The sequence below is a fragment of the Rhodococcus sp. 14-2483-1-1 genome, from assembly GCF_002259335.1.
Lineage (GTDB): Bacteria > Actinomycetota > Actinomycetes > Mycobacteriales > Mycobacteriaceae > Rhodococcoides.
This window is the reverse complement of sequence record NZ_NPFX01000023.1, coordinates 57,672-173,014: the sequence shown is the minus strand read 5'-3', so window position 1 is coordinate 173,014 and position 115,343 is coordinate 57,672. Positions and strand designations below refer to the sequence as shown.

Sequence of the window (115,343 nt, the reverse complement as noted above, 5' to 3'; positions counted from 1 at the left end):
GCGCATTCGTCGAGCTCGCCGCCATGGTCGCGGACGATTTTCCCGCAGCGTCCGGCAGGCACTCCGGCCCCCCGCGCTGACGGTCACCGGCTCGGTCCGTCCACTGGTTTCAATCTGATCGGCCGTGTGCGCACCAGAGCCGTCGGATCGAGGTATTCGCGGCCCCGCCTGATGCCCCAGTGCAGACATGCGGACGAGCAGCCCTCGTGTCCGGACGCCAGTGAACCCAGCACCGTTCCGCGGCGGACCCGGGTTCCTGCTGTAACCGAGGCCGTCACCGGCTCGTACGTCGATCGCAGTCCTCCCGGATGGTCCACCGACACGACGGGTTTTCCCGCGATCGAACCGGCGAAGACCACCGTGCCGTCGGCCACCGCCAGTACCGATCGGCCCTCCTCGGCGGCCAGGTCGACACCGCGGTGTCCGGGAAGCCAATTCTGGTCGGGGCGGTCGAACGGGGTGACGATTCGGGGCTTCGGTTGCAGCGGCCAGGCGAAGTCGCCCGGGGCGGCCGATGCCACCGCCGTCGAGAGCGAGAGGGCGACCACGACGCCGATCGACGATGCTCGTAGTGCGAGACGAATGTTCACCCGTCGACCATCTCCCGAATCCGAGCACACGAACGACAGCGAACGTCGATTGTGGACGGCGGACTTGTTTGTCCACAGGTAGCGGAATCTCTTGACAGTCGGGCCTGGTTATGACGGGGGGCGCGGCAGGTCTACACTCGTCGATGCGGCCTGTGCGTGCACGGGTCGACTTCGCGCGTCCGCTTTCTTCGCATCGACTGCCACGGCAGAACTACCGATACGAGAACCGGTTGTCGGCGGTCCTGAGGATCCTCGAGATCCGCAGGTCCGGCAACTCCAGCGGCCGCCAGGGCAGAGGTCACCGACACTCTGCGTCAACCGCACCATCGAAAGAGAGTTCTTCAGCCATGGCTGTAGTAACAATGAAGCAGCTGCTCGACAGCGGCACACACTTCGGACACCAGACCCGTCGCTGGAACCCCAAGATGAAGCGATTCATCTTCACCGACCGCAACGGCATCTACATCATCGACTTGCAGCAGACTCTGACCTTCATCGACAAGGCCTACGAGTTCGTCAAAGAGACCGTCGCCCACAATGGCACGGTTCTGTTCGTCGGAACCAAGAAGCAGGCACAGGAGTCCATCGCCGCTGAGGCGACCCGCGTGGGCATGCCCTACGTGAACCAGCGCTGGCTCGGTGGCATGCTCACCAACTTCCAGACGGTGCACAAGCGTCTGCTCCGCCTCAAGGAGCTCGAGGCCATGGAGCAGACCGGTGGCTTCGAGGGACGCACCAAGAAGGAAATCCTCATGCTCACGCGTGAGATGACCAAGCTCGACCGCACCCTCGGTGGCATCCGGGACATGGCCAAGGTTCCGTCGGCCATCTGGATCGTCGACACCAACAAGGAGCATCTCGCCGTTGCCGAGGCTCGCAAGTTGAACATCCCGGTCATCGCGATCCTCGACACCAACTGCGATCCCGACGTGGTCGACTACCCGATCCCGGGCAACGACGACGCGATCCGTTCCGCTGCGCTGCTGACCAAGGTCGTCGCATCCGCAGTCGCCGAGGGCGTGCAGGCGCGAGCAGGTCAGAACACTGCATCCGACGCCAAGCCCGAGGTCGGCGCAGGCGAGCCCCTCGCCGAATGGGAGCTCGAGCAGCTCCAGCAGGCGTCACCGGCAGCCGACGCACCGGCAGCAGAGGCACCGGCAACCGAGGCTGCGGCAGCAGAGGAAGCTCCGGCAACCGACGCTCCCGCTGCAGAGGCTCCGGCAGCAGAGGAAGCACCGGCCGCTCAGGCTTGATCGAATTCGGTCCCGGTTCACCGAAGTGGGGTGGGCCGGGGCCGCTTCGGTATGTCAGGGTGGTCGTCGCGTCAGCTCTGAAATGAGCCCGTCGATCACGCCCTGAGAACAGCATTTTTCGTCAACGCCCGTAACCAGACTTTGAGGAGGCTCGCCCACGATGGCGAACTACACTGCCGCCGACGTCAAGCGGCTCCGTGAGCTCACCGGCTCCGGAATGATGGACTGCAAGAACGCGCTCGCCGAGAACGACGGCGACTACGACAAGGCCGTCGAGTACCTGCGTATCAAGGGTGCCAAGGACGTCGGTAAGCGCGCCGAGCGCAACACCGCCGAGGGCCTCGTCGTCGCCGAGGGTGGCGTGCTCGTCGAGATCAACTCCGAGACCGACTTCGTGGCCAAGAACGCCGAGTTCCAGACGTTCGCCGCGTCCGTCGCGTCGACGGCTGCAGCAGGCAAGCCGGCCGATGTCGACGCACTCAAGGCGCTCGACCTGAACGGCAAGACCGTCGAGACGGCCCTGAACGAGTTGTCGGCCAAGATCGGCGAGAAGCTGGAAATTCGCCGCGTCGTGTCCTACGACGGCCACACCGCGACGTACCTGCACAAGCGCAGCGCGGACCTGCCGCCTGCCGTCGGCGTGCTGGTCGAATACACCGGTGACGGCGACGCCGCAGGCGATGCCGCTCGCGCGGCCGCCATGCAGATCGCCGCGCTCAAGGCCAAGTACGTCAGCCGTGACGAGGTCCCCGAGGATCTGGTTGCGGCCGAGCGTCGCATTGCCGAAGAGACCGCTCGCGAAGAAGGCAAGCCGGAGCAGGCTCTGCCGAAGATCGTCGAAGGTCGCGTCAACGGATTCTTCAAGGACGTCGTTCTCACCGAGCAGAAGTCGGTTCAGGACGGCAACAAGACCGTGAAGGCCATTCTCGACGAGGCCGGCGTGACCATCACCCGCTTCTCTCGATTCGAGGTCGGCGCCAGCTAGTCTGCGCACCTGTCGGTCGAGGCGATGCCGTTCATTCGATTCCATCGAGTGGGCGGCATCGTTCGTGCGCAGGGCAGGTGGGTGTGCAGGTCGGAGCCGTGTCCACCGATCGGGTGTCGATAGGGCAGGATGATCGGTGAGTAAACCGTAGTGTTCGACGAGTACCGAGGAGAGCTATGACCGATCCGGCCCCTGACCGTCCCGGGTTCCGACGTGTGATGCTCAAACTGGGTGGGGAGATGTTCGGTGGCGGCCAAGTGGGGCTCGACCCGGATGTCGTGAACAACGTTGCCGAACAGATCGCCGAGGTGGTGGCCACCGGAGTTCAGGTCGCCGTGGTGATCGGTGGCGGAAACTTCTTCCGTGGTGCCGAACTGCAGCAGCGCGGAATGGATCGATCTCGCTCGGACTACATGGGCATGCTCGGCACGGTCATGAATTGCCTTGCGCTGCAAGATTTCCTGGAAAAGCAGGGAGTGGCAACCAGGGTGCAGACGGCAATCACCATGGGCCAGGTCGCGGAGCCGTACTTACCACTACGCGCGCGCAGGCACCTGGAGAAGGGCCGCGTCGTGATCTTCGGGGCCGGGATGGGGATGCCGTACTTCTCCACCGACACCACGGCCGCACAGCGCGCTCTGGAAATCGGAGCCGAGGTGCTGCTGATGGCAAAGGGCGTCGACGGCGTCTACTCGGCCGATCCGCGTCTGGACCCCGACGCGACGATGTTCGACACGATCACTCACCGCGAAGCGATCGAGCAGGGACTCAAAGTCGCCGACGCGACTGCTTTCAGCCTCTGCATGGACAACCAGATGCCGATGTTGGTGTTCAATTTGTTGGTTCAAGGAAACATTGCTCGCGCCGTGGCGGGCGAGAAGATCGGCACGCTGGTCACGTCGTGAACGTCACCGACAAGACCGCGGGTGAATCGAGAACGAAGACGATGGAGGACAGATCGTGATTGACGAAGCGCTCTTCGACGCCGAAGAGAAGATGGAAAAGGCCGTATCGGTTGCACGTGACGATCTGTCCTCGATCCGTACCGGGCGTGCCAACCCCGGAATGTTCTCGCGCATCGTCATCGAGTACTACGGAGCGCCGACGCCGATCACTCAGCTGGCGAGCATCAGCGTTCCGGAAGCTCGTCTGGTCGTGATCAAGCCGTACGAGTCGAATCAGCTGGGGCCGATCGAAACTGCGATCCGCAACTCGGACCTCGGGGTGAACCCCACGAACGACGGCAACCTGATTCGTATCGGTGTGCCGCAGTTGACCGAGGAACGACGCCGCGAATTCGTCAAGCAGGCGAAGGGCAAGGGCGAGGACGCGAAGGTCTCCATTCGCAACGTTCGCCGCAAGACGATGGAAGAGCTCAAGCGGATCCAGAAGGACGGTGAAGCGGGCGAGGACGACGTCGTGCGCGCGGAAAACGAGCTCGACAAGACGACCGCCAAGTACACCGCGTCGGTGGACGAACTCGTCAAGCGCAAAGAGGGCGAGTTGATGGAGGTCTGACCTCCGAGAGGAATGGCTTTCACGACGGCAGACGATGAATCGCGAGGAGTTGACGACAGTGGTGGGACCGGATCGGCAGGAGGGCAGCGGTACGCCCGCTGCCTCGTCCGGGGTCGCTGCCGCGAAGTCCGCCGGGAAAGCCGGCCGTAATCTGCCTGCCGCGATCGGCGTCGGCGGCAGTTTGGGTATCGGGTTGATTCTCGTGCTCGTGTTCGTCCCGCTGGTGTGGATCGGGGTCGTCGCGGTTGCGTTGGCCGTCGCGACGTACGAGGTATCCAAGCGGCTCCGTGAGGGCGGTGTGCTGGTTCCGCGTATCCCGCTGATTCTCGGCGGTCAGGCCATGATCTGGCTGGGCTGGCCGTTCGGTGCCGTCGGAGTACTCAGTGCCGCGGTGGGCACCGTTGTGGTCTGCATGGTGTGGCTGTTACTCCGTCAGGGGTTCGGCACCGCACCGAAGAATTACCTCGAAGAACTCTCGGTCACCGTTCTGGTGGCCTGTTGGTTACCGCTCCTGGCCTCGTTCGCCGTTCTGATGGTTCTGCAGGACAACGGTGCCGGCCGCATCCTGGTGTTCGTCATCGGCGTCGTCTGTTCGGATGTCGGCGGCTACATCGCCGGCGTGTTGTTCGGCAAACACCCGATGGCACCGGCGATCAGCCCGAAGAAGTCCTGGGAGGGGCTCGTCGGGTCGCTCATCTTCTGCGTCATCGGTTGCCTGCTGACGGTGACCCTGATCCTCGAGGCGAACTCGATGATCGGTGTGTTGCTGGGAGTCGTGCTGGTCGTCACGGGCACCCTGGGCGACCTCATCGAATCGCAGGTCAAGCGCGACCTGAGAATCAAGGACATGGGCTCGTTGCTCCCCGGGCACGGCGGCATCATGGACCGACTCGACTCGCTGCTGCCGTCGGCGTTCGTTGCCTGGCTCGTTTTCACCGTCTTGCTCTGAAACGACTCGATCGGACGATGCGCGCAGATCGCGGCGGGGTGATCCCCAGTCCCAACATCTGGCACTGGCCACACTTGTACGAGGCGGAGAACCGTGCTCAAGATGTCGACGGTGCCGTGTTCGAGGCGATCAGGTCGGTCGCGAACTGGGCGTCCAAGGCAGTTGTCGACGTGGGCTGCGGAAGCGGATTTCACCTTCCGATCTTTGCCGCCGACGCCGCCGATGTGCTGGGCGTGGAGCCGCACGAACCGCTTGCGGCCGCGGCGAGATCGCGGGTGGCCGACCTCCCGAACGTCGACGTGAAGGTCGGTCGAGCAGATTCGCTACCCGCCGCCGATGGGAGCATCGACCTCGTTCATGCCCGCACGGCGTACTTCTTCGGCCCCGGCTGCGGTCCGGGTATTCGCGAGGCGATGCGCGTCCTCCGGCCCGGCGGCGCACTGGTCGTGGTCGACCTCGACGCGACGGCGTCGCCGTACGGTGACTGGATGCGTGCGGATCTTCCGCAGTACGATCCTGCGGCCGTCGAGGCATTCTTCGATGCGCAGGGGTTCGAGCTGCTTCGCGTCGGCACCAGATGGGCGTTTCCCGACCGTCGGACCTTGCGCGAGGTAATGGGAATCGAGTTCTCCCCGCGAGTAGCGCGTATGGCAGCACGGGAGGTCGACGGACTCGCTCTGAATGTGCGCTATCGCATCCACGTTCGGTACAAACCGGCGGGAGTCGAATTGCGCTGAGGTGGGCCCGCGCACCTCAGCGCCGAGTGATCAGGACGCGCCGGAGATTCCGAAAACCTCGGCGAGTTCGCTGATCTTGAGCGCCTTCGCCAGCCGAGGCAGGTCGCTACCGTCTTTGACGTGGGCACCGTCGGCGCCGAGAGCATCGATCACGTCGCGTGCCCAGGACACGTCCGTGGGTGAGGGTGCCAATTCGCGGTTGACGATGGCCACCTGATCGGTGTGCATGCACAGTTTGCCTGCCATGCCCATCGACAGCGTCAAGGCTGCATCGCGTCCGAGGATGCTGTCGTTCGCGGTCAACGTCGGACCGTCGATGGGTCCGGGCAGTCGTGCCACCCGTGAGGAGACGACCAGGCGCGAGCGGGGGTAGGCCATCGCCAGTGGATCGTCACTCATACCGGTGTCGCGTCGGAAGTCGCCGCTGCCGAAAGCGAGACGGAAGGTCGAATCCGCGCGGGCGATCTCGGTAGCCGCTTCGAGGCCCATGGCCGACTCGACCAACGCCAGAATCGGGGTACCGGGTGCCAGGCGGGCCGCGGTCGCCTCGACCTGGCCACCGCTTTCGGTCTTGGCGAGCATGACGCCGACCAGACCGGGGAGACCGGACAACGCGGCGAGATCGTCGGCCCAGTACGGGGTCGTTGCATCGTTGATGCGCACCCATGCGGAATTGCCCTGGCTCAGCCACTGAACAACAGCCTCGCGTGCGGCGGGCTTCTTGGCCGGAGCGACGGCGTCCTCGATGTCGAGGATGACGGCATCGACTCCCGACGCGACTGCATCGCCGAAGGTGTCGGGCTTGGTTGCGGGCACCAGCAGCCAGGAGCGCGCGCGGTCGGGGGCAACGCCGGATGCCACTGGTGTCTCCATGAAAGTTGTCACGTCATGCTCCTCGAGTGAAGTGGGGCACCCACAGCCTGATCGATTCAGTGAGTCAGCGCCAGCTTCTGTACATAGTGTTCACGAGCCGCGTTACTTCTTTTTCGCGGAGCGCCGTACCTGAAGGATTCGAGCCCCTCCCACCATGGCCATCACCAGTGCGCCCGCGATCGCGGCCAGCAACATGCTGATGCCGAGCGGAAGATCGAGCTGCCACGCGAAGATCTGCACGGTGACCGAGTCGAGGTTCTGCACGATGAACACGAGGAGAACGACCAGAACCACGGCTCCCACCACGAGGCCGGTCCACAGGGCAGCGGTGCGAGTGTGGGCTATGTCGTTCGAGCCGGCGGCCTGCCGCTCGGGAACGAACTCCGGATCGGGCGCCGAGTGACCGTCCGAATCCGGGGTGGTGATCGGAGCGAGGTCGCCCGAGGCCCTGTGTTCGCCGGGGAGGCCCGCGCTCGACTTGTCGAGCGATGTCTCGTGACTGTCTTCAGCTCTGGTGGCCATGTCGATGATCCTTCCGCACGTGGAGGTCGAATGCACGCGCATCCGGCCACGTCGCCAGTACCCGTCGGACAACGGTCGGAAACCGACGCGAATAGGACTGCGAGGCAAACGGGTGGACAATGGAGGCATGAGTGAGGCCGCCGACGCAACGAACACCTCGACCGAGCAGAAGAGACCGAATCTTCCCTTGGTCTTCACTGCGCCGCGCCGGGGCATGCCGTCGCGTCACCTCGCCGACCTGGACAAAGAGGGCCTCCGGGAGGCGGTGAAGGCGCTCGGACTGCCTGCATTCCGGGCGGATCAGCTGGCGCGCCACTACTACGCGCGGCTCGAAGCCGACACCACCAAGATGACCGACCTTCCGGCCGAGGCTCGCGAGAAGGTCGGTGCCGATCTCTTCCCCACGTTGCTGACGCCGATCAAGCACCTGGCATGTGACGACGGTGACACTCGAAAGACCCTGTGGAAGGCCAACGACGGGACGTTGCTCGAGAGCGTTCTGATGCGATACCCGGATCGGGCCACTCTGTGCATCTCCAGTCAGGCCGGGTGCGGAATGGCCTGTCCTTTCTGTGCGACCGGCCAGGCCGGTCTGACGAGAAACCTGTCGACCGCCGAGATCGTCGACCAGGTCCGTTCGGCTGCGGCCGATCTGCGTGACGGCGTGGTTCACGGCGGCGAAGGCCGACTGTCGAACGTGGTGTTCATGGGGATGGGCGAGCCGCTGGCCAACTACAAACGCGTCGTCGCTGCAGTGCGCAAGATCGTCTCACCGGCACCCGACGGTCTGGGACTCTCCCAACGTTCGGTCACCGTGTCGACGGTCGGTCTGGCTCCGGCCATTCGCAAGTTGGCCGACGAGGGATTGTCCGTCACGTTGGCTGTGTCCTTGCACACGCCCGACGACGAGCTTCGCGACACGTTGGTTCCGGTCAACAACCGGTGGTCGGTGGCGGAGGTTCTCTCCGCCGCTCGGTACTACGCCGATCAGACCGGTCGACGCGTCTCGATCGAGTACGCGATGATCCGGGACGTCAACGATCAGCCGTGGCGAGCGGACATGTTGGGAAAGAAGCTGCACAAGGCGCTCGGATCCCGGGTCCACGTGAACCTGATCCCGCTCAATCCGACTCCGGGCAGCGAGTGGGATGCCAGCCCGAAGCCGGTGGAGCGAGAATTCGTCAGACGAGTGATTGCGCAGGGTGTCTCGTGCACGGTGCGCGACACCCGTGGCCAGGAGATCGCCGCGGCGTGCGGTCAGCTGGCAGCCGAGAACTGACCGGCAGCTAGCGGGGCTTGCGGCGAACGATCACGTCACGCACGACCAGTCCGACCAGAGCGACGGCGAATCCGATCAGCCACAGGTCCTCGACCTTGCCGGTGTGGTTGCCGATGATCATGAAGAGCAGGAACGCGGCGACGACGATGGCGGCCACTCGCATCGCACGGTTCGACTCGCCACTCCATCCCCACTCGGCGGACGGCACGTCCGGAACCTCGTGACGGGTATCGACGACCTGGTCGTACGAAGCGGTTTCCAGTTCGTTGTTTGCCACCGGTCGGTCCTCTCGAGTGATGATTCACGTTGACGTGCGCACGAGGCGTCGAGGCTGCCGCGTTGCGACAATATTGGCATACGACCGCCCGTCGTAGCCATCAGGGTTGCGCTCACCCGGCGCGAGTATCTACTTCGGTGAGAGACTGCCTCGGTGACGTCCGAGCGCCTTCCGCACCCGTTGACCCAGTTTCCGCTGAGCTACCCCCGTGACATGGTCGGGTACGGCCGAACACCACCGGATGCCCAGTGGCCGGGAGAGGCGAACATCGCCGTCCAATTCGTCCTCAATTACGAGGAGGGCGCGGAGAACAATGTGCTCGACGGCGACACCAAGTCCGAGACGTTCCTGTCGGAAATGATCGGGGCACAAGCGTTTCCGAACCGTCACATGAGCATGGAGTCCCTGTACGAGTACGGATCCAGGGCAGGTGTGTGGCGAGTACTGCGAGCATTCGAGAAACGAGATCTACCTCTGACGGTGTTCGCCGTCGCGAAAGCCATGGAGCGAAATCCGGAAGTGGTTGCCGCGCTGGCAGAGCTGGGCCACGAGATCGCCTGCCACGGCCTGCGGTGGCTGTCCTATCAGCAGATCGACGAGAACGTCGAGCGCGAGCACATGGCCGAGGCCGTGGCGATCCTGACGGAGCTGACCGGCTCGGCCCCGCTGGGGTGGTACACCGGCCGCGATTCACCGAACACGCGATCACTCGTCGTCGAGCACGGTGGATTCGTGTACGACTCCGATTCCTACGCCGACGACCTGCCGTACTGGGAGAAGGTGTCCACGGGCAATGGGGCGGTCGATCACCTGGTGGTGCCGTACACCCTCGACACCAACGACATGCGATTCGCCTCACCGGGAGGCTTCTCGACCGGGGACGAGTTCTTCGCACATCTTCGGGACGCGTTCGACGTGCTCTATGCCGAAGGCGAGCACGGCAGCCCCAAGATGCTCTCGGTCGGATTGCACTGTCGACTGGTCGGCAGGCCGGCTCGTATCGCGGCCCTCGAACGGTTTCTCGATCACGTGCAATCCCACGAGAAAGTATGGGTCGCCAAGCGAATCGACATCGCCGAGCACTGGCGCGCCGTACACCCGCCCGGCTCCTGACTCAGCGCGGCGAACGGCAGGCCTTCGCCAGCGCAGTCAGATACCGGTCGGTGAACAGAGCCTGGACGCGCCTTCCCACCGGGCCGCCGAGCCTGGTGTACCAGCGGCCGGGGCTCGAGAACGCGGTGATGTGAGCGGTGACGGTTCCGTCCGCGGGGGAGTAGTCGACGTGGAACAGCTCCTCCCCGGACTCGGGATGCCCGTCGAGTGTGCCGTAGGCGAAGCCCTGTCGGTTGGCCTCGTCGATGACGTAGACGACCTTGCACGGGATACGGATCGGACCGAGCGTCAGAACGACCACCGCGTCGGGAACGGCGGAATCTTCGCTCGAATGGATCTTCAGACCGGCACCGCGATGCATGTCCCACCGCATCAGGGCATCCGCTGCGGCCAGGAAGTCGTCGAGCCCCGACCCGACCACTCGCGACCTCTCGACGTAGTGGTAACCCGGCGGGAAGGGTCCCTTCGTCGCCCCCACATCGGTGTAGTTGAACGATGCTGCGCTGTACTTCGAGACGTCCATGCCTTCCACCCTGCCAGCATCGGCGGAGCGCATAGGGGTTTCTCAGGCTCGGTAGGCAACAATGGACCGGTGCCAGACCATAGTGAGCGAACGACCACCTCGGATCGCCCCGAGCCGATTCGCGTGCTGCTGCTGGGGAGTACCGGTTCGATCGGCACCCAAGCGCTCGACGTCATCGCAGCCAACCCGGATCGCTTCGTTGTGGTCGGTCTCGCAGCGGGCGGCGGAAACATCGACCTGCTTCGTCGTCAGATCGCCGAAACCGGTGCCCAGCGTGTCGCAGTCGCCGACTCGGACGCCGCCGCCGCACTCGATTTTCCCGGAACACTCAGTGGGCCACGGGCAGTCACCGAGCTCGTCGAGACGACTCCGGCTGACGTCGTGCTCAATGCGCTGGTGGGTTCGCTCGGTCTCGAACCGACGCTCGCGGCGCTGAAAACCGGTGCCCGGCTCGCATTGGCCAACAAGGAATCACTGGTGGCGGGCGGCGAGCTCGTACTGGCCGCTGCCGCCCCCGGGCAAATCGTGCCGGTCGACTCGGAGCACTCCGCCTTGGCGCAGTGCCTACGAAGCGGCACCCGCAGCGAGGTGGATCGGTTGATCCTGACTGCGTCGGGTGGACCGTTCCGAGGGTGGACCGAGACCGAACTGAAGTCGGTCACCCCGAAGCAGGCCGCGGCCCATCCCACCTGGTCGATGGGTCCGATGAACACCTTGAACTCGGCGACCCTGGTGAACAAGGGGCTCGAGTTGATCGAGGCGCATCTGCTCTTCGGAGTGCCCTACGACAAGATCGACGTGACCGTTCACCGGCAATCCATCGTGCATTCCATGGTCACGTTCGTCGATGGCTCCACCATCGCCCAGGCCAGCCCGCCGGACATGAAGCTGCCGATCGGTCTGGCGCTCGGGTGGCCCGATCGGGTGTCCGATGTCGGTCGCGCACTCGACTTCACCTCGGCGTTCTCCTGGGACTTCGAGCCGCTGGACGATCGAGTGTTTCCCGCCGTACAGCTCGCACGCGAGGCCGGCATTCTGGGTGGTTGCACGACTGCGGTGTACAACGCGTCCAACGAGATCGCGGCCGAGGCATTCTTGGCCGGGCACATCGAATTCCCGCAGATCGTGCACACGGTGCGTGCGGTGGTCGACGACGGCAGGGCGGACTGGTCTGCGGTGCCGACTACCGTGGACGATGTTCTCGCGGCGGATTCCTGGGCTCGCGCACATGCGCGTGAGCTCCTGAAGCAGAAGGGCCTCTGACTCACATGGTGTTCGCACTCGGCGTCGTGCTGTTCGCCATCGGCATCGGTGTGTCGATCGCACTGCACGAGGCAGGACACATGTGGACCGCAAAAGCGCTCGGCATGAAGGTCCGTAGGTATTACATCGGTTTCGGTCCCAAGATTTTCTCCTTCCGGCGCGGCGAGACCGAGTACGGCCTCAAGGCGATTCCAGCCGGAGGATTCTGCGACATCGCCGGAATGACGGCGATCGACGAGCTCGCACCCGACGAAGTCGAGCGAGCCATGTATCGCCAGAAGACGTGGAAGCGGATCGTCGTCATGGTCGGCGGCATCGCGATGAACTTCGTGCTCGGCATCGTGCTGGTGTACGCGTTGGTGCTCGGCTGGGGAACCCCGGATCGGGTGACGCCGCCGACCGTCCAGGTCAGCGATGTCGTGTGCATCGCACCCTCGCAAACCGAGGACGGCGAACTCGCGCCGTGCTCGGGAGTGAGCCCGGCTGAGCAAGCGGGGCTCCGCAAGGGCGACGTGGTCACCGCAGTGAACGGCGAGCCGGTGCAGTACTGGTCCGAGGTCGTCGAAACTGTGCAGGCGTCTTCGGGGCCGGTGGATCTGACCGTCGAGCGAGACGGTTCGTCGCTGGACCTGACTATCCCGGTGACCGAGGTTCAGCGCTACGTCACCGATCCGGACACCGGAGCCAAGGAGTCCACGACCGTAGGCGCGGTCGGCGTCAGCGGTTCCACGATCGCGCCGCCGAATGTTCGGTACAACCCGATCGAGGCGGTACCCGAGACGTTCGTCTTCACCGGCGACATCTTCGTCCAGACCGGCAAAGCGCTCGTGCAGCTTCCCACCAAGGTGCAGGCGCTGTGGGAGTCGATCTTCGGTGGCGAACGTGGCCTCGACACCCCGATGAGCGTCGTGGGTGCGAGCGTGATCGGAGGTCAGGCCGCCGAGAACGACAACTGGGCAACCTTCGTGGGACTTCTCGCCTCGTTGAACTTCTTCCTCGGAGCGTTCAACATCGTTCCGTTGTTGCCGCTCGACGGTGGACACATCGCCGTGACCATCTACGAGCGCATCCGCAACATCTTCCGCAACCGCCGCGGCCTACCCGACGGCGCTCCGGTGGACTACATGAAACTCATGCCGGTCACCTACGTGGTCATCGTCGTTTTCATCGGGTTCTCCTTGTTGACGCTCACGGCGGACATCGTCAACCCCATTCAGATCTATCAGTAGACTCGTCAGTCGTAGCTAGGAAAGAAGGCCACTGTGACCGTGTCAGTCGGATTGGGAATGCCGGCACCGCCGGTGCCCGTGCTCGCGCCACGTCGAAAGACCAGGCAGCTCCAGGTCGGCACGGTGGGAGTGGGTAGTGACAGCCCCATCTCGGTGCAGTCCATGTGCACCACCAAGACTCACGACATCAACGCCACGCTGCAGCAGATCGCCGAGCTGACGGCGTCGGGCTGCGACATCGTGCGTGTGGCGTGCCCCACACAGGATGACGCCGATGCGCTGTCGATCATCGCCAAGAAGAGCCAGATCCCGGTGATCGCCGACATCCACTTTCAGCCCAAGTACATCTTCGCCGCGATCGATGCGGGCTGCGCCGCGGTCCGCGTCAATCCCGGCAACATCAAGGAATTCGACGGTCGCGTCAAGGAAGTCGCCAAGGCTGCAGGCGATGCGAACATCCCGATCCGCATCGGTGTGAACGCTGGATCACTCGATCCCCGCCTGATGAAGAAGTACGGCAAGGCCACTCCCGAGGCACTCGTCGAGTCGGCGCTGTGGGAGGCCGGACTGTTCGAAGAACACGGGTTCGGCGATATCAAGATCTCCGTCAAGCACAACGACCCTGTCGTGATGGTCGCCGCCTACGAGCAGCTCGCCGCGCAGTGCGACTACCCGCTGCACCTCGGCGTCACCGAGGCCGGGCCCGCGTTCCAGGGGACCATCAAGTCCGCAGTCGCCTTCGGCGCGTTGCTGTCCAAGGGGATCGGCGACACCATTCGCGTCTCCTTGTCGGCGCCGCCTGCGGAGGAGATCAAGGTGGGCAACCAGATTCTGCAGTCCTTCAATCTCCGCCCCCGCAAGCTCGAGATCGTCTCGTGCCCGTCCTGTGGGCGTGCGCAGGTCGACGTCTACACCCTTGCCGACGAGGTCACTGCGGGCCTCGAAGGCATGGAGATCCCGCTGCGCGTTGCCGTGATGGGCTGCGTCGTCAACGGACCGGGCGAGGCGCGTGACGCTGATCTGGGCGTGGCATCGGGCAACGGCAAGGGCCAGATCTTCGTCAAGGGCAAGGTCATCAAGACCGTGCCCGAGGCGCAGATAGTGGAGACCTTGATCGAGGAAGCAATGCGCATCGCCGAGGAATTCGAGAAGGACGAGTCTGCAGACGGTGGCGCTCCGGTGGTGACCGTCAGCTGAGCAGGACGAACCCGGTCGTCATCCGGTTTGTCGCACTGCCACCGGGGGAACACGTTCTCTGGAATGATTCGGTGCACGCTCGGTCGATGTGTACGCGGTAGGTGGGTCAGGAGGTCGGTAGGTGCTCAAGCTCCTCGGTGCGAAGCCTCTCGGTAATCGAGACACCGCACACGTGCTGCGGGTGCTCGACGCCGACCCGGTCGCGACCTGCATGGTTGCCGCCCGGGTGCAAGAATCCGGACTGGATCCCAGGTCGTTTCACGGTGAGATGTGGAGTAGGGGCGGCCCGGACGAATCGTTGTGCTTCTACGGAGCGAACCTCGTCCCACTGCTCGGATCGGGCGACGACCTCCGGTCGTTCGCAGACCGTGCGTGCCGCGGCCCCCGATTGTGTTCCTCGCTGGTCGGGCGGGCCGAACTGACGCTGCCGCTGTGGGAGATGCTCGAGACCGACTGGGGCCCCGCCCGGGAGGTCCGCGGTGAGCAACCACTGCTGGCCACGTCGGTGCGCTCGTCTTTGCCACCCGATCCTCAGGTCCGTCTCGTTCGACCCGACGAGCTCGACGTGTATCTCACTGCGGCCGTCGCCATGTTCATCGAGGAAGTCGGAGTCGACCCCCGGCAGAACGACGGCGGCCGTGGATACAGACGCCGGATCTCGAGTCTCATTGCGGCGCAGCGTGCCTGGGCTCGATTCGAGGACGGCCGAGTGGTGTTCAAGGCCGAGATCGGATCGCAGTCGGCGACGGTGGGCCAGATCCAGGGCGTGTGGGTTCACCCCGACCGGCGTGGACACGGTCTCGGTGCGTCCGGTACCGCCGCAGTGGTCGACTCGGTCGTTCGTCAGGGCCGCACCGCCAGCCTGTACGTCAACAGCTTCAACTACGTCGCCCGGCGGGCGTACGCGAAAATCGGGCTGACTCAGGTGGCAACCTTCACCACGGTATTGCTCGATTAGCTTGTCGCGAACCGCGTTTCGTTGCCATCGGTCAGGGGTGCGCCCTATTACGATGGGGCGCAATGAGATCACGTGGTGCAACCGAGATGCGGTATCGAGTCGGCGTGGTGCTGGCGATCGGAGCCGTGGTTGCTGCCTCGCTCACCGGGTGTACCCCCAAGCCCGACGGCCCGGAGCCCGCGGCCCAGGCATTTCTCGCCGCCTTCGAGTCCAATGACATCGCAGCTGCCGCTGCGGACACCGACAAGCCCGATGCCGCCGCTACCGCACTGACCGAGGCGTGGACCAATCTGCAGGCCGAGTCCTTGGACGCGCAGACGACGTCGGTGCAGGTCGACGGAGATACCGCAACAGTCGGTTACACGTACACGTGGCAGCTGCCGAAGGACCGGGTGTGGACCTACGACGGTCAGCTGAACATGGGGCGCAGCGAGGGCGACTGGGTGGTGCGCTGGACGGCGTCGGACATCCATCCCAAGCTCGGTGACACCCAAACCATGTCGCTGCGCTCGACGGCGGCCCCGAGGGCCCGCGTCAACGAGCGTTCCGGAACCGACGTTCTGGTGCCCGGCGTCGTGCATCGAATCAAGTTCGACGCAGCGAATGCGAACAACGTGGTGGCATCGGCGACTGCGTTGTCGACGCTGCTGACTCCGTTCGACGCGTCGATCACGGCTCAGTCCATCGTGGAGTCGGCCACCTCGGTCGACGGCGACTATCCGGTGGCGTTGCTGCGTGAGAGCGACTTTCAGCCCATCTCGGCCGCGCTCACCGAGATTCCCGGTGTCACGGCATCCGACGAGTCGGATCTGGTGTCCACCGACCCCACGTTCGCGCCGGATCTGGTGGGTCAGGTCAAGAAGGCCGTCATCGACGAGGTCGACGGTCAGGCGGGCTGGAGCGTGGTGACCAGCAACCGCAACGGCGTCGACGTCGACGTTCTGACCGATACTCCGCCGCAGCCCGCTCCATCCTTCTCGATCAGCCTCGATCGCAATATCCAGGTCGCGGCGCAGCGAGCAGTGAACGCGCGCACCGAGCAGGCGATGACGGTGGTCATTCAACCGTCGACGGGTGCGATCCTGGCGGTAGCGCAGAACCCGGCTGCCGACCGGGACGGACCGGTGGCGTCCGCCGGTCTCTACCCGCCCGGATCGACGTTCAAGATCATCACCGCCGGCGCGGCCATTTCGAGCGGACTGGCGACCCCGGGCAGCACCGTTCCGTGTCCGGGTCGCATCGAGATCGGCGAGCGCAGTGTGCCCAACTACAACGAGTTCTCGCTCGGCGACGTCACGATGAGTACCGCGTTCACTCGATCGTGCAACACCTCGTTCGCGAAACTGGCCAGCGAGATGTCGCCCGACGCGTTGACCGTCGCGGCATCTCAGTTCGGCGTCGGCCCGGATTACGACGTCGTCGGGCTGCCGACCGACTCGGGTTCGGTGCCCCCGGCGGACGAGCTCGTCCAACGCACCGAGGACGGCTTCGGGCAGGGCAAGGTGGTCGTCTCCACCTTCGGCATGGCCTTGGCCGCGGCGACGGTGGCCCACGGTTCGACTCCGGTGCCGAACCTGTTGGTGGGACGCGACACGGTGATCACCGGTGATCACCCGCCGATCGAACCGGCGATGGTCGACGGACTACGCGGGATGATGCGATCGGTGGTCACCAGCGGTACGGCCGAGCGCATCGCAGACCAGGGTGAGGTCTACGGAAAGACCGGTGAGGCCGAGGTCGAGGGCGGCTCGCACTCGTGGTTCGTCGGCTATCGAGGCGACATTGCGTTCGCCACGCTCGTGGTGCGCGGGGGAAGCTCGGACAACGCTGTCGCGGTGACCCGGGAGATGTTCGAGCAGCTGCCGCCGGGGTACTGAGAGCGACCGGCCGGTGCGGCGGGTCAGGACGTCACGATGCCCAGCCGACGGCACGCCACCACGGCTTCGTATCGGGTATGCGACTCGGTTTTTCGCATCACGCTCCGCAGGTACGACTTGACCGTTTCGGCACCGATCGACAGGCGCTGTGCAACCTCGATGTTGGTGCAGCCCAACGCAACCTGTGAGATCACGTCGATTTCGCGTGGTGTCAACAGGGGTCGAGACTGCGGTACGGTGCCGTCCGGCTGTATCTCTGTGGACGACACTCCCTGGCCGAGGGTCGCTGCCATGCGAGCAGTGACCAGATCGAGTCTGCGCCGGATCTTCTCGTCACCCACGGACCGAGCGAGATCGGCCAGCTCCTCGTGAACGCTGCGCAGTTCGGCGGCCCGCGACAGGTCCGAATCGACAATCGAACGGGTGGTCGCCAGTAGACGAACCCTGCGGTCGACCTCGTCGCGAACGGCGATCTCCTGCCCGAGGCGTCGCGCGGCTGCCGTCATGATGTCGCCGACGCGATCGCCGAGCGGGCCTCGCTCGCGTACCGCGGCGTACATCACTATCCGAGCGACTCCCGCCACCACCACAGGCATCGCGAGGATCGATTTGAGGCCTTCGCCGAGCACCGGTCGATCGAAGTGATGGGTGATCGACATGGACGATCCGTAGTCGCTCACGGCTGCCGGTCTGCGCTGCTCCATGACGCGTCCACCGAGGCCCGACCGAGGTGGGATGGCGAGTCCGTCGAGACCGCGGGTGCGGGTGCCCTGGAACTCGCTCAGATACAGAGTTTCCGAAGAGACTTCGCCGCCGAACACGACGGGCACATTCGACGTTGCCGCCACCTGGCGTAGTTCGGCGCGCAGAGCGTCGCCGTCACGAGGGCGCAGCAGATTCGAATGAACCATGGTGCTTCCCTCCTTCGAGTCGGCAATCAGCGTCGGCAGTCGGCATTGAACGTGACCCAGATCATATCCGCTCGAGAGAACGATGATTCGATTGCCCGGGCACCCTGCGCTGGGCGGAGTGTCGGTACGGGGCCGACTACTCTGGGGCACATGTCTGTGACCGCCGAGAGCAAGCCCCGTCAGCCACTCGTACCAGGCGTCGTATCGCCCGTCCTCGCGGTGCCCAAGTCGATCGAGCGGCCCGAGTACGCGTGGAAGTCGACTGTCGCCGAAGGCAGCGAACCGTGGGTGCAGACTCCCGAGGTCATCGAGAAGATGCGGGTGGCATCGAAGATTGCGGCCAGGGCCCTACAGGAAGCGGGCCGGGCGGTGGCACCGGGAGTGACGACCGACGAGCTCGACCGCATCGCTCACGACTACATGATCGATCACGGCGCATACCCGTCGACGTTGGGCTACAAGGGTTTTCCGAAGTCGTGCTGCACCTCGCTCAACGAGGTCATCTGTCACGGCATCCCCGACTCGACGGTGATCGAGGACGGCGACATAGTCAACATCGACGTCACCGCGTACATCGACGGAGTACACGGAGATACCAACGCAACGTTTTTGGCCGGCAACGTCTCCGAGGAGGCCCGCCTACTCGTCGAGCGCACGCACGAGGCCACCATGCGGGCCATCAAGGCCGTCAAGCCGGGTCGCGCACTGAACGTGGTGGGCCGCGTCATCGAGTCGTATGCGCACCGGTTCGGCTACGGAGTGGTCGAGGATTTCACCGGACACGGCATCGGTACCACCTTCCACAACGGTCTCGTCGTTCTGCACTACGACCAGCCGTCGGTGGACACCGTCATCGAGCCCGGGATGACCTTCACGATCGAACCGATGATCAACCTGGGCACGATCAACGCCGAGATGTGGGACGACGGCTGGACGGTGGTCACGCACGACAAGAAGTGGACCGCGCAGTTCGAGCACACCCTTGTGGTCACCGAGACGGGCAGCGAGATTCTGACCCTGCCGTGAGCGGAGCCTGCGGAGTGAACAGAAAAAAACGAATGCCGTGAGTCTGAAAGGTGCCCTGCTGGTTGCGGGGACGACGTCGGATGCTGGTAAGAGCGTGTTGGTTGCCGGTCTGTGTCGCATGTTGGCGAGACGGGGCGTGCGGGTGGCTCCGTTCAAGGCGCAGAACATGTCCAACAATTCGGTGGTCACGCTCGACGGCGGTGAGATCGGTCGGGCGCAGGCGATGCAGGCGGCGGCCTGCGGCCTCGAGCCGAGTGTCCGCTTCAATCCGGTGTTGCTCAAACCAGGAAGCGACCGGGCCTCGCAGTTGGTGGTGCGCGGGCGCGCGGTGGCGCAAGTGAGTGCGAGCAACTACATCGAGCATCGGACAGCGCTGCGAACCGTGGTGGCCGACGAGCTGGCCTCTCTGCGTGCAGAATTCGATGTGGTGATCTGCGAAGGAGCGGGTTCGCCCGCCGAGATCAATCTGCGTGCAACCGATTTGGCCAATATGGGACTGGCGACGGCGGCTGCTCTGCCGGTGATCGTGGTGGGCGACATCGACCGCGGGGGAGTGCTCGCCCACCTGTTCGGCACTGTTGCCGTCCTGTCTCCGGAAGATCAGGCGCTCGTCGCGGGATTCGTGATCAACAAGTTTCGAGGCGATCCGGCGCTGTTGGCACCTGGTCTCGATCAGATGCGTGCACTGACCGGGCGGCCGACCTATGGAGTCGTCCCGTTCGCGGACGGATTGTGGATGGATGCGGAGGATTCCCTCGGTACGGTTGCCGACGCTCCGGTGGGCAGGCCGCGTCCTCCCGTCGGGTCCCAGTGGCTACGGGTGGCAGCGGTGCGGTTGCCGAGAATCTCCAATACGACCGATGTCGAGGCGCTGGCGTGCGAGCCCGGAGTGTCGGTGCACTGGGTCACCGAGCCCTCTCGGCTCGACGATTTGGATCTGGTGGTCGTCCCCGGCAGCAAGTCCACGGTGTCGGATCTGGAGTGGTTGCGGCGCAGCGGTCTTGCTCGTGCCATTTCCGAGCGCGCCGCCGCGGGTCGGCCGGTTCTGGGTATCTGCGGCGGATACCAGATGCTCGGTCGAACCATCTCGGACGCGGTGGAGTCGGGTGTCGGTGTCGTCGAGGGGCTGGGTCTGCTCGATCTCGATATCGAGTTCGCAGCCGACAAGGTACTCGCGCAGGTGACGGGTCGGGCACAGCGGTTCGGCGCACATTCTTTGTCCGGGTACGAGATTCATCATGGACGAGTTGTTCGTAGCGGGGACGATGCACTGCTGACTGCAGCGTCGGGTGTTCGCGAGGGCAGTGTGCGTGGCAGCGTCGTCGGAACTCACTGGCACGGCCTTCTCGAATCCGACGATTTCAGGCGATCCTTCCTTGCCTGGGTGGCGGCGAAGTCGGGTCGCGAGGGATTTCTGGTGGCCCCTGCTACGTCGGTCGCGGCACTGCGGGAGCAGCAGTTGGACCTGCTGGCCGATCTGGTGGAAGACAACCTCGACGTCGACGCCGTACTCGATCTCATCGAGCACGGCGTCGATCCTGCGTTGAAAAAGATTGTCACGCAGTTGCTTTGAGAAGTCCGACCCAGCTGGCTGCGGACAGCACCGCGGTGATGATCAAGGGGATGATCACGAGCAGCAGGATGCGTGGGGTGTCGGTGAAGAAGCTTCCGACGTTGGGCCACCAGTTCTGCCAGGTCACGAGTACAGAGCCGCCGCCGAAGAGCACGAGCGCACCGAGTCCGAGGGTGAACAGGCCATTGGTGCGGTAGCGCCGGTAGACGACGCCGATGAATGCGCCGATCCCGCCGATCAACAGCAATCCGGTCACCAGAGTTGCCCACTGTAGAACTTCGTTGTCGGTCGCATAGCGGGCGAGGCCGAACATGCGAAGCTTCTTCCCGAAGCCTCCCGTCGCGGCCTCGACTACCGACAACAGGTACACGATGGTGCCGATCGCGAACGATTGCGTGACGCCCACGAGGGCTGTGGCACTGAGGAATTCGCGCCGCGTGACACTCAGGACGAGCGCGTACGGAAAGCATTGTGTGATAGCGGTGATATAGAACGCGATCCCGAATCCGTACACGGAAAACACTCCACCGGTGAAGGTGAACTCGGATTCGTTCACGGGAACCACGAGGAAGATGCCGTACGTGATCACGAAGACGACCGCGAGAATTCCCAGTGGCCACGCGAATGTGGTTGCCCAGGAGGTGTTGTGGATTCGAGCGACGTTCAGTATTCGTTTCATGACGCTGCCTCCTCGATTGCGACATTGGTGCGTTCGATGATCAACTGCTGCAATGGAATTGCTTCGATAGTGAGCCCCGCTGCGGCACCGTCCGACTTCTGACTGTCGGTGAGTCGGCCGTCGATCGTCGCCCGCGCGCTGGCGCCGAGGCTGGTTCGGTGCAGAGTTCTGTGTCCCGAGATGAACGAGTCGACCGCCTTGGCGGGACCGGTGATCTCGAATGCGCCCTCGCGCAGCGCATCCGAGTCGGCGTCGAGCACGATCCTGCCCTTGTCGATGAGGATCACGTGTTCGATCAGATCACTGACCTCGTCGATCAAATGGGTGGATAGGATCACTGTCCTGGGATTCTCGGCGTAGTCGGCCAGCAATCTGTCGTAGAACATGTGACGCGAGACCGCGTCCAGTCCCAAGTAGGGCTCGTCGAAAAAGGTCAGTGGTGCACGCGACGCGAGTCCGATGACGATTCCGAGAGCCGACGTCATTCCTCGCGAGAGCTTCTTGATCTTGCGGCCGAGGGGCAGGTCGAAGTCCCGCAGTAATTCGGCCGCGAAGTCGTCGTCCCAGTGCGGAAGAATGTGGGATGCCTGCGAGATGGCGTTCTTCACCTTCAGATCGTCCGGATACTTCTGGCTTTCCTTGACGAAGCACACGTGACTCAGGGCATGTGGGTTCTCCCACGGCCGCTGTCCGAGTACCGACACTTCGCCGGCGCTCTGGCGCATCTGCGCGGTCATCATCTGCATGACGGTGGTCTTGCCCGCGCCGTTGCGGCCGAGAAAGCCGTAGATCTTGTTCCGTTCGATCTCGAAACTGACATCGTCGACAGCGGTGAACGTGCCGAACTTCTTGGTCAGGTGAGTGGCCGACGCGGCGATGGTGCCGGGTTCGCCGATCGAGCCGAGAGTGTGGACGCTCATCGTGCTGCCTCCCAGTTGTCGAGCATGGTCTTGAGTTCGTCGACGGTCATGCCGAGCTTGCGTGCCTCGGTGACCAACGGATCGATGTACTGACGGGCGAAGAGGTCGCGGCGACGGAACCGGAGAGCGTCGCGAGCCCCTGTGGTGACGAACATGCCGATTCCTCGCTTCTTGTAGACGATGCCGTCGGCGACGAGTTTGGCGAGCCCCTTGCCCGCGGTTGCCGGATTGATTCGATGGAACGCGGCGAGCTCGTTCGTCGAAGGGACCTGCTCTTCCTCGGCCAACGATCCGTCGATGATGGAGTTCTCGACGAGCTCGGCGATCTGCAAGAAGATCGGCCTGCCCTCGTCCATCAGAACTGCCGCCGATGCGTGGAGGTTGCTTGCCTCACTGGTTCATTACTCATGTAACTAACCATAGAACCGATGCGGAGCATGCGCAAGAGGCAGTACCGTCGTCGTCATGGAGTTCACGCATGTGAGTGCTGCGGGCGGGCAATGTTCGGTGCGAGTGGCGGGCCCCGACAGCAGGCACGCCGTCCTGTTGCTTCCCGACGCAGGTGATCCGGTGGATGTGTACGACGCAGTCAGTGAACGGCTGCACAACTCGGATCTGAAAACCGTTGCGCTGGAAAGCATCGACGGCGTCACCGACGACGCCATCCTGGCTGTTCTCGACGAGCTGAAGCTCTCGTGGGTGCACCTCGTCGGCAGCGGCGCGGGCGCAGAACCTGCGTGGACGCTGGCCGCGAAAACCTTCGGACGGTTTGCCAGCCTGATCGCGGTGAACCGTTGCCACCCCGCAATCGCGGACGAGCAGGGCACCGTCCGCGCGGCGGATTGCCCCCCTGTCGAGCTACCGACGACATTGGTCGTCGGGTCCTCGTTGGGTCGCGCATCCGCCGACGCGAGTGGCCGGTTCGTCTACTCGGATTTCCGAGTGGTTCAGCTCGACGGTGCCCGGAACATCCCCGTCGACGCATCGGCCGAGCTGGCCACCGAGATCGTGCTCCGCACCAGTCCCTGGTAAACGGTCGAAATTACAGTTCGAGACCGAGCAGAGCGTTCTCGACCACCTCGGGCAGTCCTGGATGAATCCAGTACTGGCCCCGAGCCATGTCCTGGGCAGACAACCCGAAGCTCATGGCCTGGATGAGTGGCTGAATCACCGTGGGTGCCTGTGCGCCGATGATGTGAGCTCCGAGGATCTTGCCGGTCCCCTTTTCGGCAATGATCTTGCACAGACCTTCGCTGTCCTCCATCGCCCAGCCGTAGGCGACGTCGCCGTAGTTCTGCACTTTGACCGTGATGTCCAACCCCGCGTCGCGGGCTTGTTCCTCGGTCATGCCCACCTCGGCGATCTGCGGATCTGTGAACACGGCCGCAGGAACGAACCGATGGTCGTACTCGCGCAGTGTCGAGGTGTCGCCGTGCCACGCGTCCTGCAGCAGGTTGTACTGCACGGCCCGAGCTTCCTGGTTGGCCACGTGCTTGAGCTGGTAAGGGGACGAGACGTCGCCGAGTGCGAACACTCCCTCGGCCGTGGTGCGGCCGAATTCGTCCACCACGATGCGGCCCTCGTCATCGAGCTCGATGCCTGCCGTGCCCAGATCGAGTCTGTCTCCGTTCGGTTCCCGGCCCACGGCGACGAGAAACGCGTCGCCCAGGACCTTGGTGCCGTCGGCCAGTTCGACGCCGTGCAGCGTCCCCTCGGTCACAGCACGGGTCTCGCCGGCGTCGAGATGGACGTCCCACTTGGCGCGCGCCAGTTCGGTGAAGCGCTTGGAGATATCGGCGTCGAGCGCGCGCAGGAGCCCGTCCTTCCTGGCGACGATCGAGACCTTGGACCCGAGGGCCGAGAACACGTGCGCGAATTCTGCTGCGATGTAACCGGATCCGAGAATCACCAGATGCTCGGGAAGCTCCGGCAGTCGCATCACGTCACTGTTGGTGTGATAGGAGACACCCGAATCGGCAATGGCCTGTGGCACCGTCGGACGTGACCCGGCCGCAATGACAACCTGGTCGGCGGTGATGACGGTGCCGGTGCCGGTGTCGATCGTGCGGGAGCCGACGAACGTCGCGTGTCCCTCGAACAACGTGACGTTGGGGCTGCCCTCGGCGCGGTATCGCTTACCGCCCTCGGAGATGGGGTCGATCCGTCCGAAGACGCGGTCGACGATGTCCCGCCAGCGCACCGCGTCGACGTGGGCGTCGACTCCGTACTTCGCGGAGTCTCGCACCGTCCGAGCGACTTCGGCTGCATAGACGAACATCTTGGTGGGGATGCACCCGACGTTGAGGCACGTGCCACCGAACGTGGAATTCTCCTCGAGCAGAGCGATCTTCTTGTCGTCGAAGCGTGAATCGGCGATCGAGTTTCCCGATCCGGAGCCGATGATCGCGATGTCGAAATGCTCGGTCATGAAATGTGCCCGCTCTCGCTGTGGTCCTTGCCCGACGCATGGTCGGTGCTCTCTCCTCGGTGCAACCACTCGAGCCATTCGTCCATTTCCTCGAATGCCCGTACCCGTGGGCCCTCGGTGGACAGAAACACGTCGTGGCGGGCTCCCTCGATGGGCACGATCGTCGTACGGTCGCCCAGGCAACCGGCCCACCGCGCGATCTGTCGAACGTCCAGAACGGCATCCGCGGCGTCGACGGCCGAGCTGTAACGGCGGGAGAAGTGCGTCACCTTCGACCGAAGAATCAGCGAGGGAATGCCGATGTCGAGGCCCCGGTGCAGCTCGGCGTGTCCGTGGCGGACAGCGCGAATCCACCCGAAGGTGATGGGAAAGCCCGCGAGCGGTTTCCAGTCGAGGTCGTAGTCCCATTCGCCGTTCTCCGACGCAGCGAGCGACAGCCCGTATGTGTCGAGCCCGCTACCGGGGACCTGCGTCTTGGATCGGAATCGGCCGATCACATCGATCGCTGCGGTGCCGACACTGCGAATGGCGGGTGGGCCCTGCAGGTCGAACCACGGGCTGTTGAGAACGACTCCTGCCAAGCCCAATCCGGCCGACCCGCCTTCCTGACGGTTGAGGCGGTTCAGCCACAGGGGGAGAACGAGGCCGCCCGTGGAGTGCGCCATCAGCAGCACCGAGGCGTCCGCGCGCTCGGCTCGTACCAGGCTCAGTGCTTCGTTCAACTCGGCGTCGTACATCGCCAGATCGGTCACGAAATGCGCAGTCTGGCCCTCGCGGCGCGAACGCCCGCACTTACGCAGGTCGAGGGCGTAGAACGCGTATCCCTTCGCCGCGAAGTGCTCGGCGATGTGTCGCTGGAAGAAGTAGTCGGTGAAACCGTGAACGTAGATCACCGCACGCTCGAAGTTCGAGGCACCGGACGGTTGATACCGCACCAGAGTGGCCTCGACCTGCCCCTCTCCGTCCGGATCGTCACCGAGTGGAATGGTCGTCTGTTCGTAGCCGTCGCCGAGGACGTCGGGCACCCAGGTAGTCACAGATCACAACTGTAGTGGGCGCCGTGAGCGGCGTCCGAGGAGCACAATCGAGAGCAGGTTGACGTGGTGTCCGATGGGGTAGGCCCAGCTAGTAACCTGACCGCATCGGGTGAATAGCCCTCTACAGCAGAGTTCTCCGGTCGAGACCTCCACAGACAAGGAAGTCGATTCTCCAGTGTCCAAAGAAGAGCAGGGTAAGCGGATCAAGACCGACGTCGTTCTGGTCGGTGCCGGAATCATGAGCGCCACCCTCGGTGCGCTGCTCCGTCAGCTCGAGCCGAACTGGTCGATCGACGTCTACGAGCGCCTCGATGCTGCCGCGGCCGAGAGCAGCGACGCGTGGAACAACGCGGGTACCGGCCACTCGGCACTGTGCGAGTTGAACTACACGCCGCAGAACAAGGACGGCAGCGTCGACATCGCCAAGGCGCTCAACGTCAACGAGCAGTTTCAGGTCTCGCGTCAGTTCTGGGCCCACGGTATCGAGACCGGCGTGCTCTCCGACGCCAAGAACTTCATCAACCCCATTCCGCACGTGAGCTTCGTGCACGGAGCAGACAACGCGAAGTACCTGCGCGCGCGGTACGAGGCGCTCGTCGGCAACCCGCTGTTCGCCGGAATGGAGTTCATCGATTCCAAGGACGAGTTCTCGGCGCGACTGCCGTTGATGGCGAAGGGCCGCGACTTCTCCGATCCGGTAGCGCTGAACTGGAGCCAGGAGGGCACCGACGTCGACTTCGGCGCACTTACCAAGCAGCTGCTCAACTACCTCTCGTCCGCGGGCGGCACCGTGCACTTCGGCCACGATGTGCGCAACATCACCAAGCAGTCCGACGGCACGTGGGACGTCAAGGTCGCAAACCAGCGGACCGGAGCCAAGAAGACCGTCAACGCCAAGTTCGTGTTCGTCGGCGCAGGCGGCGGAGCACTGCACCTGCTGCAGAAGTCCGGCATCGCGGAGATCAAGGGATTCGGCGGCTTCCCGGTCAGCGGCGAGTGGCTGCGGTGCACCAACCCCGAACTGATCGAGCAGCATTCGGCCAAGGTGTACGGCAAGGCCTCGGTGGGCGCGCCTCCCATGTCCGTGCCGCACCTCGACACTCGGGTGATCAACGGTGAGCAGGGTCTGCTGTTCGGCCCGTACGCCGGCTGGTCGCCCAAGTTCCTCAAGCAGGGCAAGATCACCGACCTGCCCGGCTCGGTCAAGCCCGGCAACCTGATGTCTATGCTCGGCGTCGGTGTGACCGAACTCGGGCTCGTCAAGTACCTCGTCAGCGAGCTGGCGCAGTCGCAGGCGGATCGGGTGGAGACTCTGCGAGAGTTCGCCCCCTCGGTCATCGGTAAGGACTGGGAGCTCGTCACCGCAGGTCAGCGAGTGCAGGTCATCCGTAAGAAGGGCCGCGGCGGTGTGCTCGAGTTCGGCACCGCTGTGGTCAACGCTGCGGACGGCACGATTGCCGGATTGCTCGGCGCCTCGCCCGGTGCGTCCACCGCCGTCCCGGCCATGCTGGACGTGCTCCAGCGGTGCTTCGGCGACAAGTACGACGCGTGGCAGCCCAAGCTCAAGGAAATGGTCCCGTCGCTGGGGGTCAAGTTGGCCCAGAACAGCTCGTTGTTCGACGAGGTCTGGGCCTGGACCTCGAAGACACTGGAGCTGGAAAACTCGCGTGAGCTCGCACAGCCCACGGGTGTGTGATAGCAAAAGGTATGAATACGCAAGCAGCAGCTCTCAAACGATCATGGGCACTAGACCTGTCCAACAACACGTTGTACGACCTGTTGAAGCTGCGTGTCGAGGTGTTCGTGGTCGAGCAGGCATGTGCTTATCCGGAGTTGGACGGGCGTGACCTGCTGACCGAGACGCGACACTTCTGGCTCGAACGGGACGGCGAGGTGGTGTGCACCCTCCGTCTGCTCGAGGAGCACGACGACGGGGAGAAGGCGTTCCGCATCGGTCGCCTCTGCACCCAGCGCTCGGCCCGAGGGCAGGGCCACACCACGCGGATCCTGCGGGCCGCGCTGGCCGAGGTCGGCTCCGCGCCGTGCCGCATCAATGCTCAGAGCTACCTCGTCGACATGTATGCCAAGCACGGCTTCCTGCCCGACGGTGAGGAAGTTCTCGAGGACGGTATTCCGCACACCCCGATGCGTCGTGGCGGCGGCACCGCCTGGAGCGAGGCCTGACCTTCCGCAGTACTCGATAATCGGTGAGGTCGTTCCGCAGGCTCCACTCCCGGAACGAATGCCACACACGGACCTACCGTGTGTGGCATTCGTTCGTTCGGCGGTAGTGTTCCGTTCGAAGTCGGTTGCGGAGAAGTCCTGTACGAATCAGGCGCGGTCCCGCCACTGTGTTCAGGAGTTTCTTCGCATAAGCAGATTCTCCTGTCAGCCAGATCGCCGCCCGGCTTCGCGTTTTTTTACCGAACGCCCGGCGCGGAACTCCGGGCACGAAGGGACATAGCTGTGCAGCAAGGTGGAAGTGTTCCCGAACCGGGATATCCGTTCAGTGCGATCGTCGGTCAGGACCAACTGCGCCTGTCGTTGATTCTGTGCGCCGTGCATCCCGGCATCGGCGGTGTGCTGGTCCGCGGAGAGAAGGGCACCGCCAAATCGACGGTGGTGCGTGCGCTCGCGACGCTGCTGCCGGCAGTGGACGACGAGGACGGATCCCGACCGGCAAAGCTCGTCGAGCTTCCGGTGGGAGCCACCGAGGATCGAGTGGTCGGGTCCATCGACCTCGAGAAGGTGCTGCGTGACGGCGAACGCGCCTTCCAGCCCGGCCTGCTCGCAGCTGCGCACCGCGGAGTTCTCTACGTCGACGAAGTGAATCTGCTGCACGATCATCTGGTCGACGTACTGCTCGACGCGGCCGCAATGGGCCGCGTACACGTCGAGCGCGACGGTGTATCACATTCGCACCCAGCACAATTCGTCTTGGTCGGCACGATGAACCCCGAGGAGGGTGAGCTGCGACCGCAGCTGCTCGACCGGTTCGGTCTCGCAGTGGACGTGACGGCCTCGCGCGATGTGGATGTTCGGATGAACGTCGTCCGCCGCCGGATGAACTACGAGCGCGATCCGCACGCGTTCGCCGCCCAATTTCGCGACGACGACATCGCGGTGGCCGAGCAGATTCTGGCCGCCCGGAAGATCCTCGACGATGTGGAGTTGAGCGACAAGGAACTTCGGCGCATCGCCGCGTTGTGCGCGTCGTTCGACGTCGACGGCATGCGCGCCGATCTGGTGCTGGCACGCACTGCGTCCGCCCACGCCGCGTGGCGGGGCGCGAGCGAGGTGGCAGAGGAAGACGTGCGGGTCGCTGTGGAACTGGCGCTACCGCATCGGCGTCGACGCGACCCGTTCGACGAGCCGGGCATCGACGACAAGCAGTTGGACGACGCCATGCGCGACGCCGCGGAACAGGCAGAGCAGCAACCGGATCCAGATCCCGACCCGACGCCCGACGGCGACGGGGGAGCGCCGGTGCCGGACGGTGCCGAAGGGACCGAGCGTTCGGAGTCGTCCCCGTCGTCGCCCGACACCGAGACCTCGGGCACCCCTGAGCCACAGCCCTCTGGAACGGGCAAGAACAAGCAGGCAGGAACTCCGGGTGCCCAGTTCAAGGCCCGGCTGCTCGAGGTTCCCGGAGTAGGAGAGGGCGCGCCGGGTCGACGCTCGCGGTCACGCTCCTCGCACGGACGGTCGGTGCGGCCCACTGTCGAGCGAGGCAAAGGCCTGCATCTGATCGGCACGTTGTTCGCCGCCGCCGAGCATCAGGTCGTCCGCGGCCGTACCTCCGGCCGGCTGAAGCTCGAGCCTGCGGATCTTCGGGGCGCGATCAAGGAGGGGCGCGAGGGCAACTTGATCGTCTTCGTCGTCGATGCCTCGGGATCGATGGCTGCACGAGATCGACTCTCGGCGGTGACCGGTGCGGTGCTGTCACTGTTGCGCGATGCGTATCAACGCCGTGACAAGGTCGCCGTCATCACCGTGCGCGGCAAGGAAGCCGAGACGGTATTGCCGCCCACGTCTTCGGTGGATGTGGCCGTGACGCGGTTGCGCAACATGAAGACCGGTGGTCGGTCTCCGTTGGCGCAGGGATTTCTGAAAGCGCGGGATCTGGTTCTGCGAGAACGGGTTCGAGACCCGCTGCGCCGCGCACTGGTGGTTGCGCTGACCGACGGCCGAGCAACCGGAGGTACCGACCCTGTCGGCCGAGCGCGCATTGCCGCAGGACGTATCGCGTCGGACAAGATCGCCTCGGTCGTCGTCGACTGCGAATCGGGAATGGTCCGTCTCGGCCTGGCCGCCGATTTCGCAGCCCGTCTCGGTGGTGGCTACGTGGCGCTGGAGGATCTGTCGGCCGAACAGGTCACCGCCGTCGTCCGCGCAGCGGCGTAGGGGCGCGCGATGCCTCAGGGTGTACCCGCTCCCGGCACCGTTCCGCAGGACGGCCTCACGACGCGTCAGCGCCGCAATCTGCCCGTCCTCGCCGTTCATACCGGCCCGGGCAAGGGGAAATCGACCGCTGCGTTCGGCATGGCGTTGCGGGCGTGGAACCAAGGGTTCGACGTCGGAGTGTTCCAGTTCGTCAAGAGTGCCAAGTGGAAAGTCGGCGAGGAAGCGGCGTTCAGAACTCTCGGCGACCTGCACGAGAGCACCGGTGTCGGCGGAGCCGTCGAGTGGCACAAGATGGGCGAGGGCTGGTCGTGGACTCGCAAGAAGGGCAGCGACGTCGACCACGCCGAGGCGGCAGCAGAGGGCTGGCGGGAGATCGCCCGGCGGATGGAGCAGGAGTCACACCGCTTCTACGTGTTGGACGAGTTCACCTACCCGCTCAAGTGGGGTTGGGTCGATGTCGCGGAGGTGGTCGAGGTTCTGACCCATCGACCGGGCAACCAACACGTCGTCATCACCGGACGGGATGCGCCCCGTGAGCTGATCGAGGCCGCGGATCTCGTCACCGAGATGGCCAAGGTCAAGCACCCGATGGATGCCGGCCGCAAAGGACAGCGAGGCATCGAATGGTGACTCCGTCGTGCCCCGCCGTGGTCATTGCGGCCCCCGCTTCGGGCAGCGGAAAGACGACGGTGGCCACCGGGCTGATGGGCGCACTACGTGCTGCCGGCCGAAAGGTCGCACCGTTCAAGGTGGGTCCGGATTACATCGACCCCGGCTATCACGGTCTGGCGGCCGGGCTGCCCGGACGCAATCTCGATGCGGTCATGGTGGGTGCCGATCGAATCGGGCCTCTCTTTCGGCACGGCAGCCGGGGCTGCGACATCGCGGTCGTCGAAGGAGTCATGGGACTGTTCGACGGCAAGATCGACATGACCGGCCCCGGGGAGGCGTCCGCCGAGGGATCGACCGCACGGGTGGCGGCAATGCTCGGTGCCCCGGTCATTCTTGTGGTCGATGCCCGCGGCCACAGTCAGTCGCTCGCGGCTGTGCTGCACGGGTTCTCGACGTTCGACCCCAGCGTCCGCATCGGCGGGGTGATCCTCAACCGGGTCGGCAGCGAACGCCACGAGGATGTGCTGCGTCGAGCGTGTGAGCGGGTGGGTGTGCCGGTGCTCGGCGCGTTGCCGAGAATGAGCGAATTGGTTGTGCCATCACGACATCTGGGCCTGATAACCGCCGTCGAACACGGTGGTGCCGCCACCGATGCGGTCGACGCGATGAGCGCGCTGGTGGCGCAGTTCGTCGATGTAGAGGCAGTGAGCGCCTTGGCTCGCTCGTCGATACTCGCGCCGGAGTGGGATCCGGTAGACGAGGTTCGTAGGTCCGAAGGATCGCCGGTCGTCGCGGTGGCAGGTGGTCCAGCATTCACCTTCGGCTACACCGAGCATGTGGAACTTCTGCGCGCAGCCGGGGCCGACGTCGCTGTGTTCGACCCACTTCGCGACGGATTGCCCACCGGTACAGCAGCAGTCGTGCTGCCCGGTGGATTCCCGGAGGAACACGCTGCCGCGCTGGCAGCGAACGAACTGTTGCTGACCGACATCAGGACGGCCGCGGCCAGGGGTCTGCCCGTTCACGCAGAATGCGCCGGATTGCTCTATCTGGCCACACAATTGGACGGTCATGCAATGGCAGGCGTCATCGACGTCGACGCGGAATTCGGGAACACGCTCACTCTCGGGTATCGAGACGCGGTCGCCCTCGAGGCGTCGTCTCTGTTCGACGCGGGAACCCGTGTCACCGGCCACGAGTTCCATCGCACGAAGCTCGTCGCAGTGCGCGAGCCCGCCCCGGCGGCCTGGGGTTGGCATCGGCAGCGACCGGACGGCAGAACCGCCGCTCGCGAAGGCTTCGTCCGCGGCGGAGTGCACGCGTCCTACCTGCACACACACGCTGCGGGCAATCCCGAGTCCATCACTCGATTCGTTTCCGCCGCAGTCGATTACGCGCGCGTCTAGGGCTCGTCGACGATGCGGGTCGTGGTCGGAATCGGTGCCCGGTCGGGTGTTGGGGCCGACGAGATCGTGCGCGTGATCTCGACCGTCCTGCAACCGAATTGGCGCGTCGAGGCCATCGCCTCGATCGACCGGAAAGCGGATCTGGTGGCGGCGGTGGCGTCGAGCATGGGGGTTCGGGGGGTGACCTACTCGGCCGATGAACTGTCGACCGTCGTCACGCCCACCGTGTCGGTCCGAGTGCTGCGTGCCGTCGGAAGTGCCAGCGTCGCCGAAGCAGCGGCACTGCTGGCCGGCGGTTCGACGGAGTTGACGGTACCCAGGTTCGGTCTGGACGGTGTCACCGTTGCCGTTGTCGAGCTCTGCCTTGACGGTGGACAGGGGGGTCGGGCCATCCTGTAGGTATGACCGAGACGATGAAAGCCGTTGCCTACACCCGCTCGCTCCCGATCGACGATCCCGCCAGCCTCACCGATGTGGTTGTCGACGTGCCGAGCGTGCGACCGAGGGACATATTGGTAGATGTCAGAGCCGTGTCGGTGAACCCGGTGGACGTCAAGGTCCGCGCAGGCAACGACCCGCACGGCGAACCGAAAGTCCTCGGGTTCGACGCGGCCGGTGTTGTGCGTGCCGTCGGTGCCGACGTCTCACTGTTCACCCCGGGCGACGAGGTCTACTACGCGGGCGACCTCGGCAGACCCGGGACCGACTCGGAGTTGCATGCGGTGGACGAACGGATCGTGGCGAAGAAGCCGACCACTCTCGATTTCGCAGAGGCCGCGGCGTTGCCACTCACTGCGATCACTGCCTGGGAAGGATTGTTCGACAAACTCCGCATCACTGCCGAGTCCACCGGCACGTTGCTGATGGTGGGGGCCACCGGTGGCGTCGGATCTCTGGTGCTGCAATTTCTTCGGGTTCTCGCTCCCCGAGTGAGGGTGATCGCGACAGCAGCGGACGAGGATGCGGAGAAGTGGGTCCGTTCTCTCGGCGCAGCCGAGGTGGTGAACCATCGGCGCGATCTTCGGGGCGACGTACGTCGAGTCGCTCCGGACGGCATCGACTACGTGTTCACTGCTCATTCCTCCGGCCAGGTCGAGATCTATGCGGACCTGTTGACGCCGTTCGGCCAGATTGTGGCAATCGACGATCCCGAGACCCTCGATGTTCTCCCGCTCAAGACGAAGGCGATCTCGTGGCACTGGGAGTTCATGTTCGCGCGTCCGATGCACGACGCTTCGGATCTTGTTCGCCAGCACGAGTTGTTGACCAGGGTGGCCGAGCTCGTCGACGCGGGTGCGGTGCGGACAACCGTCACGACTGTCCTCTCTCCTATCGATGCCGAGCAGCTGCGCGAAGCGCATCGGTTGGTCGAGACCGGGCACGTACGGGGAAAGGTCGTGGTGGCGGCCCGCTCGTGAGGACCGATCCGCGCCACTGACTGGCGAAAGCGGGCCGACGCAGGCAATGTGGATCCAATGACTTCCGACAGCCTTGTCCTGCTCGGCCCGATCGTCCGGTACGTCGGCACCGAGACCGCGACCCTGTGGTTCGAGATGGCCGAAGCGTCGACCGTAACGGTCGTCACCGATGCCGGCGTCCGCGCGGCGGAACGCACGTGGGGTGTCCACGGCCACCACTACGCGCTGGTTCCACTCGAAGGCCTGCCCGCCAATTCCGCGGTCTATTACGAGGTGTTCGTCGATGAGCGCAAGGTCTGGCCGCGTGAAGGCCATACTGCGGCCATCCACACTGTCGACGCCCAGGGACCCGTCACATTGGCCTTCGGATCGTGCCGGCGAGGTGACAACTACAGCGAGGAATCTCTGAAGCAGATCGGAGCCGACGCGTTGGCCGGACTGGGCAACGCCTTGATCGAGGAGGATCCGAGTCGGTGGCCGCAGGCATTGCTGCTTCTCGGTGATCAGGTCTACGCCGACGACCCGTCGCCCGAGATCGTCGAACGGCTGCAGGCTCGGCGTCGATCCGGCGAGGGCCCGCGGAGTGCCGTCGGAACCGACGCGGAGAACGAGATCTGCGACTTCGAGGAGTACTCGTGGCTGTATAGGGAGTCGTGGGGACTGGAGCCGGTACGGACACTGATGGCGAGCATCCCGTCGTGCATGATCCTCGACGACCACGATCTGCGGGACGATTGGAATTCGTCCGCGTCCTGGCGTCGGGACATCGAAACTCGGCCGTGGTGGAACGATCGCGTGATCGGCGCGTACTCGTCGTACTGGGTGTACCAGCACCTGGGCAATCTGTCGCCGAAGGAATTGGCGCAGGACGAGATGTACGCCGCGGTCCGGTCCGCTGCTAGTGACGCGGATCGCGAGAAGTTGTTGGCCGACTTTGCATTACGGATCGACCGCAATCCCGAGACGGGGCGCTGGAGCTTCTACCGCGATTTCGGTGACACGCGTCTGATCATGATCGATTCGCGGTGCTCGCGAAATCTGGATCCGAACAACCGAGAGATGGTGGACGAGAAGGAGTGGGCGTGGGTACGCGAGCGCGCGCTCGAAGCCACTCCGCGACACCTGCTGTTCGGTTCTTCGCTGCCCTACCTCATGCTGCCCGCTCTGCACTACCTGGAACAGTGGAACGAGGCTGTGGCGCAGGGGAGTTGGGGTTCCATGCCGGCGAAGGTGGCCGAGAAGATGCGGATCGGCCTCGACCTCGAACACTGGGCGGCGTTCACCAATTCGTTCAACGACATGGCGGCGTTGACGCGTGAGCTCTCCCGCGGTGAGAACAAGCCTGCGTCCATCATGTGGCTGTCCGGCGACGTGCACTGCTCCTACGTGGCGAACGCGAACTTCGGTGTCGGTGGGCGAGATGTGCCTGCCACCTATCAACTGACCATGTCTCCGTTCCGCAATCCGCTCGATCTCCCTATCCGCGCGGTCAACAAGCTGGCCATCAAACGTCCAGCAGCTCGGATCCTGTCGAAACTCGCTCGAGCTGCGCACGTGGGCCCCTCGGGAGTCGAATGGGAAGCCGAGGCGGGACCGTGGTTCGACAACGGCGTCATGTTGCTGACCCTGCACGGTGATTCGGCGCGGTTGCAGGTGCGCCATGCTCACGTCGACGATGCCGGTGAGCAGGTTTTGACCGAGACATCGACCCTGGCCCTCGCCTAGAGAAGACTTGGCCCTCGCCTGAAGATAGAGACGGGCGCAGTGGTAAACGATTGGCCATCGCGGTGCCGATGAGGTTGGCTGGTTCGTTGTGGCCCACCTCGAACTCAACGACATCGTGTATTTCCTGCCCGACGGCAGGCAGCTGTTGAACGGAGTCGGATTTCGAGTGGGCGACGGTGCCAAGACGGCGTTGATCGGCCCGAACGGAACCGGCAAGACGACGCTGACGCGGATCATCGCCGGCGACGAGATCGCCGACGAGGGTTCGGTGTCGAGTTCCGGCTCGCTCGGTGTGATGCGACAGTTCGTCGGTCAGTTGCGCGACGACTCGACCGTGCGCGACCTGCTGCTCTCGGTTGCGTCGCCGGCCGTCCGCGTGGCGGCTGCGGCACTCGACGACGCCGAGAACACGATGATCGAGATCGACGACGCCGAGAACACGATGATCGAGATCGACGACGAGAAGACCCAGATGAAGTACGCCCAGGCACTGTCGGATTGGGGTGACGTCGGCGGTTACGATCTCGAGCCGTTCTGGGACAAGGTCACCACCGCCGCACTTGGCATGCCGTTCGACCGGGCCAAGTGGCGTGCCGCATCGACGCTCAGTGGTGGTGAACAGAAGCGCCTGGTGCTCGAAGCACTCTTCGCCGGGCCCGACAACCTGTTGCTGCTCGACGAGCCGGACAACTACCTCGACGTGCCGGGCAAGCGTTGGCTCGAGGCGACCATTCGCGACTCGGACAAGTCGGTGCTGTTCATCAGCCACGATCGTGAGCTGATCGCCAACGCTGCGAATCGGATCGTCACCCTCGAACCGGGAGTGAGCGGTGCTACGTCCTGGGTGCACGGTGGGGGATTCGCGACCTATCACGCCGCCCGCGAGGACCGGAATGCTCGGCTCGACGAATTGCGGCGGCGGTGGGACGAGGAACTGGTCAAACTTCGTGCGCTGGTGTTGCGACTGCGTGAGAAGGCGAAGTTCAACGACGGGGTGGCCGCCCGATACCACGCGTCCCAGACCCGTTTGGCCAAGTTCGAGGAGGCCGGACCCCCGGAGGCGGTGCCGCTGAAGCAGCACGTCACCGTTCGACTACGAGGCGGTCGGACGGCCAAACGAGCGCTGGTGTGCACTGCTCTGGAACTGACCGGTCTGATGAAGCCCTTCGACACCGAAATCTGGTATGGAGACCGCGTTGCGGTGTTGGGGTCCAACGGTTCCGGCAAATCGCACTTTCTGCGGCTGCTCGCCAACGGTGGCACCGATCCGGAGAAGGAGCACGAGCCGGTCCAGGAACTGGCACTCGACCCGGTGCCCCATACCGGCACGGCGGTCCTCGGTGCGCGAGTGCGTCCGGGACTGTTCGCGCAGACCCACACTCGCCCGGACCTTGCGGGCAACACGTTGCTGGACATCTTGCACATGGGCAACGAACACCGTGACGGCATGGGCCGGGAGGCCGCGGGCCGGGCGTTGGACCGCTACGGTCTGGCCCGTGCTGCCGAGCAGTCCTACGACAATCTCTCGGGCGGTCAACAGGCCCGCGTGCAGATCCTGCTTCTCGAACTCTCGGGCGCAACGCTGTTGCTGTTGGACGAGCCGACCGACAACCTCGACCTCATGTCCGCCGATGCCCTGGAGGACGCGATCGCGGCGTTCGAAGGCACGGTGATCGCGGTCACTCACGACCGCTGGTTCGCCCGCAGTTTCGACCGATTTCTGGTGTTCGGCAGTACCGGGCAGGCTTACGAATCCGGTGAGCCCGTATGGGACGAAAAGCGAGTGCAGCGCGCGCGGTAGCGTTTCTTCCCGTGAACGCGACTGACTCTCCCTATCTGGTCGGCCTGAATCTGGACGGTCGACGCGTCGTCGTGGTCGGAGGCGGCACCGTCGCGCAGCGCCGATTGCCGCTGCTCATCTCCTCCGGCGCCGTGGTGCACGTGATCACTCGCGAGGCCACGCCTGCTGTCGAGGCAATGGCGACCGCGGGCCAGGTGACGCTCGAGTTGCGCGACTACCGCGAGGGTGACCTCGCCGACGCCTGGTACGCCATCGCCTGCACGGACGAGGCCGACACCAATGTCGCCATCGTCGCCGAGGCCACCGCGTCCAAGATCTTCTGCGTCCGAGCCGACATCGCCAAGGACGGAACGGCGGTCACTCCGGCCTCGGCCGAGTGGGACGGCCTGACCCTCGGTGTGCTCGCGGGCGGTGAGCATCGGCGGTCCGCGGCGGTGCGTAACGCGGTGATCGAGGCCCTGCAGTCCGGGGTCGTCGCCGACTCGGCCCACGCGCCGATGACCGGCGTCGCGCTGGTCGGTGGAGGCCCGGGCGACCCGGATCTCATCACTGTCCGGGGCCGCAGACTGCTTGCCTACGCGGACGTCGTGGTGGCAGATCGCCTTGCTCCCCCCGAGCTGCTCGCCGAACTGGGTCCGCATGTCGAGGTCATCGACGCCTCGAAGATTCCGTACGGCCGTGCCATGGCGCAGGAAGCGATCAATCGGGCATTGATCGACGGTGCGAAAGCGGGCAAGTTCGTCGTTCGGCTCAAGGGCGGCGACCCCTATGTGTTCGGCAGAGGATACGAGGAGCTCGAAGCGCTGGCTGCCGAGGGAATCCCGGTGACCGTGGTACCCGGCATCACCAGTGCCATCTCGGTGCCCTCGTCCGCAGGCATCCCGGTGACGCATCGCGCCGTCACCCACGAGTTCGTGGTCGTCAGCGGCCATGTTGCACCCGATCACCCCGATTCGCTGGTCGACTGGGACGCGCTCGCCAAGCTCAAGGGCACGATCGTGCTGCTGATGGCCGTCGAGCGGATCGGGAAGTTCGCCGAGGTGCTCGTCGCCGGTGGACGGCCGTCCGACACCCCGGTCATCGTTGTGCAGGAGGGCACCATGCGTACGCAGCGTGAAGTTCGGGCGGACCTGAGCACCGTTGCCGAGGCCGTTCGTGAAGCAGGGATCAGGCCTCCTGCCATCGTCGTTATCGGGACCGTTGCCGGTTTCTCCGTGAACGCCGGTAACGTGAACGCTCGTGCCTGAGTCATCGATGTCCCAGACCTCCGCCACCGAGATCAAATATCCGGTGACGACCCGAGCGTTCGGGATGGCGATCATCGTCCTGAGTGGCCTGCAGCTGATGGTGGTGCTCGACGGCACCGTCGCCAACCTGGCCCTGGCACCCCTGCAGGCCGATCTCGGGCTGTCCGACGCCGGCCGCAACTGGGTGCTGACGTCGTACGCTCTGGCGTTCGGCGGACTGATGCTGCTCGGCGGCAGGCTCGGCGATGCATTCGGTCGCAAGAAGATGTTCCTGGCCGGCGTGGTGCTGTTCACGATCGCGTCGCTGTTGTGCGGTCTCGCGGTCAACGAAGCCACGCTCGTCGCTGCCAGGGCCCTGCAAGGGGTCGGGGCCGCGGTGGCGTCGCCCACGGCGTTTGCGCTGGTGGCTACCACCTTCGCGCCCGGCCCGGTGCGCAATCAAGCCATTGCGATCTACGCGGCCATGACGGGTGTCGGCTCCATTGCCGGGCTCATCATCGGCGGCGCGTTGACCGAGGTGTCCTGGCGCTGGATCTTCCTGATCAACGTGCCGATCGGCGTGGTCATCGTGGTGCTTGCGGTCGTGTCGCTGCAGGAGACGGTGGGCGCAAAATTGCCCCTCGACGTTCCCGGCGCGATTCTGGCCACACTGGGTTGCACCGGCGTGGTCCTGGCCTTGAGCGAGGGCACCGAACTGGGCTGGACCAACCCGATCGTCATCGTCTCGCTGATCGCGGGGTTGCTCTTCCTCGGACTGTTCCTGTTGGTCGAGCGTCGTGCCGACAATCCGCTGCTGCCGTTTTCGCTGTTCCGCAACCGGGATCGGGTCGCGACCTTCGTGGCCATCTTCTTCGCCGGCGGCGTGATGTTCTGCCTCGCCGCGTACGTGGCCCTGTTCGTCCAGGACATCCTGGGATACAGCCCGCTTCATGCCGGTCTGGCGTTCGTGCCGTTCGCCTTCGGACTCGGTGCCGCGGCGTTCCTGGCCTCGCAACTGGTGACCCGAATCGCTCCCCGCTGGTTGATTCTGAGCGGTGCCGTCATCATGGTCGGCTGGCTCATGGTGTCGGTCACGACGATGAACGCGGACTCGTCGTATTTCCCCGGACTGTTCTTTCCCGTCATCGGCATCGGCTTCGGTGTCGGCCTGACGGTGGTGCCGCTACCGCTGTGCGCCATCGCCGGGGTGAGCCCCACCGAGATCGGGCCGTTGACGGCGATTTCCCTGGTTGCCCAAACCCTCGGCGGCCCGTTGGCCCTGGCCGTCATCGGAGCGCTGGTCACCTCGCGCACCATCTCGCTGGGCGGAATCTCCGGGCCCGCGACACTGATGAACGAGAGCCAACTCGATGCACTGAGCTCGGGATACATGTTCGCTTTGTTCTGCTGCGCCGTCTGCGCCGTGATAGCCGGCTTCGCGGCCCTCTTCATCCGATTCACCCCGCAGCAGGTCGCCCAGGCCCAGGCAGCTCAGGAAGACGCCCAGAAAGGCTGACGAGCAGGGCTGATCACACGCCGAGAACAGCCTTGGCGATGAGGAAATACACGATCAGACCCGTTGCGTCGCAGAAGGTCGAGATGAACGGCGTCGAGAACACAGCCGGATCGACGCCGATCTTCTTGGCAACCAACGGCATGGCACCGCCGACGGTGGCCGCAATGGTGCAGATCGACAGCAGAGTGGTTCCGATGACGACCCCGAGGTGCCAGTCGTAGACGAGTCTTGTGATGGCGAAGCCGAGGGTGCCGAGCATCGCACCCATGGTCGCGCCGACCCGAACCTCTCGAAACAGCACTGCGGCAATGTCGCGCGGACGGACGTCGCCCAGTGCCAGGGCTCGGGTGACGGTGGTCGCTGCCTGCGAGCCCGTGTTGCCTCCGGTCCCGGTCAACAGAGGGATGAACAGGGCGAGAGTGACCACGGCGGCAAGAGCATGCTCGAAGATCTCGAGTACCTGCACTGTGAGAATTGCCGACAATGCCAGGACCAGTAGCCACACCACACGGGAGCGAACGATGGCGAGCACCGGCGTGGACAGGTAGGGACGCCGTAGTGGCTCCGAGCCGCCTGCCCGGGCGGCATCCTCGTCCTCTGCCTCCTCGAGGATGCGCGCGGACTGCTCGAGAGTGAGAATGCCGATCAGCCGTTCCTCGGAATCGACGACCACCACCGCGGGACTCCGGTGCTCGAAGCACAGCCGGGACGCGATCTCGGCGGACGAGTCCGCCTTGACCACCGGGTGATCCGAGTACAGATCGCCCACCGGGGTCGTCGGTGCCGCGGTCGCCAGGTCGGCAAGAGTCACCACACCGACCAGCGTGCGGTGCTGGTCGGTGATCGGTAGGAGGTAGACCGATTCGGCATCCGCGCCGGTACGACGAACGGCATCGAGTGCCTCGACCACCGTGGTATCGGAGTGCACGCGTACGTATTCGGGGCTCATCCGCCGACCGACCGATCCACGGTCGTAGCCCAACATGGGTGCCGTCAGCGCTCGCTCCGCGGCGGACAGTCCGCTCATCATCCGGTGCGCGACATTGGACGGAAGTTCGTCGAGCAGTTCGACTCGGTCGTCCGGGTCGAGGTCCTCGAACAGCGCGATGACGTCGTCGCTACGCAGGCTCTCGAACAACTCGCTGCGCACCGTGGCGTCGAACCGCTCGAACACCGACACCGCCTCGTCCTTGGGCAGTAGGCGAAAGAGCACCGCGCGGCGAGCGGAGTCGACTCGCTCGAGTATCCGCACCGCGTCGGTCGTCGACACGCCTGCCATCAACGTCGACAGCGCGGCCATGTTGCGCTCGGAGAGCAATTCCGAGGTTCTTGTCATGATGTCGTCGAGAGTGTCGGGCACAGAATCATTTTGCCTTGCGGACCGGCAGTGACATCACACCTCAGCGCGAGAGGTCGGCCCGATCCGCAGCCGCCTGGCCCGAGTCCCAGCCCTCCGCGTCCAGACGCGGACCGCGCATCGGCTTCGCCGTCGGGAACAATCGATCGAACTCGGCCTCCACTGCGACCGTTTGCGCCGCCAGTATCGGTAGTAGATCACCGGAGTCGTGGCGCGCCTCCTCGAGTGCGTGCGCATCGGCGTCGGTCAAGCGATCTCCGACTCGGATCGCATATGCGTACAGGAAGGCCTTACCGAAGGCAGCCGAGCCGGCTTTCTTGCGCTTCTTCGCTTCCGGCGAATGACCGAGGGCGCGGGTTGCCTGGACCAGCAGGGAGGTGAACAGCAATTCGGTCTGTTCCACGTCCACCGGGGCACCCACCAGGGTTGCGACGGCGAACTCGGAGTCCCAGATCGCCTTGACGCGGTTGGCAGTTCCGACGACATGCAGCAGTTGCGCCTTGGCTGGGGCATGGGGGCCGTCGACATGTACCCGTCGGCCGTGAATGTCGATGTGTCCCTGGGAGAGCAGCATGGTGTCGATCGAGTAGCGCGTCATCAGCTCCTGCGCCTTGGCCGTCAACGTCTCGGCTTCCTCCTCGAAGTCCGTGGCGTCGGCTTTGGCCAACAGGCCACGAATCTTGCTCAGCATCTTGGTGTTCGGTGAGTCGGGGCCGGCGACACCCGACACCGTGGGACGAGTGCGCGGCCACTGGGACGGCTTGGGGCCGAGCTGAGGCCACCGGGGGAGTGTCTGCCATTGACCGAGCAGGGTCAGCACGTCGAGCCACTGATCACTGGCGGCGATGTAGTCGGACTTGCCGGAGGAGGTGAGGTATGCGGTCAGGAAGTCGGGGGTGGACTCGACCCTCGTCGCAACTTTCGGGAACTGCTCGCAGATGGACGACATCTGATCCACCCAGTCCTGCGGGGCCCGTGAATCCGCATCGGTGAGATCGGCTTGATGGAGTAGTGCCGCCGCCGCGAGGGTGGTCACGGCCATCGTGTGCTGACGCCGCACCACGTGCACCAGATCCAACGGCTGCCAACCGTTTTCGTACAGGGTCTCGATCATGTTCGTCAGTGCCAGAGAGCCGAGTGCGGTCGCGTCCATCGACACCAGCCGATCGGCCACGTCGTCGGCGACGCGTTGGCTCTTGGTCTTGCCCACGGACGCGTCGGCTCCCGTGCGGAGCAGACCGGGGACATCGCTCATTCGGTGAGCACGATCAGCTCGGTCGTCGACGCCACTTCGACTCGAAGACCCGCTTTCGATGCGACGCGCGCAACGGCTTTCACGTCTTTCGGTTCGGCGGTGGTCAGGGTCAATGCACGTGCCAGCAGTCCCTTGTGATGCTTGTTGAAGTGGCTCACCACCGATCGGCTGCCGTCGGGCTTCTCGGTGAGCACGGTAGCGGTGATCGCGCCGGGAACGGGACCGAGCTGTTGATAGGTGCCGGAGCGGAGGTCGACGACGATGCCCTCGTCCTCGGCGAGGATCGCGTCGGACAGTTCCGGCTTCCAATGCGATCGCAGTGTGCCGAAGTCGGGAATCGTCGATCCGCCGGAGAGCCGGTACGACGGAATCGGATCGGACGCCCGGACGGCTCCGAACAGCGCCGATCCGATCCACAGTCTCGTGTGTGCTCGGGCGCGACCGGCCCTGGTGAACGACGGCGCATCGAGGGCGTCGTAGAGCACGCCGGTGTACCGCTGCAGGGCGGGCGTGGTGGGGGAGGTCCACAATCGGGCGTTGCGTTCGATCTCGTCGACCTGGGTGGGACCGAGGCCGAGCGCCGTGATGGAGGCGTCGACGTCGCCGGACAACTCGACCAGGGCATCGGCGAGCTTTCGGCGAAGGGGCAACAACGACGGCAACGCCAATCGGTCCAGATCGAGGGGTGCTCCGGAACCGCCGTCGGACTTCGTCTCGGAGGGAGGAAGGAGAATCAGCACGGTAGTCAAGGCTACTCACTGCACGGCCACCTGCTCACAGGTGCTGCGCAACCGACTAGTCTGACAACCCGTGATCACCCGTCTTTCGCAGCTGTTCCTCCGTACCCTTCGCGACGACCCGGCCGACGCCGAGGTCGACAGCCACAAGCTGTTGGTTCGCGCCGGCTACGTTCGTCGTATCGCGCCGGGTGTCTACTCGTGGCTTCCCCTCGGTTTGCGGGTCCTTCGCCAGGTCGAGCGCGTGGTACGCGAGGAGATGAACGCCATCGGTGCGCAGGAGATCTCGCTGCCCGCCCTGCTGCCGCGCGAGCCCTACGAGACCACGAATCGGTGGACCGAGTACGGCGACGCACTGTTCCGGTTGCAGGACCGCAAGGGCAACGACATGCTGCTGGGGCCCACCCACGAAGAGCTGTTCGCGCTGACGGTGAAGGCCGAGTACAACTCCTACAAGGATCTTCCGGTCACGCTGTACCAGATCCAGACCAAGTACCGCGACGAGGAGCGTCCCCGCGCAGGCATTCTGCGCGGACGCGAATTCGTCATGAAGGACTCGTACTCCTTCGATATGGACGAGGACGGACTGAAGAAGTCCTACGCCGCCCACCGTGAGGCCTACCAGCGCATCTTCGCCAGGCTCGGCGTCTCCTACGTCATCGTCGCTGCGACGTCCGGTGCCATGGGCGGCAGTGCATCCGAGGAATTCCTCGCCGAGAGCGACATCGGCGAAGACACGTACGTCCGGTGTATCGAGTCGGGTTACGCGGCCAACGTCGAGGCCGTCACGACACCGGCACCCGAGCCGCTCCCCATCGAGGGGCAGCCGGCTGCAGTCGACTACGAAACGGGCGATACCCCGACCATCGCGACTCTGGTCGAGTGGGCCAACGGTGCCGATCTGGGCCGTACCGTCACCGGGGCCGACACTCTCAAGAACATTCTGCTCAAGGTTCGTAATGCCGAGGGGGAGTGGGAGTTGCTCGCCGTCGGGCTGCCCGGCGACCGCGAGGTGGACGAGAAGCGGCTCGAAGCATCGCTCGAACCCGCCGAGTTCGCCTTGCTGACCGACGCGGACTTCGCGGCCAATCCGTTCCTGATCAAGGGGTACATCGGACCGCGCGCGTTGCAGGCCAACGGTGTTCGCTATCTCGTTGATCCGAGGGTCGTCGACGGGACGTCGTGGATCACCGGCGCGGATGTCAAGGGCAAGCATGTGGTGAACCTCGTGGCCGGTCGTGACTTCGTTCCCGACGGCACCATCGAAGCGGCCGAGGTACGCGACGGTGACATATCTCCCGACGGTCGTGGTCCGCTCGTCAGTGCCCGCGGGATCGAGATCGGACACATCTTCCAGCTCGGCTACAAGTACACCGACGCGTTCTCGGTCGATGTCCTCGGCGAGGCCGGTAAGCCCGTCCGCCTGGTGCAGGGTTCCTACGGCGTCGGTGTCTCGCGTCTGGTCGCTGTGATCGCCGAGCAGATGCACGACGACAAGGGCCTGCGGTGGCCGTCGGAGGTAGCGCCTGCCGATGTTCATCTGGTGATCGCGAACAAGGACGACGCTGCGCGCGCCGGTGCGGAATCCATTGCAACGCAACTGGATACGCAGGGAATAGAGGTACTGTTCGACGATCGCAAGGCGTCGCCGGGAGTGAAGTTCAAGGACTCGGAACTGATCGGCGTTCCGCTCGTGGTCGTTCTCGGCCGCGGCTGGGCCGACGGCAAGGTCGAGATCCGCGACCGCTTCTCCGGTGAGAGTCGCGAACTGGACATCGATTCGGCGGTCGAGGAGATCGTGAAGGCCGTGCGGCACACCCCGTAGGACTTCTCTCGCGATCTTTCTGCGCGGTCGTTTACCCGCTGGTAGCTTCGGGGCAACGACTAGGAGAGGTCACACCGTGGCTCAGTATGCGCTGTTCGATCCGACGACTTTCGACCCGGCCGAGCTCGACGAAGACTCTCGCCGACAGCTGCGCGCACTGATCGAGTGGTTCGAGAGCCGCGGTAAAGGCAGGCTGCTGGCGGACGATCTCGACAGCGTCTGGCCCGCAGACTTTCTGGAATTCGTCGCCGAGCAGAAGTTGTTCGCGACGTTCTCCACACCCGCCGCGTACGCCGACGGATTGCCGAACACACGATGGGACGCCGCGCGCAACGCTGCGCTCAGCGAGATTCTCGGGTTCTACGGTCTTGCGTACTGGTACACCTGGCAGGTCACCGTCCTCGGGCTCGGGCCGATCTGGATGAGTGCGAACGACGACGCCAAGCGCCGTGCCGCAGTCGAGTTGGACCGCGGCGGAGTCATGGCCTTCGGCTTGTCCGAGCGGGCACACGGTGCCGACGTGTATTCCACCGACATGCTGTTGACGCCCTCGGCCGACGACGCCGACCTCGAGTTCACCGCGTCGGGGGAGAAGTACTACATCGGAAACGGCAACGTGGCCGGGATGGTGTCGGTGTTCGGTCGGCGTACCGATATCGAGGGACCGGATTCGTACGTGTTCTTCGTAGCCGACAGCGCGCATCCCGCGTATCAGTTGCGCGAGAGTGTCGTGCACGGCCAGATGTACGTCAGTACGTTCTCGCTGGAGAGCTACCCCGTCCGTGGGCAGGACATTCTGCATACCGGTGCCGATGCCTTCTCGGCTGCACTCAACACGGTGAACGTCGGCAAGTTCAATCTCTGCACCGGTTCGGTCGGTATCTGCGAGCATGCGTTCTACGAGGCGATCACACATGCGAACAACAGAATTCTCTACGGAAATCGCGTCACCGATTTTCCGCACGTGCGCAGCGCATTCGTCGACGGTTACTCGCGTCTGATCGCGATGAAACTCTTCAGCGCCCGCGCGGTGGACTACTTCCGCGCTGCCGGACCCGAGGACCGGCGCTACCTGCTGTTCAATCCGATGACGAAGGCGAAGGTCACCTCGGAGGGCGAAACCGTCGTTCGGCTGTTGCACGACGTCATCGCAGCCAAGGGGTACGAGAAGAACACCTACTTCCGTGAGGCCGCCCAGCTGATCGGAACGCTTCCCAAGCTCGAGGGCACCGTGCACGTCAACGTTGCGCTGATGCTCAAGTTCATGCCGGCGTACATGTTCTCGCCCACCGACTACCCCGACGTCGGCACCCGAACCGAGCCGGTCGACGACAGTTTCTTCTTCGCTCAAGGCCCGGCCAGAGGCGCGAGCTCGGTGCGGTTCCACGACTGGAATCCGGTGTACCAGAAGCACTCCGGTATCCCCAATGTCGGACGGTTCTACGAGCAGGCGCAGGCGTTCAGGTCGTTTCTCGCCGAGTGCGCGCCCGACGAAGCGCAGCAGAAGGACCTCGATTTTCTACTCGTGGTGGGCCACCTGTTCTCGCTCGTCGTCTACGGCCACCTCCTGCTCGAGCAGGCCGACGAGATCTCGAACGAGATGATGGACCAGATCTTCGATTTCCAGATCAGGGACTTCTCCGGCTATGCCGTCGCGCTGTACGGGAAGCCGTCGTCGACCGCTGCGCAACAACAGTGGGCTCTGGATTCGATTCGTAAACCGGTGGTCGACGGCCACCGTTTCGAGACGGTGTGGAACGAGGTCGTCTCGTACGACGGTCGGTACGAGATGCGTCCCTAGCCTTCAGAGCAGTCCGGGATCGGCTGGAACGAGCTTGGTTCCGAACGCGCACATCGTCATCTCGTGCAGTCCAGCGCTGTCCTCCGGATGCTCCGGTGCCTGCATCGATATCAAGACATTGAGCAGCATTCCGTGCGCGATGAATTGCCGAGCCTGATCTTCCGAACACCCGGTCCCGTTGCGGATCTGGCTGTAGATCGCGCCCATTCCTTCTCGTGCCTGACGGCCGATCTCGGGTACCGACCCTGCGCCGAACCCGTGCATCATGACCATCAGCAGGTCGCGATCGGCCACCAGATCGGCGTAGGCACCGCCGAGGTCGGCCCAGGTCTCGTCGTCGGCTGGGTCCAGGGGCCCCGAGGCCAGCACCGCGTCGAATGCCGTCATGATGCCGTCGATGGAGCGTTGGAAGACCAGCCGAAACAATTCGACTTTGGTTCCGAACATCCGGACCACGTACGGCTGCGACACGCCCGCTTCCTTCGCCACTGCATCGGTACTCGTTCCGGCAAAGCCCCCGCGTGCGAACGCACGTGTTGCGGCGTCGAGGACGAGTTCTCGACGGTCGGCCGCGTCCATCCGGGTTGCTCTGGGCTTGGGCGTGGGAGTGTCGGACATGTTGACAGGTTATCAGTCGATAACTTACGGTCGTTCGTAAGTAATCATTCGATGCTTACAAACTCGAGACGGGACGTTCGCCGTGACCGCTACAGCCTCTCCGCCTGCACATCATCCTGTCGCTCGGTCGATTCCGGTGTGGCTCGGAATCCTCGCGGCTTCCCTACCGATGTTCATGGCAACACTCGACAATCTGGTGATGACCAGCGCGCTGCCGGTCATTCAGCAGGATCTGAACGCGTCGGTCGGCCAGCTGCAGTGGTTCCTCAACGCCTACACCCTGAGCTTCGCCACGTTCATGCTCACCGCGGCGACGCTCGGTGACAGGTGGGGCAGACGGGCGGTGTTCCTCGGTGGCATCGCGATCTTCACCGTCGCCTCGGTGGCCAGTGCACTCGCCACGAGCCCGGCCATGCTCATCGCGGCGCGGGCTGTGCAGGGCGTAGGTGCTGCCGCGATCATGCCGTTGTCGTTGACCCTGCTGGCCGCGGTGGTACCGATGGGCAAGCGCGCCATGGCAATCGGGATCTGGGGCGGAGTCTCCGGCCTCGGTGTGGCCCTGGGGCCGGTCGTCGGTGGAGCCGTCGTCGACGGCATCTCCTGGCAGGCGATCTTCTGGATCAACGTTCCAGTGGCACTGGTTGCAGTACCGCTCGCCTACACAGCGCTGAAAGAATCGACGGGACGGACCCAGCCGCTCGATCTGCTCGGTGTGCTGCTTGCCGGCGGTGGCGTCTTCCTGTTGGTGTGGGCGGTGGTTCACGGCAACGACGACGGATGGGCGTCGACCACAGTGCTCAGCAGTGCCATCGGGTCTGCGGTGTTGCTCGTCGCGTTCGTCGCGCGAGCGTCTCGCACCCGGTATTCCGTACTGCCGTTGGCGCTGTTCCGATCACGCAGTTTCACCCTCGCCAACGTCATCGGAATCACGTTCTCGCTCGGCATGTTCGGAGCTGTGTTCCTTCTTGCGCAGTACCTGCAGATAGTCATGCACTACACACCGTTCCAGGCAGGCCTGCGTACGCTGCCCTGGACCGCAGCGCCGATGGTGGTCGCGCCGATTGCGGGCCTGTTGGCGGAGCGCGTCGGGCTCCGTGGATTGCTGGTCAGCGGCTTGGCGCTGCAGTCGGTGTCGCTGGTGTGGATGGCTCTGATCCTCGGGCCCGACACCGAGTACCTGTCCATGGTCCCGGCGCTGCTCATGGCCGGCGTGGGCATGGGCCTGACGTTCGCGCCGTCCGCGACGGCAGTGTTGCGAGACATGAAGGTCGACGATCACGCCACGGCGAGCAGCGCGAACTCCACGATGCGCGAAGTGGGTATCGCGCTGGGGATCGCGGTGCTGACCGCCGTGTTCATCGGTAACGGCGGATCGTTGACGCCCACCGGCTACACCGACGCTCTGGCACCGGCCCTACTCGTCGGCGCAGGAGCAGTCGGGATCGGACTGGTCGCGGCACTGTTCATGCCGGGTCGTTCCGCCGCTGGGGCGGAGGCCGTCACGGTCGACCGGGAAATGCCGTCGACGACGGTGTGACTCCCAGGATCTGTTGCCACGTCGCGAGCCGAACCGCGGCGTCGGTCAACGCCTGGACTCCCATCTCGCGCGTACCGCCGGACTGGCTGCGTTCGATCAGCGAACGCCACGCCACACACGTGTCGATCTCGGCCTGGGCAGCCAACCGAGTGGCCGAGATCGCGTCGGTTACCGGAAACGGTGATGCGTATGCAGGATCGGGGAGGGGGACGGCGACACTGGCTGCCTGGAGCGCGTCGATGGTTGCGTCTCTGCGTGCACGATGGGCAGCAGTGTTCGTTGCGACCAGGTCGGCGCGCGTGGGGTTGGAGAACGCCGCGACGACGCCGTAGGCGAATACCGCCGCGTACTCGGCTTCGAGGGCGTCGACCAGACCTTGCTGTTCCGGACCGAGATCGCTCATGCCAGCACCACCAGAGCCGACACTGTGCACGACGCACTGATCGAACCGAGAAGACCGGCCCGATAACCGCTTTCGTTTCGAGCCGCGTCCGCTGCATTGCGAGCGGACGTGGTCAACATCTCCCGCACCGCCGCGATGTCCGGTGGCGGAGCCGGGGGAGCGACGGTGGTCGTGCTGGCTGACGTGGAGGTGTCGGTCGTTGCACCGGTGGCGCGGGCGATCTCGGTGTCGAGCGCATCGGCGTGCTCTGTCCGCTGAGCCGCAACGACTCCGAGCGCAGCTGCGTAGTCGGGAATCGCGGTCGCTGCCGCTGTGGCATCCGTTGCGTCGCTACGGGCAGCACGCAGCTGTGCGGTCAGAGAATCGAGCGCGGGGCCGGAGATCTCGTCCTGGGCGCAAGCCGCAACGGTGGAGACGGTGGCCGCAGACAGGGCTGCGGCACCGGCGAGTCGGAACAACCCGCGGCGACTGAGCGCAAAGGGGGCGATCGGCGTGGGCACCCCGACATCGTGCCAGACCGCAGCGCCTGCACGTGCCATGCCCGCGTGTCGTGACGGCGTGCGTGGTCACGAGCAGTGTCTGCGGGGCGGTACTCTGTTGGTTCGGCAAACGCAGTCCGGCTGCCGCTCGTCGGACCGCCCACAACTACACACGAGGAGTTCGCGACATGCCTGTTCCGTCCAAGGAGAGGGTTGTCGAACTACTCGCCGACCTCGTTCGAGAACGGGGCTACGACCTCGAAGACGTGAACGTCGTCGCAGCAGGCAAGCACAGCGCGGTGCGCATCATGGTCGATCGAGAAGAGGGCATCGACCTGGACGCGCTCCCTGAGCTGAGCCGAGAGATCTCCGACGCCTTCGATGCGGTGACGGATTTCGGTGAAGCGCCGTACACGCTCGAAGTCACCACTCCCGGAATCGACCGGCCCCTGACCGAGCCGCGGCATTGGCGTCGGGCCCGCGGACGCAAGGTGCGCATCGAGTTGGCCGAGAGCAAGCTGGACGGTCGGGTCGGTCTACTCGACGGAGATTCGGTCACCGTGGTGACCAAGGAGAAGGGCGTGCTGTCCACGCGGTCGATAGTGCTGACAGACGTCGTGAAAGCTGTTGTACAGGTGGAATTTTCAAGGCCCACCGCCGAGGAGATGGACTTGGCGGGTGGCGTGGTCGGCAGCAGGCCCTCGCCTGCGAACACCGACGAAATCGTGGATGTGGAAGCACCGGAAGAAGGGTCGAACAAGTGAATATCGACATTGCCGCACTGCGGGCGATCGAGGCGGACAAGGGAATTCCGATCGAGATGGTGATCTCGACTATCCAGACCGCGTTGTTGACCGCCTACCGGCACACCGAGGGGCACCAGTCCAACGCGTGGATCGATGTCGATCGCAAGACCGGATCCGTTCGCGTGATGGCCAAGGAAATCGACGCCGACGGCAACGTGATCTCCGAGTGGGACGACACCCCGGAGGGCTTCGGGCGTATCGCAGCCACCACCGCGCGCCAGGTCATTCTGCAGCGCCTGCGCGACGCCGAGCACGAGCGGTCGTTCGGTGAGTACTCCACTCACGAGGGTGAGATCGTCAACGGCGTCATCCAGCGCGACACGCGCGCCAACGCCAAGGGCACCGTCATCGTGCGCATCGGCAGCGACGCCAACGGGGCCGACGGACTCCTGCCTCCCGCCGAGCAGGTTCCCGGTGAAACGTACGAACACGGCGAACGCATCAAGTGCTACGTCGTCGGAGTCGCTCGGGGCAACCGGGGTCCGCAGATCACACTCTCACGCACCCATCCGAATCTGGTGCGCAAATTGTTCGCCCTCGAGGTACCCGAGATCGCCGACGGTTCCGTGGACATCGTGGCGGTCGCACGCGAGTCGGGTCATCGGTCGAAGATCGCTGTCGCCTCCACGGTGTCGGGCCTCAATGCCAAAGGTGCCTGTATCGGACCGATGGGGCAGCGGGTGCGGAACGTGATGAGTGAACTGGCGGGCGAGAAGATCGACATCATCGATTTCGACGAGGACCCGGCCACGTTCGTCGGGAATGCGCTCTCACCGTCCAAGGTTGTCTCTGTGACGGTCGTGGATGCTGCTGCTCGCGCGGCTCGTGTGGTGGTTCCGGAGTACCAGCTCTCTCTTGCGATCGGCAAGGAAGGACAGAACGCTCGACTGGCTGCTCGACTGACCGGTTGGCGTATCGATATCCGCAGCGATGCGGCGGCACCCGAGACGACCAGCGCATAGGGCCGGAATGCGGAGTTCGAGGCAATACAGCGGTAGAGTGGTCGATGGTTCGGTAACGAAGTCTCTTCCCAGAAGCATGAACGCGAGTATCCGGTTGTGAAAGCCCGGCCGATTCGTACATGCGTCGGGTGCAGGGAGCGAGTTCCGGCCGCCGATCTGTTGAGGATCGTGGTTCGAGAAGCTGGTTCGCACGAATTCGCTCTCGTCCCCGACATCCGGCATTCGATGTCCGGCCGTGGTGCGTGGTTGCACTACAGCCGAGAATGCCTGCACAATGCGGAGCGACGCCGAGTTTTCGGTCGTGCGTTTCGGATATCGGGAAATGTGGAATCGTCCGCAGTGACAGCCGTGCTCGAAGAGCACGGCCCACTACCGGCCGAGGATACGACAAGAGCAACACCCGTCGACAAGAACAGGCAACAGCACTGATGAGCACACCGTGAAGCACCAACGATGAACGTCCATCGGAGATAACCCGAGGTCGTGCGGGCACCAAGCCTCGCTCGGCCTCTCAGTGAGGAGAGCAGTGGCAGGCAAGGCCCGCGTGCACGAGTTGGCAAAAGAACTCGGTGTCACCAGTAAGGAACTACTCGCACGGCTCAAAGAGCAGGGCGAGTTCGTCAAGTCCGCATCATCCACAGTCGAGGCCCCGGTGGCCCGTCGACTTCGTGAGTCCTTCCCGTCCGAGAACGCGGACGCGTCGGCACCCGCCGCAGCAGCACCCAACGGTCGCGCAGCGGCCGATCGCGCCGCCAGCAGCACCGCGAAGCCGGGCGCAGCGAAGCCTGGTGGACCCCGTCCGGGCCCCAAGCCTGCACCCCGCCAGGCAGAGCCGGAAGCACCCGCAGCTCCGGTAGCACAGGCACCCGTCGAAGCAGCTCCGGCTGCACCCGCTGCTCCGGCACCGGCCGCGCCCGCCGCGCAGCCCGCTGCTCCGGTCGAGCAGGCTCCGGCCGCGTCGGCCGACACCGCCGACGCAACCCAGGCCCCGGCAGCACCCAAGCCCGCAGGTCCCGGCCCCAAGCCAGGCCCCAAGGCTCCGCGTGTCGGCAACAACCCCTACTCCTCGGCCCCCGTGGAACGACCGGCTCCTCGGCCGGCTCCCGGAGCCCCGCGTCCCGGCGGCGGACGTCCCGCTCCCGGACAGGGTGGGCCTCGTCCCGCCACACCGTCGGCCGGCAGCCGTCCGGCTCCCGGTCAGGGTGGGCCTCGTCCCGCTCCGGGCCATGCCGGACCTCGTCCGAGCCCGGGCTCGATGCCCCCTCGCCCCAATCCGGGTGCGATGCCGACCCGTTCGGCTCGTCCGGGACCCGCAGCAGGACGCCCCGGTCGCCCCGGTGGCGCACCGGGCGGACGTCCGGGTGGTGGCGGCGGCGGTGGCTACCGCGGCGGTGGCGCTCCGGGCGCTCCCGGTGGTGCCCCCGCAGGCGGCGCTCCCGCAGGCGGCTTCCGTGGCCGTCCCGGCGGCGGTGGCCGTCCCGGTCAGCGTGGCGCAGCAGCAGGTGCCTTCGGTCGTCCCGGCGGAGCGGTCCGTCGTGGCCGCAAGTCGAAGCGGGCGAAACGCGCCGAGTACGAGAGCATGCAGGCTCCCGCAGTCGGCGGCGTCAGGCTGCCCCGCGGCAACGGCGAGACCATTCGTCTCGCCCGCGGCGCTTCGCTGTCGGACTTCGCGGACAAGATCGACGCGAACCCGGCCGCACTGGTGCAGGCCCTGTTCAACCTCGGCGAGATGGTCACTGCGACGCAGTCGGTCAACGACGAGACGCTGGAGCTGCTCGGCGGCGAGATGAACTACGTCGTTCAGGTCGTCAGCCCCGAGGACGAAGATCGTGAACTGCTCGACTCGTTCGACCTCACCTACGGCGAGGACGCCGGCGGCGAGGACGATCTCGAACAGCGTCCCCCGGTGGTCACCGTCATGGGCCACGTCGACCACGGCAAGACTCGACTGCTGGACTCGATTCGTAACACCACGGTGCGCGAAGGCGAAGCAGGCGGCATCACGCAGCACATCGGTGCCTACCAGGTGTTGACCGAGCTCGAGGGCAACGAACGTCTCGTGACGTTCATCGACACCCCCGGTCACGAGGCCTTCACGGCCATGCGTGCCCGTGGTGCCAAGGCCACCGACCTCGCGATCCTGGTGGTTGCAGCCGACGACGGCGTCATGCCGCAGACGGTGGAAGCCATCAACCACGCCCAGGCGGCCGATGTGCCGATCGTGGTTGCGGTCAACAAGATCGACAAGGAAGGCGCGAACCCGGACAAGATCCGGCAGCAGCTGACCGAATACGGTCTGGTCGCCGAGGAATACGGCGGCGAGACCATGTTCGTCGACATCTCCGCCAAGCAGGGCACCAACATCGATGCCCTTCTCGAAGCGGTGCTGCTGACGGCCGACGCGTCGCTCGATCTACGCGCCAACCCGGACATGGACGCTCAGGGTGTTGCCATCGAGGCCCACCTCGACCGTGGTCGTGGGCCGGTCGCGACCGTGCTCATCGCCCGCGGAACGCTCCGTGTCGGTGACTCGATCGTTGCCGGTGACGCGTACGGACGCGTCCGCCGAATGGTCGACGAGCACGGCGAGGACGTCACCGAGGCGTTGCCGTCCCGGCCCGTTCAGGTCATCGGCTTCACGTCGGTGCCCGGTGCAGGTGACAACCTTCTGGTCGTCGACGAGGACCGGATCGCCCGTCAGATCGCCGATCGTCGGAATGCACGCAAGCGGAACGCGCTCGCAGCCAAGAGCCGTAAGCGCATCAGCCTCGACGATCTCGATGCAGCTCTGAAGGAGACTTCGCAGCTCAACTTGATCCTCAAGGGTGACAACTCGGGAACCGTCGAGGCTCTCGAAGAGGCGCTGCTCGGGATCCAGATCGACGACGAGGTCGAACTTCGGGTCATCGACCGCGGTGTAGGTGGCGTCACGGAGACCAACGTCAACCTGGCGTCGGCATCCAACGCGATCATCATCGGCTTCAACGTTCGAGCGGAGGGCAAAGCCACCGAGCTGGCCAACCGCGAAGGCGTCGACATCCGGTACTACTCGGTGATCTACCAGGCGATCGACGAGATCGAGAAGGCCCTCAAGGGCATGCTCAAGCCGGTGTACGAGGAGGTTGCCCTCGGGCAGGCCGAGATCCGCGCGCTGTTCCGTTCCTCCAAGGTCGGAAACATCGCCGGTTGCCTCGTCACCTCCGGTACGATCCGTCGCAACGCGAAGGCACGACTCATCCGAGACAGTGCCGTTGTTGCGGAAACCGTCACGATCTCCTCGCTCCGCCGCGAGAAGGACGACGCGACGGAGGTCCGTGAGGGATACGAGTGTGGTTTGACGGTGACGTACTCCGACATCAAGGTGGGCGATGTCATCGAGGCGTACGAACTCCGTGAAAAGCCGCGCGACTAGAACGGATGCGGAGCCGTTCGGCTCCGCATCCGGTCGCGTCGGCTCGGTGGTGAAGCCAGGGGAGTGACACTGCGCTCCGACTTTCGAGCCGGTGGTGGTACGACAGTTGTACCGCCACCGGCTTTGTCGTCGGAGCCGATCGAAGGACGTCAGCGTGTATCTGGGTGCTCTGGAGTTGGACGTGTTGTTGGGGGACGTACGTTCGCTGGCCGAGAAGCGGTCGATGATGGAACCGGTACTGGGTGATCTGCAAAGGCTGGGAGTGTCGGCTGCGGAAACCGGTGAACGAGAACGTATTCGACGGTCGTTGCTGGGAGTCGCGGCCGCTGGTACCGATGTGGACCTGCTGCACGACAAGCTGGACGAATGCGAACGGCACGTCGCCGAACGCCACGATCTGGAATTGTTGGCAGTACGTCGGAGAATATTCGGACCCGAGGATTGATTCGGGAAGTCCTGTCGAGCACTGTTCGGCAGGCGTGTACAACGCAGCCGCCGGGACGTCGCACTTCGGTCGACGTCCGGCCATGAAAGAGGAGTGTGATTGTCGTGGTGGATCAGGCCAGGGCTCGTAAGTTGTCCAAGCGAATCGCTGCCATCGTTGCGACGGCGATCGATCACGAGATCAAAGATCCGCGGCTCGCGTTCGTGACCATCACCGACACCAAAGTCACCGCTGACCTGCACGACGCCACGGTGTACTACACCGTGATGGGTGAAGACCTCGATACTCCGCCCGACCTGCAGGCTGCCGCGGCAGGACTGGAGAAGGCCAAGGGTGTGCTGCGCTCGAAGGTCGGAGCCGGAACGGGTGTGCGGTACACACCGACCTTGACGTTCGTGACCGACACGGTGCCCGACACCGCGCGCCACATGGAAGACCTTCTCGAACGCGCCCGCGTGGCCGACGAGGAACTGGCCCGTGCGCGTGCGAACGCCAAACCTGCCGGAGACCCGGACCCGTACAAAGCTCCGCGCGAAGTCGCAGACTTGGATGGTCATTCCGCAGGCTCCACTCCTGCAGACGTCGAGCCAGCCGAAGCCGACTGACATGTCCGATGGTTCGGGGGCAGAGTCGCAGCAGGACGAGGATCTGGCGCGGGCGATCGAGATGCTCGAACGTGCATCCTCGGTGACCGTTCTGTGCCATGTGCAGCCCGACGCAGACACGATCGGTAGCGGGCTGGCGCTCGGCTCGGTACTCGAACGTCGTGGCACCGATGTGCAAGTGGCCTTCGCAGCGCCGGCTTTTCTGCCCGAGTCGATGAACGAGCTGCCCGGCCGGCACCTGCTGGTCGACGCCGACAAGGTGGCCGACACGGTGGATCTGGTCGTCACGGTCGACGCCGGAAGTCGGGGCCGGCTGGGGTCGTTGGGTGACCGGCTCGATTCTGCGTCGACCAGCCTCGTCATCGATCATCACCGCAGCAACACCCGATTCGGAACGGTCAACGTGGTGCATGCGTCAGCGGAGTCGACGACTGCTGTGATCGCGCGGCTGTTCGACCAGTGGGGTGTCGAGATCGACGCCGATCTGGCGCACCTGCTGTTCGCCGGCCTGGTCACCGACACCGGTTCGTTCCGATGGGTTCGCCCGGGTTCGCATCTGCTGGCCGAGCGACTGCTGGCGACGGGGATCGACGGCGCACACATCGCGCGCAAGCTGCTCGATACTCACCCGTTCGAGTGGCTGCCGATGCTCGGGTCGGTGCTCGGTTCGGCATCGTTGATTCCCGAGGCGGCCGACGGGCGCGGGTTGGTGTACGCGGTCATCCGCAGTGAAGACGCGGCCGGATTGCGGTCGGAAGAGATCGAGAGTGTCATCGACATCGTCCGCACCACGTCCGAAGCCGAAGTGGCTGCCGTGCTCAAGCAGCAGGACTTCGGCACGGTCTGGGTGGTGTCGTTGCGGTCCAAGACCGAGGTGGATGTGTCGGCGGTGGCGTGTGCCCTCGGAGGTGGCGGACACCGCAACGCGGCCGGCTACACCGCGACCGGTGAACTCGGCGATGTGATCGACGCTCTGCGCGGAGCCTTGTCCACGTCGTGAGTTCCTCGCCGGTCACTGCTCGTCGAATACTCGGCTTGTCCCTTCCCTCTCTCGGCGTCCTCGCCGCAGAGCCTCTCTACCTGTTGTTCGATGCCGCGGTGGTCGGCCGACTCGGCGCCCTGGCGCTCGCCGGCTTGGCAATCGGTGGTTTGGTACTCGCACAGGTCAGCACCCAGTTGACCTTCCTGTCCTATGGCACGACTGCCCGAGCCGCTCGTATGCACGGTGCCGGGCGCGAACACGACGCCGTAGGCGAGGGGGTTCAAGCAACCTGGTTGGCATTCGGGCTCGGGGTCGTCATCGTGGCGGTCGTGCAACTCGCGGCCGAGCCTGTGGTGTCGGTCTTGACCGGAGGTGGCGACATCGCCGCCGAGGCGATCGCGTGGCTGCGCATCGCGCTGTTGGGTGTGCCGTTCATCCTGATCTCGTTGGCCGGAAACGGGTGGATGCGCGGTGTTCAGAACACCGTGACACCGCTACGTTTCGTTGTGCTCGGCTTCGGTGTGTCGGCGGTACTGTGCCCGCTTCTGGTTCACGGGTTGTTCGGATTCCCACGATTGGAGCTGGTCGGATCGGCTGTGGCCAACGTGATCGGTCAGGGCGTCGCCGGTGCATTGTTCGTCGTCGCAGTGGTTCGAGAAAGCACCGAACTGCGTCCGCGATGGTCGGTGATGCGTGCGCAGTTGGTACTCGGTCGCGATCTCATCGTGCGCAGCCTCGCGTTTCAGGCCTGCTTCCTCTCTGCAGCCGCGGTCGCGTCGAGATTCGGGGCCGCCTCGGTCGCCGCGAACCAGGTGGTGCTGCACATGTGGAACCTGGTGTCACTCATGCTCGATTCGTTGGCAATTGCCGCGCAGACCCTCGTCGGGGCTGCGTTGGGTGCCGGCCGAACCGAGGATGCGCGCGCACTGGCATGGCGCTTGACGGCATGGTCGACCGTATTCGCCGTGGTCCTGGCCGGTGTGTTCGCCGTCGGGCGTTCGTTCGTCCCAGGCCTGTTCACCACCGATGCGTCGGTCGTCGATCAGATGCATGCGATCTGGTGGATCTTCGTGGCGATCATTCCCATTGCCGGCGTGGTGTTCGCGTTGGACGGAGTGCTGCTCGGCAGTGGCGATGCAGCGTTCCTGCGGAACGCCACCATGGCATGTGCCGTCGTGGGGTTCCTGCCGTTCATCTGGTCCGCTCTGGTCTTCGACTGGGGCTTGGTGGGGATCTGGATCGGACTCGGTGTTTTCGTCGCCTTGCGCATGCTCGCGGTGGCCGGACGAGTGCTGTCCGGTAAGTGGCTGGTGATCGGCAGCGATCGTCAATTACGACGGTGACGGCAACGCGGGATGCAGAGCAACTTCGAGGCTCTTCACCACGAAATACACGCTGCGCCCCGGCTCGAGCCCCAGATCGGAGACCGCTGCGGGGGTGATGTCGGCGGCCATTCCGGGCGAGCCGTCGGGATGCGGACGAGATCGGACGCGAATGCCGGAGCCCTGCACCTCCATCTCGTCGATCACGACCTCGAAAACGTTCCGTGGGCTGGCATGGGGGGCTGTCGGGTGCACCGAGACAGCGGCGGGGGAGAAGACCGCGACCAGCGACGTCCCGGTGACGTGTTGCCCTGATCCGTGGACCGTCAAGCCCCAGCTCGTGGTCAGTGCGGTCGTGCCGTCGGCGTCGGCCGCACGGCCGGAGAGCAGGTTGACTCCGGCGATTCGGGCACCGAATTCGCTTCGGGGAGCCGCGAGTACCTCGGCAACCGAGCCCCGCTCCACCACGCGCCCGCCGTCGACGATCGCGACGGAATCGGCCAACGCGACGACGTCGAGCAGATCGTGGGTGACGATCAGCGCCGTGCGGGACCTGTCGCGCACTACCGATCGCAGCACTCTGCGGAGCGCCGGTGCTGTCTCGACGTCCAACGCCGCAAGGGGTTCGTCGAGCAGCAGTAGTCGAGGATCGGCGGCAAGAGCGCGTGCGATCGCTATGCGTTGGGCTTGGCCACCGGACAATTGGTCCGGGCGACGGTCGGCCAGATGAGAGGCTCCTACCGCGGCCAGCCACGTATCGGCCACAGTCTTCGAGGACGCTCGGCTCTCACCCGCGCTCCGCGGCGCGAAGGCGACGTTCGTTCGAGCGTCCATGTGGGGAAACAGGAGTGCGTCCTGCGCGAGAGTGGCAACACCTCGCGCGTGGATCGGAACGAAGGTCTTCGACGAGGTGTCGGTCAACGTGTCCTCGCCGAGTCGGACGATGCCGTCGTCGGGCACCACCGACCCCGACACCAGCTCCAGCAGTGTCGATTTGCCGGCCCCGTTGGGGCCGAGGACGGCGACCGTCTCACCCTCTTCGACGTCGAGTTCGATGTCGACGCCGCGGACATCGACAGTGGCGCGAACGTGCAGCGAGCTCACAGCGAACCCGACGATCGAGTACCGCGCGCGGTGACGACGACGACGGCAGCAACCAGGATCAGCACCAGCGACAGCGCCACCGCGGCATCGGGATCGGCCTCGCGCTGTAGATAGATCTCCAGCGGCAGGGTTCGGGTGACTCCTTCGAGCGAGCCCGCGAAGGTCAAGGTCGCTCCGAATTCGCCGAGTGCGCGTGCGAACGCGAGAACGGTACCGGATATCAATCCAGGCAAGATCAAGGGAACGGTGACGCGGCGTAGAACAGTGGTCGGCGTTGCCCCCAGAGTCGCCGCAACCACGTCGTAGCGACTTCCGGCCGTACGCAGTGCGCCTTCGACGCTCACGACGAGAAACGGCAGCGACACGAACACCTGCGCCAACACGACGGCGGAGGTGGTGAACGCGATTCGGATTCCGAACGCTTCGAGATGTTCGCCGAGCAGGCCTTGACGGCCGAATGTGTAGAGCAACGCGATACCGCCGACCACCGGAGGCAGGACCAGAGGGAGTACGACCAGGGAGCGGAGTACCGACAGGCCACGAACAGTGCTGCGGGAGAGCACGATTGCCATCGGTACACCCAGCAGCACGCACATCACCGTACTGGCTGTGGCCGTCTTCAGGCTCAGGACCAGCGCTGCGACCGCAGACTCCGAGGTGACGAGACCGACGAAGTTCGACCAGTCGATGCGGGTGAACATCGCGGCAAGGGGTGCCACGACGACCAGCGCGCCGACGGTCGCCGGAACGAAGATCCACAGCGGTACCCCTACCGCCGATCGCCCGCCATCGGCGACGCGTACGGTCACGGAGCGGCGAAGCCGGCTCGGGCGAGGACGTCTCGGCCGACCGGTCCGGTGACGAACTCGGCGAACGCGCGAGCGGTGGCGTCGTTCTCGGACCCATTCAGTGTCGCAACCGGATAGGTGTTGACGGCTTCGCTCGATTCCGCGAACGGCACTGCTGTCACGGAGTCACCCGACCCTGCTGCGTCTGTGACGTACACCAGCCCGGCATCGGCTTGACCCGACGTGACTTTGCCCAGTACATCGGTGACCGACGATTCCTCGCTCACCGCCGGGATGTCCGTGCCGGTCGCGGCTTCCACGGCTGCCGTCGCCGCACCGCACGGCACCTGAGGTGCACAGATCACCGTCAGAATGTCGGGGTTCGCCAGATCGGCGAACGACGTGATGCGATCCGGGTTGCCCGGCGCGGTGACGATGGTCAGGGTGTTCGAGGCGAAGTCGACGGGATCACCTGCCACCACGCCGGCGTCGACCGCCTTCGTCATGTTCTTCGTATCCGCGGAGGCGAAGACATCGGCGGGTGCGCCGGAGATCAGCTGCGTGGCCAGATCGGAGGATCCGGCAAAGCTGAACTCGACCGAGGTGCCGGGGTGCTCGGCCTCGAAGCGCGTACCCAGTTCGGTGAACGTCGCTCGCAGGGATGCTGCGGCGAAGACGGTGATGTCACCCCCGACGGTATTGCCGGTCGCGGCCGGATCGGAGGCACCGGATTCGGATGCCCTGTCGCATCCGGTGAGGACAAGAGTGACGGCAACGAGAGCCACGAATGCCGGTCTGAGTGTCTGCACTGAAATCTCCTGCGATCTAGGGTGTCTCGACGATGACCGTGGTGGCTTTGACGACCGCGACGGTCACCTTGCCCGGCTCCAGTCCGAGTTCACGAACGGACTCGGTACTCATCAGGGACACGATGGAAAAGGGCCCACACTGCATGGTGACCTCGCTCATCACCGTGTCCGAGACGAACCCGGTGACGAGCCCGACCAGTCGGTTGCGGGCAGAACTGCCGCCGGAGGCCACTTCGGGTGGGGGCGCGGCATGCTGGCGGGCATAAGCGGCGAGGTCACTGCCGGCGATCACCTTGCGCCCTGTCTCGTCCTCGAACGAGGCGAGTGTGCCGCCGTCGATCCACCTCCGCACGGTGTCGTCACTGACGCCGAGCAGTGCGGCAGCGTCTCGAATGCGGACCGGAGGCACCGTCATCGCGACACCCGCGCTGTCTTGGTCGTCCGCAAAAAAGTCATGAAAGGCACCATATACCCGAATCTGCGGTTACGACGAGCGGATTGCCTCCAGTGCGGCCGGGACCGTCGGTCATGACGGGAGCTACCGCTTCACCCCGCCTGGATGCGCCGCGGAATCTCCGTGGAGGATTGAGCGTTGATACGTTCTCGGACGGTTCGGCGACTCGACGTCGACGGCCGAACGGATCGGAAGGGGTCATCAGTGGCAGCGAAGCTGTGGGCAGTGAGCGACATTCACGTCGGACATCGGGGCAACAAGCCCGTCACCGAGGACATCTTCCCCGAGTCTCCCGACGACTGGCTGATCGTGGCCGGTGACGTGTCGGAGAAGACCGACGACATCAAGTGGGCGCTCGAACTGCTGCGCAGTCGTTTCGCGAAGGTCATCTGGGTTCCCGGAAACCACGAGCTGTGGACGACGGTGAAAGATCCCGTCCAGATCCACGGAGCAGCCCGATACGAGTACTTGGTCAACCTGTGCCGTGAGATCGACGTCGTCACTCCGGAGGATCCGTACCTGCTGTGGGAGGGAGAGGGTGGTCCGGCGACGATAGTGCCGATGTTTCTGCTGTACGACTACACCTTCCTGCCGCAGGGAGCTCGGGACAAGGAGCACGGGCTGGCGATCGCGCGAGAGAAGAACGTCGTCGCCACGGACGAATTTCTGCTGTCCTCGCAGCCGTATGCCACGCGGGATGCGTGGTGCCATGCGCGCATCGACTCCACTCGTGACCGGCTCGATGCCCTCGATACAACCGTTCCCACGGTGCTGATCAACCACTTTCCGATGGTCCGTCAGCCGACCGAGGTGCTCTTCTACCCGGAGTTCGCGCTGTGGTGCGGGTCGACTCTCACGGCGGATTGGCACACGAGGTACAACGCGATCTGCTCGGTGTACGGGCACCTGCACATTCCGCGTACCACCTACTACGACGGCGTTCGCTTCGAGGAGGTGTCGGTGGGCTACCCGCGCGAGTGGCAGCGCCGTGGACTGCCGAAGAACGTTCTGCGGCAAATTCTTCCGGTTCCCGAGTATCCGCCGGGGTCGTTGAACAAATGGGGCGGGCACTTCACCGTGACTCCCGAGATGGAAGCAGAAGTAGAGAAGATGAGGGCGGGCAAGTGATCGAATCCATACTTCCGAACGGTGTGGTCTCGGCCGAACTGTTCGTCGACCCACCGGACTTGGTGCCCCATCCACTCGAAGCCCCGTTGGTCGCCAAGGCTGTGGACAAGCGCAAGCGTGAGTTCACCTCGGCTCGGCACTGTGCTCGAGTGGCGATGGGAAAGCTGGGCGTGGAGCCCGCACCGATCATGCGAGGCAAATCCGGTGCGCCACAGTGGCCGAAGGGTGTGGTCGGATCGTTGACGCACTGCGACGGTTATCGCGGTGCCGTATTGGCCTATTCGATGCAGGTGCGATCGGTCGGCATCGACGCCGAGCCGCACGGGCCTCTACCCGACGGTGTGCTGGAGGCGGTGAGCCTGGAGGCAGAGCGAGACTGGCTCGCGACCGCGGGCCGCGAGGACGTGCACTGGGATCGAGTGTTGTTCTGCGCCAAGGAAGCGACGTACAAGGCCTGGGAGCCGTTGACCGGACGGTGGCTCGGTTTCGAGGACGCGCACATCACCTTCGAGCGCACCGGCTCCGGTGACGACATCTCCGGGACGTTCAGATCCGAACTGCTGGTGCCCGGCGATACCGTCTCCGGGCCTCCTCTGACGTCGTTCGACGGTCGATGGATGGTGGCCAACGGACTGGTGATGACGGCAATCTCGGTGATGTGACGACCGGCTGGTCGCGCCTGGCACAATGCTCTCTCGTGAGTGCTCGCGAAAAGATTTCGTCCGGTCTCGTCGGTGCCGGCTTATTGGTGGTCGACAAAGGACCGGGCGTGACGAGTCACGATGTCGTGGCGTCGTGTCGAAAACTGTTGCGCACCAGAAAGGTCGGCCATGCGGGAACTCTCGACCCCATGGCGACCGGAGTGCTGGTGCTCGGTGTGGAGCGGGCGACCAAGATGCTCGGGCTGCTCTCACTGACCACCAAGTCGTACACCGCGACGGTGCGGCTCGGCCGCAGTACGACGACTGACGACGCCGAGGGTGACGTTCTGGCGGATGTCTCGGCCTCGCACCTCTCCGATGCGGACATCGCGACCGCGATCTCGGCGTTGACCGGTGACATCGAGCAGGTGCCGGCGAGTGTCAGTGCCATCAAGGTCGACGGACAGCGAGCGCACAAGCTGTCTCGAGCCGGCGAGGAGTTCACCCTTGCCGCCCGGAAAGTCAGTGTCACCCGATTCGATGTGACGGCCAGGCGTGATGTCGTCGAACACGAAGCCACCTTCGTCGACCTCGATGTGGAGGTGGAGTGCACGTCGGGGACGTACGTGCGCGCGCTGGCGCGAGATCTCGGTGCGGCGCTGGGCGTCGGCGGTCACCTGACCGTGCTGCGCCGCACACGCGTCGGTCCCTTCACCCTCGAGCATGCGCGGACACTCGAGGAGTTGGCCGAGGATCCGGCCGTCAGTCTCGATATCGACGAGGCCGCACGCACCGCTTTTCCGCACCGGCAGATCGATGCAGGCGAGGCGGAATCACTGAGCCAGGGCCGGTGGCTGGATCCGATCGGAATCGATGGGGTGTACGCAGCCGTCGATCCGACCGGTCACACCATTGCTCTGCTTCAGGAGAAGGGCAAGCGGGCCAGTTCGGTCATGGTCGTGCGGCCCGCGACCTTGCGCGGGCACTGAACCGGCCCGGCAATCAGTTCGCGGGAACCATCCAGATCGCCTCGGCGGCGCGATGGCCCAGGTCGATGGAGTCCGTGGCATCGTCCCGCGCGAGTTCGATGGCAACCGTGCCGGCGTAGTCACGTCGTTCGATCACCGTGATCGGCAGGTCGAGCGTGATACCGACCGAATCGAAGTAGCGAAGCATCGCAGGATCGGAGTCGGAGATTCTGGCGACTCGGCCGGACTGTCCGTCGAGGTACTCGCTCAGGCGGGTCGCGGACGGAGTCTCGATCGCACCGTCGACCGACGGAATCGGATCTCCGTGCGGATCGCGTTCGGGGTGGCCCAATTTGGCGTCGATCCGGTCCATCATCAGGTCCGAGACGGCGTGTTCGAGAATCTCCGCCTCGTCGTGCACTTCGTCCCAGCCGTAGCCCAGTTCGCGGACCAGATAGGTCTCGATCAGCCGGTGCCGACGCACCATGCCGATGGCAGCCAGGCGACCTTTCTCGGTCAAGGAAATGGCTCCGTAGCGGGCGTGGTCGACCATGCCCTGATCGGCGAGCTTGCGAATCGCCTCGGACACCGTCGAGGCGGAGACGCCGATGCGCTCGGAGAGCATCTTGGTGCTGACGGAGTCCTCGCTCCATTCGCTGGCCGTCCAGATGACCTTGAGATAGTCCTGCGCAACCGCGGACAGCTGGACGCCCTCGTCGGCCGGTGCGGGATCGGTTCTTTGTTGCGCCACGCCGCCGAGCTTAGGCAATCCAATGGAAAAAGACATCTCACCCGGCCGGAGCAGCCGGCACCTGTCGGCGTTGTCGCAGGGCGCGGACGACGATGCCCTGTGATGGGCTCAGCAGGTAGGCAAGCACGAAGACGAGTCCCTGGGTGAGCACGACGCTGCCTCCCGAGGACACGTCGAGGTAGAAGCTGGCATAGATCCCCACCAGCGCGCACCCCACCGAGATCAGCGGTGCCAGCACGAGCATGCGGCCGAAGCTGTGTGTGAGCAGGTACGCCGACGCGCCGGGAGTGATGAGCATCGCGACGACGAGAATCACTCCGACGGCCTGGAGTGCAACCACGGTGGTCAGCGCCAGCAGGGTCAGCATCACGGCCGAGATCACCGTGGGATTGATTCCGACGGCGCGTGCCTGGGTGCGGTCGAAGGCGAAGAGCGTGAAGTCGCGACGCTTGACGATCATGACGGTCAGCGCGATTCCACCCAGGACGAACACCTGCACCATGTCGGCCTGCGAGACGCCCAGCAGATTGCCGAACAGGATGTGATTGAGGTCGATCTGGCTGGGAAACTTCGAGATCAGGACGACGCCGAGCGCGAACAAGGTGGTGAAGACGACGCCGATCGCAGCGTCCTCCTTGACGATGGTGGTGTTGCGGACGACTCCGATGGCACCGACCGCGATGAGAGCGAACAGCAGCGCTCCGATCGCGAACGGTGCACCGAGCAGATACGACAACGCGACACCGGGCAGAACGGCGTGCGAGACCGCGTCGCCCATCAGGGACCAGCCGATGAGGACGAGCCAACAGCTCAGCACCGCGCACACGATCGAGGCGGTGACGGTCACCAGGAGCGCGCGTTGCATGAAGGTGTATTCGAGTGGGTCCACGAAAAAGTCGATCACGTACACGGTTCAGCTCGCTTCCGAGGTTCGGGCCGGTCGTAAAGAACCTGCGCCCAGCTCGTCGATCCTCGTCGGATCTATGCCGAATGCCAGAGCGAGGTTCTCGGGGCGAAGTACCTCGACCGGACTGCCGTGCATCAGCACCCGCTGTTGGAGCAGGATCGCCTCGTCGCACAGGTCCGGCAGGGCATGCAGATCATGGGTGGACACGAGAACCGATGCACCGTCTGCTGCGAGTTCGCGCAGCAGCCGGGTAATGGTTGCCTCGGTCTTCTTGTCCACTCCGGCGAAAGGCTCGTCGAGCAACAGCAAAGACGCCTCCTGGGCAATGGCGCGGGCAACAAACGCGCGCTTGCGTTGGCCACCCGAGAGCTGGCCGATCTGTCGGTTCGCGAGATCGGCGAGGTCGACGCGCTGCAGGGCCTCGTCGACGGCGCGCCGATCGGCCGCTCGAGGAGTACGGAGAAGATTCTGCTTTCCGTATCGGCCCATCATCACCACGTCCCGCACACTGATCGGGAACGTCCAGTCGACCGATTCCGCCTGGGGCACATAGCTGACAGTGCCTGCTTTGCGCGCCTGGGCGGGGTCGCCGCCGAACACGGTGATCGAGCCGGAGTTGGGCTTGACCACGCCCATGACGGCCTTGAACAGCGTCGACTTGCCCGATCCGTTCATGCCGACCAACCCGCACACCCGCCCTGGTGCAAGCGTGAGGCTGGCATCGACGAGAGCCACGACGTCGCGGTATCGCACGTTGACGGTGTCGACCGTCAGCGCTGCTCCGTTCTCGTGCGGGGCCCTGTCGTGCTGGGTCCCAGTCTTCCGGGTCATTGTTCTCCTACCAGTGCGTCGGTGATCAACCGTGCGTCGTAGCGCAGTAGATCCAGGTATGTGGGTACGGGGCCGGACGCATCGCTCAGCGAGTCGACGTACAGCTTTCCCCCGAATCGAGCGCCGGTGTCCTCGGCGACCTGCAGCTGCGCCTTGTCCGAGACGGTCGACTCGCAGAACACCGCGGGTACAGCGTTGTCGCGAACGAAATCGATGGTGCGCACCACCTGCTTCGGCGTTCCTTCCTGCTCGGCGTTGACCGGCCACAGGTAGGCCTCCTGCAAGTCGAAGTCACGGGCCAGATAGCCGAAGGCACCTTCACAGGTGACGAGTGCACGCTGACGTTCGGGCAGTGCGGAGAGGTCGGCGTCGAGTTCGGTACCGACCTCGCGGAGTTGTCCGATGTACGCGACCGCGTTCGCTCGGTAGTCGTCGGTGTTGGCGGGGTCGAGTGCGACGAACGCGTCGGCGATGTTCTGCACGTAGGTCTCGGCGACGACCGGCGACATCCAGGCGTGTGGGTTCGCCTTTCCCGCGTAGGCATCGTCGCGAATGTAGACCGGCTCCACGTCCGCACTCACCACGGCGTGCGGTGCGGGAACACGTTCGACGAACTTCGCGAACCATGATTCGAGTCCGAGTCCGTTGTCCAGGATCAGCTCGGCCTGCTCGGCAGTGCGGAGGTCTCCCGGGGTCGGCTCGTAGCCGTGAATCTCCGCACCGGGTTTTGTGATCGATTCCACTCGCAGGTGTTCACCGGCGACGTTCGCGGCTATGTCGGCGAGGACGGTGAACGTCGTCAGTACGAGCGGTCTGCCGTCGTCGAGTGCAGCCGGATCGTCGTCGCCCACGGCGCGGGCACAGCTGGTCGACGCCACGACCAGGAGACCGGCCACCACCCAGCTCACGACGACGCGTCGAGTGCGAAATCCACTCGTGCGAAGAAAAAAGTTAGGCACCCCGAAATATTTACCGTGGGGATACCTTTTTGTCCATACCTGCCAAGTGCGACACGCCTGGCCGAGAGTGACCGAGCGTCCGTCGGGCCGTAGGCTTCGCGGTGTGCAGAGATGGCGAGGTCTCGACGATGTACCTGCCGACTGGGGTCGGTGCGTGCTCACGATCGGCGTCTTCGACGGCGTTCATCGCGGACACGCGCAACTGATCGGCCGAGCGGTGGCCGCTGCGAAGAAGCGCGGCGTTCCCAGCGTGCTCATGACGTTCGATCCTCACCCGATGGAAGTCGTGCGGCCGGGGAGCCACCCTGCTCAGTTGACGACCCTGACGAGGCGAGCCGAACTCGCCGAGGAACTGGGAATCGACGTGTTCTGTGTCATGCCGTTCACGCCCGAGCTGATGAAACTCACCCCCGAGCGATACGTCCACGAGATCCTGATCGAACGCCTGCACGTTGCCGAAGTGGTCGTAGGCGAGAATTTCACCTACGGGAAGAAGGCACTCGGTACCGTCCCGATGCTGCGCAAGATCGGCGAACGGTCCGGATTCGCAGTCGACGGAGTCAACCTGCTCGCCGAGCACGCCGTGACGTTCTCCTCGACGTACATCAGATCGTGCGTGGACGCCGGTGATGTCGCTGCAGCCACTGCCGCGCTCGGGCGACCGCACCGCGTCGAGGGTGTCGTTGTGCACGGTGACGGCCGAGGTCGCCAAATGGGTTATCCGACAGCCAATGTCGCGCCGCCCATGTACTCCGCCATTCCCGCCGACGGCGTCTACGCGGCATGGTTCACCGTGCTGGGGCCGGGTCCGATCATGGGGACGGTCACGCCGGGGGAGCGACATCCTGCCGCGGTGTCGGTGGGCACCAATCCCACGTTCTCGGGTCGTACCAGGACTGTCGAGGCGTTCGTGCTCGACGGTGAGGCCGACCTGTACGGGCAGCATGTGGCGGTCGATTTCGTCGAGCGGCTGCGCGGGATGGAGAAATTCGATTCGATGGAAGCGCTCGTGGAGGAAATGGGCCGCGACGCCGATCGTGCCCGCTCCATTCTGGCGACGAGCACAGCCTGATAGGCTGTCCCCTCGGTGCTCGCTGCGGTCCGCGGCGGCTGTACCGGCTTCGATCCCGCTCGTTCGTTCGGCGGGACGCGTTGCTTCCTTTCACGCGGACGTCATTGATCAGGAGTAGTACCAGTGGCATTGACCACCGAACAGAAGAAGGCCGTTCTCGGCGAGTACGGCTTGCACCCCACCGACACGGGCTCGCCCGAGGCGCAGGTTGCAATGCTCACCAAGCGCATCGTCGACTTGACCGAGCACCTCAAGATGCACAAGCACGATCACCACTCCCGCCGCGGCCTGTTGCTGCTGGTCGGACGTCGTCGTCGTCTGCTCAAGTACATCGCCAAGGTCGACGTCACCCGCTACCGCTCGCTCATCGAGCGTCTGGGTCTGCGTCGATAATTCGCATCGACGCGAGGTTGTCACCGATGCACGGTTCGACGCGCCGGTGTACACCGGACTCGCAGCAATAGTGCAGTAGCCAACGAGGCAGTGCTTAGACTGTTCCTCGTTGGCTATCTGTGTTTGTACCGCAAGAACAGTTTCGCCAGCACGAGAAAGCGGATGCACGGCATCCGCACACCGCCGTGTATGCCTGTCACGCCGTGGTGACGGTCTTCGGTAGTGGCCTTTCGGATACGAGATCCGGTGGGCTTCGATCGATGGCCGCCTCCGCGCAGCCGCGTCCCGAGAGATCTCGGAGATGGACGGCACAGGTATGCCGCCACAGCCAGGAGGGCTCGTGGTGTGTCCACGCGGGCACGGCAAAGACGAGAGGACGAGAACAGAACACATGTCGGAAACCACAACCTTGGACGTCGAAGAAGGCGTCTACGAAGCCACTGCGATCATCGACAACGGCACGTTCGGCAAGCGGACCATCCGCTTCGAGACCGGCCGCCTCGCACAGCAGGCCGCGGGCGCAGTCGCCGCGTACCTCGACGAGGACACCATGCTGCTGTCGGCAACGACCGCAGGCAAGCACCCCCGTGAGGGATTCGATTTCTTCCCGTTGACGGTCGACGTCGAAGAGCGCATGTACGCCGCGGGCCGGATCCCCGGATCGTTCTTCCGCCGTGAGGGCCGTCCGTCCACCGACGCCATCCTCACCTGCCGCCTGATCGACCGGCCGCTGCGTCCGACGTTCGTCGACGGACTGCGCAACGAGATCCAGGTCGTCATCACCGTCCTGAGCCTCAACCCCGCCGATCTGTACGACGTCGTCGCGATCAACGCGGCATCGGCCTCGACTCAGATCGCCGGCCTGCCGTTCTCCGGCCCGATCGGTGGCGTTCGCGTCGCACTGATCGACAAGCAGTGGGTCGCCTTCCCGACCAACGAGCAGCTCGAGAAGGCAGTGTTCAACATGGTCGTCGCGGGTCGCATCGTCTCCGGCTCCGGTGCTGACGCAGATGTCGCCATCATGATGGTCGAAGCCGAGGCCACCGAGAACGTCATCGAGCTCATCGAGGGTGGCGCTACCGCCCCCAACGAAGCAGTCGTCGCCGAGGGCCTCGAGGCCTCGAAGCCCTTCATCGCTGCCCTGTGCACCGCACAGCAGGAGCTCGCGTCCAAGGCCGCCAAGCCCACCGGCGACTACCCGGTCTTCCCGGCGTACCAGTCGGACGTCTTCGAGGCCGTCGAGAACGCCGCCAAGATCCCGCTGAACGAGGCGCTCACCATTGCAGGCAAGGCCGAGCGCGAGAGCAAGCTCGACGAGGTCAAGGCTCAGGTTCTCACCTCGGTCGGAGACAGCTTCGCCGGCCGCGAGAAGGAGATCGGTGCCGCATTCCGTGCACTGACCAAGAAGTCGGTTCGCCAGCGCATCCTCACCGACCACTTCCGTATCGACGGTCGCGGCATCACCGACATCCGGTCGCTGTCCGCCGAGGTCGCGATCATCCCGCGTACCCACGGATCGGCTCTCTTCGAGCGCGGCGAGACCCAGATCCTGGGCGTCACCACCCTCGACATGGTCAAGATGGCGCAGCAGGTCGATTCGCTCGGGCCCGAGACGTCCAAGCGCTACATGCACCATTACAACTTCCCGCCGTACTCCACCGGTGAGACCGGCCGCGTCGGTTCGCCGAAGCGTCGCGAGATCGGTCACGGCGCGCTCGCCGAGCGCGCTCTGCTGCCGGTTCTGCCCAGCCAGGCAGAGTTCCCGTACGCCATCCGCCAGGTCTCCGAGGCGCTGAGCTCCAACGGCTCGACCTCGATGGGCTCGGTCTGCGCCTCGACCCTGTCGCTGCTCAATGCCGGTGTGCCGTTGCGTGCCCCGGTTGCGGGTATCGCCATGGGCCTCGTGTCCGACGAGGTCGACGGCGAGACCCGTTATGTCGCCCTCACCGACATCCTCGGTGCCGAGGATGCGTTCGGCGACATGGACTTCAAGGTCGCCGGAACCAAGGACTTCGTCACGGCGCTGCAGCTCGACACCAAGCTCGACGGCATCCCCTCCAAGGTGCTCGCCGGCGCGCTGTCGCAGGCCAAGGATGCTCGCACGACGATCCTCGAGGTCATGGCCGAGGCCATCGACACCCCGGACGAGATGAGCCCGTACGCACCTCGCGTCACCGCGATCAAGGTGCCGGTCGACAAGATCGGCGAGGTCATCGGGCCCAAGGGCAAGATGATCAACTCCATCACCGAGCAGACCGGTGCCAACATCTCGATCGAAGATGACGGCACTGTCTACGTCGGTGCAGCGGACGGCCCGTCCGCACAGGCCGCGATCGACATGATCAACGCCATCGCCAACCCGCAGCTGCCGAAGGTCGGCGAGCGATTCCTCGGAACCGTCGTCAAGACAACGGCTTTCGGTGCGTTCGTCTCGCTGCTCCCGGGCCGCGACGGACTGGTGCACATCTCGAAGCTCGGTAACGGCAAGCGCATCAACAAGGTCGAGGACGTCGTGAGCGTCGGATCCAAGTTGCGCGTCGAGATCGCCGATATCGACAACCGCGGCAAGATCAGCCTCGTTCCCGTCGAAGACGACAACGCAGCTGCTCCTGCCGACGCTCCCGAGGCACCCGCCGAGGTCAGCGCTGAGTAAGAAGCAACCGAGCCGAACGGTACGTCCCCTCGGGTCGTACCGTTCGGCCGTTACGGACAACGTCGCCATCGATGCCGGCGTGCAACGCACGACTCTGCCCGGCGGGCTTCGGGTCGTCACCGAGTTCGTTCCCGGCGTTCGCTCGGCGTCGGTCGGAGTGTGGGTCGGAGTGGGCTCACGCGACGAGCAACCGAGTGTTGCCGGAGCCGCGCACTTCCTCGAACATCTGCTGTTCAAGTCGACGCCGACGCGCAGTGCGCTCGAGATCGCCCAACTGATGGACGGTGTCGGGGGAGAGCTGAACGCATTCACCTCCAAGGAGAGCACGTGTTTCTATGCGCACGTGCTCGACGAGGACGTGGCACTCGCCATCGATTTGGTCAGCGATGTGGTGCTTCGCGGTCGGTGTAGATCGGCGGATGTGGACGTCGAGCGGCAGGTGGTTCTCGAAGAGATCTCCATGCGCGACGACGATCCCGAGGATCTGCTGGGAGATGCCTTCCTGGAAGCGATGTTCGGTGATCACCCCATCGGGCGTCCGATCATCGGATCCGTCGAATCCATCGAATCGATGACCCGTTCTCAACTGCACTCGTTTCACGTTCGCCGCTACACCCCGCAGCGCATGGTCGTGGCGGTCGCAGGCAACGTCGATCAAAAGCAGATCGTCTCGCTCGTGCGCCGCGCATTCTCCGGCCATCTGGAGAAGGGTGCGCGGCCGGCCGAAAGGCGCGGTGGCACAGCACGATTACGCAACGCTCCCACGTTGAGCCTGACCACCCGTGACAGCGAGCAGGCGCATCTGTGCCTGGGTGTGCGGGCGTTCGGTCGACACGAAGGGCATCGCTGGGCGTTGTCCGTGCTCAATTCGGCTGTCGGCGGTGGGCTCAGTTCTCGCCTGTTCCAGGAGATCAGGGAAGAGCGCGGACTGGCTTACTCGGTGTACTCCTCGGTGGACACGTTTGCCGACAGCGGTGCGTTCTCGGTGTACGCGGGATGCCAGCCGGAGAACCTCGGCGAGGTCACCACGGTGATTCGTGAGGTCTTGGCCAAGGTTGCGGCCGAGGGCATCACCGATGCGGAGTGTGCTCGCGCGAAGGGCTCGTTGCGCGGCGGACTGGTTCTGGGCCTGGAAGATTCGGGCTCCCGGATGAACCGTATCGGTCGTAGCGAACTGAACTACGGCAATCACCGCGACATCACCGACACGCTCTCGCGTATCGACAGCGTCGGCAACGACGAGGTGCGCGAGGTCGCCGCCGTGCTGCTCGATCGTCCGTTCGGTGCCGCGGTGGTCGGTCCGTACAAGAACGCTCGTCAGTTGCCGGCATCGGTCAGGTCCCTGGTCCGCTAGCGTCTGCGATCACGTCGCGCACTGCACAGCGGATCAGGTCCGGCACTGCCGAGGTGTCAGTGATCGGTTCGAATGCTCGGGTGGAGTGCAGCGCGGCTATTCCGTGCACGGAGGTCCACAGTCTCAGCGCTGTGAACTGTGGATTTTCCGGCGCGACGGTGCCGAGTGTCGAGGTGAGTGCTTCGAAGAGGGGGCGCGACTGTTGTCGCAGATTCTCACCGGAGCCGGCGAGCAGGTCGTGTCGAAAGATGAGAGCGAACATCGCCGGGCGCTGCGCTGCGAATTGCACGTACGCGTGCGCCATCGCATCCACAGCATCTCTGGGTGAATCCGACTGTTGTGCAGCAGAATTCAGCGCGGTCCCGAGATCGACGAGGCCGACTCGGGCCACGGCCGCGGCGAGTGCGCTCAGCGTCGGAAAGTACCGCCTGGGAGCGCCGTGAGAGACGCCGGCCTCGCGAGTGACCGCTCTGATGGTCAACCCTTCCGGTCCCTCGCTGTCGAGTAGGCGTACACCCGCGTCGATCAGCCGCGTCCGAAGGTTGTCTGGCACGTAGACATTGTCTACTCTCGGCCGTGACGATGTCCAGCCGAGAGGATCGATCGATGTGGTATCTGCTCTTCAAATATGTGTTGATCGGCCCGATTCTCCGAATCCTCGGACGCCCGTCGGTGGTCGGTGGAGGCAATCTCCCGACGACGGGACCGGTGATCATCGCCGGCAACCACCTCACGGTCGTCGACTCGTTCTTTCTCGTCCTCCTGGTTCGTCGCCGGGTTACGTTCATTGCCAAGAGCGAGTACTTCACCGGCCGGGGAATCAAGGGCGCGGCGCTTCGTTGGTTCTACAGCGCGACTGGTCAGGTTCCCGTCGACCGCCGCGGGGCGGATGCTTCTGCTCCGGCGCTCGATGCTGCGAAAAGCATTCTGCGACAACGGAAAGTGTGGGCGGTGTATCCGGAAGGGACGCGATCTCCCGACGGCCGGTTGTACAAGGGCAAGACCGGGCTGGCGAGAGTGGCGATCGAGACCGGAGCGCCCGTAGTGCCGGTGGTGATGCACGGGACGCTCGGAGTCAACCCGGTGGGTTCGAGGATGTGGCGTCCGGGAAAGGTGCGCATGGTCGTCGGCGAACCATTGGATTTCACGAGATACGCAGGGGGAGAGAACAGTAGAGCCATTCTGCGGGCTACCACCGATGAGGTGATGGCAGCGCTGGCGACCCTGTCGGGGCAGGAGTACGTCGACGTGTACGCCGCGACGGTCAAGGACGCGGCATGACCTCGGACGCGCACGCACGCGGCAGAACAGTCCTCGTGACCGGCGTCGGTCGGCGGGAGGGAATCGGTTTCGCCATCACCCGCCGGCTGTTGCGTGACGAGAGCACCCGCGTCTTTGCGCACTCGTGCGACGGCTACGACATCACCGAGCCGTGGGGAGCCGGCACACCGGGAGCACAGGAGGTGTTGGCCGAGTTGTCCACCGCCACCGACAGGCTCGGCCACCTCGACATCGATTTCGTGGATCCGGCGGCACCGGCAACCCTGTTCGACGCGGCGGAATCCACGCTCGGCAGCATCGATTCTCTGGTGGTCAACCATGCGCGGTCGCAGCTGGGTGATCTGGGTTCGATGACGGCGGAATCGCTCGACCGGACGTGGGCGGTGAATGTGCGAGCGTCTCTGCTTCTGGTGCAGGAATTCGCGCGGCGCTACGTCGATCATCCCTATGGTGGACGCGTCGTACTGTTCACCTCTGGCCAGGACCAGGGGCCCATGCCGACAGAGATTCCTTACGCGGTGAGCAAGGGTGCCATCGCGTCGATCACCCCGACCCTGGCCGATGCGGTGATCGAGCGAGGCATCACGGTCAACACGATCAATCCGGGTCCCACCGATACCGGCTGGGCCAGCGCAGATCTGAACGAATCCGTAGAGCGTCACATGCCGCGCGGTCGGTGGAACTCACCGGAAGAGGCCGCCGCCGTCGTGGCGATGTTGCTCTCGCCCGATTCGGGTTCGATCACCGGTCAGGTCATCGGGGCCGAAGGTGGATTCCGACGCTTCACGCCGTGATGGCGGCCGGTGCGCCGGTTACAGCTTCTTCTTGCCCAGCAACAACTTCCACGGCACCAAGGCCGATTCGAGCTGGACCGACAGGCTCATCTTGGATTCGCCCTCGCTACGCTCCTCGAACGTGATCGGCACCTCGGCGAGAGTGAGGCCGTGCTTGACGGTCCGGTAGTTCATCTCGACCTGGAACGCGTACCCGTTGCTCTCGACCGACGCCACATCGATGGTGCGCAGGGTGCGCGCGTGCCATGCTTTGAATCCTGCTGTCGCGTCCTTGACGCCGAGTCGCAGAATCGTGTTGACGTAGAAGTTCGCCCAGGCCGACAGCGCTTTGCGGTGCCAGGGCCAATCTGCGGCAACGGCACCGCCGGGAACGTATCGCGATCCGAGAACCACGGCCGCATCGGTGGTGTTCAGCTTGTCGATCATTGCCGGGATCACCTCGGTGGGGTGCGAGAGATCGGCATCCATCTGGATCACGATGTCCGCGCCTTCGTCGAGAGCCCGCGTCATACCCGCGACGTATGCGCGGCCGAGTCCGTTCTTCTCGGTGCGGTGGAGAACACTGATGTCGAGAGGGCCGTCGATGGCCAGTTTGTCGGCGATGTCGCCGGTGCCGTCGGGTGAATTGTCGTCGACGACCAGCACGCCGAGCCCCTCCACCTTCAACCCGGCGAGCAACTCGACGAGCTTGGGAAGGTTCTCGCGCTCGTTGTACGTCGGTACAACGACGGTGGTCTTCGGGGCGACTCGTTCCGTACTCACCACCGTATGATCCGTGATCAGGGGTCCCGATCCAAATATCGGACATAATTGGCCGTGTCGGCTCGGCGATTCAGCTCTCTGTCGAACCCGCGATCGTCCGTCGACGAGTTGCGTCGACGAACATTCCGTCGCGCAGAATCGGAACGCAGCCACTCGAGCCGGTCTCGGCGGCGATCACCACGTCCTCGGGATGCCCCATCGCGTTCAATTCCTGTCCGGACGCGCATCGCAGCAGCTCGGAGGCCACATCCTGCTTCACGGCCCGCCACGCCGCTGCTGCCGCCACCGCCTCCGCAGACGCGTCGGCTGCTCCGGAATCGAGAAGTTCGGCGATGAACGCACCCGCTCCCCACAGGTCCTCGACTGCGGGACGAAGTGATGCGTCGGGCCACCGTTCACCTGACGCTATGACGGCAATCACGGCGGTCGGGTTCTCGGCACGTATCCACGTTGCGACCGCCGCGGCATTTCTCAACGATGCGCCTATGCACAGCCCGGCCCGGCTCGCGAGTTCGTAGGCGATGGTGGAGCCGTTGGGTGACGGCAACACCAGACGGGCTGGTGGTGGAGTGTTTCGGATACTGGCCGGGCACAGGCTGATCCGGCCCGGAGAGCCTGCCGAACGGCCGACGGCGAGGACTGCGTCGAACTCCTCGGCCAGCTGCGAAGCTCGGTCGTCGCGCCATCGGCACGGAATCACGTCGATACCCGCATCCATCGCCACCGTCAGCGTCGTCGTGAACGACAGGACGTCGACGATCACGGCGATGTCCGCCCCGTCGACGATGGCATCGGCCCCCGAGAGACCCCACTCGAATCTGACTCCGTGCGCGCGCTGGGACAGTCCGGGATCTACAGGCATTGCCGAACGGTAACAAAGCAGGCGACGGTGCTACCTTCGGCGCGTAATCGAGTGGGGGAGCCGAAGATGCAGTTGGAGCTGGATACGAAGGTGATCGTCCTCGCGGCCGGTCTTCTGTTGCTGTGGGCTCTGGGGTTGGGGGTGCTGAAATATCGCCAGATGTCGACCTCGGCGGACGGGACGGCGCATCGATACGTCGACATCGCCCACCGAGCGGCGCTGATGTACTCGTTCGCCGCGCTGGTGCTGGCAGTCCTGGCGCATTTCAGTGCCTGGCCGGTGCCGGTCGATCTGACCGCGGCATCGGTGGTGTTGCTGTTCTTCGTGGGCGCGATCGCCGGATACACCGTGCACGGTATTCGGCGTGACACCGAGAACCAGTTCGTCCACCCGGTCGCGGGAACTCACGTGTTCATGGTGGCGCTGATCATCGGCGAAATCGGAGGAACTGCCGTGTTGGTGAGCGGCTTCGCAGTGGGGCAGTTCCGCCCGATCTGAGGACCGTGTGACGACAGCTACTACCGGGGGTCGAGGTAGAGCTCTGCGGTCTCGGTGGCGACCGCGGAGACCGCGGCGGCCAGTTCGGGCTCCAAGTCGAGTGCCCGGGTGAGACCATCGCCGCGAAGTCCCTGTGACCGAAGGAGCTCCCAGGCCTGTTCGACGAGCCGAACCGAGGTGGGGTGATCCAATTCGGGGCGGTTGGACCGCAGTGCTGTCGCAGCCCAATCTGCGTCGAACGTCCCGTTGGGTGGACCGAACACACGCTCACCGGACGAATAGCTTTTCGGCTCCATGCTCCGACGCTAGCAGGATCGACAGTCGGCGCAATCGTGACCGAATCGCGTCGAAGCACCACTACCGAACCGAACGGTTTCTTCGGTACGGTACGGCGATGCACGAAGGTCACCGCAGCGAGCCGGCCGCGTCCTTGGCGGCCTGGCCACTACTGGTCGTCCTGCTCGCCGGCTGCTCCGGTGCCGACGTCACCACCGGGATCGACGAGGTCTCGGCCGGCACGAACTACACGACGGTCACGGGTTCTCTGGTTGTCGGAGATCCGTTCGCTGTTCCGGGTCCCACCGCCGCTCCGACGGCCGTGATTCCCTACGTCGACGAGCTTCCTCCGAGTCTCGAAGGTGCTCGATACCCGGGAATGTCGCCGGTCGGGGTCACCGATGTCGTGTTCGTAGGGGCTTCGGCCGTCGAATATCGGCTGGAAGGCAACGGTCCGGTGTCGTACACCGTGAGGTACGTCGACGAGGCGGTGCGGTACGGCACAAGTGAACCCGTCGCGGTGCCCGGGAAATCGATAGTGCAGGTCGACCTGTCGGGCACGTCGACGGAATCCGATGACAGCGTGGCGGATTATGCCGGGCCGGAACGAATTCGCAACGATGCAGGTTCCGCCGTGGTCTCGGTCGACTTTCTGGCCGATCCCGGCGGAATCTCGCAGTCGTTCATCGGTGTGGGTACCGATCGACCCGAGTTCACGGTGACCACCACGGAAAATCCCGCCGCGGTGGTCGTCACCATCGCATCCTGATCGACACTGTGAACGTCGAATGCACTTCCGCCCTGGCTGTTTCGGCCCCTCCTCGTCGGCCGCGCGGTAGCATCGCCGGTGTGTCCGACGCCACTGCGAGAGAGAATCGACCAGCTCGTGTGCGGGTGCTCGTCTACAGCAGCAACGCCGAGACTCGCGCTCAGGTTAAGTCTGCAGTGGGAACTCGACCGGATCCGGCGCTCGGCGAGATCGACTACGTGGACGTCGCTACGGCGGCCGTCGTCATCGAGCACTTGGATGCGGGCGGAGTCGACTTGGTCATCCTCGACGGTGAGTCCTCCCCCGTCGGGGGCCTCGGCCTGGCGAAGCAGCTCAAGGACGAGATCGACCCGTGCCCGCCGGCGCTGGTTCTCATCGGACGCCCCGACGACAGATGGTTGGCAGACTGGTCACGCGCCGAGGCTGCTGTTCCCCATCCGCTCGATCCGATTCGGCTGGGACGGGCAGTGGTCGATCTGTTGAGGCAGCACTCGGTACGCGTCGGTGCCCCGGTCTCTCGATCGCGGTAGGTCAGACCGTCTTTTCCGATGCGGGCACCGTCAGCACGAACCGGTGGATCGAGCCGGCTATGACAGCTCCGAGCACGGGAAACACCACGAACACCCACAGTTGTGACAGGGCAGGACCGCCGGCGACGAGGGCTGGGCCGAAGGACCGAGCAGGGTTGACCGAGGTCGAATCGATTCCGATGCCAAGCAGGTGGACCACGGTCAGGGTCAGGCCGATCGGTATGCCGGCCGCCACGACGGGGTGAACGGTGGGGGCCGTGGTGGCCAGTACGACGAGGACGAGCAGGCCGGTCGCGATCGTCTCGAACACCGCTACCGACGCCAGCCCGTATTCTCCGGGCGAGGAGGTGCCGAATCCATTGGTGCCCAGACCGTCCGACGGCATGTCGTATCCGGGACGGCCGGACGCGACGAACAGCACGATCAGCGCGCCGATCACTGCACCGACGGCCTGGGCGGCGATGTAGAACACAGCCTTGATCGGGGTGACGGCGCGAGCTATGAGGGCTCCGATCGTCACGGCCGGGTTGATGTGGCAGCCGGAGATCGGGCCGATCGCGTAGACGAGGGCGAGCAAGGTGAGCCCGAACGCGAGTGCGATGCCAGGGGTCCCGACGGTGTCTCCGGCGATGACGGCAGTGCCGACACCGAAAATGACCAGCAGGGCAGTGCCGAGTCCCTCAGCGGCGAGCGCTGAGACGGAAATCGACTTCATCGTGTCTCCTTCGTGATGTCGGCAGCCCGGGTCGGGCGGCCGGAAATGTTCGCAGATTGGTCGTCGCCCGTGGAATGGACCGCATGTGAAGGTCACGTGATATGGGTCACACTCATGAACGGGGCCGGAAGCTGTGCGGCCCATGCGCGTCAACGGTTTACCGAAACTGGACTGCTCGAAATCCCGCGAGATCCGTACCGAACCCATACTGTGTGGTTCAGGTCACATTGGTACGGTCGTCGCATTTACCTCGCGTCGGCGCGGACGTCGATCGAGGGAGCGGATGCCCGAATGAACGCCTACGTTCCGATTCTCGTTCTCGGTGTCATTGCGATCGCGTTCGCGGTGTTCTCGGTGATGGTCGGCACCATGGTGGGGCCCGCGCGATACAACCGCGCCAAATTCGACGCCTACGAATGCGGTATCGAGCCGACGATGCATGCGCCTACGGGCCAACGATTTCCGGTGAAGTTCTACCTGACCGCGATGCTGTTCATCATCTTCGACATCGAGATCGTCTTTCTCTATCCGTGGGCGGTCCACCTCGACGTTTTGGGAGCATTCGGGCTCGTCGCCATGGCGCTGTTCGTCGTCAACGTGTCGGTCGCCTACATCTACGAATGGCGGCGAGGCGGACTCGGTTGGGACTGATTCGACGAAGAACGGTGCTTGTTCTCAATTCTGCGAAAGCGAAAGAGCGTGATCGATGGGACTCGAAGAGAAGCTACCCAGTGGATTTCTGCTGACCACGGTCGAAGGGTTGGCCGGATACGCCCGTAAGGGTTCGCTGTGGCCGGCCACATTCGGTCTCGCGTGCTGCGCGATCGAAATGATGGCCACTACGTCCGGTCGGTTCGACCTCGCCCGATTCGGTATGGAAGCGTTTCGCGCGTCTCCGCGCCAAGCGGATCTGATGATCGTGGCGGGGCGCGTCAGCCAGAAGATGGGTCCGGTGCTGCGGCAGGTGTACGACCAGATGGCCGAACCCAAATGGGTGCTGGCCATGGGGGTCTGCGCGTCCTCGGGCGGAATGTTCAACAATTACGCGGTGGTCCAAGGCGTCGACCACATCGTTCCCGTCGACATCTATCTGCCGGGTTGCCCGCCGCGGCCGGAGATGTTGCTCAACGCAATTCTGGAGCTGCACAAGAAGATTCAGGAAATGCCGCTCGGCGTCAATCGAGAGCAGGTGCGCGCGGCAGCCGAAGCCGCGGCGCTGTCGTCCACCCCGACGATCGATCTCAAAGGCCTGCTGCGATGACCGCGCACGGACCCCGCGGGATGTTCGGTGTCCAGGGCACCGGTGACACATCCGGTTACGGCCGACTGCAGCCTCCGGTCGCAGCGATCGACACCGCCGTGCGGCCCTACGGCGGCTACTTCGATGCAGTGGTCGACCGGCTGGCCGCGGTTCTCGAAGCCGGTGCTGTGTCGTACGAGGACGCAGTCGAACGCGTGGTGATCCATCGGGGCGAGTTGACGTTGCATCTCACGCGGCAGCTTGTTCCCGTGGTGGCCCGTGCGCTGCGTGACGACGAGGAGCTCCGATTCGAGTTGTGTACGGGCGCGTCGGGTGTGCATTACCCGGATCAGGTCGGCCGCGAATTGCATGTGGTCTATCACCTCGTCTCCATCACACACGGACGTCGCCTGCGACTCGAAGTCGCCGTGCCCGATGCAGATCCGCATACGCCCTCGCTCTGCGGGGTGTATCCCACCAACGACTGGCACGAACGCGAGGTCTACGACTTCTTCGGCATCGTGTTCGACGGTCACCCTGCACTGACGCGTATCGAGATGCCCGACGACTGGGTCGGTCACCCGCAACGCAAGGACTATCCGCTGGGTGGAATTCCCATCGAGTACAAGGGCGCTCGGGTCGCGCCCCCGAACGAGCGCAGGTCGTACAGCTGATGAGCGCAACAGACGAAACCATCTACGCGGTATCGGGCCAGGACTGGGACGACGTCGTCGAACTGGCCCGCGGGTCCGGCACCGAACGGATCGTGGTGAACATGGGTCCGCAACACCCGTCCACCCACGGGGTACTGCGGTTGATTCTCGAGATCGAGGGCGAGACCGTCACCGAGGCTCGATGCGGGATCGGCTACCTGCACACCGGAATCGAGAAGAACCTCGAGTATCGCAATTGGACCCAGGGCGTCACGTTCGTCACCCGTATGGATTACCTGTCGCCGTTTTTCAACGAGACGGCGTACTGCCTCGGCGTGGAAAAGCTGCTCGACATCACCGACGACATTCCCGAGCGCGCGACGGTGATCCGGGTGATGCTGATGGAGCTGAATCGAATTTCGTCCCACTTGGTTGCATTGGCAACGGGCGGAATGGAATTGGGTGCGGTAACAGCGATGCTGTTCGGCTTCCGTGAGCGAGAACTGATCCTCGACGTCTTCGAGGCCATCACCGGGCTCCGGATGAATCACGCCTACATCCGTCCGGGAGGGCTGTCTCAGGATCTCCCGGACGATGCGATCGAGAAGGTGCGCGAGCTTCTCCGGGTGCTGCCCGGACGCCTTCGAGATCTCGAACTCATGCTCAACGACAACCCGATCTGGAAGGCCAGAACCGAGAACGTCGGCTACCTGGACCTCACCGGATGCATGGCCCTCGGCGTCACCGGCCCGGTGCTTCGATCGACCGGACTGCCCTACGATCTGCGCCGCGCCGATCCCTACTGCGGATACGACAGCTACGAGTTCGACGTGGTGACCGACACCGGAAGCGACTGTTACGGGCGCTATCTGATCCGGGTCGAGGAGATGAAGGAGTCACTCAAGATCGTCGAACAGACCCTCGATCGCCTCCGTCCGGGGCCCGTCGTCATCGACGACAAGAAGATCGCCTGGCCTGCCGATCTGGTGTCGGGACCCGATGGCCTCGGCAACTCGCAGGATCACGTGCGCACAATCATGAACACCTCGATGGAATCACTGATCCACCACTTCAAACTGGTGACCGAGGGGATGCGAGTCCCGGCCGGGCAGGTGCTGTCGTCGGTGGAGTCACCTCGCGGTGAGCTGGGCGTCCACATCGTCAGCGACGGCGGGACACGGCCGTACCGAGTGCATTTCAGAGACCCTTCCTTCACCAATCTGCAGGCAGTGGCCGCGATGTGCGAGGGCGGCATGATCTCCGACGTCATCGCCGCGGTCGCCAGTATCGACCCGGTGATGGGTGGGGTGGACCGATGACCACGCAGCCGCACTCGGAGCCGGTGCTGATTCAACTCGGAGCCCGCCCGGACGAGGCGGTGCAACTGGCCGGCCGCGGTGCACGAACGTCGTATGCCCCCGAGGTGCTCGCCCGGCTGCACGCCGACGCCGCCATCGTAGTCGCGCGCTATCCGCAGGCCAGATCGGCACTGCTGCCGTTGTTGCACCTCGTGCAATCCGAGGACGGCTTCCTCACCCCCGCAGGAATCGAATTCTGTTCCGACGTAATCGAACTCACCGGTGCGGAGGTCACTGCCGTCGCAACGTTCTATTCGATGTACCGCCGCGAGCCCACGGGGACGTACCGCGTCGGCGTGTGCACCAATACCCTGTGCGCCGTCATGGGCGGCGACGCCATCATGGACACCCTGCGCGACCACCTCGACATCGAGCATGGCGAGACGACCGCCGACGGCACCATCACTCTCGAACACATCGAATGCAACGCCGCGTGCGACTACGCACCGGTGATGATGGTCAATTGGGAGTTCTTCGACAACAGCACCCCGTCGTCTGCGCGGGATCTGGTCGATGCACTTCGATCCGGTGCTCAGGTCACCCCGACGCGTGGAGCGCCACTGTGCACGTTTCGTGAGACCGAACGAATTCTCGCCGGATTTCCCGATGACCGCCCCGAGGCGGTCGAATCATCCGGTGGCGCAGGCGAAGCCACTCTCACCGGTCTGCGCTACGCCCGAGAGCACGCGATGTCTGCTCCCGAGGTCGCATCGAATCCGGACGACGGGCACCCCGATGTCGAGACCCCCGATGTCGGAGCCGAAGCAGTAGCGGAGACGGTGCGAGACAAGCCTGCGCCGGCACCCTCGGCCACCGTGCCACCACAGCCGAACACCACCGAGACCGATCCATCGACGAAGGGGGAGTGACATGGCCCTGACGCCGGTCTTGAGCGAGTTCTGGGACGAGAAGGACTCGTGGACTCTCGACACCTACCGAAGTCACGACGGATACGCGGGGCTCGAGAAGGCCCTCGCGATGGACCCCGACGACCTCATCGCCTTCGTCAAGGAATCCGGCCTACGTGGCAGGGGTGGTGCGGGCTTTCCTACCGGAACGAAGTGGAGCTTCATACCCCAGAACGACGGCAAAGAGCACTATCTGGTGGTCAATGCCGACGAGTCCGAGCCGGGTACCTGCAAGGACATGCCACTGCTGATGGCGAGTCCGCATACGCTGATCGAGGGAATCGTGATCGCCGCGTACGCAATTCGTGCATCCCACGCCTTCGTATACGTCCGAGGTGAAGTGGTGCCGGTGCTGCGCAGGCTGCAGGCCGCGGTCGCCGAGGCCTACGCGGCGGGCTATCTGGGAAAGGGCGTTCTCGGATCGAGTTTCGACCTCGAGTTGGTGATCCACGCCGGAGCCGGTGCGTACATCTGCGGCGAGGAGACAGCCCTGCTGGATTCGTTGGAGGGTCGGCGGGGGCAACCTCGGCTGCGGCCACCGTTCCCCGCAGTGGCGGGCCTGTACGCGCGCCCGACCGTGGTGAACAACGTCGAATCGATCGCCAGCGTTCCAGTGATCCTGCGCAAGGGAATCGAGTGGTTCCGGTCGATGGGCAGCGAGAAGTCGCCCGGATTCACGCTGTATTCCATCTCTGGCCACGTCTGCCGTCCGGGCCAGTACGAGGCACCGCTGGGAATCACGCTGCGGGAGTTGCTCGGCTGCGCGGGCGGGATCAGACCGGGACACGAATTGAAGTTCTGGACGCCGGGAGGATCCTCGACACCGATGTTCACCGGCGACCATCTCGATGTCCCACTCGACTACGAGGGCGTCGGTGCCGCCGGATCGATGTTGGGTACCAAGGCACTGCAGATCTTCGACGACACGACATGTGTGGTGCGAGCGGTGTTGCGGTGGACCGAGTTCTACGCACACGAATCCTGCGGGAAATGCACACCGTGCCGGGAGGGGACCTACTGGCTGGTGCAGATCCTCAGGCGCCTCGACGGTGGTACCGGTACCGAGGGTGACCTGGCCACTCTGCTCGACATCGCGGACGGCATCGCCGGAAAGTCCTTCTGCGCGTTGGGAGACGGTGCCGCCAGCCCCATCGTGTCCTCACTGAAGTACTTCCGCGACGAATACATCCGTCACGTCACCGAGCAGGGATGCCCGTTCGACCCGCACCGATCGACCCTGATGGCAGAGGAGCTGACGTCATGACTGCACCGACACCCGGTCGTTCCGCTGGCTCCACTCCTGCTAGCCCCGATCAGTCGGTCACCGGGGTAGAGATGGTGACGTTGACCATCGACGACCACGAGGTCAGTGTTCCCAAGGGCACATTGGTGATTCGCGCTGCCGAGTTGATGGGAGTGCAGATTCCGCGTTTCTGCGATCATCCGCTGCTCGATCCGGTGGGGGCCTGCCGGCAATGTCTGGTCGATGTCGAGGGGCAACGCAAGCCGTTGGCGTCCTGTACGACGACGGTGGCCGACGGCATGGTCGTGCGTACTCAGCTGACGTCGGAGGTCGCGGACAAGGCACAGCGCGGGGTCATGGAGTTGTTGCTCATCAACCACCCCCTCGATTGCCCGGTGTGCGACAAGGGCGGTGAATGTCCACTGCAGAACCAGGCAATGGCTGCGGGCCGCACCGAGTCCAGGTTCACCGAGACCAAACGTACCTATCCCAAGCCGATTCCGCTGTCGGCCGAGGTTCTGCTCGATCGGGAACGTTGTGTGCTGTGCGCTCGGTGCACTCGCTTCGCGGCTCAGGTTGCCGGAGATCCGTCCATCGAGTTGCTCGAACGAGGTGCGGTGCAGCAGGTGGGCATCTTCGGTAACGAACCGTTCGACTCCTACTTCTCGGGAAATACCGTCCAGATCTGCCCGGTGGGGGCACTGACGAACACCGAGTATCGGTTCCGAGCCCGACCCTACGACCTGACCTCGTCGCCGAGCGTTTGCGAGCACTGTGCAGGAGGTTGCGCTCAACGTACCGACCACCGACGCGGCAAGGTTCTTCGACGTCTGGCGGGAGACGATCCCCAGGTCAACGAGGAATGGAACTGTGACAAGGGCCGCTGGGCGTTCCATTACGCCACCGAGCCGGACCGCATCACCGCCCCGATGATCCGAGACGAGTCGGGCGCTTTGATCGAGACGTCGTGGTCGGCTGCACTGGCGGCCGCAGCAGCCGGATTGGCCGCGTCCATCGGTCGTGCCGCGGTACTCGTGGGCGGAAGGTCGACCCTCGAAGACTCCTACGCGTACGCCAAGTTCGCTCGAACGGTTCTGCACACCAACGATATCGACTTTCGCAACCGTAGTCACAGCGCAGAGGAAGCCGACTTCCTGGCCGGTCGAATCGCAGGGACCGGGTTGGGAGTCACCTATACCGACCTCGAAAATGCGCCCGTGGTGGTGTTGGTCGGCTTCGAGCCCGAAGAAGAATCGCCTCTGGTGTTCCTGAGACTGCGCAAGGCGCACCGTACTCGGGGTCTGGTGGTGGCTTCGATCGCGCCCTGGGCCAGCCGAGGTCTACGCAAACTCGATGGTGTTCTGCTGCAATCGGTTCCAGGCGACGAGCCACACTGGCTCGACGCATTGCACGTCGGCGATCGAGGCACCGAATCCATTGCCCAACTCCTCCGCGAGCCCGGATCGATCGTTCTCGTCGGAGAGCGGCTCGGCGCAGTCTCCGGCGGACTGTCCGCAGCGTCGAAGTTGGCCGACGACACCGGAGCGCAGTTGGCGTGGATTCCGCGACGTGCCGGAGAACGCGGCGCGCTCGACGCCGGCACACTGCCGAATGTGCTGCCGGGCGGGCGGCCTGTGGCCGATGCGTCGGCGCGCGCCGAGGTGGCAGCCCTGTGGGGAGTGGCAGAACTTCCCGCTGACTCCGGTCGCGATACCGCCGCGATACTGGCGGACGCCGGTCCCGATCGCGTTCTGATCACTGCTGGAATCGACCCGCACGATCTACCCGATCCGCGCGCCGCGCTCGACGCAGTGGATCGATCGGCGTTCGTGGTCAGTCTCGAACTTCGACACAGCGCGGTCACCGAACGCGCCGACGTGGTGTTCCCGGTGGCACCGGTAGTCGACAAACAGGGAACCTTCGTGGACTGGGAGGGAAGACCGCGCGCATTCGACACTGCACTCGGGGCAGGCGCGGTACTGCCCGATCAGCGCGTTCTCGATGCCATCGCCGAACAGATGGGGGTCGAGCTGTTGCTGCCCGACGCGGCTGCAGCTCGCGGTGAGCTGGCCCGTCTGGGTGGCTGGAACGGATCGCGGATCGCCGTGGCCCGAGTGCGTCCGCGCGCCGAAACGCCGTCGCTCGCGCCCGGGGAGGCGATTCTGGCGACGTGGCGGATGCTCATCGATTCGGGGCGGATGCAGGACGGCGAGGTCGATCTCGCGAAGACCGGTCGCCCACCTACGGTCCGACTGTCCGCTGCGACTGCGTCGACGATCGAGGCGATCGACGGTGATCGGGTGAGTGTCGAGACGGACTGTGGCTCGATCACGTTGCCGCTGAAAGTAACCGATCTACCCGACAACGTGGTGTGGGTACCGATGAACTCGCCCGGTTCCTCGGTGTACCGCTCACTCGGCGCGGAGTCGGGTGCGGTGGTCAGGCTGCGCAGGGCGGAGCCTGCGGAACGACCCGAGGGAGAGGCATTGTGATCGTCTCCGCGCCGACCGATCTGTCGATGTTCGGCACCGACCCGTGGTGGTTGGTGATCGGCAAGGCCTTGGCGGTCTTCGTATTCTTGGTTCTCACACCGCTCGTTGCGATCTATGCCGAACGCAAGATCATGGCGTGGATGCAGATGCGCGTCGGGCCCAATCGGGTCGGTCCGTGGGGACTGTTGCAGTCGCTGATGGACGGGATCAAGCTTGCTCTGAAAGAGGGAATCACTCCGACCGGCGTCGACAAGCCCATTTACATTCTGGCTCCCATCATTTCGGTGGTCCCTGCCTTCATGGCGTTTGCGGTGATTCCGTTCGGGCCCGAGGTGTCGGTGTTCGGTACCACGACTCCGCTGCAGATGACCGACCTGCCGGTGGGGGTTCTGTACATCCTCGCGGTCACCTCGGTGGGTGTGTACGGAATCGTCCTGGCCGGCTGGGCGTCGAATTCGACGTATCCGTTGCTGGGTGCACTGCGTTCGACGGCGCAGGTCATTTCCTACGAGGTTGCGATGGGCCTGTCGTTCGCTGCGGTATTCCTGTACGCGGGGACCATGTCGACGTCCGGAATCGTTGCTGCGCAACAGAACACCTGGTACGTGCTCTTGCTCTTGCCGTCGTTCCTGGTGTACGTGACGGCGATGGTCGGTGAAACCAACCGCGCTCCTTTCGACTTGCCCGAGGCCGAAGGGGAACTGGTGGGCGGGTTCCACACCGAATACTCCTCCTTGCGATTCGCGATGTTCATGCTTGCCGAGTACATCAACATGGTCACGGTGTCGGCGCTCGCGACCACGTTGTTCCTGGGCGGCTGGCGGGCTCCGATTCCGTTGAGTCTGTGGAGCGGTGCCAATTCGGGATGGTGGCCGGTGCTGTGGTTCGTCGTCAAGGTGTGGGTGTTCCTGTTCGTCTTCATCTGGTTGCGGTCGACGTTGCCGAGGCTGCGGTACGACCAATTCATGAACTTCGGCTGGAAGATCCTCATTCCCGTCGCTCTGATCTGGGTGATGGTGATCGCGACGGTGCGCGTACTCGGGGCCGGTAGGTACGACGTGCCTCTGGTCACGTTCGTCGTGTCGATGATCTTCGCGGTCGCCGTTCTGGGTTCTCTGCTGCTCATGCTGCGAAGGCGCGCACGTGTCCGGAACCTTCCGCCTCCGCCGCCCACCGAAGAATTCGATGCCGCGGCAGGCGGATTCCCGATTCCTCCCATCCCCAAGCAGGGCGCGACGATTGCGAGCCGGCACGCCGGAGCGCGGTCACACCCGGCCCGGTCACAGAAGGAGAACGCCGATGCCTGAATTCCTCGGTCCCATCGCCGGATTCGGTGTCACCTTCGCCACGATGTTCAAGAAACCCGAGACCGAGCTGTATCCGGAGGAGAAGAAACCGACCGAGGTTCGCTACCACGGTCGGCATCAGCTCAACCGATACGCCGACGGCCTCGAGAAGTGCATCGGCTGCGAGCTCTGCGCGTGGGCCTGTCCGGCCGACGCGATCTACGTCGAAGGAGCCGACAACACCGAGACCGAGCGATTCTCGCCGGGCGAGCGATACGGCGGGGTCTACCAGATCAACTATCTTCGATGCATCGGCTGCGGATTGTGTGTGGAGGCCTGTCCCACAAGGGCTCTGACGATGACCAACGAATACGAGCTCGCCGGTGACAACCGAGCCGACCTGATCTACGAGAAGGACTCGCTGCTGGCACCGCTGGAGCCGGACATGGTGGCACCACCGCACGCGATGGCACCGGGGCGTTCGGCGGAGGACTACTACCGCGGCACCGTCACCGGGGCCGAGAGCGAGGCCGACACCGATCGCGGTCCGGTTCGATGACTGCCACAGTGCAGCTCGCCCTCGAGGCAACCTCCACCGGTGAGGCCGTGCAGTTCTGGACCCTCGGTGTCGTTGCGGTCCTCGGCGCTCTCGGTGTGGTGATGAGCACGAAAGCTGTCTACTCGGCACTGTTTCTCGCCGCCACCATGGTGGTGCTCGCAATCTTCTACATGGCGCAGGGGGCGCTGTTTCTCGGTGTCGTGCAGATCGTCGTCTACACCGGCGCGGTCATGATGCTGTTTCTGTTCGTCCTGATGCTCGTCGGGGTCGACACCTCGGAGTCGTTGACCGAGACATTGCGAGGGCACCGTATCGCGGCCGTCGTCATCGGAATCGGCTTCGGGCTGTTGATCATCGGGGTGCTGCTGCGCGACTCGGCACGCGCCGGTCGACTCGATTTCGTCGGGCTCGACGCGGCCAACTCCACCGGAAACGTCGAAGGCCTGGCCGAGCTGATCTTCGTCGAGTACGTATGGGCGTTCGAGCTGACCGGAGCGCTGTTGATCACGGCCACCATCGGGGCGATGATCCTGGCGCACCGGGAGGCTCTGGGACCGGTGAAGGGTCAGCGAGAGATGTCGCAGGACCGGTTCCGCGACGGCTCCCGGGTGACGCCGCTGCCGAGCCCCGGTGTGTTCGCCCGTCACAACGGCGTGGATCGCCGCGCTCTGCTGCCGGACGGAAGCGAGTCGGAGTCGTCCGTCAACGCCCTGTTCGCCGATCGACGGAGCCAGTACAAGGTGGACGGGGGTGACGACTGATGAATCCCGAGAACTACCTCTATCTGTCGGTTCTGCTGTTCACGATCGGCGCGGCGGGAGTCATCGTCAGGCGCAACGCCATCATCGTGTTCATGTGTATCGAATTGATGCTCAACGCAGTCAATCTCGCGTTCGTCACGTTCTCGCGCATGCACGGCAATCTGGACGGCCAGTTGTTCGCGTTCTTCACCATGGTGGTCGCTGCTGCCGAGGTGGTGGTGGGCCTGGCGATCATCATGGCCATCTTCCGTTCTCGTCGCTCGATCTCGATGGACGAGAACTCTCTGATGAAGAACTGACGGGGGAGCAGAAACGATGTCGATCCTGTGGCTTCTCCCGGCTCTGCCGGCGGTCGGCGCGGCCGTCCTGCTGCTCGGTGGCCGGCGTTGCAATCCGTGGGGGCACCTGGCTGCGACGGCAGCAGCGGTGTCGTCGTTCGTGGTTGCAGCACTGGTGTTCGCCTCGATGCTCGGGCGTGACGAGTCGAACAGAGCGGTCACGGAGACTCTGTTCCGCTGGGTTCCCGTCGACGAATTGCAGGTCGACTTCGGACTGCGCGCCGATCAGCTGTCGATCTGTTTCGTCCTGTTGATCACCGGAGTCGGGTCGCTCATTCACGTGTACTCGATCGGATACATGAGCCACGACGTAGAGCGTCGGCGCTTCTTCGCGTACCTCAATCTGTTTCTCGCCGCCATGCTGCTGCTGGTGCTGGCCGACAACTTCCTCGGCCTGTATCTGGGGTGGGAGGGTGTCGGCCTGGCGTCGTACCTGCTCATCGGATTCTGGCAACACAAGCCGTCGGCCGCTTCGGCAGCTCGAAAAGCGTTCGTGGTCAACCGCGTCGGCGATATCGGCCTGGCCATCGCCCTGATGATCATGTTCGTGAACTTCGGATCGGCGCAATACGACGTGGTGTTCGCCGGAATCGGGGATGCGAGTGAATCGGTGGCCACCGCGATGGCGCTGATGTTGCTGCTGGCCGCCTGCGGGAAGTCGGCGCAGGTGCCGCTGCAGTCGTGGCTCGGCGACGCCATGGAGGGCCCCACTCCGGTCTCCGCACTCATTCACGCGGCGACGATGGTCACCGCCGGGGTGTATCTCATCGTCCGATCCGGACCGGTGTTCGAGGCGTCGCCGGCCGCCCGTGCAGCGACCGTCACGGTTGGTGCGGTGACATTGCTGTTCGGTGCCGTGATCGGTTGTGCGAAAGACGACATCAAGAAGGCGCTCGCGGCCTCGACGATGAGTCAGATCGGGTACATGGTGCTCGCGGCCGGACTCGGCCCGTCCGGCTATGCCTTCGCGATCGTGCTGTTGCTCTCGCACGGGTTCTTCAAGGCAGGCTTGTTCCTGGGTGCCGGCTCGGTGATGCACGCGATGAACGACGAGACCGACATGCGACGGTTCGGCGGGCTCCGCGCCGCGATGCCGATCACGTTCGTCACGTTCGGTCTCGGCTACCTCGCCATCATCGGAGTACCGCCCTTCTCCGGCTTCTTCGCCAAGGATCCGATCATCGAGGTCGCGTTCGCGGCGGGGGGAGCGGTAGGTGTGGTGCTCGGCTGCGTGACGTTGCTCGGTGCAGGTCTGACGGCCTTCTACATGACTCGAGTGATGTTGATGACGTTCTTCGGCCCGAAACGGTGGGCAGCGCAGGCACATCCGCACGAGGCGTCGGCGACGATGACGGCTCCCATGATTCTGTTGGCCGTCGGCTCGGTGGCATCGGGAGCATTCCTCGCGGTGGGTGGACGCCTCGAAAGCTGGCTGGAACCGGTGGTGGGATCGGCGCACGAGGAGCACGCGATTCCTGCCTGGGTCGTCACTGTCGCAGTTCTGGCAGTGGTACTCGTGGGCGCAGGCGTGGCTTACCGGAAGTACATCGCGCGCGACGTTCCCCCGACTCCACCCGAGGACGTATCGGTGCTGACCAGAGCCGCACGCGCCGATCTGTACGGCGACGCCTTCAACGAGGCAGCATTCATGCGACCCGGTCAAAAGCTAACGAACACAATGGTATTCGCCGACAAGGCGGGTATCGATGCGGTCGTGGATGGGGTGGGGAGATCGATCGGCGGAGTGTCGAGTCGATCCAGGCGGTTGCAGACCGGTTTCGTACGGTCCTATGCGTTGGCGATGTTCGCCGGGGCCGTTCTCGTCGTGCTGATGGTGGTGGTCCTGTGACGATCCCCTGGTTGACCGTCCTGTGGGTTCTGCCGGTACTCGGCGCGATCGTCGTCGCCCTGGTGCCGGCGGATCGTCCGACGATCGCGCGTGGTGTCGCCGTGGGTTTCGCCACCGGCACACTCGCGGTGTCGGTGGTACTCGCGGTCGCGTTCGACTCCGGTGGCGATCGATACCAGTTCCTCGAAGACCATTCCTGGATAGCGGCATTCGGTGCGCGCTACACGCTCGGCCTCGACGGAATCGGTCTCGTGCTGGTGTTGCTCACCACCGTCCTGACCCCACTGCTCCTCGTTGCGGGCTGGAACGACGGCAGCCGCGTGGCGAACTACGGTTCGCGCCGGGTCTCGCACACCTACATGGCGTTGATCCTGGCGGTCGAGTCCATGGTGATCGTCTCGTTCCTCGCCTTGGACGTACTGCTGTTCTACATCTTCTTCGAGGCGATGCTGATTCCGATGTACTTCCTCATCGGTGGTTTCGGCGGTGTTCAGCGCACGCGCGCCGCGGTGAAGTTCCTGCTTTACAACCTGTTCGGTGGCCTGGTGATGTTGGCTGCCGTCATCGGGTTGTACGTCGTCACCGCCAGGGCGGGTGGCCCGTTCGACGGCGGTACGTTCGATCTACGCACGATCGCGGATGCGGCGGCATCGGGCGGGCTCGGCGTGGATCCGGTAGTGCTGAACGCGTTGTTCCTCGGTTTCATGCTTGCGTTCGCGATCAAGGCGCCCCTGTGGCCGTTCCACACGTGGTTACCCGACGCCGCAGTGCAGTCCACCCCCGCAACGGCGGTGCTGATGATGTCGGTGGTGGACAAGGTCGGCACCTTCGCGATGTTGCGCTTCTGTCTCGAGCTCTTCCCCGAGTCGTCGCAGACGTTCGCCCCGTGGATCATCACGCTCGCTGTGATCGGCATCGTGTACGGCGCGATACTGGCGATCGGTCAGACCGACATGATGAGACTCATTGCCTACACCTCTATTTCGCACTTCGGTTTCATCATCCTCGGCATCTTCGCGATGACCGGTCAGAGTCAGGCCGGTGCGACGCTGTACATGGTCAACCATGGAATCTCCACCGCCGCATTGTTCTTGATCGCAGGCTTTCTCGTGTCCCGTCGTGGTTCACGGGCGATCGCCGACTACGGCGGCGTCCAGAAGGTCGCGCCGGTTCTCGCCGGAACGTTTCTGATATCTGGTCTGGCCACGCTCTCCCTACCCGGTCTTGCCCCATTCATCAGTGAATTCCTGGTGTTGATCGGCACATTCGGTCGATACGGCGTCGCCGCGATCGTGGCCACCGGTGCGCTCGTGCTGTCGGCGATCTACATTCTCTGGCTCTATCAGCGGGTGATGACGGGGCCGGTCCGAGAGGGCAGCGAGACGATCTCCGATCTCGTTCCCCGTGAGGCGTTGGTGGTGGTCCCGTTGCTCGCGTTGCTGATCCTGTTCGGGGTGTACCCGAAACCGGCACTCGATGTCATCACTCCGGCAGTGCAATCCACGATCGTCGACAGTGCAGGAGGTCAACGATGACCACTCCCGAGGTGCAGTACGGACTGCTGTCGCCCATGTTGATCGTCTTCGGTGTCGCGGTTCTCGGGGTCCTCGTCGAAGCGTTCGTGCCGATGCGGGCACGTCGTGGGGTCCATCTCGGCCTTGCGCTGGCCGGTTTGGTGGCGGCTCTCGCGGCCGTTCTCGGGCTGGCGGGCACCGAGGCATATGCGATGAACGGGGCCGTGGCCATCGACGGCCCGACGCTGTTTCTGCAGGGAACCATCGTGCTGGTGGCAATCCCGGCCGTCGCTTTGCTGGCGGAGCGCACAGTCGCCGTCACCGGGGCCGGAACCGAGCGCCGTATCGATTCGTTCACTCCGCAGGCCTCGACCACTCCGGGCAGCGTCGCGGAGAAGGAGGCCATCGACGCAGGCGTTGCCCAGACGGAGGTCTTTCCACTGGCGATGTTCGCGATCGGCGGCATGCTGTTGTTTCCGGCGTCCACCGATCTGCTGACGATGTTCGTCGCGCTGGAGGTACTGTCTCTGCCGCTGTATCTCCTGTGTGGTCTGGCCCGGCGACGGCGGCTGCTCTCCCAGGAAGCGGCGCTGAAATACTTTCTCCTCGGCGCATTCTCGTCCGCGTTCTTCCTGTTCGGAGTCGCGTTCCTTTACGGCTATGCCGGTACCGTCGGATTGGACGGCATTGCCGACGCCATCGCCGCAGACGGTCAGGGCAGATCGCTCGCGCTGATCGGAACCGCACTGCTGGCTGTGGGTTTGTTGTTCAAAGTCGGTGCGGTGCCCTTTCATTCGTGGATTCCAGATGTCTACCAGGGTGCCCCCACGCCGGTGACCGCACTGATGGCCACGGTGACCAAGGTCGCGGCGTTCGGTGCGATTCTGCGAATCTTCGGAATGGCACTGCCCGGTCTCGAGTCGAGTTGGCGGCCGATGCTGTGGGTGGTCGCCATCGCGACGATGGTGCTCGGTTCGGTTGTCGCGGTGACGCAGACCGACGTCAAACGCATGCTGGCCTACTCGTCCGTGGCGCACACCGGGTTCATCCTCACCGGAGTGACCGCGCTGGGTAATTCAGGTGATGTGGGTGATTCGGGTGTCTCGGCCACGATGTTCTACCTGCTTGCTTACGCCTTCAGCACGTTGGGTGGATTCGCCGTCATCGGTCTGGTCCGAGACGAACGTGGTGAGGTGGGCGACCTGGAGCGGTGGGCCGGTGTCGGTCGACGCTCACCGCTCGTTGCCGCAGTGTTCGGATTGTTCTTGCTCTCGTTCGCGGGTATCCCGCTCACCAGCGGCTTCATCGGCAAGTTCGCGGTGTTCAGCGCGGCCTCGGGTGCCGGGGGAGCAGCATTGGTCGTGGTCGGTGTGGTGTGCAGCGCGATCGCGGCGTTCTTCTACGTGAGAGTGATAGTGCTGATGTTCTTCACCGATCCCACGGACCGGACCGTCACCATGGTGCGGCCTACCGCGTCGGTGTCATGTGCGATCGGGGTCTCGGTGGTCGTCACCGTGGCACTGGGAGTCTTTCCTCAGCCCGTTCTCGATATCGCCACGCGAGCTGGTAACTTCCTCTAGCTCGTACGGGCCTACTGCGCGGACTTCATTCGCTGCTTCCAGGTGTGTGAGCCTGTGCCGATCGGGATTCCACCGATGGCTCCAGCGAGGCCGAACGACGGCATGTTGACGTAGATCGATTCACTGTTCTGTGCTGTTGCCGTATAGGTTTCGTGCCATACCCCGACATGGCCGGTCGCAGCGACCGATCGGTTGAAGGCGCGCCAGGCGGGCGCATGAGGTGCGTCGGGATCGGAGGCGAATCGCGTCAGGTCTTCCGCGTTGCGCCAATAGCTGACCAGCATGGTGGTGCGGCCCAACCAGGAGTGGTAGCCGAGCAGTCCGGAGGCGGGATCCTGCTCGAGATGGCTGAGCATCCGCGGCATCGCGCGCACCGCGGGAAGCCAGGAGCGAACGGCAAGGGGATTGTTGATGCGCATTCCGATGAGGAAGACCGTGACGGTGTCGCGGTCGGCGTCGACCGTGCGGCGGCCGTCGATGATGGGTTGCATGACGTGTTCCCGTCTGTTCGAGGGATCGTACATTTATGTGACACTGTTATAAAACACTGTTGTGGTAAGTTTCGCAAGTGGCGAGACCCAGAATTCACGATGCGGAACTACGCACCCGGCTACTCGAGGCCGCGGCGGAAAGCGTTGCCCAACACGGCGTCGACTCGCTGTCTCTCCGTAAGCTGGCTGCCGCGCAGGGCACCTCGACCACGGCGATCTATTCGCTGTTCGGTGGTCGTGCCGAATTGCTGGTGGCCCTGTTCGCTGCATCGTTCTCGAGTTTCGGTGACGTGCAGCGCAGCGTGCCCGTCACCGGCGACCCCGAGGTCGATCTACGCGAACTCGGCGTTGCCTACCGGCACTGGGCTCTGCACAACCCGCATCTGTACGCGGTGATGTTCGGCGGCGTACTCGGTTCGGTCGATGTATCCGGAGAGGCGCAACTCGCCGCCGCAGCGATGGACCCGCTTCGGGCCGCGGTAGCGCGCGCCGTCGCGGCCGGCACCATGAGCGGCGCATCGGTCGACTTGATCAGCCATTCGTTCTGGGCGATCGTGCACGGGTTGGTGTCGCTGGAGTTGGCGATGCCCACGAACCCCGACGACGAGGTTCGTCGTGCGATGTTCGACGCCGGTACGGAGTCGGTGCTACGGGGGTGGACGCGTCAGTAGGTGCGCGGTATCCCGAGGATCTTGGTGGCGTCGACGGTCATGCCCAACCGTGCCGTTGGAGCGAGCGCAGGCAGATCCGGGAGATCGTCGGGAGTGGCTGTCGCAGCACCGATCACGTCGGCACCGGCGATCTCGAAATCGGAGATCGCTCGCCGAAGATGGCTGGGAGTTGTTGCGAGCAAGAGATTCTCAGCACCTATCTCTGCAGCCAGCGAGGTGGCGCGCTGCGCGTTCTGTACCGTCGAATTCGCGGTGGCCTCGGTATGAATGCGGTCGTCCGCGATCGCGTTGTCGATCAGCCACTTCTTCATCGCTTCGGCCTCGCTGATGCCGCTCTGCGGATTTCCACCGGTGACGATGACGGGCGACTCGGGGGAACGCTCTGCCACCGCGACGGCGGAGCGCAGCCGCTCGACCAACTCCGGGGCCATACTGCCGTCGCTGTTCAGGCCGAGACCGAGCACCACGATCGCGGTACGCGGTCCGTCGGTCGTCGGCGCGAAGTCGATCGTCCGGGTCGCGGCGTCGTCGATGACGGCGATGGCTCGATCGACAGCGTCTGCGAGCCCAGGGGACAGGGTGCGTAGACGGGCCGAGTGCTGCGCACGCGCGGCGGCATCATCGGTTGCGTTGGCATAGAACGTCTGCAGCGCTGCCACATTGGCATCGTTCGGTGCCGCGGCCGCAACGGCATCCAGCGAAGCGAAACCGGCGTCGTATCGGCCCTTGACCAGAGCATTCTGTGCATCGTTGTACTGCTGCGCGTCGGCGGAACGTGGTGCGTCTGCAACCGTTGTGACCTGGGTCGACGGGTCGGGCTGAGCCATCGCCGCGCCCATGCCCGTGCCGAGGGCAAGAGCAGCCGCACAGGTGACAACGGCAACGCGAATCGTCGGTTGTGCTCGGCCGGATCGCACTGTCGGTAGCCCTCCTGAGCGGTGACAAGTTTCCGCCACCCTAGCTCAGTTCGGTACCAGTGTGACTGGTGTGATCCAAGTTTCTGAAGTTACATCGATGTACTTCTGAGCAGGCCGTATCCGGCCGTCACAGGGTGACGGGGGCGCGTCCGCGATCGGCCGGTTCGATGGTCACCTCGGCGTCGGGAAGAAAGACACGCTCGGTCGTGGTGGTTCCGTCGACGCCGTCGGTCACCGTCACCGCCACGTTCTCGGCAACCTGTCCGGCGCTTTCGATGAACCCGGTCGCGACACCCTCCTCGATGAGGAGATGATCACCCACCAACAGAAGAAGCTCGTCCGCCGTCACCGTTCGCCTGCCGCCCACATCTTCGATAGTCATGAACCCCACCGTAATGCGAATTGTCCGAATGGGTCGTTCCTCGGGCTCCACACTTTGTTTCGGGCGGGTCTGTCCGCAGTGCTCGACAATTGCAGCATGACCTTCACAGCGCCCACGCCCGATCCCGTCGACGGTCCGCTCGTCGGTGACGACAGACCGATGCTCGAAGGAGTGCTGCGCTGGCATAGAGCCACGTTGCTGAACATCTGCGCCGGTGCCGATGCCGAACAGCTTGCGCGCCGTCCTTTCTCGCACTCGACGGTCTCCCTTCTCGGACTCGTCCGTCACCTCGCGAAGGTCGAACGCATCTGGTTTCGAGAGCGACTGGCTTCGATGTCGTTCGACCCGATGTACGACGCCGCGTTGGGTAAGGACTCCGACTTCCTGGGAGCGGCGGCATCGGGTGCCGAGTCGGACTTCGCGCGATTCGCTGCCGAGTGTGCTGCCTCGGACGTGGTCGCTGCCCGACACTCGTTCGAGGATCCGGTCGACTTTCGAGGCGGACCGATGTCACTGAGGATGGTCTACGTGCACATGATCGGCGAATATGCGCGGCACAACGGGCATGCGGACATCATCCGCGAGCAGATCGATGGAGTCACCGGCCGCTGAGGGCATACCGTAGACACACGATCAGGCCCACACACGGAAGAAGGTGTCGAGTGACCGACTCCGATGCAGGATTCGATCCGACCGCATTGCGCCCCTCGTTGTTCGTCGATGGGCAGTGGCTGGGGTCCGGTGACGGTGGGACCCGCGACATCGTCGATCCGTCCAACGGCAGCACGGTGGCCGTCGTGGACGAGGCCACGCCCGACGACGCTTTGCGCGCGGTGGCAGCGGCGCGGTCCGCGTTCGACGACGGGCCGTGGCGCTCGGTGACGGTGGGTGAGCGCAGTGATCTGCTCAATCGCATCGCAGACTTGCTCCAACGGGACAAGGCGAAGTTGGCGCACATCGAGACCCTCGATACCGGAAAGACGTTCGGCGAGAGTGAGATCGACATCGACGACGTCACGTCGGTGTTCCGCTTCTATGCCGATCTCGCTGTGGTGCAGGCGGATCGACTGATCGATGTCGACCGGCCCGAAATTCTCAGCCGCGTGGTACACGAGCCGATCGGTGTGTGCGTCATGATCGCACCGTGGAACTACCCGCTGCTGCAGATCTCGTGGAAGATCGCCCCGGCGCTTGCGGCCGGTTGCACGATGGTACTCAAACCGAGCGAAGTGACCCCACTGAGCACCATCGCATTCACCAAGCTGGTCGAGGAAGCAGGAGTACCTGCGGGTGTGGTCAATCTGCTGCAGGGGAGCGGCGCGGTTCTCGGAGATGCGCTCACCCGAAACCGTGACGTCGATTTCATTTCCTTCACCGGTGGGCTGGCGACAGGCAGACATATCCTGGCCGCTGCCGCCGAGAACGTCACCAAGGTAGCCGTCGAACTCGGCGGTAAGAATCCACACATCGTGTTCGCCGACGCGGTGGCCGACGAGCAGTCGTTCGCCGACTCGGTCGACAACGTGCTGACCGGGGTGTTTCTGCATTCCGGTCAGGTGTGTTCGGCCGGAACACGACTGATCGTCGAGGAATCGGTAGCCGACCGTTTCGTGGCCGCCGTGGCAGAGCGCGCGAAGACCATCGTGATGGGTCCGGGTATGGACCCGGCCAGCGAGACCGGACCGCTCGTGTCGCAGGCGCAACGCGAGAAGATCGAAGGATTCGTCGCGGGTGGCATCGAAGAGGGTGCAACGCTGGTCATCGGTGGAACGAAACCGGACGATCCCGCTCTGGAGAAGGGTAGCTATTTTCTGCCCACGATTTTCGATCATTGCGATCGGTCCATGAATATCGTGCAGGAGGAGACATTCGGGCCCATACTCACTGTGGAGCGCTTCGACACCGAGGCCGAAGCGCTGCTGCTGGGCAACGATACGAATTACGGTCTCGCTGCAGGAGTTCGGACGTCCGACGCCGCGCGAGGCGAAAGAATGGTGCGTGGGCTGCGCCATGGAACGGTGTGGCTCAACGATTTCGGTGTCTACACGGCGGGCGCGGAATGGGGCGGCTTCAAACAGTCCGGGAACGGCCGTGAACTCGGTCCGTCCGGTATGTCCGAATATCAAGAAGCGAAGCATATTTGGCACAACACCTCACCTACAGCGGCGGGGTGGTTCGGTACCCGATAGTGCACGATGGGAAAGGCCAGGAACATGGCATTACTGAACGACAGCTCGAGCGGAATGGACGATTTCGGGTACAAGGAATCGCTCGACCGCAGTCTCGGGAAATTCGCCAGCTTCGCCGCCGGCGTCAGCTACATCTCGATCCTCACCGGCACGTTCCAGCTGTTCTACTTCGGTTTCGGCACCGCCGGTCCGGCGTACCTGTGGTCATGGCCTGCAGTCTTCGTGGGCCAACTCTGCGTAGCACTGTGCTTCATGGAGTTGGCCGCGAAGTATCCGGTGGCGGGATCGGTGTACAACTGGGCGAAGCTGTTGGGCCGCAGGATCGTCGGTTGGTCGGCGGGCTGGTTGATGCTCACGGCATCGATCGTGACACTGGCCGCCGTTGCCCTCGCTCTGCAGCTGAATCTGCCACGTATCTGGAGCGGGTTCCAGATCATCGGTGACGGCTCGGGCGACACCGACTTCGCGGCCAACGCAGTGCTGCTCGGTGCGATTCTGATTGCGATCACCACCACGATCAACGCGCTCGGCGTTCGGCTGATGGCGATGATCAACAGTGCGGGTGTGTTCATCGAACTCATTGCGGCCGTCCTCATCGCGATCCTGCTCGCCGCCAACATCACTCGGGGGCCCGAGGTGTTCTTCTCCTCCAACGGCTACGGTGCCGGTGAGAGCGGCGGTTACCTCGGTGCCTTCCTGGTCGCGTCGCTGGCGTCGGGTTACGTCATGTACGGATTCGACACCGCGAGCTCGCTCGGCGAGGAAACCGTCGAACCTCGGCGCACCGCCCCCAAAGCGATCTTGCGCGCCATCCTCGCCTCGTTCGTCATCGGCGGAGCCATCCTGGTGTTCGCCGTCATGGCCGCGCCGGACCTGAACGATCCTTCCCTCGGCAGCCCCGACGGCAGCCTGCAGTCCATCGTCGAATCGGTGATGTGGGGCCCGCTGGGCACCGTCTTCCTCATCTGCATCGTCATTGCCGTCTTCGTCTGCTCACTGGCCGTGCACACCGCGGCGATCCGGCTCACGTTCGCCATGGCGCGAGACAACGCGTTGCCCTTCGGCGAGAGTCTGGCCAAGGTGAATCCGAAGACCCAGACCCCGGTGGTGCCCGCGGTGACCATCGGCGTGCTGGCCATCGTCATTCTCGTCGTCAACATCGGTCAGCCGCAGATCTTCACGGTCCTGACCTCGATCGCGATCATCATGATCTACCTCGCGTATCTGATGGTGACCGGGCCGCTGTTGGTCAAACGAGTGAAGGGTGAGTGGCCGCCGGCAGATCTGAAGCCCGGCGGGTACTTCACGATGGGCAGGTGGGGCCTGCCGGTCAACATCGCGGCAGTGGTGTGGGGCGCAGGGATGGCGATCAACCTCGCGTGGCCGCGCGAAGCCGTGTACGGAACCCCCTGGTACAACACGTTCGGCGCATTCGTCTACATCGGCGGCATCCTGGGCGTCGGCCTGTTGTGGTACGCAATCAAGGGGCGCAAGCACATCGGCACTCTGAAATCACATGCCTCCACGGGCAACTAGAAGGAGCGTGCAGTGACAGACACCCAGTTCGATTACGTCGTCGCAGGTGGCGGGACGGCGGGGTGTGTCCTCGCTGCGCGGCTGAGTGAGGACCCCTCCGTCAGTGTCTGCCTCGTCGAAGCAGGTCCGACCGACGTCGGCGACAAGGCAATTCTCGAATTGGCGGAGTGGATGCATCTGCTCGACTCCGGCTACGACTGGGACTATCCCGTCGAACCGCAGGAGCGCGGCAACAGCTTCATGCGGCACGCGCGGGCAAAAGTGCTCGGCGGTTGCTCGTCGCACAACTCCTGCATCGCCTTTCACCCGCCTGCGGAAACCCTCGACGATTGGGCCGCGGCCGGTGCGACGGGCTGGGGCGCGTCGGACATCCTTCCGTTCGTCGCGCGCGTGGAGAACAACGACACCGGCCGCGGTCACGACGGGCCCGTGCGGATACGCGACGTGCCACCGAACGATCCGTGCGGTGCGGCAGTGCTCGAATCGGCCGCCGGGATAGGTCTTCCCACGGTCGCATTCAACCGCGGAACGCCTGTACTCAACGGTGCGGGTTGGTTTCAGATCAATGCGGGTGAGGACGGCTCGCGTATGTCGACCTCGCATGCGTACCTGCACCCGATCATCGGATCGCGGCCCAACCTCGAGGTGCGCACCGACTGCTGGATCAGCGAGATTCTGATCGACGATTCACTGACCGCGACGGGTGTGCGGTACCAACGTCCCGACCTGACCGGCTACGACACCGTCTCGGCGCGTCGCGAGGTGATCGTCACCGCCGGTGCCATCGACACGCCGAAGTTGTTGATGCTCTCCGGAATCGGACCGGCGGCACAGCTGCAGGAGATGGGAATCACCGTTCGGGTCGATTCACCCGGAGTGGGCGAGAACCTCGACGACCACGTCGAAGGACTGGTGTTCTGGGAGGCGTCCAAGCCGATGGTCACCACATCCTCGCAGTGGTGGGAAATCGGGGTGTTCGCGCAGACCGACTCGTCGCTGAACTATCCCGACGTCATGATGCATTACGGCAGTGTTCCGTTCGACATGAACACCCTCCGCTGGGGCTATCCGACCACCGACAACGGCTTCTGTCTTACGCCCAACGTGACCCAGGGGCGCTCGCGTGGCACGGTTCGATTGCGCAGCAGAGACTTTCGTGATCGGGCAAAGGTGGATCCGCGCTACTTCACCGACCCGGACGGCCACGACGACGCCGTGATGCTTGCCGGTCTGAAACTGGCCCGTTCTATTGCCGCAGACGGTCCACTGTCGGAATGGATCGAACGCGAACTCGCCCCCGGGCCCGAGGCCGTGACCGACGAGGACCTGCTCGACTACGTGCACAAGACGCACAACACGGTCTATCACCCGGCCGGAACTGCTCGGATGGGATCGGTGGACGACGCCATGGCCGTTCTCGATCCGGAGCTTCGCGTCAAGGGAATTTCGCGTCTGCGCGTCGTCGACGCGTCGGCGATGCCGAAGCTGCCCTACGTCAATCCCAACATCACGGTGATGACGATGGCGGAGAAGTGCGCCGACCTGATCCGTGGAGGATAGATCGGCGCTGGCCGACTTCCTCGGCAGGTATCCACCGTTCCAGGGCGCGCCGCCGGTTGTGCTGGCCGAGATGGCCGCAGCAGCCGTCGAACGCGAGTACGGCAGTGGTGCATGGGTTGTGGACCGTTCACCGATGGATGCCTCGGCCGATGCCGACACCGTGTGGGTGGTGCGTACCGGGCGTGTGGTGATCACGCACCCGGACGACACCTCGCGCACCGACGTTCCCATCGACACGATAGGTCCCGGTGGGGTATTCGGATTCTCGGCGCTGCTCTCGGGTGGCACCGTCGAATTCTGTGCGCGCGCTACCGAACCGAGTGTCGTTCTGCAGTTGCCCGGTGCGCTGGTTCGGCCGTTGTTCGCAACGCCCACCGGTCTGGCGTTCCTGGCCGATGCCGTCAACTCCTCTTCTGCATACCGTGGGGGACCGGTGGAGGGCAGCGCCGGCCGGACCGTCGGTGAATTGGTCTCTGCGCCTGCGGTGTTCACCTCCGCCGGTACTACTGTTCGAGATGCCGTCCGGCACATGACCGAGCAGGGCAGCTCGTATGTCCTTGTTCCGCTGCGAGGGTCGCGCCACGGCATCTTCACCGATCGAGACCTCCGAGTTCGCGTGGTGGCCGCCGGGATCGGCGTCGATACTCCCATCGAGAAGGTGATGACGTCGCCCGCCGAGACCGTCACGGCGGACCGACTTGCCGGCACCGTCCTGATGGACATGCTCGAGCTGGGGCTGCGGCACATGCCCGTGCTGTCCGATCGGGGCGAAGTTCTCGGTGTCGTCGAGGATTCCGATCTGCATGCTGCGTCCACCCGGCGTAGCTTCGTGGTCCGCCGGGCAGTGACGTCCGCAGCGACCACCGCCGAACTCGCCGACGCAGGAAAGCTCGTCCCGCGCTTGGTGGTGGATCTGTTCCGAGGCGGCACCGACGCCATGGCGGTCAGCGCGATCCTGTCCGTCGTGGTCGACAGCCTCGTCCGCCGTGCCGTCGAGATCGAATGGTCGGCGCGGCCGGAAGTGCCGCGCGACCGGTTCGCCTGGATCACCCTCGGCAGTGTGGCGCGTCGGGAAGCCATGCCGTCCTCGGACGTCGACAGTGCATTGACCTGGTCCGACACCACCGCGGACCCCGGCACGCGGGGGACATCGAACACGGTGCCGCGAACCCGCGACGAGGCGCTGATGGACTTGGCCGCCCGCGTGCACGTGAGCCTGGACGGTGCCGGACTGCCGTCGGACACCAACGGCGCGGTCGCGAGTTCGCCCCGATTCGCACGCTCGGCCGGGCAGTGGGAAAGGGCCGCAGCTCACTGGCTCAGCAACCCCTTCGGTGACCGTGGCAATCCGGCAGAAGACTCCGGCCTGATCATGTCCTCACTGATGATCGACGGAAGAGTGGTGTGGGGCCCGAGGACACTGCACACCGTTCCCGAGGCCTACCGCCGACTTCTGGTCGATCACCCGGACGCATTGCGGTTGCAACTGCGAGACGCGTTGGCGGGTCGGGCCCGGCTGCGCTCGTTGCGAGACGTGCTGGCCCGGCGCGGCGGCACATTCGACCTCAAGGCTCACGCTTTGACCCCCATCGTCAACCTCGCTCGCTGGGGTGGGCTCTCGGTCGGCATGGCCTCCGCCTCGACCCCGGCACGACTCGCGGCAGCGTCGGGCAACGGAATGCTTTCCGACGACGACGTATCGGTGCTCACCGAAGTGTTCGCCCTGCTTCAACGCTTACGGCTTGCGCATCAGATCGATCAGATCACCGCCGGCCACCGGCCCGGTGACGTGCTGGTCATGGCCGATCTGTCACCCCTGGAGCGCAGTCTGCTCACCGACGGAGTCCGAGAGATTGCCGCGGTGCAACGCCGGGTCGGATATCTGGCCGCCAATGTCGGCGTGCATCGCTGACCGCCAACCACCAGACTGTGTGCCGTGACCACCAATCCCGTGAGCGTTCCTACCCCGTCCACCGTCGAGCACTCTCGGTTGGCGGAATCACCCGGCGTCAGCGGCCCGTGGCGTCAGTGGGGGCCGTACCTGGCAGGACGGCAGTGGGGCACGGTGCGCGAGGACTACTCGGAGGACGGAAACGCCTGGGCGTCGTTCCCGTTCGATCAGGCGCACAAGCGGGCCTACCGCTGGGGTGAGGACGGCATCGGCGGAATCTGCGATCGCTTCGGGTTCCTCAATTTTTCGTTCGCGCTGTGGAATCGCAAAGATCCGATTCTCAAGGAACGGCTGTTCGGTCTGGCCAACGAGGAGGGCAATCATGGCGAGGACGTCAAGGAGTACTTCTGGGCGGTCGACGGAACACCGACGCACAGCTGGATGCAGTGGCTCTACCGCTATCCGCACGCGGAATATCCCTATGCCCAACTGAGGGAAGAGAATGCCCGACGCGGCCGTGACGACCGCGAGTACGAGTTGGCCGACACCGGCATTCTCGACGAGAACAGATTCTTCGACGTCCAGGTCACGTACGCGAAGGCCTCACCCGACGACATCTGCATCACCATTTCCATCACCAACAACGGCCCCGAGTCGGCGTCGGTCGATCTGCTGCCGCACCTGTGGTTGCGCAACACGTGGTCCTGGGGACGCGACGACCGGGGCGGTGTCCTGGATCGGTTGACCCCACCGGACCTGCTGGCCGGCGGCCTCGAGGCCATTGCCGTCGACCACGGGTTTCTAGGACGCTACTACCTCAGCGCCGAGGGCACGCCTGCAGTTCTGTTCTGCGACAACGAAACCAACGCGGAGGCGCTGTGGGGCCAGGAGAACCTGTCGGCCTATCCCAAGGATGGGATCGGGCGGCGAGTCGTCGACGGCGACGTCGATGCCGTCAACCCCGAGCAGACCGGAACGAAGGCTGCATTCTGGTATCGGTTCGACGACATCGCGCCCGGGGCAACGGAATCGGTGAAACTGCGCCTGTCGCCCAACCGGCCGGACGAGCAGACGTTCGGGACCGGATTCGACGCGGTCAACATCGATCGCCGAGTGGAGGCGGACGAGTTCTACGGCGCAGTGATCGGTGCCGAGCTCACCGACACCGACCGGCACGTGGCACGGCGCGCCTACGCCGGACTGTTGTGGACGAAGCAGCTCTACCGGTACGACGTCGAAGAATGGATCGAAGGCGACAAGGTGGGGGCACCGGCCCCGGGATCGAGGCAGGACCCGGGCGGTCGTAATGCGCACTGGCGGCACCTCGCGCTGGCCGATGTGATTTCGATGCCCGACGAGTGGGAGTACCCCTGGTTCGCGGCCTGGGACTTGGCCTTTCATGCGATTCCGCTGGCGCACGTGGACGCCGATTTCGCCAAGGAACAGTTGGTTCTGATGTGCCGAGAATGGGCCATGCACCCCAACGGTCAACTGCCCGCGTACGAATGGGAGTTCGGCGACGTCAATCCACCCGTGCATGCGTGGGCTGCGTGGCACGTCTACCGCATCGACGGTTATCGCGACCGCGAATTTCTGGTTCGGGTGTTCACCAAGCTGCTGCTCAACTTCGCCTGGTGGGTCAACCGCAAGGACTCCGAGGGGTCGAACATCTTCGAGGGTGGATTCCTCGGAATGGACAACATCGGATTGTTCAACCGATCCGCACCGCTGCCCCCGGGGTTCCGACTCGAGCAGTCCGACGCGACGAGTTGGATGGCGTTCTACTGCCAGCAGATGTTCAAGATCGCCCTGGAGCTCGCGCGGCACGACAGCGCCTGGGACGACGTCGCAACCAAGTTCTTCTCGCACTTCCTCTCGATTGCGAAAGCGGTCAATTCGTTCGGTTCGCAGCATATTTCGTTGTGGCACGAGGAGGACGGGTTCTTCTACGACGTCCTCGTCCAGCCCGAGGGCGACGCGGTGCCGATGCGCGTCCGGTCCATGGTCGGTCTGCTGCCCATCCTCGGTGCCACCGAGATTCCGCCGTGGGTCGAGGAAGAATGCCCCGATCTCACCGCCCGCCTTCGGTGGATCCAGCGTCGGCGACCCGAGATGGTCAGTCCGCTGTTGGCGCGGCGTGAGGGCGGTGAGGTGCGAATGTTGCTCACGCTCGTCCAGCCCGAGCGGCTGAAGCGAATACTCGCGCGCATGTTCGATTCCGAAGAGTTTCTGTCGCAGTTCGGAATTCGATCGCTCTCGGCCTCGTACCGCGAACCGGTCACGTTCGACGTCGACGGCCGCAGCCTGTCCATCGAGTACGAACCGGGGGAGTCTCGCACCGGAATGTTCGGCGGCAATTCCAATTGGCGAGGTCCGGTGTGGTTCCCCGTCAACGTGCTGCTGGCCGACAAGCTTCGCGCCTACGGCCGGTACTACGGCGACTCGTTCACCATCGAGATCCCCACCGGCTCGGGCAACCATCGCACCCTCACCGACGCGGCGGATTTGATCGACAACGGTCTCGCCGGCCTGTTCCGGCCGGTGGACGGCAAGCGGCCTGCCGACGGCAATCGCATCGAGTCCAGTGCCGACCCACTGTGGAGCGAGCATCCCAGTTTCAACGAGTACTTCGACGGGGACACCGGCGAGGGACTCGGGGCAACGCACCAAACCGGGTGGACGGCGCTGGTTGCGCACCTGCTCAGGCCACGTTTGCCGCTGTGAGGGCCTACGGCCCATGTGCACGGAAACTCGTAGCCCACTACGAAGTTCCACTCACATGCGGCGCAGCCGCATAGTCTGGCGGGATGAAGATTCGCGGCGCAGTACTCGAAGAAATCGGCCGATCTCGTCCCTTCGCGGACTCGCATCCCATTACCGTCTCCGACCTCGAGCTCGGCTCGCCGGGCGACGGTGAACTGCTGATCAGAATCGAAGCCGCGGGGCTGTGCCACTCGGACCTGTCGGTGGTCGACGGCAATCGCGTTCGTCCGGTCCCGATGCTGCTCGGCCACGAGGCCGCGGGCCGCGTCGAGGAAGTGGGCGCGGGCGTCGACGACATCGCAGTCGGGACCCGCGTGGTGATGACCTTCCTGCCGCGCTGTGGTGAGTGCGCCGGGTGCGCCACCGACGGCCAGATGCCGTGCATCACCGGCAGTGCGTCGAACAATGCCGGGACATTGCTCGGCGGCGGCATCAAATTGCACCGGGACGGGGAAGAGGTCAAGCATCACCTCGGAGTCTCCGGATTCGCCACCCACGCAGTGGTGAGTCGAAAGTCCGTGGTTCCGGTCGAGGACGACATCCCGGCCGATATCGCCGCCGTCCTCGGTTGTGCGGTATTGACCGGCGGCGGGGCGGTGCTCAACGCCGGAACTCCGAAGCCCGGGCAGTCGGTGATGGTGGTCGGCCTCGGCGGAGTGGGCATGGCGGCGGTCCTGACGGCTGTATCGGTCGGTGCCGGTGAGGTGATCGGTGTCGACGGCGTGCCGGACAAGCTGTCCACCGCGACCGATCTCGGTGCGACACAGGTCTACTCGCCCGCCGAGCTTGCAGAGAAAGGCATCAAGGCCGACATCGTGATCGAGGCTGCAGGTAATGCCCGCGCCTTCGAGACTGCAGTCGCAGCAACCGCTCCCGGGGGAAAGACCATCACCGTCGGACTTCCCGCACCCGACGCACGGTCGTCCATCTCGCCGTTGGGCCTGGTGGCGGAAGCGCGCACGATCATCGGCAGCTACCTGGGCTCCGCCGTCCCGGCGCGCGATATTCCCACGTACGCCCAGATGTGGCGTGAGGGTCGGCTTCCCGTCGAGAAGCTGATCTCCTCGCGTATCACGTTGGACGAGATCAACCGCGGCATGGACGAATTGGCCGACGGTAACGCGATCCGTCAGGTCATCGTCTTCGACTGAGCATCAGCTCTGCGAGGCCGTGGCCACCCAACGGCCACGTTGCTTCGAGATCTCGATGGGATGATCGAAACAGACACTGATGTTCTCTGTGGTCAGCACAGTGTCGACAGACCCTTGCGCCTGTACTTTTCCGTTGCGGACCAAGAGCGCGTGCGTGGTCGAGACCGGAATTTCCTCGAGGTGGTGCGTCACCAGGATGCTCGCCAGGTTCGGGTGCTCGGCCCGCAGCGAATCGAGCGCACTCAGGAGTTGTTCGCGGGCAGCGAGATCGAGTCCGGTGGCGGGTTCGTCGAGCAGCAACACGGCAGGGTCGGGGAGCAGGGCGCGCGCAATGAGCGCTCGGCCACGTTCTCCCTGCGAGAGCGTGTGCCATGACGCCTCGGTGCGATGGGCGACACCGAGGGACTCGATCAGCCGGTGAGCGCGGGCGATCTCGTTCTCGGTGGCCGACCACCTCGGGATCAGGTCGGGAGTGTTGGTCAGCCCGGTCAGCACCACCTGGAACAACGTCAGCGGAGCGTCGATCCTCAGCCGTGGATCGACGTGGCCGATGTGCGTGCGCAATTCCCGCATGTCCACCCGGCCGAGGCGATGACCCAGAACGTGCACGGCACCGTGGGTGGGATGGACGACGGCACCCAGCAAGCTGAGCAGGGTGCTCTTGCCGGCACCGTTTGCACCGAGCAACACCCAGTGCTCGCCCTCGTCGACCCTCATCGTTGCGTCGCTGAGCAGGTATCGGCCCCCGCGAACCAGATCGACTCGGTCGGCGAACAGAACAGTGGACGTCACCGGACGACCGTAGCTGCCGGTGCGGACCACGGGGAAAGTAGGCTCTGAGGTCGGTAGGGCCTCGAGACGACGAAGAAACGAGTGTGGGTACGACGTGAGTGCAACGGCACCTGTTCGAGTAGGGGTACTGGGATCGCGAGGCAAGGTCGGGCAGGCTATTTGCGCAGCCGTCGAGGCAGCCGACGACCTCGAGCTCGTGGCAACCGTCGACCAAGGCGATCCGCTGGCGAACCTGGTAGACAGCGGTGCCCAGGTGGTCGTGGATTTCACCCACCCCGATGTGGTGATGGACAACCTACAGTTCCTGATCGAGCACGGCATCCATGCCGTAGTCGGCACCACCGGTTTCGACGAGCCGCGGCTCGAACAAGTCCGTGAATGGCTGGCCGGATCACCGGAAACGGGAGTGCTGATCGCCCCCAACTTCGCCATCGGTGCAGTGTTGTCGATGCGCTTCGCTCAGCAGGCCGCTCGGTTCTTCGACTCGGTCGAGGTGATCGAACTGCATCACCCCAACAAGGCCGACGCGCCGTCGGGCACGGCGTATCGCACTGCTGCGCTGATCGCCGAAGCACGCGCCGCCGCAGGCACTGCGCCCAGCCCCGATGCGACGACGACCGAACTGGACGGCGCACGCGGTGCGGATGTCGACGGAGTGCGTGTGCATTCGATCAGGCTCGCGGGACTCGTTGCGCATCAAGAGGTTCTGCTGGGGACACAGGGCGAGACGCTGAGTATCCGACACGACTCGTTGGACCGAACGTCGTTCGCTCCGGGCGTGCTCCTCGGAGTCCGAGAGATCGCAGCCCGACCGGGGCTGACTGTCGGCCTCGACCCGCTACTGGATCTGTGAGCTGATCGACTGTGAACAAAGCGACCAAAGTCGTCGCCATCATCGCGGTGATGGTGCTGATCCTCGGCTTCTACTTCTTCCTGCTCGGCCAGCGCGGAGTGACGCTGATCCAGAACGGCGGGGTAGCCAGTATCGCTCTGGGGATCGGGGTCATCCTCCTGCCGATCGTCGGGTTGTGGATCGTGTGGGCGACGCTCAAAGCGGGCTTCGACCATCAGCGGCTGGCATCACGTATGCGGGAGGAAGGCCTCGAACTCGACGTCGACGACCTTCCTCGGATGCCGTCGGGACGAATCGAACGCGATGCCGCCGACGAGCTGTTCCAGCAGATCAAGGCCGAGTGGGAAAAGGATCCCGACAACTGGCGAAGCTCGTACCGGCTTGCGCGGGCCTACGACTATGCGGGCGATCGTGGGCGAGCTCGCGAGACCATGAAACGCGCGGTGGCACTGGAACGCGCAGAGAGCTGACGGTCGATGCCGCGCACTCTGCTGGTCGTTCATCACACTCCGAGCCCGCTCACCCGCGAGTTGTTGGAGGCCGTTCTCGCCGGTGCGCGTGATCCCGAGATCACCGGGGTGGACGTACGCAGCGTTCCGGCCCTGGGGGCAACCGTTCCGGATGTGCTCGATGCCGACGGTTTCCTCTTCGGCACACCCGCCAATTTCGGATACATGAGCGGGGCGCTCAAGCACTTCTTCGACACCGTCTACTACCCGTGCCTGGACGCCGTCGCCGGAAAGCCCTATGGCGCATGGATTCACGGCAACAACGACACCGTGGGTGCTGCACGCGGCGTCGAGACCATCGCGTCGGGCTGGGGATTGGAGAAGGTGTTCGGCACCCTCCACCTCGCCGACGGGGGTAAGGCGGCTCGCGAGCGCTGCTACGAACTGGGCGGCACGGTCTCGGCCGGACTGTCCGACTGAGGGTTACGATCCGATCATGGATTTCGACCGATACGGCCGATTTCTACCCACGGCGTATCAGGGAGCGTCCACCGGCGGTCCCGAGTCGACGTACTGGACGTGGCGCGACACGACTGTTCATGTGGCGCGCGCAGTCAGACCCGAATCGAATGTCCGAGTGCTGGCTCTGCACGGAGCGGGCGGCTACTCGGGTCTGTTGTGGCCGTACGCCGCGATTGCAGCCCGTGAGGGATTCGAAGTGATGTGTCCTGACCTGCCCTTGTACGGAGACACCGTCGTCCCTGATCCATCGTCGGTGCGCTACGGAGGCTGGCTCGATCTTCTCTGCGACCTCGTCGTCGCGGAGAAGTCGATCGACGACCGCCCGTTGATCCTGTTCGGTGCCAGCATGGGCGGCATGCTCGCCTACGAGGTTGCACATCGAACGGGTTTGGTGGACAAGGTGATCGCCACATGTCTGCTCGACCCCGGCGATCCGGTCGCCCGCCGGGCGGCGGCACGGTTCGACATCCTCGGCGGACCCGCACCTCAGCTGCTGCGGGCGGTGTCATCGGTGGCGGGTCGGATTCGTGTTCCCGTCAGGTGGATGGCCGACATGGCGAACATGAGTCTGAATTCCGAACTGTCGAATCTGTGCGCTGGAGACCCCAAGGGTGGAGGGGTCGCGGTTCCAGTCGGCTTTCTCGCCGACTTCTTCGGTTACGCGCACACCCGGCCCGAAGAGTACGACGGCCCATCGGTCTTGCTGACCCATCCTGCCGAGGATCGATGGACGCCGCCGCAGGTCAGTATCCGATTCCTGCAACGCGTCCGCGCAGACACCGAGATCGTGATGCTCGACGGATGTGGTCATCTGCCCGTGGAGGAACCCGGGCTGACGCAGCTGGCAGATGCGCTGAGGTCCGTTCTGAAGAGCTACTGACTCAGTCGGAATCGGCGGGGGACTGGGGTCGCAGAACGTCGTCGGCCGGGATCGACAGCGGAATCTCCAGAAGTCGTTCCGGCCAACTCGGGTACGCGGGTCTGATCCACACTCGGTTGTCGTCGAGTTGCGTCATCAATACCCGACGCCACTGCCAATCATCCTGCGGCGTGAGGAGATCGGTCTCGAGCTGCAGAGGCAGCGGAGCTTTTGTCCAGTGCGGCAACGACAGTGACGCCAGTCCGCGTTCTTCCAGGGCGGCAATCGCGTCCTCCAACGACACACCCTGCGCAACAGTGATTCCCACCGGATTGACGGCATCGACCAGGTACCCCTCGTCGTGTTCGTCGCGCGGAGTCGATCCACTCGAGCTGTGTGCGACAGTCCACCCGATCACCTCGCCGTCCGAGGCTCGCTTCACCGGCAATCTGCTACGCCACCGTTCGATATCCACTGTCCCTAGATTACGCGGCCCCGAGGATGCCCGGCGCGATGTAGTGAGTTCGGTGAAGAAACTATGTCCGATTGTGAGCAGGCAGGGCTGTGCCCGTGTTTGACTGCAGGGGATAGTTGATATTTGTACCGCTCTCGATACCAAGGGATTTCGATGACCCTCCCCATTCTCGACCGCTCCAGAATCGTTGCTACGCCCGAGTGGAGTCGCTGGTTGATACCGCCGGCAGCACTGTCGATCCACCTCGCGATCGGGTCTGCGTACGCATGGAGCGTGTTCAAGAACGCCATCTCGCAGCCCGACGCCCTGGGACTCAGCGGAACCGTCACTGCTATTCCGTTCCAGCTCGCCATCGTGATGCTCGGCCTGTCGGCCGCCATCTTCGGGACCAGAGTGGAGAAGAACGGTCCCCGCTGGGCGATGGCCGTCTCTCTGGTCTTTTTCGTATCCGGACTGCTCATCTCCGCACTCGGCATGGCACTCGGCCAGTTCTGGCTGGTGATATTCGGGTACGGGTTCGTCGGCGGTATCGGCCTCGGAATCGGATACATCTCGCCCGTGTCGACGCTGATGAAGTGGTTCCCGGACAGGCCGGGAATGGCCACCGGTATCGCCATCATGGGCTTCGGCGGCGGTGCACTCATCGCGTCACCCCTCACCAGTCAACTGATGGTGAACTTCGGCGGCTTCACCGACGGTTCGATAGCCAAGACGTTCCTTACGCTCGGCGTCGGGTACGCGGTGTTCATGGCGCTGGGCGTCGCGTTGATCAGAGTGCCGGCCGAAGGATGGACACCGGCCGGATGGACCCCGCCGGCGTCGTCGGCGATGATTTCCACGCACAACGTGTCGGCCGCGAACGCTGTCAAGACTCCGCAGTTCTGGTTGTTGTGGGTTGTGCTGTGTTTCAACGTCACTGCCGGTATCGGAATCCTCGAGCGAGGCTCGGGTATTTATCAGGACTTCTTTCCCGACGCCACCTCGCCGGAGTCTCTGGCTGCTGCGGCAGCCGGTTTCGTTGCCTTCCTCTCGTTGACGAACATGATCGGACGGTTCGTCTGGTCGTCGGTCTCCGATGCGGTGGGCCGCAAGAACATCTACCGGATGTACTTGGGCGTCGGCGCGTTGCTCTACCTGTACATCGCACTGTTCACCAATACGAACAAGATCCTCTTCATGGTGTCGGCACTGTTGATCCTGTCGTTCTACGGCGCGGGATTCGCAACCGTTCCGGCCTACCTCAAGGACCTTTTCGGCACGTACCAGGTGGGCGCAATCCACGGACGACTGCTCACCGCATGGTCGGTGGCAGGTGTTCTCGGGCCATTGATCGTCAACGCCATCGCCGACGCCGGAGAGTCGGGAACCACCGGCCGGTACCTCCCGGCCTTCTACGTGATGATCGGATTGTTGGTCGTCGGGTTCCTGGCGAACGAAGCCATCAAACCGGTGGCGTCGAAATTCCACGAATCCGATCCGGCTGCACCCGCCGATTCGACGACCTCGACAGGAGCCAAGGCATGACCACCGCGCGAATGCAGGGAACGATGGTGATCGCATGGTTGTGGGTGTCCGTGCCGTTCGCCTACGGACTGTACGAGCTGATCCTCAAAGCGAAGAACCTCTTCAGCACCTGACCCACCGTGTCGGTGGGTCGTGACAGGGTGGCCCGATGCGAGACATGAGCGCTGCGATGGCGCGACGCACTGCTTTGGCCGCACAAGGTCTGGCTTCGCGTCGTAGCAGGAGCGCACCGGCCGGCCGAGCGGCAGTACACGCCGCGATCGACACCACCGGGTTGTTGCAGATCGACTCGGTGTCGGTGGTGGTGCGCGCGCACTACGCGCCGGTGTTCAGCCGCGTCGGCGCCTACGACAGAAAGATCGTCGACGACGCCGCGTGGACCGACACCACCCGACGCCCCAGGCGGTTGGTCGAGTACTGGGCGCACGAGGCGGCGTTGCTGCCGGTGGAGGACTGGCCGTTGATGCGGTGGCGCATGGAGTTGTATCGACACGGTCGATGGGGCGGAGCCGCCCGCATTCTCGACCGTGAACCGACGTTGGTGGACGATGTTCTCGCCGTGATCGGAGAGCACGGCGCGGCCAGCGCGGGTGAAATAGAGAAGCATCTCGACGTCGAGAGGCCCGGGCGAAAAGGTCCCTGGTGGGATCGAAGCGACGTCAAGGTCGTCTGCGAGCAACTCTTCGCTGCCGGCGTGGTGAGCGTGCCGGCACGTTCCGGATTCGTTCGGCAGTACGAACTCAGCGAACGGGTGCTTCCCGAAGCCGTGCTGCACAGGCGCGTCGAAGAATCGGATGCGGTCCGGGCGCTGATCGAAAAGTCTTCTCGCGCACTGGGAATCGGTACCGAGCCGGATCTGCGAGATTA

At 64.5% G+C, this 115,343-nt stretch carries 114 protein-coding genes and 1 riboswitch (2 of these 115 cut by a window edge); of the genes, 79 read left to right on the top strand and 35 right to left on the bottom strand.

The features are described from left to right. Window positions 1-80: the 3' portion of an AAA family ATPase gene (locus CH294_RS24105; protein ID WP_249305475.1), read on the top strand. Its footprint begins 1,198 nt before the window's first position; the window shows 80 of its 1,278 coding nt (coding positions 1,199-1,278); its start codon lies beyond the left edge, outside the window; it ends in the stop codon at window positions 78-80. A 3-nt stretch (window positions 81-83) separates the two neighbouring features. On the opposite strand, the gene CH294_RS24100 is transcribed toward CH294_RS24105, so the two are convergent. Further along, window positions 84-590, bottom strand: coding sequence for a M23 family metallopeptidase (locus CH294_RS24100; RefSeq protein ID WP_094739244.1), 507 nt, complete (start codon window positions 588-590; stop codon window positions 84-86). A gap of 347 nt (window positions 591-937) precedes the next feature. On the opposite strand from CH294_RS24100, the gene rpsB reads away from it, so the two are divergent. The 6 genes from rpsB to CH294_RS24070 all read left to right on the top strand — a co-directional run bounded on the left by rpsB (window position 938) and on the right by CH294_RS24070 (window position 6,032). Beyond that, window positions 938-1,843 (top strand): 30S ribosomal protein S2, encoded by a 906-nt coding sequence (gene rpsB, locus CH294_RS24095; RefSeq protein ID WP_032403189.1) that lies wholly within the window; start codon window positions 938-940, stop codon window positions 1,841-1,843. A 160-nt stretch (window positions 1,844-2,003) separates the two neighbouring features. Next, window positions 2,004-2,828 carry a translation elongation factor Ts gene (gene tsf / locus CH294_RS24090; RefSeq protein WP_094739243.1) on the top strand — a complete coding sequence of 275 codons (825 nt, stop codon included), beginning with the start codon at window positions 2,004-2,006 and terminating at the stop codon, window positions 2,826-2,828. Between the two features lie 176 nt (window positions 2,829-3,004). After that, window positions 3,005-3,733 carry a UMP kinase gene (gene pyrH, locus CH294_RS24085; protein ID WP_032377051.1) on the top strand — a complete coding sequence of 243 codons (729 nt, stop codon included), beginning with the start codon at window positions 3,005-3,007 and terminating at the stop codon, window positions 3,731-3,733. Between the two features lie 55 nt (window positions 3,734-3,788). Beyond that, window positions 3,789-4,346: a ribosome recycling factor gene (gene frr / locus CH294_RS24080; protein ID WP_027496705.1), complete on the top strand. Its 558-nt coding sequence runs from the start codon at window positions 3,789-3,791 to the stop codon at window positions 4,344-4,346. A gap of 34 nt (window positions 4,347-4,380) precedes the next feature. Next, window positions 4,381-5,295, top strand: coding sequence for a phosphatidate cytidylyltransferase (locus CH294_RS24075; RefSeq protein WP_032377052.1), 915 nt, complete (start codon window positions 4,381-4,383; stop codon window positions 5,293-5,295). 17 nt (window positions 5,296-5,312) lie between these two features. Beyond that, window positions 5,313-6,032: a class I SAM-dependent methyltransferase gene (locus CH294_RS24070; protein WP_094739242.1), complete on the top strand. Its 720-nt coding sequence runs from the start codon at window positions 5,313-5,315 to the stop codon at window positions 6,030-6,032. 30 nt (window positions 6,033-6,062) lie between these two features. On the opposite strand, the gene CH294_RS24065 is transcribed toward CH294_RS24070, so the two are convergent. Both CH294_RS24065 and CH294_RS24060 read right to left on the bottom strand, forming a co-directional pair. After that, on the bottom strand, window positions 6,063-6,917 hold the full coding sequence (locus tag CH294_RS24065; RefSeq protein WP_170944837.1) for a CoA ester lyase: 855 nt from the start codon (window positions 6,915-6,917) through the stop codon (window positions 6,063-6,065). A gap of 90 nt (window positions 6,918-7,007) precedes the next feature. Beyond that, window positions 7,008-7,427: a lipopolysaccharide assembly protein LapA domain-containing protein gene (locus CH294_RS24060; RefSeq protein ID WP_094705030.1), complete on the bottom strand. Its 420-nt coding sequence runs from the start codon at window positions 7,425-7,427 to the stop codon at window positions 7,008-7,010. A 127-nt stretch (window positions 7,428-7,554) separates the two neighbouring features. Here CH294_RS24060 and rlmN point away from each other — a divergent pair, with 127 nt between their 5' ends. Next, window positions 7,555-8,706: a 23S rRNA (adenine(2503)-C(2))-methyltransferase RlmN gene (rlmN, locus tag CH294_RS24055; RefSeq protein ID WP_052058493.1), complete on the top strand. Its 1,152-nt coding sequence runs from the start codon at window positions 7,555-7,557 to the stop codon at window positions 8,704-8,706. Between the two features lie 7 nt (window positions 8,707-8,713). On the opposite strand, the gene CH294_RS24050 is transcribed toward rlmN, so the two are convergent. Beyond that, window positions 8,714-8,983, bottom strand: a complete 270-nt coding sequence (locus tag CH294_RS24050) for a DUF2631 domain-containing protein (protein ID WP_032377055.1) — start codon at window positions 8,981-8,983, stop codon at window positions 8,714-8,716. A 213-nt stretch (window positions 8,984-9,196) separates the two neighbouring features. Here CH294_RS24050 and puuE point away from each other — a divergent pair, with 213 nt between their 5' ends. Beyond that, on the top strand, window positions 9,197-10,096 hold the full coding sequence (puuE, locus tag CH294_RS24045; RefSeq protein ID WP_032403600.1) for an allantoinase PuuE: 900 nt from the start codon (window positions 9,197-9,199) through the stop codon (window positions 10,094-10,096). A 1-nt stretch (window position 10,097) separates the two neighbouring features. Here the strand turns inward: puuE and CH294_RS24040 are convergent, their stop codons facing one another. Beyond that, entirely contained in the window at window positions 10,098-10,619 is a 522-nt protein-coding gene (locus CH294_RS24040; protein ID WP_094705028.1) for a DUF1990 domain-containing protein, read from the bottom strand. A 69-nt stretch (window positions 10,620-10,688) separates the two neighbouring features. Here CH294_RS24040 and dxr point away from each other — a divergent pair, with 69 nt between their 5' ends. The 5 genes from dxr to CH294_RS24015 all read left to right on the top strand — a co-directional run bounded on the left by dxr (window position 10,689) and on the right by CH294_RS24015 (window position 17,143). Further along, window positions 10,689-11,882, top strand: a complete 1,194-nt coding sequence (dxr, locus tag CH294_RS24035) for a 1-deoxy-D-xylulose-5-phosphate reductoisomerase (RefSeq protein ID WP_249305473.1) — start codon at window positions 10,689-10,691, stop codon at window positions 11,880-11,882. Window positions 11,883-11,887: 5 nt separating this feature from the next. Next, window positions 11,888-13,111, top strand: a complete 1,224-nt coding sequence (locus CH294_RS24030) for a site-2 protease family protein (RefSeq protein WP_094739240.1) — start codon at window positions 11,888-11,890, stop codon at window positions 13,109-13,111. A gap of 33 nt (window positions 13,112-13,144) precedes the next feature. Further along, window positions 13,145-14,308: a flavodoxin-dependent (E)-4-hydroxy-3-methylbut-2-enyl-diphosphate synthase gene (ispG, locus tag CH294_RS24025; RefSeq protein WP_170944836.1), complete on the top strand. Its 1,164-nt coding sequence runs from the start codon at window positions 13,145-13,147 to the stop codon at window positions 14,306-14,308. A 121-nt stretch (window positions 14,309-14,429) separates the two neighbouring features. Further along, window positions 14,430-15,266 (top strand): GNAT family N-acetyltransferase, encoded by an 837-nt coding sequence (locus CH294_RS24020; protein WP_032403196.1) that lies wholly within the window; start codon window positions 14,430-14,432, stop codon window positions 15,264-15,266. Between the two features lie 62 nt (window positions 15,267-15,328). Further along, window positions 15,329-17,143 (top strand): penicillin-binding transpeptidase domain-containing protein, encoded by a 1,815-nt coding sequence (locus CH294_RS24015; protein WP_230592478.1) that lies wholly within the window; start codon window positions 15,329-15,331, stop codon window positions 17,141-17,143. Between the two features lie 23 nt (window positions 17,144-17,166). On the opposite strand, the gene CH294_RS24010 is transcribed toward CH294_RS24015, so the two are convergent. Further along, a complete protein-coding gene (locus CH294_RS24010; protein ID WP_094739239.1) occupies window positions 17,167-18,054 on the bottom strand; it encodes a LuxR C-terminal-related transcriptional regulator in 888 nt (295 codons plus the stop codon). 150 nt (window positions 18,055-18,204) lie between these two features. On the opposite strand from CH294_RS24010, the gene map reads away from it, so the two are divergent. Together map and CH294_RS24000 are read left to right on the top strand one after the other, a co-directional pair. Then, complete coding sequence (gene map, locus CH294_RS24005; protein ID WP_094739238.1) at window positions 18,205-19,080, top strand: type I methionyl aminopeptidase; 876 nt, start codon at window positions 18,205-18,207, stop codon at window positions 19,078-19,080. Between the two features lie 43 nt (window positions 19,081-19,123). Then, the gene (locus CH294_RS24000) at window positions 19,124-20,653 is read left to right on the top strand and encodes a cobyric acid synthase (protein WP_094739320.1); all 1,530 of its coding nucleotides are present in this window, start codon (window positions 19,124-19,126) and stop codon (window positions 20,651-20,653) included. Here CH294_RS24000 and CH294_RS23995 read toward each other — a convergent pair. From CH294_RS23995 to CH294_RS23985, 3 genes are read right to left on the bottom strand one after another with little or no spacing between them, the layout of a single operon-like run. Continuing rightward, window positions 20,637-21,332, bottom strand: coding sequence for an ABC transporter permease (locus CH294_RS23995; RefSeq protein ID WP_094739237.1), 696 nt, complete (start codon window positions 21,330-21,332; stop codon window positions 20,637-20,639). The two genes, CH294_RS24000 and CH294_RS23995, sit on opposite strands and share 17 nt — an antisense overlap. Further along, the gene (locus CH294_RS23990) at window positions 21,329-22,252 is read right to left on the bottom strand and encodes an ABC transporter ATP-binding protein (protein ID WP_094739236.1); all 924 of its coding nucleotides are present in this window, start codon (window positions 22,250-22,252) and stop codon (window positions 21,329-21,331) included. Before CH294_RS23990 ends, CH294_RS23995 begins: the two co-directional genes overlap by 4 nt. Further along, window positions 22,249-22,611 carry a GntR family transcriptional regulator gene (locus tag CH294_RS23985; protein WP_170944856.1) on the bottom strand — a complete coding sequence of 121 codons (363 nt, stop codon included), beginning with the start codon at window positions 22,609-22,611 and terminating at the stop codon, window positions 22,249-22,251. Before CH294_RS23985 ends, CH294_RS23990 begins: the two co-directional genes overlap by 4 nt. Window positions 22,612-22,717: 106 nt before the next feature. On the opposite strand from CH294_RS23985, the gene CH294_RS23980 reads away from it, so the two are divergent. Next, a complete protein-coding gene (locus tag CH294_RS23980; protein WP_094739234.1) occupies window positions 22,718-23,284 on the top strand; it encodes a hypothetical protein in 567 nt (188 codons plus the stop codon). Between the two features lie 10 nt (window positions 23,285-23,294). On the opposite strand, the gene mtr is transcribed toward CH294_RS23980, so the two are convergent. Then, window positions 23,295-24,680 (bottom strand): mycothione reductase, encoded by a 1,386-nt coding sequence (gene mtr, locus CH294_RS23975; RefSeq protein ID WP_094739233.1) that lies wholly within the window; start codon window positions 24,678-24,680, stop codon window positions 23,295-23,297. Next, a complete protein-coding gene (locus CH294_RS23970; RefSeq protein WP_170944835.1) occupies window positions 24,677-25,717 on the bottom strand; it encodes an alpha/beta hydrolase in 1,041 nt (346 codons plus the stop codon). The genes mtr and CH294_RS23970 overlap by 4 nt, the downstream gene beginning before the upstream one ends. A gap of 175 nt (window positions 25,718-25,892) precedes the next feature. Between CH294_RS23970 and mqo the strand changes: the two genes are divergently transcribed. The 11 genes from mqo to CH294_RS23915 all read left to right on the top strand — a co-directional run bounded on the left by mqo (window position 25,893) and on the right by CH294_RS23915 (window position 39,825). Then, window positions 25,893-27,413 carry a malate dehydrogenase (quinone) gene (gene mqo, locus CH294_RS23965; RefSeq protein WP_032403204.1) on the top strand — a complete coding sequence of 507 codons (1,521 nt, stop codon included), beginning with the start codon at window positions 25,893-25,895 and terminating at the stop codon, window positions 27,411-27,413. A gap of 11 nt (window positions 27,414-27,424) precedes the next feature. Continuing rightward, window positions 27,425-27,901, top strand: a complete 477-nt coding sequence (locus tag CH294_RS23960) for a GNAT family N-acetyltransferase (RefSeq protein WP_032377066.1) — start codon at window positions 27,425-27,427, stop codon at window positions 27,899-27,901. Window positions 27,902-27,985: 84 nt separating this feature from the next. Continuing rightward, window positions 27,986-28,137, top strand: a riboswitch (cobalamin riboswitch). Window positions 28,138-28,177: 40 nt separating this feature from the next. After that, window positions 28,178-30,121, top strand: coding sequence for a magnesium chelatase subunit D family protein (locus CH294_RS23955; RefSeq protein ID WP_094739318.1), 1,944 nt, complete (start codon window positions 28,178-28,180; stop codon window positions 30,119-30,121). 9 nt (window positions 30,122-30,130) lie between these two features. Beyond that, a complete protein-coding gene (gene cobO, locus CH294_RS23950) occupies window positions 30,131-30,751 on the top strand; it encodes a cob(I)yrinic acid a,c-diamide adenosyltransferase (RefSeq protein ID WP_037151431.1) in 621 nt (206 codons plus the stop codon). Beyond that, window positions 30,745-32,139 carry a cobyrinate a,c-diamide synthase gene (locus tag CH294_RS23945; RefSeq protein WP_037151433.1) on the top strand — a complete coding sequence of 465 codons (1,395 nt, stop codon included), beginning with the start codon at window positions 30,745-30,747 and terminating at the stop codon, window positions 32,137-32,139. The genes cobO and CH294_RS23945 overlap by 7 nt, the downstream gene beginning before the upstream one ends. Before the next feature lie 21 nt (window positions 32,140-32,160). Continuing rightward, a complete protein-coding gene (locus tag CH294_RS23940; RefSeq protein WP_170944834.1) occupies window positions 32,161-32,538 on the top strand; it encodes a cobalamin biosynthesis protein in 378 nt (125 codons plus the stop codon). 2 nt (window positions 32,539-32,540) lie between these two features. Further along, the gene (locus CH294_RS23935) at window positions 32,541-33,557 is read left to right on the top strand and encodes a zinc-binding alcohol dehydrogenase family protein (RefSeq protein WP_094610539.1); all 1,017 of its coding nucleotides are present in this window, start codon (window positions 32,541-32,543) and stop codon (window positions 33,555-33,557) included. Between the two features lie 57 nt (window positions 33,558-33,614). Continuing rightward, complete coding sequence (locus tag CH294_RS23930; protein ID WP_032403209.1) at window positions 33,615-35,282, top strand: alkaline phosphatase D family protein; 1,668 nt, start codon at window positions 33,615-33,617, stop codon at window positions 35,280-35,282. Window positions 35,283-35,370: 88 nt separating this feature from the next. Then, window positions 35,371-37,083, top strand: a complete 1,713-nt coding sequence (locus tag CH294_RS23925; protein WP_094739232.1) for an ATP-binding cassette domain-containing protein — start codon at window positions 35,371-35,373, stop codon at window positions 37,081-37,083. Next, window positions 37,050-38,330, top strand: a complete 1,281-nt coding sequence (cobA, locus tag CH294_RS23920) for a uroporphyrinogen-III C-methyltransferase (RefSeq protein ID WP_052077627.1) — start codon at window positions 37,050-37,052, stop codon at window positions 38,328-38,330. Before CH294_RS23925 ends, cobA begins: the two co-directional genes overlap by 34 nt. A 7-nt stretch (window positions 38,331-38,337) precedes the next feature. Then, window positions 38,338-39,825, top strand: coding sequence for an MFS transporter (locus CH294_RS23915; protein ID WP_032403211.1), 1,488 nt, complete (start codon window positions 38,338-38,340; stop codon window positions 39,823-39,825). 13 nt (window positions 39,826-39,838) lie between these two features. Here the strand turns inward: CH294_RS23915 and mgtE are convergent, their stop codons facing one another. The 3 genes from mgtE to yaaA are packed head-to-tail and all read right to left on the bottom strand — an operon-like array spanning window position 39,839 to window position 43,177. Continuing rightward, on the bottom strand, window positions 39,839-41,185 hold the full coding sequence (mgtE, locus tag CH294_RS23910) for a magnesium transporter (RefSeq protein ID WP_094739231.1): 1,347 nt from the start codon (window positions 41,183-41,185) through the stop codon (window positions 39,839-39,841). A gap of 40 nt (window positions 41,186-41,225) precedes the next feature. Beyond that, complete coding sequence (locus CH294_RS23905) at window positions 41,226-42,437, bottom strand: DUF2786 domain-containing protein (protein ID WP_032403212.1); 1,212 nt, start codon at window positions 42,435-42,437, stop codon at window positions 41,226-41,228. Then, entirely contained in the window at window positions 42,434-43,177 is a 744-nt protein-coding gene (gene yaaA, locus CH294_RS23900) for a peroxide stress protein YaaA (RefSeq protein WP_094739230.1), read from the bottom strand. Before yaaA ends, CH294_RS23905 begins: the two co-directional genes overlap by 4 nt. Before the next feature lie 70 nt (window positions 43,178-43,247). Between yaaA and CH294_RS23895 the strand changes: the two genes are divergently transcribed. Further along, window positions 43,248-44,999: a proline--tRNA ligase gene (locus CH294_RS23895; RefSeq protein ID WP_094705017.1), complete on the top strand. Its 1,752-nt coding sequence runs from the start codon at window positions 43,248-43,250 to the stop codon at window positions 44,997-44,999. Between the two features lie 76 nt (window positions 45,000-45,075). After that, window positions 45,076-46,800, top strand: coding sequence for an acyl-CoA dehydrogenase family protein (locus tag CH294_RS23890; RefSeq protein WP_094739229.1), 1,725 nt, complete (start codon window positions 45,076-45,078; stop codon window positions 46,798-46,800). A gap of 3 nt (window positions 46,801-46,803) precedes the next feature. Here the strand turns inward: CH294_RS23890 and CH294_RS23885 are convergent, their stop codons facing one another. Continuing rightward, window positions 46,804-47,418, bottom strand: coding sequence for a TetR/AcrR family transcriptional regulator (locus tag CH294_RS23885; protein WP_032403216.1), 615 nt, complete (start codon window positions 47,416-47,418; stop codon window positions 46,804-46,806). Window positions 47,419-47,500: 82 nt separating this feature from the next. On the opposite strand from CH294_RS23885, the gene CH294_RS23880 reads away from it, so the two are divergent. Next, window positions 47,501-48,955 (top strand): MFS transporter, encoded by a 1,455-nt coding sequence (locus tag CH294_RS23880; protein ID WP_249305471.1) that lies wholly within the window; start codon window positions 47,501-47,503, stop codon window positions 48,953-48,955. Here the strand turns inward: CH294_RS23880 and CH294_RS23875 are convergent. After that, the gene (locus CH294_RS23875; RefSeq protein WP_032403217.1) at window positions 48,918-49,358 is read right to left on the bottom strand and encodes a ferritin-like domain-containing protein; all 441 of its coding nucleotides are present in this window, start codon (window positions 49,356-49,358) and stop codon (window positions 48,918-48,920) included. The two genes, CH294_RS23880 and CH294_RS23875, sit on opposite strands and share 38 nt — an antisense overlap. Beyond that, on the bottom strand, window positions 49,355-49,897 hold the full coding sequence (locus CH294_RS23870; protein WP_249305469.1) for a hypothetical protein: 543 nt from the start codon (window positions 49,895-49,897) through the stop codon (window positions 49,355-49,357). Before CH294_RS23870 ends, CH294_RS23875 begins: the two co-directional genes overlap by 4 nt. 128 nt (window positions 49,898-50,025) lie before the next feature. Between CH294_RS23870 and rimP the strand changes: the two genes are divergently transcribed. The 8 genes from rimP to CH294_RS23830 all read left to right on the top strand — a co-directional run bounded on the left by rimP (window position 50,026) and on the right by CH294_RS23830 (window position 58,392). After that, window positions 50,026-50,601, top strand: a complete 576-nt coding sequence (gene rimP, locus CH294_RS23865; RefSeq protein ID WP_032378206.1) for a ribosome maturation factor RimP — start codon at window positions 50,026-50,028, stop codon at window positions 50,599-50,601. Beyond that, window positions 50,598-51,605, top strand: a complete 1,008-nt coding sequence (nusA, locus tag CH294_RS23860; RefSeq protein ID WP_032377079.1) for a transcription termination factor NusA — start codon at window positions 50,598-50,600, stop codon at window positions 51,603-51,605. The genes rimP and nusA overlap by 4 nt, the downstream gene beginning before the upstream one ends. Before the next feature lie 96 nt (window positions 51,606-51,701). After that, the gene (locus CH294_RS23855) at window positions 51,702-52,034 is read left to right on the top strand and encodes a YlxR family protein (protein ID WP_170944833.1); all 333 of its coding nucleotides are present in this window, start codon (window positions 51,702-51,704) and stop codon (window positions 52,032-52,034) included. Window positions 52,035-52,131: 97 nt separating this feature from the next. Further along, complete coding sequence (gene infB, locus CH294_RS23850) at window positions 52,132-55,017, top strand: translation initiation factor IF-2 (RefSeq protein ID WP_094739228.1); 2,886 nt, start codon at window positions 52,132-52,134, stop codon at window positions 55,015-55,017. Window positions 55,018-55,171: 154 nt separating this feature from the next. Further along, window positions 55,172-55,462 (top strand): DUF503 domain-containing protein, encoded by a 291-nt coding sequence (locus tag CH294_RS23845; RefSeq protein WP_032377081.1) that lies wholly within the window; start codon window positions 55,172-55,174, stop codon window positions 55,460-55,462. A 104-nt stretch (window positions 55,463-55,566) separates the two neighbouring features. Further along, window positions 55,567-56,067 carry a 30S ribosome-binding factor RbfA gene (rbfA, locus tag CH294_RS23840; protein ID WP_052058494.1) on the top strand — a complete coding sequence of 167 codons (501 nt, stop codon included), beginning with the start codon at window positions 55,567-55,569 and terminating at the stop codon, window positions 56,065-56,067. A gap of 1 nt (window position 56,068) precedes the next feature. Beyond that, window positions 56,069-57,067: a bifunctional oligoribonuclease/PAP phosphatase NrnA gene (locus CH294_RS23835; RefSeq protein ID WP_094610533.1), complete on the top strand. Its 999-nt coding sequence runs from the start codon at window positions 56,069-56,071 to the stop codon at window positions 57,065-57,067. Continuing rightward, a complete protein-coding gene (locus tag CH294_RS23830; protein WP_032403221.1) occupies window positions 57,064-58,392 on the top strand; it encodes an MATE family efflux transporter in 1,329 nt (442 codons plus the stop codon). The genes CH294_RS23835 and CH294_RS23830 overlap by 4 nt, the downstream gene beginning before the upstream one ends. Here CH294_RS23830 and CH294_RS23825 read toward each other — a convergent pair. Genes CH294_RS23825 through CH294_RS23810 form a run of 4 tightly spaced genes read right to left on the bottom strand, consistent with a single transcriptional unit; the run spans window position 58,381 to window position 61,481 of the window. Then, the gene (locus CH294_RS23825; protein ID WP_094610531.1) at window positions 58,381-59,475 is read right to left on the bottom strand and encodes an ATP-binding cassette domain-containing protein; all 1,095 of its coding nucleotides are present in this window, start codon (window positions 59,473-59,475) and stop codon (window positions 58,381-58,383) included. The genes CH294_RS23830 and CH294_RS23825 overlap by 12 nt on opposite strands. Beyond that, window positions 59,472-60,284, bottom strand: a complete 813-nt coding sequence (locus CH294_RS23820; protein WP_094610530.1) for an ABC transporter permease — start codon at window positions 60,282-60,284, stop codon at window positions 59,472-59,474. Before CH294_RS23820 ends, CH294_RS23825 begins: the two co-directional genes overlap by 4 nt. Beyond that, window positions 60,281-61,072: a molybdate ABC transporter substrate-binding protein gene (gene modA / locus CH294_RS23815; protein ID WP_170944832.1), complete on the bottom strand. Its 792-nt coding sequence runs from the start codon at window positions 61,070-61,072 to the stop codon at window positions 60,281-60,283. Before modA ends, CH294_RS23820 begins: the two co-directional genes overlap by 4 nt. Before the next feature lie 16 nt (window positions 61,073-61,088). Continuing rightward, window positions 61,089-61,481: a TOBE domain-containing protein gene (locus CH294_RS23810; RefSeq protein WP_170944855.1), complete on the bottom strand. Its 393-nt coding sequence runs from the start codon at window positions 61,479-61,481 to the stop codon at window positions 61,089-61,091. Window positions 61,482-61,730: 249 nt separating this feature from the next. On the opposite strand from CH294_RS23810, the gene CH294_RS23805 reads away from it, so the two are divergent. The 3 genes from CH294_RS23805 to truB are packed head-to-tail and all read left to right on the top strand — an operon-like array spanning window position 61,731 to window position 64,284. After that, complete coding sequence (locus CH294_RS23805; protein WP_094739226.1) at window positions 61,731-62,654, top strand: metallophosphoesterase; 924 nt, start codon at window positions 61,731-61,733, stop codon at window positions 62,652-62,654. Continuing rightward, entirely contained in the window at window positions 62,651-63,316 is a 666-nt protein-coding gene (gene npt, locus CH294_RS23800; RefSeq protein ID WP_032403226.1) for a 4'-phosphopantetheinyl transferase Npt, read from the top strand. Before CH294_RS23805 ends, npt begins: the two co-directional genes overlap by 4 nt. Before the next feature lie 35 nt (window positions 63,317-63,351). Then, the gene (gene truB, locus CH294_RS23795) at window positions 63,352-64,284 is read left to right on the top strand and encodes a tRNA pseudouridine(55) synthase TruB (protein WP_037151634.1); all 933 of its coding nucleotides are present in this window, start codon (window positions 63,352-63,354) and stop codon (window positions 64,282-64,284) included. Window positions 64,285-64,297: 13 nt separating this feature from the next. On the opposite strand, the gene CH294_RS23790 is transcribed toward truB, so the two are convergent. From CH294_RS23790 to CH294_RS23775, 4 genes are read right to left on the bottom strand one after another with little or no spacing between them, the layout of a single operon-like run. Continuing rightward, window positions 64,298-65,050 carry a metal-dependent transcriptional regulator gene (locus tag CH294_RS23790; RefSeq protein WP_052058478.1) on the bottom strand — a complete coding sequence of 251 codons (753 nt, stop codon included), beginning with the start codon at window positions 65,048-65,050 and terminating at the stop codon, window positions 64,298-64,300. Between the two features lies 1 nt (window position 65,051). Continuing rightward, window positions 65,052-65,924 (bottom strand): metal ABC transporter permease, encoded by an 873-nt coding sequence (locus CH294_RS23785; RefSeq protein WP_094739225.1) that lies wholly within the window; start codon window positions 65,922-65,924, stop codon window positions 65,052-65,054. Window positions 65,925-65,927: 3 nt separating this feature from the next. Then, the gene (locus tag CH294_RS23780) at window positions 65,928-66,752 is read right to left on the bottom strand and encodes a metal ABC transporter ATP-binding protein (protein WP_094739224.1); all 825 of its coding nucleotides are present in this window, start codon (window positions 66,750-66,752) and stop codon (window positions 65,928-65,930) included. Beyond that, window positions 66,749-67,603 (bottom strand): metal ABC transporter substrate-binding protein, encoded by an 855-nt coding sequence (locus CH294_RS23775; protein ID WP_283164525.1) that lies wholly within the window; start codon window positions 67,601-67,603, stop codon window positions 66,749-66,751. Before CH294_RS23775 ends, CH294_RS23780 begins: the two co-directional genes overlap by 4 nt. A gap of 211 nt (window positions 67,604-67,814) precedes the next feature. Here CH294_RS23775 and CH294_RS23770 point away from each other — a divergent pair, with 211 nt between their 5' ends. The 4 genes from CH294_RS23770 to CH294_RS23755 all read left to right on the top strand — a co-directional run bounded on the left by CH294_RS23770 (window position 67,815) and on the right by CH294_RS23755 (window position 73,183). Further along, window positions 67,815-68,783 (top strand): bifunctional riboflavin kinase/FAD synthetase, encoded by a 969-nt coding sequence (locus CH294_RS23770; RefSeq protein WP_170944831.1) that lies wholly within the window; start codon window positions 67,815-67,817, stop codon window positions 68,781-68,783. Window positions 68,784-68,906: 123 nt separating this feature from the next. After that, window positions 68,907-69,176 carry a 30S ribosomal protein S15 gene (gene rpsO, locus CH294_RS23765; RefSeq protein WP_027496764.1) on the top strand — a complete coding sequence of 90 codons (270 nt, stop codon included), beginning with the start codon at window positions 68,907-68,909 and terminating at the stop codon, window positions 69,174-69,176. A 391-nt stretch (window positions 69,177-69,567) separates the two neighbouring features. Next, window positions 69,568-71,829 carry a polyribonucleotide nucleotidyltransferase gene (locus CH294_RS23760; protein ID WP_032377091.1) on the top strand — a complete coding sequence of 754 codons (2,262 nt, stop codon included), beginning with the start codon at window positions 69,568-69,570 and terminating at the stop codon, window positions 71,827-71,829. Window positions 71,830-71,896: 67 nt separating this feature from the next. Further along, on the top strand, window positions 71,897-73,183 hold the full coding sequence (locus CH294_RS23755; protein WP_249305496.1) for a pitrilysin family protein: 1,287 nt from the start codon (window positions 71,897-71,899) through the stop codon (window positions 73,181-73,183). Here the strand turns inward: CH294_RS23755 and CH294_RS23750 are convergent. Beyond that, complete coding sequence (locus tag CH294_RS23750; RefSeq protein WP_032403230.1) at window positions 73,164-73,736, bottom strand: TetR/AcrR family transcriptional regulator; 573 nt, start codon at window positions 73,734-73,736, stop codon at window positions 73,164-73,166. The genes CH294_RS23755 and CH294_RS23750 overlap by 20 nt on opposite strands. A gap of 53 nt (window positions 73,737-73,789) precedes the next feature. Between CH294_RS23750 and CH294_RS23745 the strand changes: the two genes are divergently transcribed. Further along, window positions 73,790-74,464, top strand: a complete 675-nt coding sequence (locus CH294_RS23745) for a lysophospholipid acyltransferase family protein (protein WP_037151464.1) — start codon at window positions 73,790-73,792, stop codon at window positions 74,462-74,464. Beyond that, window positions 74,461-75,258, top strand: a complete 798-nt coding sequence (locus CH294_RS23740) for an SDR family oxidoreductase (protein WP_094739222.1) — start codon at window positions 74,461-74,463, stop codon at window positions 75,256-75,258. Before CH294_RS23745 ends, CH294_RS23740 begins: the two co-directional genes overlap by 4 nt. Window positions 75,259-75,276: 18 nt before the next feature. On the opposite strand, the gene CH294_RS23735 is transcribed toward CH294_RS23740, so the two are convergent. Continuing rightward, the gene (locus CH294_RS23735; RefSeq protein ID WP_032403616.1) at window positions 75,277-76,020 is read right to left on the bottom strand and encodes a polyprenol monophosphomannose synthase; all 744 of its coding nucleotides are present in this window, start codon (window positions 76,018-76,020) and stop codon (window positions 75,277-75,279) included. A gap of 70 nt (window positions 76,021-76,090) precedes the next feature. Further along, window positions 76,091-76,882, bottom strand: a complete 792-nt coding sequence (locus CH294_RS23730) for a 2-phosphosulfolactate phosphatase (RefSeq protein ID WP_094739221.1) — start codon at window positions 76,880-76,882, stop codon at window positions 76,091-76,093. Window positions 76,883-76,948: 66 nt separating this feature from the next. Between CH294_RS23730 and CH294_RS23725 the strand changes: the two genes are divergently transcribed. Continuing rightward, complete coding sequence (locus tag CH294_RS23725; RefSeq protein ID WP_032403234.1) at window positions 76,949-77,380, top strand: hypothetical protein; 432 nt, start codon at window positions 76,949-76,951, stop codon at window positions 77,378-77,380. 20 nt (window positions 77,381-77,400) lie between these two features. Here the strand turns inward: CH294_RS23725 and CH294_RS23720 are convergent, their stop codons facing one another. Next, window positions 77,401-77,676, bottom strand: a complete 276-nt coding sequence (locus tag CH294_RS23720) for a hypothetical protein (protein WP_032403235.1) — start codon at window positions 77,674-77,676, stop codon at window positions 77,401-77,403. A gap of 98 nt (window positions 77,677-77,774) precedes the next feature. Between CH294_RS23720 and CH294_RS23715 the strand changes: the two genes are divergently transcribed. Next, the gene (locus CH294_RS23715) at window positions 77,775-78,425 is read left to right on the top strand and encodes a hypothetical protein (RefSeq protein ID WP_094739220.1); all 651 of its coding nucleotides are present in this window, start codon (window positions 77,775-77,777) and stop codon (window positions 78,423-78,425) included. Window positions 78,426-78,505: 80 nt separating this feature from the next. Then, the gene (locus CH294_RS23710; protein ID WP_094739316.1) at window positions 78,506-78,955 is read left to right on the top strand and encodes a hypothetical protein; all 450 of its coding nucleotides are present in this window, start codon (window positions 78,506-78,508) and stop codon (window positions 78,953-78,955) included. A gap of 1 nt (window position 78,956) precedes the next feature. Here the strand turns inward: CH294_RS23710 and CH294_RS23705 are convergent, their stop codons facing one another. Beyond that, on the bottom strand, window positions 78,957-79,670 hold the full coding sequence (locus CH294_RS23705) for an aquaporin (RefSeq protein WP_094739219.1): 714 nt from the start codon (window positions 79,668-79,670) through the stop codon (window positions 78,957-78,959). Window positions 79,671-79,961: 291 nt separating this feature from the next. On the opposite strand from CH294_RS23705, the gene CH294_RS23700 reads away from it, so the two are divergent. The 14 genes from CH294_RS23700 to nuoN are packed head-to-tail and all read left to right on the top strand — an operon-like array spanning window position 79,962 to window position 95,451. Continuing rightward, a complete protein-coding gene (locus CH294_RS23700; protein ID WP_032403618.1) occupies window positions 79,962-80,321 on the top strand; it encodes an NADH-quinone oxidoreductase subunit A in 360 nt (119 codons plus the stop codon). A gap of 55 nt (window positions 80,322-80,376) precedes the next feature. After that, entirely contained in the window at window positions 80,377-80,931 is a 555-nt protein-coding gene (locus CH294_RS23695) for an NADH-quinone oxidoreductase subunit B (RefSeq protein ID WP_037173966.1), read from the top strand. Continuing rightward, complete coding sequence (locus tag CH294_RS23690; RefSeq protein ID WP_032403239.1) at window positions 80,928-81,584, top strand: NADH-quinone oxidoreductase subunit C; 657 nt, start codon at window positions 80,928-80,930, stop codon at window positions 81,582-81,584. The genes CH294_RS23695 and CH294_RS23690 overlap by 4 nt, the downstream gene beginning before the upstream one ends. After that, the gene (gene nuoD / locus CH294_RS23685; protein WP_032377103.1) at window positions 81,584-82,882 is read left to right on the top strand and encodes an NADH dehydrogenase (quinone) subunit D; all 1,299 of its coding nucleotides are present in this window, start codon (window positions 81,584-81,586) and stop codon (window positions 82,880-82,882) included. Before CH294_RS23690 ends, nuoD begins: the two co-directional genes overlap by 1 nt. Then, window positions 82,879-83,790, top strand: coding sequence for an NADH-quinone oxidoreductase subunit NuoE (gene nuoE, locus CH294_RS23680; protein ID WP_094739218.1), 912 nt, complete (start codon window positions 82,879-82,881; stop codon window positions 83,788-83,790). The genes nuoD and nuoE overlap by 4 nt, the downstream gene beginning before the upstream one ends. Window position 83,791: 1 nt before the next feature. Beyond that, window positions 83,792-85,093, top strand: a complete 1,302-nt coding sequence (gene nuoF, locus CH294_RS23675) for an NADH-quinone oxidoreductase subunit NuoF (RefSeq protein WP_094739217.1) — start codon at window positions 83,792-83,794, stop codon at window positions 85,091-85,093. Beyond that, complete coding sequence (locus tag CH294_RS23670; protein ID WP_094739216.1) at window positions 85,090-87,564, top strand: NADH-quinone oxidoreductase subunit G; 2,475 nt, start codon at window positions 85,090-85,092, stop codon at window positions 87,562-87,564. The genes nuoF and CH294_RS23670 overlap by 4 nt, the downstream gene beginning before the upstream one ends. 26 nt (window positions 87,565-87,590) lie before the next feature. After that, the gene (gene nuoH, locus CH294_RS23665) at window positions 87,591-88,871 is read left to right on the top strand and encodes an NADH-quinone oxidoreductase subunit NuoH (RefSeq protein ID WP_094739315.1); all 1,281 of its coding nucleotides are present in this window, start codon (window positions 87,591-87,593) and stop codon (window positions 88,869-88,871) included. After that, a complete protein-coding gene (nuoI, locus tag CH294_RS23660; RefSeq protein WP_032377107.1) occupies window positions 88,864-89,409 on the top strand; it encodes an NADH-quinone oxidoreductase subunit NuoI in 546 nt (181 codons plus the stop codon). Before nuoH ends, nuoI begins: the two co-directional genes overlap by 8 nt. Next, window positions 89,406-90,170 (top strand): NADH-quinone oxidoreductase subunit J, encoded by a 765-nt coding sequence (locus CH294_RS23655; protein ID WP_094739215.1) that lies wholly within the window; start codon window positions 89,406-89,408, stop codon window positions 90,168-90,170. Before nuoI ends, CH294_RS23655 begins: the two co-directional genes overlap by 4 nt. Beyond that, window positions 90,170-90,469, top strand: coding sequence for an NADH-quinone oxidoreductase subunit NuoK (gene nuoK / locus CH294_RS23650; protein ID WP_008717020.1), 300 nt, complete (start codon window positions 90,170-90,172; stop codon window positions 90,467-90,469). The genes CH294_RS23655 and nuoK overlap by 1 nt, the downstream gene beginning before the upstream one ends. Before the next feature lie 16 nt (window positions 90,470-90,485). Then, the gene (nuoL, locus tag CH294_RS23645) at window positions 90,486-92,357 is read left to right on the top strand and encodes an NADH-quinone oxidoreductase subunit L (protein ID WP_094739214.1); all 1,872 of its coding nucleotides are present in this window, start codon (window positions 90,486-90,488) and stop codon (window positions 92,355-92,357) included. After that, window positions 92,354-93,892, top strand: coding sequence for an NADH-quinone oxidoreductase subunit M (locus CH294_RS23640; protein ID WP_094739213.1), 1,539 nt, complete (start codon window positions 92,354-92,356; stop codon window positions 93,890-93,892). Before nuoL ends, CH294_RS23640 begins: the two co-directional genes overlap by 4 nt. Then, a complete protein-coding gene (gene nuoN / locus CH294_RS23635; protein ID WP_094739212.1) occupies window positions 93,889-95,451 on the top strand; it encodes an NADH-quinone oxidoreductase subunit NuoN in 1,563 nt (520 codons plus the stop codon). The genes CH294_RS23640 and nuoN overlap by 4 nt, the downstream gene beginning before the upstream one ends. A gap of 11 nt (window positions 95,452-95,462) precedes the next feature. Here the strand turns inward: nuoN and CH294_RS23630 are convergent, their stop codons facing one another. Continuing rightward, a complete protein-coding gene (locus tag CH294_RS23630) occupies window positions 95,463-95,942 on the bottom strand; it encodes a DUF4188 domain-containing protein (protein ID WP_094618595.1) in 480 nt (159 codons plus the stop codon). Between the two features lie 77 nt (window positions 95,943-96,019). Here CH294_RS23630 and CH294_RS23625 point away from each other — a divergent pair, with 77 nt between their 5' ends. Beyond that, entirely contained in the window at window positions 96,020-96,613 is a 594-nt protein-coding gene (locus CH294_RS23625; protein WP_032403248.1) for a TetR/AcrR family transcriptional regulator, read from the top strand. On the opposite strand, the gene CH294_RS23620 is transcribed toward CH294_RS23625, so the two are convergent. Then, window positions 96,607-97,530, bottom strand: a complete 924-nt coding sequence (locus CH294_RS23620; protein WP_094610514.1) for a YdcF family protein — start codon at window positions 97,528-97,530, stop codon at window positions 96,607-96,609. The genes CH294_RS23625 and CH294_RS23620 overlap by 7 nt on opposite strands. Window positions 97,531-97,657: 127 nt before the next feature. Beyond that, window positions 97,658-97,912: a hypothetical protein gene (locus CH294_RS23615; protein WP_032398387.1), complete on the bottom strand. Its 255-nt coding sequence runs from the start codon at window positions 97,910-97,912 to the stop codon at window positions 97,658-97,660. A 96-nt stretch (window positions 97,913-98,008) separates the two neighbouring features. Here CH294_RS23615 and CH294_RS23610 point away from each other — a divergent pair, with 96 nt between their 5' ends. The 7 genes from CH294_RS23610 (at window position 98,009) to CH294_RS23580 (ending at window position 109,002) form a co-directional block, all read left to right on the top strand. Beyond that, window positions 98,009-98,524, top strand: coding sequence for a DinB family protein (locus tag CH294_RS23610; protein WP_094610512.1), 516 nt, complete (start codon window positions 98,009-98,011; stop codon window positions 98,522-98,524). 50 nt (window positions 98,525-98,574) lie between these two features. Next, the gene (locus CH294_RS23605) at window positions 98,575-100,101 is read left to right on the top strand and encodes an aldehyde dehydrogenase family protein (protein ID WP_052058485.1); all 1,527 of its coding nucleotides are present in this window, start codon (window positions 98,575-98,577) and stop codon (window positions 100,099-100,101) included. Window positions 100,102-100,125: 24 nt separating this feature from the next. Further along, window positions 100,126-101,637 (top strand): amino acid permease, encoded by a 1,512-nt coding sequence (locus CH294_RS23600; protein ID WP_032403250.1) that lies wholly within the window; start codon window positions 100,126-100,128, stop codon window positions 101,635-101,637. Window positions 101,638-101,649: 12 nt separating this feature from the next. Further along, on the top strand, window positions 101,650-103,197 hold the full coding sequence (locus CH294_RS23595) for a GMC family oxidoreductase N-terminal domain-containing protein (protein ID WP_037151502.1): 1,548 nt from the start codon (window positions 101,650-101,652) through the stop codon (window positions 103,195-103,197). Window positions 103,198-103,267: 70 nt separating this feature from the next. Then, window positions 103,268-105,109, top strand: a complete 1,842-nt coding sequence (locus CH294_RS23590; RefSeq protein WP_080734421.1) for a putative nucleotidyltransferase substrate binding domain-containing protein — start codon at window positions 103,268-103,270, stop codon at window positions 105,107-105,109. 24 nt (window positions 105,110-105,133) lie between these two features. Further along, window positions 105,134-107,812: a glucosidase gene (locus CH294_RS23585; protein ID WP_230592481.1), complete on the top strand. Its 2,679-nt coding sequence runs from the start codon at window positions 105,134-105,136 to the stop codon at window positions 107,810-107,812. An 83-nt stretch (window positions 107,813-107,895) separates the two neighbouring features. Continuing rightward, window positions 107,896-109,002, top strand: a complete 1,107-nt coding sequence (locus tag CH294_RS23580; protein WP_094704990.1) for an alcohol dehydrogenase catalytic domain-containing protein — start codon at window positions 107,896-107,898, stop codon at window positions 109,000-109,002. A 3-nt stretch (window positions 109,003-109,005) separates the two neighbouring features. Here CH294_RS23580 and CH294_RS23575 read toward each other — a convergent pair whose 3' ends face one another. Next, window positions 109,006-109,794 carry an ATP-binding cassette domain-containing protein gene (locus CH294_RS23575; protein WP_032403623.1) on the bottom strand — a complete coding sequence of 263 codons (789 nt, stop codon included), beginning with the start codon at window positions 109,792-109,794 and terminating at the stop codon, window positions 109,006-109,008. A 94-nt stretch (window positions 109,795-109,888) separates the two neighbouring features. Here CH294_RS23575 and dapB point away from each other — a divergent pair, with 94 nt between their 5' ends. Genes dapB through CH294_RS23555 form a run of 4 tightly spaced genes read left to right on the top strand, consistent with a single transcriptional unit; the run spans window position 109,889 to window position 112,498 of the window. After that, on the top strand, window positions 109,889-110,647 hold the full coding sequence (gene dapB, locus CH294_RS23570; protein WP_032403254.1) for a 4-hydroxy-tetrahydrodipicolinate reductase: 759 nt from the start codon (window positions 109,889-109,891) through the stop codon (window positions 110,645-110,647). A 50-nt stretch (window positions 110,648-110,697) separates the two neighbouring features. Beyond that, window positions 110,698-111,117, top strand: a complete 420-nt coding sequence (locus CH294_RS23565) for a hypothetical protein (RefSeq protein WP_052058497.1) — start codon at window positions 110,698-110,700, stop codon at window positions 111,115-111,117. 6 nt (window positions 111,118-111,123) lie between these two features. Then, window positions 111,124-111,576 (top strand): NAD(P)H-dependent oxidoreductase, encoded by a 453-nt coding sequence (locus CH294_RS23560; protein WP_032403256.1) that lies wholly within the window; start codon window positions 111,124-111,126, stop codon window positions 111,574-111,576. A 16-nt stretch (window positions 111,577-111,592) separates the two neighbouring features. Further along, the gene (locus CH294_RS23555; RefSeq protein WP_094739211.1) at window positions 111,593-112,498 is read left to right on the top strand and encodes an alpha/beta hydrolase; all 906 of its coding nucleotides are present in this window, start codon (window positions 111,593-111,595) and stop codon (window positions 112,496-112,498) included. Between the two features lies 1 nt (window position 112,499). On the opposite strand, the gene CH294_RS23550 is transcribed toward CH294_RS23555, so the two are convergent. Beyond that, window positions 112,500-112,952, bottom strand: a complete 453-nt coding sequence (locus tag CH294_RS23550; RefSeq protein ID WP_094739210.1) for a hypothetical protein — start codon at window positions 112,950-112,952, stop codon at window positions 112,500-112,502. 153 nt (window positions 112,953-113,105) lie between these two features. Between CH294_RS23550 and CH294_RS23545 the strand changes: the two genes are divergently transcribed. Together CH294_RS23545 and CH294_RS23540 are read left to right on the top strand one after the other, a co-directional pair. Then, entirely contained in the window at window positions 113,106-114,476 is a 1,371-nt protein-coding gene (locus CH294_RS23545) for an OFA family MFS transporter (protein WP_037151515.1), read from the top strand. A 148-nt stretch (window positions 114,477-114,624) separates the two neighbouring features. Then, a protein-coding gene (locus CH294_RS23540; protein WP_037151519.1) for a crosslink repair DNA glycosylase YcaQ family protein crosses the window boundary here: on the top strand, window positions 114,625-115,343 show its 5' portion. 490 nt of this gene lie beyond the right edge of the window; the window shows 719 of its 1,209 coding nt (coding positions 1-719); its start codon is at window positions 114,625-114,627; its stop codon lies beyond the right edge, outside the window.

Bases quoted from the DNA above. Each gene is read 5' to 3' on its own strand.
- rpsB (WP_032403189.1), top strand. From the start codon at position 938: ATGGCTGTAGTAACAATGAAGCAGCTGCTCGACAGCGGCACACACTTC.
- tsf (WP_094739243.1), top strand. From the start codon at position 2,004: ATGGCGAACTACACTGCCGCCGACGTCAAGCGGCTCCGTGAGCTCACC.
- pyrH (WP_032377051.1), top strand. From the start codon at position 3,005: ATGACCGATCCGGCCCCTGACCGTCCCGGGTTCCGACGTGTGATGCTC.
- CH294_RS24075 (WP_032377052.1), top strand. From the start codon at position 4,381: ATGAATCGCGAGGAGTTGACGACAGTGGTGGGACCGGATCGGCAGGAG.
- CH294_RS24070 (WP_094739242.1), top strand. From the start codon at position 5,313: ATGCGCGCAGATCGCGGCGGGGTGATCCCCAGTCCCAACATCTGGCAC.
- CH294_RS24060 (WP_094705030.1), bottom strand. From the start codon at position 7,427: ATGGCCACCAGAGCTGAAGACAGTCACGAGACATCGCTCGACAAGTCG.
- rlmN (WP_052058493.1), top strand. From the start codon at position 7,555: ATGAGTGAGGCCGCCGACGCAACGAACACCTCGACCGAGCAGAAGAGA.
- puuE (WP_032403600.1), top strand. From the start codon at position 9,197: ATGGTCGGGTACGGCCGAACACCACCGGATGCCCAGTGGCCGGGAGAG.
- CH294_RS24040 (WP_094705028.1), bottom strand. From the start codon at position 10,619: ATGGACGTCTCGAAGTACAGCGCAGCATCGTTCAACTACACCGATGTG.
- CH294_RS24030 (WP_094739240.1), top strand. From the start codon at position 11,888: ATGGTGTTCGCACTCGGCGTCGTGCTGTTCGCCATCGGCATCGGTGTG.
- CH294_RS24015 (WP_230592478.1), top strand. From the start codon at position 15,329: ATGAGATCACGTGGTGCAACCGAGATGCGGTATCGAGTCGGCGTGGTG.
- CH294_RS24010 (WP_094739239.1), bottom strand. From the start codon at position 18,054: ATGGTTCATTCGAATCTGCTGCGCCCTCGTGACGGCGACGCTCTGCGC.
- map (WP_094739238.1), top strand. From the start codon at position 18,205: ATGTCTGTGACCGCCGAGAGCAAGCCCCGTCAGCCACTCGTACCAGGC.
- CH294_RS23995 (WP_094739237.1), bottom strand. From the start codon at position 21,332: ATGAAACGAATACTGAACGTCGCTCGAATCCACAACACCTCCTGGGCA.
- CH294_RS23990 (WP_094739236.1), bottom strand. From the start codon at position 22,252: ATGAGCGTCCACACTCTCGGCTCGATCGGCGAACCCGGCACCATCGCC.
- CH294_RS23980 (WP_094739234.1), top strand. From the start codon at position 22,718: ATGGAGTTCACGCATGTGAGTGCTGCGGGCGGGCAATGTTCGGTGCGA.
- mtr (WP_094739233.1), bottom strand. From the start codon at position 24,680: ATGACCGAGCATTTCGACATCGCGATCATCGGCTCCGGATCGGGAAAC.
- CH294_RS23960 (WP_032377066.1), top strand. From the start codon at position 27,425: ATGAATACGCAAGCAGCAGCTCTCAAACGATCATGGGCACTAGACCTG.
- cobO (WP_037151431.1), top strand. From the start codon at position 30,131: ATGCCTCAGGGTGTACCCGCTCCCGGCACCGTTCCGCAGGACGGCCTC.
- CH294_RS23945 (WP_037151433.1), top strand. From the start codon at position 30,745: ATGGTGACTCCGTCGTGCCCCGCCGTGGTCATTGCGGCCCCCGCTTCG.
- CH294_RS23935 (WP_094610539.1), top strand. From the start codon at position 32,541: ATGACCGAGACGATGAAAGCCGTTGCCTACACCCGCTCGCTCCCGATC.
- CH294_RS23930 (WP_032403209.1), top strand. From the start codon at position 33,615: ATGACTTCCGACAGCCTTGTCCTGCTCGGCCCGATCGTCCGGTACGTC.
- cobA (WP_052077627.1), top strand. From the start codon at position 37,050: ATGGGACGAAAAGCGAGTGCAGCGCGCGCGGTAGCGTTTCTTCCCGTG.
- CH294_RS23915 (WP_032403211.1), top strand. From the start codon at position 38,338: ATGTCCCAGACCTCCGCCACCGAGATCAAATATCCGGTGACGACCCGA.
- CH294_RS23905 (WP_032403212.1), bottom strand. From the start codon at position 42,437: ATGAGCGATGTCCCCGGTCTGCTCCGCACGGGAGCCGACGCGTCCGTG.
- CH294_RS23885 (WP_032403216.1), bottom strand. From the start codon at position 47,418: ATGTCCGACACTCCCACGCCCAAGCCCAGAGCAACCCGGATGGACGCG.
- CH294_RS23875 (WP_032403217.1), bottom strand. From the start codon at position 49,358: ATGAGCGATCTCGGTCCGGAACAGCAAGGTCTGGTCGACGCCCTCGAA.
- CH294_RS23870 (WP_249305469.1), bottom strand. From the start codon at position 49,897: ATGGCACGTGCAGGCGCTGCGGTCTGGCACGATGTCGGGGTGCCCACG.
- rimP (WP_032378206.1), top strand. From the start codon at position 50,026: ATGCCTGTTCCGTCCAAGGAGAGGGTTGTCGAACTACTCGCCGACCTC.
- CH294_RS23835 (WP_094610533.1), top strand. From the start codon at position 56,069: ATGTCCGATGGTTCGGGGGCAGAGTCGCAGCAGGACGAGGATCTGGCG.
- CH294_RS23790 (WP_052058478.1), bottom strand. From the start codon at position 65,050: ATGTCTTTTTCCATTGGATTGCCTAAGCTCGGCGGCGTGGCGCAACAA.
- CH294_RS23780 (WP_094739224.1), bottom strand. From the start codon at position 66,752: ATGACCCGGAAGACTGGGACCCAGCACGACAGGGCCCCGCACGAGAAC.
- CH294_RS23760 (WP_032377091.1), top strand. From the start codon at position 69,568: ATGTCGGAAACCACAACCTTGGACGTCGAAGAAGGCGTCTACGAAGCC.
- CH294_RS23745 (WP_037151464.1), top strand. From the start codon at position 73,790: ATGTGGTATCTGCTCTTCAAATATGTGTTGATCGGCCCGATTCTCCGA.
- CH294_RS23740 (WP_094739222.1), top strand. From the start codon at position 74,461: ATGACCTCGGACGCGCACGCACGCGGCAGAACAGTCCTCGTGACCGGC.
- CH294_RS23730 (WP_094739221.1), bottom strand. From the start codon at position 76,882: ATGCCTGTAGATCCCGGACTGTCCCAGCGCGCGCACGGAGTCAGATTC.
- CH294_RS23725 (WP_032403234.1), top strand. From the start codon at position 76,949: ATGCAGTTGGAGCTGGATACGAAGGTGATCGTCCTCGCGGCCGGTCTT.
- CH294_RS23720 (WP_032403235.1), bottom strand. From the start codon at position 77,676: ATGGAGCCGAAAAGCTATTCGTCCGGTGAGCGTGTGTTCGGTCCACCC.
- CH294_RS23715 (WP_094739220.1), top strand. From the start codon at position 77,775: ATGCACGAAGGTCACCGCAGCGAGCCGGCCGCGTCCTTGGCGGCCTGG.
- CH294_RS23705 (WP_094739219.1), bottom strand. From the start codon at position 79,670: ATGAAGTCGATTTCCGTCTCAGCGCTCGCCGCTGAGGGACTCGGCACT.
- CH294_RS23700 (WP_032403618.1), top strand. From the start codon at position 79,962: ATGAACGCCTACGTTCCGATTCTCGTTCTCGGTGTCATTGCGATCGCG.
- CH294_RS23695 (WP_037173966.1), top strand. From the start codon at position 80,377: ATGGGACTCGAAGAGAAGCTACCCAGTGGATTTCTGCTGACCACGGTC.
- CH294_RS23690 (WP_032403239.1), top strand. From the start codon at position 80,928: ATGACCGCGCACGGACCCCGCGGGATGTTCGGTGTCCAGGGCACCGGT.
- nuoD (WP_032377103.1), top strand. From the start codon at position 81,584: ATGAGCGCAACAGACGAAACCATCTACGCGGTATCGGGCCAGGACTGG.
- nuoE (WP_094739218.1), top strand. From the start codon at position 82,879: ATGACCACGCAGCCGCACTCGGAGCCGGTGCTGATTCAACTCGGAGCC.
- nuoF (WP_094739217.1), top strand. From the start codon at position 83,792: ATGGCCCTGACGCCGGTCTTGAGCGAGTTCTGGGACGAGAAGGACTCG.
- CH294_RS23670 (WP_094739216.1), top strand. From the start codon at position 85,090: ATGACTGCACCGACACCCGGTCGTTCCGCTGGCTCCACTCCTGCTAGC.
- nuoH (WP_094739315.1), top strand. From the start codon at position 87,591: ATGTTCGGCACCGACCCGTGGTGGTTGGTGATCGGCAAGGCCTTGGCG.
- nuoI (WP_032377107.1), top strand. From the start codon at position 88,864: ATGCCTGAATTCCTCGGTCCCATCGCCGGATTCGGTGTCACCTTCGCC.
- CH294_RS23655 (WP_094739215.1), top strand. From the start codon at position 89,406: ATGACTGCCACAGTGCAGCTCGCCCTCGAGGCAACCTCCACCGGTGAG.
- nuoK (WP_008717020.1), top strand. From the start codon at position 90,170: ATGAATCCCGAGAACTACCTCTATCTGTCGGTTCTGCTGTTCACGATC.
- nuoL (WP_094739214.1), top strand. From the start codon at position 90,486: ATGTCGATCCTGTGGCTTCTCCCGGCTCTGCCGGCGGTCGGCGCGGCC.
- nuoN (WP_094739212.1), top strand. From the start codon at position 93,889: ATGACCACTCCCGAGGTGCAGTACGGACTGCTGTCGCCCATGTTGATC.
- CH294_RS23630 (WP_094618595.1), bottom strand. From the start codon at position 95,942: ATGCAACCCATCATCGACGGCCGCCGCACGGTCGACGCCGACCGCGAC.
- CH294_RS23615 (WP_032398387.1), bottom strand. From the start codon at position 97,912: ATGACTATCGAAGATGTGGGCGGCAGGCGAACGGTGACGGCGGACGAG.
- CH294_RS23610 (WP_094610512.1), top strand. From the start codon at position 98,009: ATGACCTTCACAGCGCCCACGCCCGATCCCGTCGACGGTCCGCTCGTC.
- CH294_RS23600 (WP_032403250.1), top strand. From the start codon at position 100,126: ATGGCATTACTGAACGACAGCTCGAGCGGAATGGACGATTTCGGGTAC.
- CH294_RS23590 (WP_080734421.1), top strand. From the start codon at position 103,268: ATGGCCGCAGCAGCCGTCGAACGCGAGTACGGCAGTGGTGCATGGGTT.
- CH294_RS23580 (WP_094704990.1), top strand. From the start codon at position 107,896: ATGAAGATTCGCGGCGCAGTACTCGAAGAAATCGGCCGATCTCGTCCC.
- CH294_RS23565 (WP_052058497.1), top strand. From the start codon at position 110,698: ATGGTGCTGATCCTCGGCTTCTACTTCTTCCTGCTCGGCCAGCGCGGA.
- CH294_RS23560 (WP_032403256.1), top strand. From the start codon at position 111,124: ATGCCGCGCACTCTGCTGGTCGTTCATCACACTCCGAGCCCGCTCACC.
- CH294_RS23555 (WP_094739211.1), top strand. From the start codon at position 111,593: ATGGATTTCGACCGATACGGCCGATTTCTACCCACGGCGTATCAGGGA.
- CH294_RS23545 (WP_037151515.1), top strand. From the start codon at position 113,106: ATGACCCTCCCCATTCTCGACCGCTCCAGAATCGTTGCTACGCCCGAG.